Source organism: Pseudomonas sp. LFS044 (assembly GCF_047978245.1).
Lineage (GTDB): Bacteria > Pseudomonadota > Gammaproteobacteria > Pseudomonadales > Pseudomonadaceae > Aquipseudomonas.
The window spans coordinates 1-93,426 of record NZ_JBFPFX010000025.1 but is presented as its reverse complement, the minus strand read 5'-3'; the positions used below and the strand labels follow the sequence as shown (position 1 = coordinate 93,426).

Genomic DNA, 93,426 nt, shown 5'->3' with positions numbered 1-93,426 from the left:
CCCACAGGGTTCAGCAGTGCTGCGGACATTGTGGGAGCCGGCTTGCCGGCGATTGGGCCGCGAAGCGGCCCCTTCAGTCTTACAGGATGTAACGCGACAGGTCTTCGTTCTGCGCCAGCTCACCCAGGTGGCTGTTCACATAAGCGGCATCGATCTGGATCGGTGCTTCGTCATGTGCACTGGCCAGGTCACCGGCACTGAACGATACCTCTTCGAGCAGGCGCTCGAGCAGGGTGTGCAGGCGGCGGGCACCGATGTTCTCGGTCTTCTCGTTGACCTGGTAGGCGATCTCGGCCAGGCGCTTGATACCGTCGGCCTGGAACTCGATGTTAAGCCCCTCGGTCTTGAGCAGCTCGCGGTATTGCTCGGTCAGCGAAGCGTGCGGCTCCTGCAGGATGCGCTCGAAGTCTTCCGGGGTCAGTGCCTTGAGTTCGACACGGATCGGCAGGCGGCCCTGCAGTTCAGGCACCAGGTCGCTCGGCTTGCTCAGGTGGAACGCGCCGGAGGCAATGAACAGGATGTGGTCGGTCTTGACCATGCCCAGCTTGGTGTTGACGGTGCAGCCCTCGATCAGCGGCAGCAGGTCGCGCTGCACGCCTTCGCGGGATACATCGGCACCGCCGACGTTGCCACGCTTGGCAACCTTGTCGATTTCATCGATGAACACGATACCGTGTTGCTCGACCGCTTCCAGGGCCTTGGCCTTGAGGTCGTCGTCATTGACCAGGCGGCTCGCTTCTTCGTCGCGAACCATCTTCAGCGCTTCCTTGACCTTCAGCTTGCGCGCTTTGCGCTTGCCCTTGCCCATGTTGGCAAACAGGCTCTGCAGCTGGTTGGTCATCTCTTCCATGCCGGGCGGCGCGGCGATTTCGACGCCGGCGGTGTCGGCAACTTCGATCTCGATTTCCTTGTCGTCCAGCTGGCCCTCACGCAGGCGCTTGCGGAACAGCTGGCGGGTGTTGGAATCGCTGCTGGTCTGTGCGGCTTCTTCGCTGAAGCTGGTCACCCGGGCCTGCGGCAGCAGGGCATCGAGGATACGGTCTTCGGCGGCATCTTCGGCGCGGTGGCGCACGCGGATGATTTCCTGCTCACGCAACATCTTCATGGCGGCGTCGGCCAGGTCGCGGATGATCGACTCGACATCGCGGCCAACGTAGCCCACTTCGGTGAACTTGGTCGCTTCGACCTTGAGGAACGGCGCATTGGCCAGCTTGGCCAGGCGGCGGGCGATTTCGGTCTTGCCGACGCCGGTGGGGCCGATCATCAGGATGTTCTTCGGGGTGACCTCGGCACGCAGCTCGGCAGGCAGCTGCATGCGCCGCCAGCGGTTGCGCAGGGCAATGGCCACGGCGCGCTTGGCGTCGTCCTGGCCGATGATGTGGCGGTTGAGTTCGTGGACGATCTCGCGGGGGGTCATGGACATGATGAAAATGGTCCTCGAGCAGAGCAATCAGTGTGGAAAAGTCCCGCTCTGGGCGGGACGCCAAAACAACTGATCAGTCGGCCAGGTCCTGCTCCTCGATGGTCAGGTTGTGGTTGGTGAACACGCAGATGTCACCGGCGATGTTCAGGGCTGTCTCGGCGATTTCACGGGCCGAGAGGTCGGTCTTGTTCAACAGGGCGCGGGCTGCGGCCTGGGCGTAGGCGCCGCCGGAACCCATGGCAATCAGGCCGTCTTCGGGCTCGACCACGTCGCCGTTGCCGGTAATGATCAGCGATGCATCCTTGTTGGCCACGGCCAGCATGGCCTCCAGGCGGCTCAGGGAGCGGTCGGTACGCCATTCCTTGGCCAGTTCGACAGCGGCACGCACCAGGTGGCCCTGGTGTTTCTCAAGCTGCCCTTCGAAGCGCTCGAACAGGGTGAATGCATCGGCGGTGGCACCGGCGAAGCCAGCGATGACCTGGCCGTGGTACAGGCGACGAACCTTTTTGGCGTTGCCTTTCATCACGGTGTTGCCGAGGGATACCTGGCCGTCGCCGCCCATGACGACTTTGCCGTTACGGCGGACAGAAACGATGGTGGTCAAGGGGGAGTCTCCACGCAGCGGGGCAAAATTGCCTGATGCAGACTCATATGGGGGTGGGGGGAAGGATTTCAACCGGGAGGGATGAATGGTTGGTGGATGTCTGTGCTGGCCTCATCGCCGGCAAGCCGGCCCCCACGCAGGTTTTAGCGCTGCAAATCCCTGTGGGAGCCGGCTTGCCGGCGATGAGGGCCGTGGGGCCTACTCAGCCCTCGTGGCAGACATGGCCATCGACCAAGGTATAACGCACCGCCCCAGGCAGGCAGTGGCCGATGAACGGGCAGTTGTCGCCGCGCGAGAACCACTGTTCACCGGCAACGGTCGAGGCCTTGGCATCGAACAGCACCAGGTCAGCTGCTGCACCTACCTTCAGCTCACCCGCCGGCAGGCGCATGGCCGCCGCAGGGCCGCTGGTCAGGCGAGCCAGCAGGGTTGGCAGGTCGAGCAGGCCGTCGTCAACCAGGGTCATGGCCAGTGGCAACAGCAGTTCGACGCTGCTGATCCCAGGCTCGGTGGCGCCGAACGGTGCCAGCTTGGCATCGCGCTCGTGCGGCTGGTGGTGGCTGGAGATCGCCTGGATCACGCCCGACTTGACCGCCTGGCGCAGGCCTTCGCGGTCGGCGCTGCTGCGCAGTGGCGGCTGCACGTGGTACAGGCTGGAGAACTCGCGCAGCGACTCGTCGGTGAGGATCAGCTGGTACAGGGCAACGTCGGCAGTGACTGGCAGGCCAAGCTGCTGGGCTTGTTCGATCAGCCGCGCACCACGGGCGCTGGTGATCTGGGTGAAGTGCGCGCGCACGCCGCTCTGCTCGACCAGCAACAGGTTGCGGGCCAGGGCCACGGTCTCGGCACTTTCGGGGATGCCGGGCAGGCCGAGGAAGCTGGCCATGGCGCCTTCGTGGGCCAGGCCACCCTGGGCCAGGTCGCGGTCCTGGGAGTGGAACACCACGGTCAGGTCGAAAGTGGCAGCGTATTCCAGGGCGCGGGCCAGGGTACGGTTGTTGGGGATTTCCTTCAGGCCATTGCCGAAGGCCACGCAGCCGGTGTCGCGCAGGGCCACCAGCTCGGCCAGTTGCTCGCCTTCCAGGCCTTTGGTCAGGGCGCCGATCGGGTAGACCTTGCTGTTGCTGGCTTCACGGGCACGGTCGAGGATCAGCTCGGCCACTGCCGAGGTGTCCAGCACCGGCTTGGTCTGCGGCGGGCAGCACAGGCTGGTGACGCCGCCGGCCACGGCGGCGCGGGTTTCGCTGGCGATGGTGCCTTTACGGCTGTAACCCGGCTCACGCAGGGAGACACCGAGGTCGACCAGGCCTGGCGCGGCGATCAGGCCGTCGGCCTGGAGGGTACGGCTGGCGCTGAAACCGGCTGGGGCCGCGCCGATCGCGGCAATACGGCCGCCATCCAGGTGCAGGTCGGTGACCTGGTCCAGGCCACTCTTGGGGTCGATGACCCGGGCGCCAAGAATGCTGAGGGTCACTGGGCGTTCTCCTGGTCGAATTGACGTTGCGCGTTCTGCCCGCTCATGGCCATGGACAGTACCGCCATGCGCACGGCGATGCCGTAGGTAACCTGATTGAGGATCACCGAGTGTTTGCCGTCAGCAACCGCCGATTCGATTTCCACGCCGCGGTTGATCGGCCCTGGGTGCATGACGATGGCGTCAGGCTTGGCGCCGGCCAGGCGCGCGGTGGTCAGGCCGAACAGGCGGTAGAACTCGCCTTCGCTGGGCAGCAGGCCGCCGGCCATGCGCTCGCGCTGCAGGCGCAGCATGATCACCACATCGACGTCCTTCAGGCCTTCGGCGAGATCGGTGTAGACCTTCACGCCATATTGCTCGATGCCGATCGGGATCAGGGTTTTCGGGCCGATCACGCGGATGTCCGGGCAGCCCAGTGCCTTCAGCGCGAGCATGTCGGAGCGGGCCACGCGCGAGTGCAGGATGTCGCCGACGATCGCCACGGACAGGTTTTCGAAGCTGCCCTTGTGGCGGCGGATGGTCAGCATGTCGAGCATGCCTTGGGTAGGGTGGGCATGGCGGCCATCACCGCCGTTGATCACCGCGACATCCGGGCACACGTGTTCGGCAATGAAGTGCGCGGCACCCGAGTCGGAGTGGCGCACCACGAACATGTCGGCGGCCATGGCTTCGAGGTTGCGCAGGGTGTCGAACAGGGTTTCGCCCTTGCTGGTCGAGGAGGTCGACACATTGAGGCTGATCACGTCGGCCGACAGGCGCTGAGCGGCCAGTTCGAAGGTGGTGCGGGTACGGGTCGAGTTCTCGAAGAACACGTTGCACACGGTCTTGCCGCGCAGCAACGGGACTTTCTTGACGGCCCGGGCGCCGACTTCGAGGAACGAGTCGGCGGTGTCGAGGATCTCGGTCAGCAGTTCGCGGGGCAAACCGTCGAGCGAGAGGAAGTGGCGCAGCTGGCCCTGATCATTGAGCTGCAGCGGGCGCTTGGCGTCGATTGGCGTCATCGCGAGTGGACTCTTAAAGGGCGGAAGCGGTGGCGAGGTCCTGGCGCTCGAGGGCGAGCGGTGCGGGTCCGGTCAATTTTACCCGTTCATGGGCGGCCAGCGACAGGGTGGCGCCGAGCACGTTGGGGCGGATCGGCAATTCGCCGGCATCCAGGTCCAGCAGGCAAACCAGCGTCACGCTGGCCGGGCGGCCGTAGTCGAACAGTTCGTTGAGTGCGGCGCGGATGGTGCGGCCGCTCATCAGTACGTCGTCGATCAGCACCAGGTGCTGGCCTTCGACCTCGAACGGCAACTCGGAGGGGCGCACTTGCGGGTGCAGGCCGTTCTGGCTGAAGTCGTCGCGGTAGAAGGACACGTCCAGGGTGCCCAGCGGGCTTTCGTCGGCCATTTCCTGCTGCAGGGCCTGGGCTACCCAGACACCGCCGGTGCGAATGCCGATGAAGCGCGGTTCGGTGATGCCGCGGCGGGCCAGATGGGCGCGTAGGTCGACAGCCATCTGCCGGATCAGGTCGGCGGGATTGGGTAGGCTCATTGCGTGCTCCTAGGGGGGCGCCGGGTTGGCCCGACGGCAAAGCGGAAAGTTAGGTGTTGGCCTCCAGCCAGCCTTGCAGCAGCAGGGCAGCGGCGATGGCATCGACCGGGTTGTCACGGTAGCTGCCGCGCTGGCCGCCGCGGGCCATGCGCTCGCCCTTGGCCTCGAAGGTGGTCAGGCGTTCGTCGTGGGTGTGCACGGGCAGGTTGAAGCGGCCATTGAGGCGGCGGGCGAACTTCTCGGCGCGGGCGCTCATTTCGCTGGGCGTGCCGTCCATGTTCAGCGGCAGGCCGACGACGATGGCATCGGGCTTCCACTCTGTGATCAGTTTTTCCACCTGGGCCCAGTCCGGCACGCCGTTCTGCGCCTTGAGGGTGCACAGCTCGCGGGCTTGGCCGGTGATCACCTGGCCGACGGCCACGCCGATCTGTTTGCTGCCGTAGTCGAAGCCCAGCAACAGGCGTAGTTCAGCCATCAGGCGTGGCCCGCCTGGCTGGTCAGCAGGCTGAGGTTGATGCCCAGGCTGCTGGCGGCGGCGCCCAGGCGCTGCTCGCTGGCCATGCCGAAGAGGATGTCAGGGTCGAACGGGCAGTTGAGCCAAGCGTTGTCGGCGAGTTCCGCTTCCAGTTGGCCCGCTTCCCAGCCGGCGTAGCCCAGGGTGATCAGGCTCTGTTTGGGGCCGACCCCTGCGGCAATCGCAAGCAACACATCCTGCGACGTGGTCAGCGACAGCCCTTCCAGGGCCACGGTGGCCTGGAAGCTGCATTCGCTGCTGTGCAGCACGAAGCCGCGGTCGGTCTGCACCGGGCCACCCTGGTAGATGGGCACCTGCAAGGTACTGGCCGGTGGCTCCTCGTCCGGGCGCAACTGCTCGAGAATGTCCGCCAGGTTCAGCTCCTGAGGTCGATTGACCACCAGGCCCATGGCGCCATTGGCGTTGTGCTCGACGATATACGTGAGGGTCTGGGCGAAGTTCGGGTCGGCCATGTGCGGCATGGCGATCAGGAACTGATGCTTGAGGTAGCTCGGGGCGAGGGTTTTCATGAGGGATAGTGTGGCGCCAGGTGGCGAGGCTGACAAGGTGCTGTGCAGCTGAGATTCAGGGCCGCTTCGCGCCCCATCGCCGGCAAGCCGGCTCCCACAGGTACAACGGTGCTTCTGAGGACGGCGCGGTCCCTGTGGGAGCCGGCTTGCCGGCGATGGGGCGCGAAGCGGCCCTGAAAGCGCAAATCAGTTACTGGAAAGCCGATCCCCGCGGGCAAACCGCCAGGTGCGGATAATCTCCAGCCGGTCGTATTCGGCAAGGTCCCCGGTAAACGGCGCAAACGGCGCGGCCAGCCGCACGATGCGCTGCGCGGCCTGGTCCAGCAGCGGCTGGCCGGACGACTCCAGCACCAGTACCTCATACAACGAGCCATCGCGGTTGATCGACACCATCATCCGCAAGTTGCCGTAAATCTGCTGCCGGCGCGCTTCGTCGGGGTAGTTGAGGTTGCCCACCCGCTCGACCTTCTTGCGCCACTCTTCCTTGTACCAGGCGCCCTTGTCGCGCATGGTCGACGCCGCGTTCAGCCGGTGGATGCGCGGGCGTTTGGCGTACATCTGCTGTTCGTTGGACAGCTCGGCCTCAAGGCTCGCGATCTGGCTCGACAGCTGCGAGCTGTCGAAATCAGGCGTAGCCGCTGCCGGTTTTGGCTGCGGTTTGCTTGCCTTGGGCTTGGGCTCGACCTTCTGTGCCTTGGGCGCCTGGATAGCCACGGCAGACTTCTGCGGCGCAGGCGGCACGACTTCGGGCTTGGCCGCGGGCGGTGGTGTGACCTTGTTGATCTTGCTGTCCTGGAACGGCGCGACCTCGGTGGTGGTGGGCACCGCCTTTTTTTCCAGGGTGCCGCTGCCCTGCTGGTTGGCCTGTGCCTGGTAATCGGCCTTCTCGGGTGCCTTCTCGCTTTTGAAGGTGGCCAGCGTGATATCCATGGTCTGGCGGATTTCAGCCGGTTTGACCACGCTGAAACCGACCCCGAGGATCAGCGCCAGGTGCACCAGGGCAGCCAGGAACAGGGTAAAGCCAAGCCGGTCCACCGGGCGAACGCGGGGTGGCAGCAGGTCGGCAGGGATGTCGGCGGGCAGCGTCATCGGGTATCCAGCAACCGCAGGGCGGGGCAGCAGCTCAGTCGAAAAGGACTGGCATCATACCCCACTCCGGGCTTTTGCTTCGCGTCGGCGGTCAGCGCGCCTTCAGCTGGCGATCAATGGCATCCATCAGCTTGCCGCCGATATCGGTGTTGTAGGCGGCATCGATCTCGCGAATGCAGGTCGGGCTGGTGACGTTGATTTCGGTGAGGTAGTCGCCGATCACGTCCAGGCCTACGAACAGCAGGCCCTTTTCACGCAGGGTCGGGCCGACCTGGGCGGCGATCCAGCGGTCACGCTCGCTCAGCGGGCGTGCTTCGCCACGGCCACCGGCGGCCAGGTTGCCGCGGGTCTCGCCGCTGGCCGGGATGCGCGCCAGGCAGTAGTCGACCGGCTCGCCGTCGATCATCAGGATGCGCTTGTCGCCGTCCTTGATCGCCGGCAGGTAGGCCTGGGCCATGATCTGCTGGGCGCCGAGTGCGGTCAGGGTTTCGAGGATCACCGACAGGTTGGGGTCGCCAACCCGGTGGCGGAAGATCGACGTGCCGCCCATGCCGTCCAGCGGCTTGAGGATCACGTCGCCGTGCTTGGCCGCAAATTCCCGAATGATGTCCGGGCGGCGGCTGACCAGGGTCGGCGGCGTGCACTGCGGGAACAGCGTGGCGAACAGTTTTTCGTTGCAATCGCGCAGGCTCTGCGGGCGGTTGACCACCAGCACGCCTTCGGCCTCGGCCTGTTCCAGCAGGTAAGTGCTGTAGACGAACTCCATGTCGAACGGCGGGTCCTTGCGCATCAGGATCACGTCCAACTCGGCCAGGGTGCTGTCCTGTTCGTCGCCCAGCTCGAACCAGCGCGCCGGGTCGGCGAACACTTTCAATGGGCGCATCCGCGCGCGGGCCTTGCCTTCGCCCTGGTACAGGTCGCGCTGCTCCATGTAGAACAGGCTCCAGCCGCGGGCCTGGGCGGCCAGCAGCATGGCCAGCGAGCTGTCCTTCTTGTAGGAGATGGACGCGATCGGGTCCATGACAATGCCGAGGCGAACGCTCATGGGGTGGTTCCTCTTGGCGGCCCGTGGCCGCGGTGAATCGAAAGAAAAGTGGCTCAGGGTGGCGCTGTGAGCGCCGCGGGTCAAGGGGGCGGCAGATGGAACGGGCCCCCGGAGTGTGCTAAAAATGCCCTCAGCTTCAAGCTGCAAGCCATCAGTGCCTTGCAGCCCACACTGTGCAGCGATGGTAGCGCGACTTATGGAACAGCCCCTGAAGGTGATGGTGATCGACGATTCCCGCACGATCCGCCGCACCGCGCAGATGTTGCTCGGCGAAGCGGGCTGCGAGGTGATCACCGCCAGCGACGGTTTCGATGCCCTGGCCAAGATCGTCGACCACCAGCCGCAGATCATTTTCGTCGACGTGCTGATGCCCCGCCTGGATGGCTATCAAACCTGTGCGGTGATCAAGCACAACAGTGCCTTCAAGGACATCCCGGTGATTCTCCTGTCGTCACGCGATGGCCTGTTCGACAAGGCCCGCGGGCGGGTGGTCGGCTCTGACCAGTTCCTGACCAAACCATTCAGCAAGGAAGAACTGCTCGACGCGATCAAGGCCCATGTGCCCGGTTTCGTTGCGCACGAACAACACGCACCCTGACCGCGCCCGAGGTGGCACGGCCTTTTTTTCCTGATGGGGAAACAGCATGGCCCGAGTTCTGATTGTCGACGACTCGCCGACAGAGATGTACAGATTGACCGAATGGCTCGAGAAGCATGGCCACCAAGTGCTCAAGGCCAACAACGGCGCCGACGGTGTGGCCCTGGCCCGCCAGGAAAAACCGGATGCGGTGCTGATGGACATCGTCATGCCTGGCATGAACGGCTTCCAGGCCACCCGCCAGCTGAGCAAGGACCCGGAAACCAGCGCCATCCCCGTGGTGGTGGTCACCACCAAGGACCAGGAAACCGACCGGATCTGGGCCACGCGGCAGGGCGCCCGCGACTTCTTGACCAAACCCGTGGAAGAAGACGCGTTGATCGCCAAGCTCAAAGAAGTACTGGGCGCTTGACCACCCGCCCCCAAGGCGCGTCGCTGACCGCCTTCGAGCTGTTGCTGGACATCGACCGGCGCTGCCGCCTGCTGGTGGCCGACCAGCCGCTGCAGGACACCCGCCTGCAACAATGGAGCGGTATCGGTTTTCGCATTGCCGGGCAGTGGTTCGTCGCGCCAATGGGCGAGGTGGCCGAGGTGTCGCGCGAGCCGCGCAGCAGCCGGGTGCCGGGGGTGCAGCCTTGGGTTTGCGGGGTGGCCAACCTGCGCGGCCGGTTGCTGCCGGTGATGGACCTGAGCAGTTTTCTCGGCCTCGGCCCGGCGGCCCCGGGCAAGCAGCGGCGGGTGCTGGTGCTGGACCACGAGGACCTGTTCGTCGGCCTTCTGGTCGACGAGGTGCTGGGCCTGCAGCACTTTGCCCTGGATACCCTGGAGCTGGCGCCGCCACAGCCGTTGATTCGCGCCGCCGCAAGGTTCGTCCAGGGGCATTTCCCGCGTGAACGCAACTGGGCGATTTTCAGCCCCTTCGCCCTGTGCCAGGCGCCGGGCTTTCTAGACGTGGCGCTATAGGACTTTCGAACGTGAACAAGCCGGCCACCAATGTCGCCCCCTCCAGCATGACCCCGCGCACCCGCAGCATCGCGCAGATCACCGTGCTGTTCGTGGTGCTGATCCTTTCGATCATCCTGCTGTTCGCCAATTTCGCTTACCTCAATACCCAGTCCAACCACGACAAGCAGTACATCGGCCACGCCGGCGAACTGCGCGTGCTGTCCCAGCGCATCGCCAAGAACGCCACCGAGGCGGCGGCTGGCAAGGCCCTGGCCTTCAAGTTGCTGTCGGATGCCCGCAACGATTTCGAGCGGCGTTGGAGCTACCTGCGCGAAGGTGACAAGTCCACCGGCCTGCCGGCGGCGCCGGCCGCCGTGAAGGATGAAATGGAGGCGGTACGCCAAGACTGGGAAAACCTGCGCAAGAACACCGATACCATTCTTGCCAGTGAACAGACTGTATTGTCGCTGCACCAGGTGGCGGCGACCCTGGCCGAAACCGTGCCGCAGCTGCAGGTGGAGTACGAGAAGGTGGTCGAGATCCTGCTGCAGAGCGGTGCTCCGGCCAGCCAGGTGGTTGTGGCACAACGGCAGTTGCTGCTAGCCGAGCGCATTCTGGGGTCGGTCAACACCGTGCTGGCCGGCGACGACACAGCAGCGCAGGCCGCCGACACCTTCGGCCGTGATGCCAGCCGGTTTGGCCAGGTGCTCGAAGGCATGCTGGCGGGCAACCCAGCCATTCAGGTCACCCGCGTCGAGGATGCCGACGCCCGTGCCCGGCTGGCCGAAATCGCCGAGCTGTTCCAGTTCGTCGCAGGCTCGGTCGATGAAATCCTCGAAACCTCGCCGGAGCTGTTCCGTGTGCGCGAAGCGGCGGGCAACATCTTCAGCCTGTCGCAAACCCTGCTCGATGAAGCCTCGCACCTGGCCAATGGCTTTGAGAACCTGGCCGCCGGACGCACGCTGGATACCGTCGGTGGTTATGTGCTGGGCCTGCTGGCGCTGGCCTCGATCATCCTGATCGGCCTGGTGATGGTGCGCGCCACCCACCGGCAGTTGCACGAAACCGCCGAGAAGAACGAGCGCAACCAGCAGGCGATCATGCGCCTGCTCGACGAAATCGAAGAGCTGGCCGACGGCGACCTGACCGTGACGGTGTCGGTGACCGAAGACTTCACCGGGGCCATTGCCGACTCGATCAACTATTCCGTGGACCAGTTGCGCGACCTGGTAGCCACCATCAACCACAGCGCCGAGCAAGTGGCTGCAGCGGTGCAGGACACGCAGAACACCGCCCGTCAGCTGGCCAAGGCCTCGGAGCACCAGGCCGATCAGATCAGCGAGGCGTCGGAGGCGGTGGGCGACATGGTCGAGTCGATCGACCGGGTTTCGGCGCATGCCTACGAGTCGGCCAAGGTGGCCGAGCGTTCGGTGGCGATTGCCAACAAGGGCAATGAGGTGGTGCACAACACCATCAACGGCATGGACAACATCCGCGAGCAGATCCAGGACACCGCCAAGCGGATCAAGCGCCTGGGTGAGTCTTCCCAAGAGATCGGCGACATCGTCAGCCTGATCGACGACATTGCCGACCAGACCAACATTCTTGCCCTCAACGCGGCTATCCAGGCCTCGTTGGCGGGGGAGGCCGGCCGGGGCTTTGCCGTGGTTGCCGATGAAGTCCAGCGCCTGGCGGAGCGCTCATCCTCGGCGACGCGGCAGATCGAAGCGCTGGTGCGGACCATTCAGGCCGACACCAACGAGGCGGTGATTTCCATGGAGCAGACCACTGCCGAAGTGGTGCGTGGCGCACGGCTGGCGCAGGACGCCGGGGTGGCGCTGGCCGAAATCGAAGGGGTTTCGCAAAACCTCGCCGAACTTATCCACAGCATCTCGGATGCCGCCCAGTTGCAGACATCCTCTGCAGGGCAGATTTCCCACACCATGGCGGTCATCCAGCAGATCACCGCGCAAACCTCCGCCGGCTCCGGGGCCACCGCCGACAGCATCCGCCACCTGGCACGGATGGCCAGCGAGATGCGCCGCTCGGTGTCCGGGTTTACTTTGCCAGCACCGGCCGAGCGGCGCTAAGGAATGGTCATGGCTGCAGCCGTAAGCCCCGAACGCCACGATACCGTGGCCCTGGCCTGGACGCGGGCGGCCATCCTCGACTGCCTGGGCCAGGCGCGCCAAGCCCTGGAGCGCTTTGCCGGGGCGACGGACGACTTGTCCTTGCTAGGGTTCGTGGTGGACAACCTGCACCAGGTGCATGGCTGCCTGCGCATGCTGGAACTGCGCGGTGCCACGCGCCTGGCCGAAGAGCTGGAGCTGTTGGCCAGGGCCATTGCCGAAGGCCAGGTCAGCCCGCGCGGTGACTGCCTGGGGCCGCTGTTCCGTGGCCTGGAGCAACTGCCGTCGTACCTGGAGCGGCTGCGCGGGGCGCGGCATGACCTGCCGCTGGTGATGCTGCCGTTGCTCAACCAGTTGCGCGCCTGCCGCGGTGTCGAGCCGTTGGCCCAGGGTAGCTTGATCAGCGGCGCAGCCCAGCGCTTTGCAGGCTCCGACGACCTGGCCAACCTCGACCTGTCGTTGAGCAACTGGCGTGATCAGATTCAGGCAGGGCCCGGGCGTGATGCGTTGCGCTCGGTGATCAGCGCCTTGTGCGATGACCTGATGCGCATCAAGGAGCGCCTGGACCAGTTCGTGCGGGGTGATCGCCAGCACAGCGAGCAGCTGGACAGCCTGCTGTCACCCTTGCGCCATGTTGCCGATACCCTCGCGGTCCTGGGTTTTCAGCAGCCACGGCGGGTGATCGTCGACCAGGTGCTGGCCCTGCAAGCCGTGGCCCAGGGCGAACGCGCGGCAAATGACGCGGTGCTCATGGATGTGGCAGGCGCCTTGCTGTACGTGGAGGCAAGCCTCAATGGCATGGTCGGCCCGCTGGAGGAAGGCGGGCAGGGCGGCCTGCCCGGTTCGGACTTGGCCGAAATTCGCCAGCTGGTGCTGAACGAATCGCTGAATGTGCTGCAGCAGGCCAAGGACCTGATCGGCGATTGCCTTGAGTCCGACTGGCCGCGCCAGCGCCTGCAGCCCTTGCCGGGCCTGCTGCAGCAGGTGCGAGGTGCGCTGGCGATGCTGATGCTGCCAGCGGCTGCCGAAGTGTTCGCCGGCTGTGCGGGCTATGTGCAGCGCTGGCTGCAGCATCTTGACGTGGAGCCGCCAGCGGACGAGCTGAACCACCTGGCTGACGCCCTCAGCGCCAGCGAGTGCTACCTGCAATGGCGGGTTGCCGACCCGCTGGCCGATGGCCAGCCCTTCCTCGACATGGCCCGCGCAAGCTTGTCGGCGCTGGGCGTGCAGTGCTCGCACGGTGATGCCGGCGTTGAGCAGGACGGCAGCACCGACGGCATCGATGATGAACTGCGCGAGGTGTTCCTCGAGGAAGCCGGCGAGTTGCTGCCAGAGATCGAGCGGCACTGGTTGCGCTGGCGTGCCGACAATACCCTGCGCGATGCCTTGCTGGAGGTACGCCGCGACCTGCATACGCTCAAAGGCAGTGGCCGCATGGTCCATGCCCAGGCGGTCGCCGAACTGGCCTGGGGCGGCGAGCATCTGCTCAACCGGGTGCTGGAGGGGCGCATGACGCTGGCCCCGGAAGGCGTGGTGGCCTTGCAGCAGGTAGTCGTGCACCTGCCCGACCTGCTGGCCGACTTTGCTGCCGGCCAGATGCCCCAGGTGACCGAGATCGAGCAATTGGCGAGCCACCTGCATGCACTGGCGGAAAACGATGCACCGGCCAGTGCCGAGATCGATGGCCTCGACCCGCTGTTGCTGGACATCTTTCGCAATGAGGCCCAGGGCCACCTGGCCAGCCTGGACGCATTCCTGCAGGCCGCCGATGGCCAGGGCACCGTTGTCAGCGATGGCCTGCAGCGCGCCCTGCACACGCTCAAAGGCAGCGCGGCGATGGCTGGCGTGTTACCGATCGCCGAGCTGGCGACTGCCTTCGACCGCCTGGTGCGCGAGTACCGGGGCCACCAGTTCCCATTGCAGGTGGCCGAAATCGAATGGCTGGAAGCGGCGCGGGCTTTGTTTGAAGCGGGGTTGGCGCAATTGAGCAGCACGCCGTTGGCCGCCATACCCGGTGCGGCCGAGCTGATCGAGCAGGTCGGCGAGGCGGTGGACGCGCGGCTTGCCAGCGTGCATGACGAGCCGCTGCAGGCGCGCCGGGGCAGGCGCGACCCGCAATTGATCGCAAACTTCCTGGCCCAAGCCATGGACATCCTGTTGGACGCCGAGTCGTTGCTGTCGCGCTGGCAGGAGCAACCCGGGCAGCGCCAGTCGCTGGACACCTTGCTCGATGAACTGACCACCCTCTGCCACGGTGCGCACCTGGCCGACCTGTGGCAAATGGACGATGTCTGCGAAGCGCTGCTGGACCTCTACGGCGCAGTGGAAGAGGGCAGCCTGGCTGCTGATGCGCGTTTCTTCGCCCAGGCCCGGCAGGCCCACGAGGTGCTGCTCGACATGCTTGACGAGGTAGCGGCTGGCCAGGAGCTGACCGCCCGGCCGGACTGCACCGATGGCCTGCGCAATTTGCTCGACGGCGCCTTGGCGCCCGATGCCACAGGCCTGGTGGCACCCGGGTCGGTCACTGTGCTCGACGCCCCCCTGGAGCCGGCCGAAGAGGCCGATAACCCGGGCGACAAGGAACTGCTGGAAGTCTTCCTCGAAGAAAGCTCGGACATCGTCGAAAGCGCCGGCGCGGCCCTGGCGCGCTGGCAGGCCGACCCGCGCAGCAGCGTTGAAGTGGACAACCTGCTGCGTGACCTGCACACGCTCAAGGGCGGCGCACGAATGGTCGAAATCGCCGCCATCGGCGACCTGGCCCACGAGCTGGAATTTCTTTACGAACTGCTGGCCGCTGGGCGTTTGCCGCCGAGTGCGCCGTTGTTCGCCCTGTTGCAAAACTGCCATGACCGCCTGGCGCACATGCTCGATGCCGTGCGCCTGGGCCAGCCGCTGCATGCCGCCACCGCGCTGATCGACTATATCCGTAACTTCAGCAGCGCCGCCCTGACCGACAGCGCTGCCGGGCAGGCGCAGGCCGAGGCCGCGCCCGCCGAGGTGGCTGCTGCTGCCCCGGAGCGGGCGCCTGGCGACATGGTCAAGGTGGATGCCGAACTGCTCGACGACCTCGGCAACCTGGCCGGCGAGCACTCCGTCATCCGCGGGCGTATCGAGCAACAAGTCAACGATGCCCAGTTTGCCCTGAACGAGATGGAGACCACGCTGGAGCGCATGCGCGACCAGCTGCTGCGCCTGGACATGGAAACCCAAGGGCGGATCAGCAGCCGCCAACCGTTCGAGGGTGACGCCTACGAAGACTTCGACCCGCTGGAAATGGACCGCCATTCACAGTTGCAGCAATTGTCTCGGGCGCTGTTCGAATCGGCATCCGACCTGCTCGACCTGAAAGAGACATTGGCCCAGCGTGCGCAAGAGGCCCAGAGCCTGCTGCAACAGCAGGCGAGGGTGAACAGCCAGTTGCAGGAAGGCCTGACCGCGACCTTGATGGTGCCGTTCGAGCGCCTGGTGCCGCGCTTGCAGCGGGTGGTGCGCCAGGTGGCCAGCGAGCTGGGCAAGCAGGTCGAGTTGGTGGTCGGCAATGCCGAGGGCGAGCTCGACCGCAGTGTGCTCGAGCGCATGGTGGCGCCGCTCGAGCATATGCTGCGCAATGCCGTCGACCATGGCCTGGAAGCACGTGAGGCGCGCCTGGCGGCCGGCAAGCCGGAGTTGGGCACCATTCACCTGAATCTGCTGCATGAGGGCGCCGATATCGTCATCGAGATGACCGACGATGGTGCCGGCGTGCCGCTGGAGGCCGTGCGGCGCAAGGCGATCAAACGTGGCTTGCTGGACCCGCAGGCCAACCTGAGCGACCACGAGATCCTGCAATTCATCTTGCGCCCGGGCTTTTCCACGGCCGAGAAGATCACTCAGATTTCCGGGCGTGGCCTTGGCATGGACGTGGTCCACGAAGAGGTCAAGCAACTAGGTGGCTCGATGAGTATCGAGTCGGCCCCAGGCAAGGGTGCACGCTTCCTGATCCGCCTGCCTTTCACCGTGTCGATCAACCGCGCGGTGATGGTGCACCTGGGCGAAGAGCAGTACGCCATCCCGCTCAACACCATCGAGGGCATCGTCCGCGTGCCGCCAGCCGAGCTGGCCGCCTGCTATCAGCAAGACGTGCCCCATTACGTTTATGCCGGCCACACGTACGAATTGCGCTACCTGGGTGAGCTGCTGCAAGGCTTGCCACGCCCAAGCCTGCTGGGCCAGAGCGTGCCGTTGCCGGTGCTGCTGGTGCATTCCCAGGAGCAGTCGTTCGCCATTCAGGTCGACAGCCTGTCGCCCAGCCGCGAGATCGTGGTGAAAAGCCTTGGCCCCCAGTTCGCGGCTGTCGCGGGGCTGTCGGGCGCCACCTTGCTCGGTGATGGCCGGGTGGTGCTGATTCTTGATCTGCTCGGCCAGCTGCGCGGCCAGCAACGGCGCCTGGCACGCTTGCCGGGCGGTAGCGGGGTACAGCGCACGCTGTTCGGGCCGGCACCGCGCAGGGCGTTGCTGGTGATGGTGGTGGACGACTCGGTGACCGTGCGCAAAGTCACCAGCCGCCTGCTGGAGCGCCATGGCATGAGCGTGCTGACGGCCAAGGACGGTGTCGACGCCATGGCCTTGCTGGAAGAGCACCGCCCGGACGTGTTGCTGCTGGACATCGAAATGCCGCGTATGGACGGCTTTGAAGTGGCCGCCCGTGTTCGCCGTGACCAGCGTCTTAAAGACCTCCCCATCATCATGATCACTTCGCGCACCGGGCAGAAGCACCGTGACCGGGCCATGGCCATCGGTGTCAACGACTACCTGGGCAAACCCTATCAGGAGTCGGTGCTGCTGCAGAGCATCGCCCACTGGAGCCAGACCCATGCTTGAACTGATCTCAGGCCAGCGCAGCAGCCTGACCGGTTTGCTGCTGCCGTTGGGCGACCGCACGCTGGTGCTGCCCAATGTCGCCGTGGCGGAACTGATTGGCCAGCGCAATCTGGTGTGCCAGCGCGGCGAGCCGGCCTGGCACCTGGGGTGGATCGACTGGCGCCAGCAGCACCTGCCGCTGATCGGTTTCGAGGCGGCTTGTGGCACGGAGACACCGTGCGGCGAGCGGGCGCGTATCGTCGTGTTGAACGCGCTCGGCGATACCGGGCTGCGTTACCTGGCGGTGCTGCTGCAGGACATTCCGCGCTCGTGCAAGCTCGACAGCCAGCTCAACTATGTGGATGTGGCGCTGGGTAGCCTGGAGCTGGCGGCGGTGCAGGTGGGCGAGCAGGTGGCACGGGTGCCGGACCTGATCGGGCTGGAGAGGCTGGTGCGTGACGCGCGACTGCAACCTGTGCTTGGGTAGGATGGTGCTGCGGCTGGCCTTTTCGCGGGGCAAGCCCGCTCCCACAGGTACACCACTGTCAGGATGAGGAACCCAGCTCATCCAAGGAGGTCTGTGTTTGCATGTATTACGGTGAACGTTTCAACGCTTGGACCCACCTCGTCGGTGCCATTCTGGCCGGCCTCGGTGCCATCTGGCTGATCGTCGTCGCAGGCCTGCAGGGCGACCCCTGGAAGATCGTCAGTTTCTCCATCTACGGCGGCACACTGCTGCTGCTTTACAGCATTTCGACCCTCTACCACAGCACCCGCGGCCGGGCGAAGGTGATCATGCGCAAGCTCGATCACCTGTCGATCTACCTGCTGATTGCCGGCAGCTACACGCCGTTCTGCCTGGTCAGCCTGCGCGGGCCCTGGGGCTGGAGCCTGTTCGGTGTGGTCTGGGGGCTGGCGGTGCTTGGCATGCTCCAGGAAATCAAGCCGCGCTCCGAGGCACGGGTCCTGTCGATCATCATCTACGCGGTAATGGGCTGGATTGTCCTGGTGGCGGTCAAGCCGCTGCTGCACAGCCTCGGCACCGCTGGCTTCGCCTGGCTGGCGGCCGGTGGGGTGTTCTACACGGTGGGGATCATCTTCTTCGCGTTCGACAGCCGCTTCCGCCATTGGCATGGCATCTGGCACCTGTTCGTGATTGCCGGCAGCCTGATGCACTTCGTGGCGGTGTCACTGTACGTGCGTTAGGGGGTTGAGCGCCGCGCGGGCGGCGCTCGATCTGATAGGCGAAAACAATCCCCTGGCATGCCCTACGAAAAATCACCCCACAATTGCTGCGCCACCGACAGCGCCACCACCGGCGCTGTTTCGGTCCGCAGTACGCGCGGGCCAAGGCGGGCGGCGTGGAAGCCGGCGCCCTTGGCCTGCTCGACCTCGGCATCGCTCAGGCCGCCTTCGGGGCCGATGAGGAAGGCCAGGCGTGCCGGCTTGGCATGGCTGGTCAGTGGCTCGGCAACTGGGTGCAGCACCAGCTTGAGGTCCGCGTCGCTGCTTTTGATCCAATCCGCCAGGCTTACGGGCGTGTGGATCACTGGCAAGGTCGAACGGCCGCACTGCTCACAGGCGCTGATCGCTACCTGGCGCCAGTGGGCCAGGCGTTTGTCGGCACGCTCATCCTTCAGGCGCACTTCGCAGCGCTCGCTGACGATCGGCGTGATTTCGTTGGCGCCCAATTCGGTGGCCTTCTGAATCGCCCAATCCATGCGCTCGCCACGGGACAGGCCCTGACCGAGGTGGATGTGCAGCGACGACTCGGCCTGGCCGGGGAGGGCCTGATCGAGGCTGACGCGCACGGTTTTCTTGCCCACTTCCAGCAGCTGGCCGAGGTATTCCTGGCCACTGCCGTCGAACAGTTGCACAGCATCGCCAGCGGCCATGCGCAATACGCGGCCAATGTAGTGGGCCTGGGCCTCGGGCAGGTCGTGCTCGCCAAGGCTCAGGGGGGCGTCGATAAAGAAACGGGACAGTCTCATGGTTCTGCTCGGAAAGAAGGTTGGACATCGTGCCCCTGTGGGAGCGGCCTTGTGTCGCGAAAGGGCCGCAGAGCGGCCCCGTCAATGTCGCAGCGACGCTGAACCCGCGGCGACACAAGGCCGCTCCTACAAGGCAGTGCGATGGCTGTTCGGTCAGCCCGGATCGCGGAAATCCGGGTGGAAGTTGGCTGGCACGGCGACACTGACGCTGTCCCGGGTCGCGATATCGATGCCCTCAGTGGCGACTTCGGCGAGGAAGTCGATCTGTTCCGGGGTAATCACGTAAGGCGGCAGGAAGTACACCACGCTGCCCAGCGGGCGCAGTAACGCACCGCGGGTCAGGGCATGCTCGAACACCTTCAGGCCACGGCGCTCCTGCCACGGGTAGGCGACCTTGCCGGCCTTGTCCTGGACCATCTCGATCGCCAGAGCCATGCCGGTCTGGCGGATTTCCGCGACATGGGCATGATCGGCCAGGTGCGCCGTGGCGCTGGCCATGCGCGCAGACAACGCCTTGTTGGCCTCGATTACGTTGTCCTGCTCGAAGATATCGAGGGTCGCCAACGCAGCGGCGCACGCCAGCGGGTTACCGGTGTAGCTGTGCGAATGGAGGAACGCGCGCAGGGTCGGGTAGTCGTCGTAGAACGCCTGGTACACCGTGTCGGTGGTCACGCAGGCGGCCAGCGGCAGGTAACCGCCGGTCAGCGCCTTGGACAGGCACAGGAAGTCGGGGCGGATGCCGGCCTGCTCACAGGCGAACATCGTGCCGGTGCGGCCGAAACCAACGGCGATTTCATCGTGAATCAGGTGTACGCCATAACGGTCGCAGGCCTCGCGCAGCAGCTTGAGGTAGACCGGGTGGTACATGCGCATGCCGCCGGCGCCCTGGATCAAAGGCTCGATGATCACTGCAGCGATGGTTTCGTGATGCTCGGCCAGGGTCTGTTCCATGGCCTGGAACATGTTGCGCGAATGTTCTTCCCAACCCATGCCCTCGGGGCGTAGGTAGCAGTCCGGGCTAGGCACCTTGATAGTGTCGAGCAGCAACGCCTTGTAGGTTTCGGTGAACAGCGGCACGTCGCCCACCGACATCGCGGCAATGGTCTCGCCGTGGTAGCTGTTGGTCAGGGTGACGAAGCGTTTTTTTGACGGTTTGCCGATGTTCAGCCAGTAGTGGAAGCTCATCTTCAGCGCCACTTCGATGCACGAAGAGCCATTGTCGGCGTAGAACACCCGATCCAGCCCGGCCGGCGTCATGGCCACCAGGCGTTCGGACAGCTCGATCACCGGCTGGTGGCTGAAGCCTGCCAGGATCACATGCTCGAGCTGGTCGACCTGGTCCTTGATGCGCTGGTTGATGCGTGGGTTGGCGTGGCCGAACACATTGACCCACCAGCTGCTGACGGCATCCAGGTAGCGCTTGCCTTCGAAGTCCTCGAGCCACACCCCTTCGCCGCGCTTGATCGGGATCAGCGGCAGCTGCTCGTGGTCTTTCATCTGGGTGCAGGGGTGCCACAGGACCTTGAGGTCACGCTGCATCCACTGATCATTGAGGCCCATCGGCGCTTCTCCTGGCGTTACGGCTTGGTTTGACCGCGTAAGCCTAAGCAATGCCGGGAGGTAGAACAACCGCTGCGGCTCAATGGCGGCAGGTGCGGGTCCATTCGAGCTTGCGAATGTGGACGGTGCCGGCTTGAGAAGTGGAAATGGTCAGGCGCCGAAACGGCCCGGCCAGTAGCTGATGGTACGGTTGGGTGGAGATCGGGCCGGGCATGAACTCGGTAAACCCGCTGCCCGAAAGCGTGAGCCAGTAGAAGTTGCGCGGGGCCGGGGCGAAGGGGCCGGTGTCGTAACCATCGGTGTCCAGCAGCAATTGCACATCTTCGAAGTGCTGATCGCTGACCACGTAGTACTCGAGGCGAAGGCTCTCGACTTCCTGGCTGAAGGTGATCTCCACGTCACTCTGCTCGCCGATCACAAGCTCGGTACCCTCATCGCCCTTGAAGGCTTCATGAAAGCCCGTCCAGGAAGTGCCGTTCGAGCGGATGCTCAAGCCTGATGGCGTGAGCAGCGTCTGTTTGTGCGTAAGGAACTGCCGTTTGACGTGTGCGAAATGCTCCTCATAGATCATTCGCGGCTCCTTTTGTCGGATTTTTGGCCACCTTGCACCAGCATTGCGCAGGCCCGGGAGCCTTGGCTACTGGCAAAAATGCCAGTTGCCAAAGGCACTTGATGTCGCTGTGGTGGCAGGGTGCCCAGACCTGACGTATTCTTAACGCATAGTCTCTCGGGGCATTCCTGCCTCTTCCCATTTCTGTAACGTCAACTCGGAGTTCGCCATCATGGCTGCTGCTTGGGTGCGCCTGTGCGCGTTGGTATTGATCGGTGTGTCCAGCGGCGCCGCGCTGGCGAAGGACAAGACACCTTCGGCAATCGTGGTGGGTGGTGGCCTGGCAGGCCTGACGGCTGCCTACGAACTGCAGGACAAGGGCTGGCAGGTGACTTTGCTGGAAGCCAAGTCGGGCATGGGCGGCCGCTCGGGCCTGGCCACCAGCGAGTGGATCGGCAACAGCAAGGCCCAGCCGGTGCTCAACCAGTACCTCGACCGCTTCAAGCTGGAAACCCTGCCGGCGCCGGAGTTCGTCCGTACGCCGGGTTACCTGATCGACGGTGAATACTTCAGCGCCAGCGATCTGGCCACCAAACAGCCGGCCACCGCCGAGGCGCTCAAGCGTTACGAAAAAACCCTCGACGACCTGGCCCGGTCGATCGATGACCCGCTCAAGCCGCAGGCGACCAGCACGCTGTTTGCCCTTGACCAGATGAACGTGTCCACCTGGCTCGACAAGCTGCAGCTGCCGAGCACCGCGCGACAGCTGGTCAACCAGCAGATTCGTAGCCGCTACGATGAACCGTCGCGCCTGTCGCTGCTGTACTTCGCCCAGCAGAACCGCGTCTACCGCGGCGTCAGCGACCGTGACCTGCGTGCATCGCGCCTGCCGGGCGGCAGCCCGGTGCTGGCCCAGGCCTTCGTCAAACAGCTGAAAACGATCAAGACCAGCTCGCCGGTCACCGCCATCGTGCAGGACAAGGACGGTGTCACTGTCAAGGTCGGCAGCACCAGCTACCAGGCCGACTACCTGGTCATGGCCGTGCCTTTGCGGGCGCTGGCCAAGATCCAGATGACCCCGGGCCTGGACACCCAGCACGTTGCGGCACTGAAAGGCACCAACTATGGCTGGCGCGACCAGCTGATGCTCAAGTTCAAGCAGCCAGTGTGGGAAAGCCGCTCGCGCATGTCTGGAGAAATTTTCAGCAACGCAGGCCTGGGCATGCTGTGGATCGAGCCGGCGCTCAAGGGTGGCGCCAACGTGGTGATCAACCTGTCGGGTGACAATGCCCGCCTGTTGCAGGCATTCGGCGACAAGCAGATGGTCGACCAGGTACTGATCCGCCTGCATGCGTTCTATCCACAGGCCCGCGGTGCGTTCACCGGCTATGAGGTCAAGCGCTACAGCACCGACGCCGGCACTGGCGGTGCCTACCTGGCGTACGGCCCGGGGCAGATCAGCAAGTACTGGCGCCTGTGGGAGCGTCCGGTACAACGCATAACCTTTGCCGGCGAACACACCGATGCGCTCTACCCAGGCACCCTGGAAGGCGCCCTGCGCAGCGGCCAACGCGCCGCCAGCCAGGTGCAGGACCTGCTGGCCGGCAAGTCGTTCGACCCGGCCAAGGCTGTGCCGGTCGCGGCGGCAGCGGCAGCGGGTGTGGCGGCGAGCAAAGACAAGGGCGGGTTCTTCTCGAACATGTTTGGCGGCTCGTCCGACAAAGGTGATAAAGCCGACAACGCCCCTGCCAAGGCTGAACCGGTGAAGGCTGAAGACGCCAAGCAGGACAAGCCAGGGTTCTTCTCGCGCATGTTCGGCGGTGCGGACAAGCCAGAGGTGCAGACTGCGCCAATTGCCAAGGCCGAAGAAGTGGCGCCGGCGCCCGCTCCTGTAGCCGCTCCGGCGCCTGTGGTACCGGCACCGGTCGCCAAGCAAGAGCCTGTCAAGCCAGCGCCCAACAAGGCAGCACCGGCCAAGCATGCGCCAGCGCACAAGCCGGCGGCGAAGCAAGCGCACAAGCCTGTGGAGGCCAAGAAGGTTACCGCCAAATCGGAGCCTGCGAAGAAAGCCGTGTCCAACACCCAGGCCAAAGCCAACTGATGTGATGCCTGTACTGGCCCTATCGCCGGCTTGCCGACGATAGGGCCGCAGCTGACAACCTAGAATTACCCGCTATCGTTAATGTTTCCTTAATAGCAAACTCGCACACTAGCTATCGGATTTGTCGATAATCCAAAGCAATTTTTTCAGCTTTTATTCGATACGTTACGCGTTAGTCTGTGTACAGCTTTCACGGGGAAACACGTCATCATGCAACTGCGCAACTCATCTTCTCGCTACGGCGCGGTCAGCATTGTCCTGCACTGGGGCGTGGCGCTGGCGGTCTTCGGCCTGTTCGGCCTGGGCCTGTGGATGGTCGGGCTCGACTACTACAGCCCTTGGCGCAAATCCGGCCCAGACCTGCACAAGAGCATCGGCCTGGTACTGTTGGCAGTGATGCTGTTGCGTGTGCTGTGGCGCTTCATCAGCCCACCACCACCGGCACCGGCCAACCACGGGGCAGTTACCCGCGTGGCGGCCAAGCTGGGGCACCTGGCGCTGTACCTGGGCCTGTTTGCGGTGATGATCGCCGGTTACCTGATTTCCACCGCCGACGGTGTCGGTATACCGGTGTTCGGCCTGTTCGAGGTGCCGGCGCTGATCAGCGACCTGCCCGACCAGGCGGACCTGGCTGGCGTGGTTCATTTGTGGCTGGCCTGGGGGGTGGTGATTTTCGCCGTGCTGCACGGCCTTGCCGCCCTCAAGCATCATTTCATCGACCGTGACGCGACCCTGAGCCGTATGCTGGGCCGCAAAGCTTGACTCTCAACCTCAATTGCAAGGAATAGAAAGGATGTTGAAAAAGACTTTTGCCGCTCTGGCGCTCGGTACCGCCCTGTTCTCCGCTGGCCAGGCCATGGCAGCCGATTACAAGATCGACAAGGAAGGCCAGCACGCGTTCGTCGACTGGAAGATCAGCCACCTGGGCTACAGCTTCATCCACGGTACCTTCAAGGACTTCGATGGCGCCTTCACCTGGGACAGCGCCAAGCCTGAAGCCAGTAAAATCAATGTCGACCTGAAAACCGCCAGCCTGTGGTCCAACCACGCCGAGCGTGACAAGCACATCGCCAGCGCCGACTTCCTGGACGTGAAGAAGTATCCAAACGCCAAGTTCGTGTCCACCGCTGTGAAATCGACCGGTGACAAGACCGCCGACGTGACCGGTGACCTGACCCTGCACGGCGTGACCAAGCCCGTCACCTTCAAGGCCACCTTCAACGGTGAAGGCAAGGACCCGTGGGGCGGTGAGCGTGCTGGCTTCAACGCCACCACCACCCTCAACCTGAACGACTTCGGCATCAAGGGCCCGGGCGCCACTTCGCAGACCCTGGACCTGGATATCAGTCTCGAAGGTGTGAAGCAGAAGTAAGCCTCGCTTACGCAATAAAAAACGCCGCCCATTGGGCGGCGTTTTTTTGTGCAGCTCGGTTATGAGCCTTTGCGGGTCAGCAGCGCTGGGCGCTCACCGCGTGGGCGGCTTGGCAGGTCATCCAGCTGCTCAGGCGTCGGGTAACGATCGAGCTTGGACTCCTTGCGGATGATCACCGGCTGGTTTTGCGGCTCGCGCGAGCTGCGCACTGCCGGTTCCTGGCGCGATGCATCATCGCGACCGGCCGAGCGGTTGCGGCCGCCACCGTTGTTGTCGCGGCGTGCACCACCACCATTGTTGCTGCGGGGTGGGCGTTTTTCACCAGAGGCGCTGCGCGGCTGGCTGCCATTACGGCCTTGGCCACCACCGCTGTTGCTGCGTGGCGCGTTGGCCTGGCCGCCGGCACCGGCAGCAGCACCCGGGCGACGGTTGCGGCCCTGGTTCTTGGCGTTCTGGTACGGGCTGACGTAGTCGGCACGGTTACCGAAGTTATCCACTTCGTCGTCCAGAAACTCATCCGGGGCACGGTCGGCTGGAGCTTTCGGCGCGCTGTTCTGACCGGCTTGCTGCTGACGCGGTTTCTTGTCACGTGGCTTGCGCGGCTGTTGCTGCCTGTCGGCGGACTTTTCCTTGTCGGCAGGCTTGTCAGCAGCTTGCTGCTTGGCCTTGCCTTTATCCTTGCCTTTGTCCTTGCGGCCACCGTTGGCGTCTTTGCTGCCGTCGCCACGCGCCTGCTGGTTGCGACCACCGCGGCCGTTGCCCTGCGGGCGTTCGCGCACTTCTGGTTTTTCGGCTTCCACCTGGCTTGCGTCGAAGCCCATCAGGTCGCCATCAGCGATCTTCTGGCGAGTGACCCGCTCGATGCTCTTGAGCAGTTTTTCTTCGTCCGGCGCAACCAGCGAAATAGCCTCGCCCGAGCGCCCGGCACGGCCGGTACGGCCGATACGGTGAACGTAATCTTCCTCGACATTCGGCAGCTCGAAATTGACCACGTGCGGCAGCTGGTCGATGTCCAGGCCACGGGCGGCAATGTCGGTGGCGACCAGCACGCGCACGCTGTTGGCCTTGAAATCGGCCAGGGCCTTGGTGCGGGCGTTCTGGCTCTTGTTGCCGTGGATCGCAGCGGCGCTCAGGCCGTGTTTTTCCAGGTACTCGGCCAGGCGGTTGGCGCCGTGCTTGGTACGGGTGAATACCAGCACCTGTTCCCACGCACCCAGCGTGATCAGGTGCGCCAGCAGCGCGCGCTTGTGGCTGGCTGGCAGGCGGTAGACGCGCTGCTCGATCCGTTCGACCGTGGTGTTCGGGGGAGTGACCTCGATGCGCTCCGGGTTGTGCAGGAGCTTGTCGGCCAGGTCGGTGATGTCTTTGGAGAAGGTCGCGGAGAACAGCAGGTTCTGGCGCTTGGCCGGCAGGCGCGAAAGGACCTTCTTGACGTCATGGATGAAGCCCATGTCGAGCATGCGGTCGGCTTCGTCCAGGACCAGGATTTCAACGTGGGCCAGGTCGACCTTGCCTTGTCCGGCCAAGTCGAGCAGGCGCCCCGGGCAGGCCACCAGGACGTCGACGCCCTTGGCAATGGCCTGGATCTGCGGGTTCATGCCAACCCCGCCGAAAATGCAGGCGCTGACCAGCGGCAGGTCGCGGGCATACACCTTGAAGCTGTCGTGCACCTGAGCCGCCAGTTCGCGGGTCGGGGTCAGCACCAGCACGCGGGGTTGGCGTGGGCCATGGCGCTGGGATTTGTCGGGGTGGCCTGCCGGGAACAGACGCTCAAGGATCGGCAAGGCGAAGCCGCCGGTTTTACCAGTACCTGTCTGTGCGGCAACCATCAGGTCGCGGCCTTGCAACACGGCGGGAATCGCCCGCTGTTGCACCGGAGTCGGCTGGGTGTAGCCCGCAGCCTCGATAGCGCGGACAAGAGCCTCGGAGAGACCGAGGGAAGCAAAGGACATGGGCAATCCTGTTCTCGTGTGGGCTGGGCCCGTAGGGATGTTCTGCCTGGCGCGACGGGCATCGGAGGGATGCGATCGCGTCCGGTCCAGCTGGGCTTTCACTGCACATCCGGAAAACGGAGGGTGGACGCCAAGGGGGCGTCGATGCCGATCGGGATGCCTGTTGCGAGGCCGAGCGTCCGGGCGTGAGCCGGGCGGGAAGGCCCGAGTATAACAGAGCTATCGCGGCGTGCTGCTTTCCTGCTGCTCAACGGCGTCAGGAAGATGGCCGGGGTCGCCGATGTAGCGTTCGATTATCGCCAGGAATGCGGGCTCCTGCTTGAAGCGCCGCAGCTCTTCGGTAAAGGCCTGGGCCAACGCCTCGCGGCCAGGTTTGCGCGCCAGGCCCAGGTATTGCGCCTGCTGGCTGATCAGCAAAGGGAGTTCCTCGACCTGCTGCTCGAGGCCGAGCTGTCGGCGCAAATAGCGCCCGACCAGGCGATCAGTGACCAGCAAATCAATGCGCCCGAGCGCCAGTTTGCCGAAATTGGCTTCGTGGCTGGGTGCTGACTCTCTACGAAAACCGGAGGCTTCGTTGAATTCGGCGCCGTAGGCATAGCCTGGCGAGGTGCCCACGGTCAGGTTGCTGAGGTCGCTGAGCTGGCTGATGACGTGGCGGCGGCGGCTGGATTGGTACAGCACGAACTCGACGTCCGACATGGGTTCCAGCGGGTAGATCAGGTAGGCCTTGCGCGAGTCGACCATGAAGATGTCCATCACGCCGTCGGCCTGGCCCTGCTCGACCATGGCCAGGCATCGCTTCCAGGGCATGAACAGCCATTCCACCTCGACACCCAGGCGTTTGAACACTTCGGTGGTGACTTCGTAGTCGATGCCTTTTGCCTGCCCCGCATCCTGATACACATAAGGCGCCCAGTCGTCGCTGACCAGGCGCAGCCGTTCGCCCTGCGCCAACGGGCTCAGGCAGGCGAGCAGCAGGATGCAGAACAGGTAGGCGATGTGTGGCATGGCGCGAGATTACGCGCTCGGCCAGGGCAAGGCCAGTGAAGCCGCAGGGCTGTGCAGAGCCGAATCAGCGTTGAGATGCTTCAAGCAGATGCGCTTCGATATCCTTGCGCCGGGCACCCAGCGAAAGACGCAGGCCCGGGTGGCGCAGGCATTGGCGCAATTGCTCCGGCTCCATGCGGCCATATCGCGCATTGAGGTTCTCCAGCGCCTTGTCCCACCAGGCCGACGCGCAGGCGCGGTCGAACTCGTTGGGGTAGGGGTAGCTGCCATACAGCAATTCACGGGCGAATTGCCGCTCGCGGCTAGGCATGGTCAGGCTCAAGGCTTTGTAACCCAAGCGTTGCAGGGTAGGGGGGCGTGGCAGTTGATCGTTCACCAGCAGCACATCGGCGAGGGCAGCGGCGCTTAGCGGTTGTTCACCGTGTTTGCGCAGCCAGGCCTGGATCTTGGCGCGGAATTGAGCTTTGCGGCTCCAGTAGTGGTGGATCACGTCGGTGCATTCGGCCAATGCCAGCTTGCGATACGCCGCCACGGCCAGGCAGAACTCTTCCAGTGTGTAGGCCGAGCGGGCCAGCGGATGAAATTCGTCCATCAGGGCGACGGAGTGGTCCAGTACGCCTGCATCTTCGCGGGTGAGGCCAATCACGCCGGAGTTGACCAGCGGCATCTGGCAGTCAGCCAGGCCCCGAGCCTGCAGGATATTCAGCAGGTTCTTGTAAAGCAGGCACTTCTGATTTTCGCCGTAGCGCCCGCCGATCGCATTGCACAGCAGGTTGCCAGCCTTGACGCGCTGGAACAGCTGCAGCGGCGACTTGCGAAAGAACGTGTCGGTGTCGATCAGCACGGCCAGCGGGTGTTGCTGCAGCACTTGGCGCAACAGCACATGCTTGCTGCGGAAATGGTACCCGTGGGGCTGGTTCCAGGCTGTGCGCGTTGCCTCATCGAGGTGATGAACGGTAACTGGCAGCTGGCTGTAGGGTTGCGGGTTGTCGGTATAGACCTGGATATCCAGGGCCTCGCCAGCTGAGGTGCCCAGGTGGGCCAGGGCGCTGACGATACTGAAGCAGGCTTCCTGATGGTAGGTGGCCGGGCCGAAGGCCAGGTAGACCAGCTGGGGGCGCGAGAGCGTGAGAGGCTGCATGGCTGGCTAAACCCATTTGAACCAGAAAAAAATAAGGCCTTAGTCTATGACTAAAGCCTTAAGCATTTCTGAATGGGACTTTGCCAAAAAGTTTCAGCGAGGCAGCTTCAGGTTGTTCCAGATCGCCAGGCTCGCCTCGGCCTGGTTCAAGGTGTAGAAGTGCAGGCCTGGCGCGCCACCTTGCAGCAGTTGTTCGCACATGCGGGTGATCACTTCTTCACCGAAGGCCTGGATGCTGGCGGTGTCGTCGCCATAGGCTTCCAGCTGCTTGCGGATCCAGCGTGGGATCTCGGCGCCGCAGGCGTCGGAGAAACGCGCCAGCTTGCTGTAGTTGGTGATCGGCATGATGCCGGGCACTACAGGAATGTCCACGCCCAGCTTCTGCGCACGCTCGACGAAGTAGAAGTAGCTCTCGGCGTTGAAGAAGTACTGGGTGATGGCGCTGTCGGCACCGGCCTTGACCTTGTGCACGAAATTGCTCAGGTCGGCTTCGAAGTTGCGCGCCTGCGGGTGCATTTCCGGGTAAGCGGCAACCTCCAGGTGGAAGTGGTCACCGCTGTCCTGGCGGATGAACTCGACCAGGTCGCTGGCATAGCGCAGTTCGCCACTGGCCATGCCCATGCCCGACGGCAGGTCGCCACGCAGGGCGACGATGCGCTTGATGCCGGCCGCTTTGTACTGGGCCAGCAGGGCGCGCAACTCATCCTTGGTGTCGCCGACACACGACAGGTGCGGGGCGGCCGGCACCTTCACTTCGCTTTCCAGCTGCAGCACGGTGTTCAGCGTGCGGTCGCGGGTCGAGCCACCGGCACCGTAGGTGCAGGAGAAGAAGTCCGGGTTGCAGGCAGCCAACTGGCGGGCAACGCCCATCAGCTTTTCGTGACCGGCATCGGTCTTGGTTGGGAAGAATTCGAAACTGTAGCGGCGTTCTTGTGACATCTCTGTTTCCTCAGCTGCAAGCCAGGGCCGCAAGCTGCAAGTAAAAGCCAGGGCGGTGTGGGCCGGCCTGGCTTGGGCATCGATCAAGATTCAACGACTACAAGCGCCAGGCGGCATCCCCCTGGCGCTTGCCGCTTAGCTTAGTAGCGGTAAGCGTGCGGCTTGAACGGGCCTTCGACAGTCACGCCGATGTAGTCGGCCTGCTGCTTGGTCAGTTGAGTGACCACGCCGCCGAAGCCGCGGACCATTTCCAGGGCCACTTCTTCGTCGAGCTTCTTCGGCAGCACTTCAACGGTCAGGCGTTCGGCTTTCTTCTCGGCCGACAGGTCAGCGAACTTCTGCTCGAACAGGAAGATCTGCGCCAGTACTTGGTTGGCGAACGAACCGTCCATGATGCGGCTTGGGTGGCCAGTGGCGTTACCCAGGTTCACCAGGCGGCCTTCGGCCAGCAGGATCAGGTAGTCGTCGTTCTGCGGGTCGAAGTCGCCAGCGCCGGTGCGGTGGATCTTGTGCACCTGCGGCTTGACCTCTTCCCACGCCCAGTTCTTGCGCATGAAGGCGGTGTCGATCTCGTTGTCGAAGTGGCCGATGTTGCAGACCACGGCGCGCTTCTTCAGGGCCTTGAGCATGTTGGCGTCGCAGACGTTGACGTTACCGGTGGTGGTGACGATCAGGTCGATCTTGCCCAGCAGGGCCTTGTCGATGCTGGCTTCGGTGCCGTCGTTGATACCGTCGATGAACGGCGAGACCAGCTCGAAGCCGTCCATGCAGGCCTGCATGGCGCAGATCGGGTCAACTTCGGTGACCTTGACGATCATGCCTTCCTGGCGCAGGGACTGGGCCGAACCCTTGCCCACGTCACCGTAGCCGATCACCAGGGCTTGCTTGCCCGACAGCAGGTGGTCGGTGCCGCGCTTGATGGCGTCGTTCAGGCTGTGACGGCAGCCGTACTTGTTGTCGTTCTTGCTCTTGGTGACCGAGTCGTTGACGTTGATCGCCGGGACTTTCAGCTCGCCTTTGGCCAGCATGTCCAGCAGGCGGTGCACGCCAGTGGTGGTTTCTTCGGTAACACCGTGGACGCGGTCCAGCACGGCCGGGTATTTCTTGTGCAGCAGCTCGGTCAGGTCGCCGCCGTCGTCGAGGATCATGTTGGCGTCCCAAGGCTGGCCATCCTTGAGGATGGTCTGCTCCAGGCACCACTCGTACTCTTCCTCGGTTTCACCTTTCCAGGCGAAAACAGGAATGCCGGCGGCAGCGATGGAGGCAGCAGCCTGATCCTGGGTGGAGAAGATGTTGCAGGACGACCAGCGCACTTCGGCACCCAGGGCAACCAGGGTTTCGATCAGCACGGCAGTCTGAATGGTCATGTGGATGCAGCCCAGGATCTTCGCACCCTTGAGCGGCTGCTCAGCGAGGTACTTGCGACGCAGGCCCATCAGGGCAGGCATTTCCGATTCGGCGATGATGGTTTCGCGACGGCCCCAGGCGGCCAGGGAGATGTCGGCGACTTTGAAATCGGTAAAACCTGCAGGCGTGTTTACAGCGCTCATGAGAGCCTCCATTCGTAGTGTGCGAATGGGCGCCGTTGTGCGTTTGAGCGTCCGCGGGAGCGGACAACGCCCCATCCGAGCCTGACAGGGTGACCCTGCTGCAGCGCCCCTCGGGTGGGTGGCGGGCATGGCGCCGCTGTGGGCAGCCATGTGAAACGGCAGCGATTATAGCCTTGGCCGTGTGACACACCCAAGGCTTTCTGTCGATTAATCGCGACGATAGTCGATGTTCAATGGAGCGCCGGCGGCCGCTCTGCCATCATTACTCCACGTTAGCCAAGCAGGTCAGGAGTACAGATGAACTTTCACACCCGCAAATGGGTAAAACCCGAAGACCTCAACCCCAACGGCACCCTGTTCGGTGGCAGCCTGTTGCGCTGGATCGACGAAGAGGCGGCAATCTACGCCATCGTCCAGCTCGGCAACCAGCGCGTGGTCACCAAGTACATGTCGGAGATCAATTTCGTCAGTGCTTCGCGCCAGGGCGACATCATCGAGCTGGGCATCACCGCTACCGAATTCGGCCGCACCTCGATCACCCTCAAGTGCGAAGTGCGTAACAAGATCACCCGCAAGAGCATCCTGACGGTCGACAAGATGGTCTTCGTCAATCTGGGCGAGGATGGTCTGCCGGCGGCCCACGGGCGGACCGAGATCAAGTACGTCCAGGATCAGTTCCCAGACAGCGCGGTGGAGTAGGAAGTACTGGGGCCGCCAGGCGGCCCCGGGTTTTCATCAGGGTTGTGCACTGACCTTGCGCACCACCCGGCCGACACTCAGGCCCTGCACCAGGATCGACGACAGCACCACGATGTAGGTGATCGACAGCAGCAGGTCACGCTCCTCGCCCAGCGGCAGCGACAGCGCCAGCGCTACCGACACGCCGCCGCGCAACCCGCCCCAGGTCAGAACGCGGATGGTGCCCTTGGGCACGCTGCGCCAGCGGCGCAGCAGCAGAATCGCCGGGGCCACGGTCAGCAGCCGCGACAGCAGCACCGCCAGCGCCAGCACACCGCCTGCGGCAAGGTGCAGCCAGTTGAATGGCAGCAGCAACAGTTCCAGGCCAATCAGGGCGAACAGCAGGGCATTGAGCATGTCGTCGATCAGCTCCCAGAAGCCGTCCATGTAGCGACGGGTCATGTCGTTCATCGCCAGGTTGCGCCCCAGGTTGCCGATGATCAAGCCGGCCACGACCATCGCGATCGGCGCCGAAACATGCAGCTCATAGCACATCGCCGAACCGCCGATGACCAGCGCCAGGGTCAACATGACCTCGACCTGGTACTGCTCGACGCTTTTGATCATGCGGTAGGTGGCGTAGCCGATCAGGCCACCGAACACCACCCCGCCGATGGCCTCCCGGGCGAACAGAATCGCCGTGTCGGTAATGCTCGGGGTTTCGCCCAGCTGGATGATGCCGAGCAACACGGTGAACACCACAACCGCCGTACCGTCGTTGAACAGCGACTCACCAACGATGGTGGTTTTCAGCGGTTTGGAGGCGTTGGCGGTACGCAGTGCGCCCAGCACGGCGATCGGGTCGGTGGGCGAAATCAGTGCGCCGAACAGCAGGCAGTAGATCAGTGGCACCTGCCAGCCGAACATCGCGAACACCCAGTGCGACAGGTAGCCGATCACCACGGTGGCGATCAGCACCCCGATCGTTGCCAGCAAACCGATCGGCCAGCGGTAACTGCGCAGATCGCTGAGGTTGACGTGCAGCGCGCCGGCGAACAGCAGGAACGCCAGCATCCAGTGCATCAGCAGGTCATTGAAGTCGATCTGGTTCATCAGCCCTTCAACGCGTTCTTCCAGGCCAGGGAAGCCGATCAGGCTCAAACCCTGCAGCATCAGCGAGAACAGCAACGCCGTGACCATCACGCCGATGGCGGGGGGCAGGCCGATAAAGCGGTAATTGACGTAAGTGAGGAGGGTGGTCAGGCAGATAAACGCGGCAACTAATTCAAGCATCCCAGGTCCTGTAAAAATGGCTTCCAAGTCGTAACCCGAATGGCTCGGGCAGTTCTTTGATGACCTGGCGCGGGGTTCGGGACACAAGCTTTGACCGGATTCGTTCCAATCGTTCCCATGTAAGGGGGCTGCTGCGCAGCCCAATCGCCGGCAAGCCAGCTCCCACATGTACGGCATCAGCCTTGAAAGCGGCGCGGTCAATGTGGGAGCTGGCTTGCCGGCGATTGGGCCGCACAGCGGCCCCCGAACGCTATATATTCACAGCCATGAAAAGCCATAAGGACAAGAAGGCGTGTTGGCAACATCCCTGGTGCTGGTCGCCGCCCTGCTGCATGCGACCTGGAATACCCTGATCAAATTCAGCGGCGAGCGCTTGCTGGTGATCGCCAGTATGGACACGGTGGCGCTGGTGTTCGCAGTGCTGGCTGTGGCCTTCGTCGATGTGCCGCCGGCGGAGATATGGCCTTGGCTGATAGCCTCGGCGCTGGCCGAGCAGCTGTACCGCTACCTGCTGATCAAGGCCTACCGAGTGGGCGACCTGGGGCTGGTCTATCCTCTGATGCGCGGGCTGTCGCCGCTGGTGGTGCTGGGGCTGACGCTGGCGTTTGCCGGTGAGTCGCTCAGCCAGCAGCAGATCATCGGCATCCTGCTGATCCCGTGTGGCATGGCTTGCCTGTTGTGGCAGGGCGGCGGCGGTGACCGGCTGCCCTGGTCGATGCTGCCGGTGGTGGCGCTGATCGGCCTGTGCATCGGCTGCTACACCTGGTTCGACGGCCAGGCCGTGCGCTTGTGGGGTAAGCCGTGGGACTACCTGGTATGGCTGACCCTGCTCAGTGCCTGGCAATTCCCGCTGCTGGCCAGCGTGGCGCGGCGGGCACCGTTCGTGCTGTTTTGGCGAACGCAGTGGCGTTTGGGGCTGGCGGTAGGGTTTTGCGTGCTGTTCAGCTATGCGCTGGTGCTGTGGGCCATGCACCTGGGCTCGGTGGCCGAGGCGGCGGCCTTGCGTGAGTTGAGCGTGATCCTGGTGGTGCTGCTGGGTATGCGCTACCTCAAAGAACCTTTTGGCGGGCCAAGACTCCTAGCTTGCGGGCTGGTGCTGGCAGGCATGCTGGTGATGAAGCTCTAACCTCACGATTGATAGGAGTCCTGTCCAATGACCGTTGCCCTGTGGTGCATCCTGTTTGCCCTGCTCCTGCCGCCGCTTTGTGCATTGATCGCCAAGGTGAGCAGTGGCCGTTTCGGCATGAAGGACAATCACGACCCGCGTGCCTTCCTCGACACGCTGTCGGGCTTGCCACGCCGCGCGCATGCCGCGCAGCATAACAGCTACGAGGCGTTCCCAGCGTTCGCGGCGGCGGTGCTGGTGGCGGATATCGTCGGCAATGCCGAGCAGGTGACGCAGGACGTGCTGGGGGTGATGTACATCACCAGCCGCTTGCTTTACATCATCTGCTACCTGGCCGATTGGGCGGCCTTGCGCTCGCTGGTGTGGTTTGCCGGGTTGGCAATTATCGTGTCGTTCTTCGTGGTTTCCATCTGAAACCGCGTTGCCTGCTTCGCGAGTCCCACAGGGACAACACAGCCCTTCAGTACTGTGGTGTACCTGTGGGAACGGGCAAGCCCGCGAAGAATCCACCGCTGATCAAGGTACCTTAGGGACCTCAGGTAGTGGCTGGCCTTTAGGCCAGAGCATCCAGATCTGCCCCTGCTGCTTCATGTTCCCCGCCAGCTCGCCGGCTTCCGGCCCGGTGCCCCAGAACAGGTCGGCACGCACTTCACCCGCAATCGCCCCACCAGTGTCCTGCGCACCCACCGGGCGCACCACTGGCGAGCCGTCCGGGCGAGTGGTGGAAAGCCACAACAGGCTGCCCAGCGGAATCACCTTGCGGTCGATCGCCACGCTGTAACCGGCGGTGAGCGGTACGTTCAACGAACCGCGCGGGCCTTCGTTGCTGTCCGGGCGGGTGCTGAAGAACACGTAGCTGGGGTTGCTGGCCAGCAGTTCCGGTACGCGCTGTGGGTTGGCCTGGGCCCAGGCATGAATGGCACCCATGCTCACTTCTTCTTTTTTCAGCTGGCCCTGCTCCACCAGCCAGCGGCCGATCGGCCGGTAGGGGTGGCCGTTCTGATCGGCGTAGCCCAGGCGCAGCTGACGGCCGTCTTCCAGTTGCACCCGGCCCGAACCCTGGATCTGCAGGAATTGCAGGTCCATCGGGTCGGTCAGCCAGGCCAGCACCGGTGCCTTGACGCCGTTACGGTTGATCACTTCGGCAGTGTCGTATGGTTTGAGTACCCGGCCATCGAGGCGACCACGCAGGCGCTTGCCCTTCAGCTCGGGGTACACGCTGGCCAGGTCGACCACGATCATGTCTTCCGGGGGGCCGTAAACCGCCACAGGGTTGGTCGCCGATTGGCTCAGGCTGCCGGGGTAGACCGGCTCGTAGTAACCGGTAATCAGGCCGTTGGCATTGTTCTCGGCGGAGCGCAGACCATAAACCTGCAGATTCTGCTCAAGGAAGGTACGCACCTGGGCAGCGCTCGCCGTATCGCTGCCGGCGGCTTTGCAGGTAGCGGCCCACACTGGGTCGCGCTTGAGCTTCTCACAGCCGCTGCGCCAGGCGTAGAAACCGGCCAGCAGGTCTTCGTCGCTGACTGCGGGCAGGTCTTTCCAGGTGGCCGGGGCGTAGGTGGCGATGGCGTGGGGTTCGGGCTTGGCGCTTTCGCCGCCATTGCAGCCGGCCAGCAAGGCCAGGGCTGGCAGCGCCCAGGCGAGATGGCGCAGAGCAGATTTCATGGTTGAATCCTTGGCGGGCAGCAGATGAAACTTGCCCGTAGTGTTCGTATGGGTATTGGTCTTTGTCGGCCAGGCGAGGATACTGTTGGCCCTTCGAGCTGCCAATGTGACCGTGATGTTCAAATGTTTCACCGCCGTGCTGTTGATCAGCCTGTCCCTTGCGGCCTGCGACCGTGTCGATCCTAACTCACCCTTGGGGCAGCGCAAGGCGATCTTCAAGCAGATGCTCAAGACCAGCGAGGACATGGGCGGCATGCTGCGTGGGCGGTTGCCGTTCGATGGCGCCAGGTTCGCGGACGGCGCTGTGAAGCTCGATGGCCTGGCCCATGCGCCTTGGCAGCATTTCCCGCAGGTAAAAGACGATGGCGAGAGCAGTGCGCGGCCCGAAGTCTGGGAGCGTCAGGCGCGTTTCCACGACCTGGCGCAGGCGCTGGAAGGTGTAACGGGCGAATTGCTGGCAGTGACGCGCAAGCAGCCATTGGATGCGGCAATGCTCAAGGCACCGATGGACAAGGTCGAGGCAGCCTGCAAGGCCTGCCATACAGAGTTTCGTAACCACTGATGCTGCCCGCCAGCGGTTTGTGGGCCGCTGGCGGGCGCACGTGCCTGAAGGATCAGGTCACTTGTTCAGTTCGGCCTTGGCGGCTTCAAGTTCTGCCTTGGCCTCGGCCAGTTTATTTTCACGCTTGGTGATCTTGCTGCTATCGCCTTTCGCCTGGGCCTGCTTGAGGTCGGCTTCACGCTCTTTGACTTCCGATTCGGCCTTGCGCACTTTCTGTTCGCGCTCTTCCTTCAAGCCTTCATCGGTGCAGTGCTCGGTGTTTTCCTGCAGGGCTTTTTCCAGGCCGCGGATTTGGCCCGCATTATTGTGTGCCTTGGCGTATTGAAGCTGGTTTTCGATGGCGCTGCGCTTGGCGGCGCAACCGGTCAACCCCGGGGTGGGCTGAGCAGCCTGCACAGCGAAGGTGCTCAGGCCCAGAACTGCGAGCATGACTGCGGAAGAAATTAATTTCACAGGAGCCTCCTTGTAGGGGCAATGGCAGTAAGCGCTGCGATCCTGCCCCTTTCCTACAACTGAGTGAACCCTTAGACGGGCAAGTTCAGAAAAGTCCTACAAGCCAATTTGAGTGGCTGCTCGCTGTCAACGTTCCAGATCGTCGACCGCTTCCTGCAGTTCCTTTTTTGCCTCGGCCAATTTGTCCTTGCGCTTGTTGATGCGCTCCGGGTCGCCTTTTTTCATGGCCTTGTCCAGGTCCTTGGTGCGCTGGTTGACCTCGTGGCGCGCTTCGAGCACTTTCTGCTCGCGTTCTTTGCGCAGGCCGGCATCGGTACAGTTCGCGTCAACTTCGCCCAACGCTGTTTCCAGGCCAGCTTGCTGCTCGCTGTTGTTGTGAGCCTTGGCTTGCTCGATCTGCTCGCTGATCGCCTGGCGCTTGGCGGCGCAGCCGGTAAGGCCCGGTTGTTCTTCTGCGGCCTGGGCGGTTTGAACCCCAAAAGCGAGTGTTGCCAGCAGGAAAACAGTTGAAATACGTTTCATGAATAGCCTCCTAAACGGGGCGGGGCAGCAAAAAGTGGGGAAATCCTGCCTTGGTTTTGCCGATTTATAAACCCTTGTCGTTTTTTTCAGGCTGAGATTCAGGCATTCCCACGGGCATGCCCTGCCCGTGGGCTATTGCGAACGGGCATCTTGTGTCGCCTGAAAGCCGTCGAGCCCACTGTTCCCCAATCGTGTGGCGATGCCCTGAACATCGGCATTGGCGAAGAACGCCGCAAGTTGTCTGGCGCGTGTTGCGCCGATACCAGGCAAGGTTTGCCAATCGCTGGCAGACCGGGCGGCCAGGGCGGGCCAAGGCTCACCCCGCGGCACATGACCGGGCGCAGGCACGCCAAGCCCCTTCAGCCATTGGGCGAAAGGCCGGCTGCGGGCCATGGCGAAACTGCGTTGCAGTTGCAGGGCGGTGATCTCGCTGATGCCCGGCACTGTGGTCAGCTGCTCGGCATCGAGCACCAACCAATCCGTAAGCGACGTCACCAGGCCCGCCTGCACCAGCCGCCGCCAGGTGCCCGGGCCGATGCCCGGCATCGCCAGCCCTTGCTTGCCGCCCAGCCATACCAGGCGGGCGATGAACTGCTCCTCGCAACCTTCGCTGGCTCGCCAGCAACTGTGAGGGCCGAAGCGCCCGGCCTCGGGTGCCAACACGGGTTGGCGCTCGACTGCGCGGTGCAGCACCTGTTCGAACCGAGGAATGGTCAGCCCGGCCAGGCTGATGACCACCTGATCGCCCGGGCGAATGTCCAGCGTTTGCCAGCGGGCCAGGGAGCCCAGGCTGACCTGGCTGATACGGCGGTCGTCCAGTGTGACCGGCTGCAGCTTGAGCAGTGGCGTCACCCTGCCGGTGCGGCCGATGACAAAGCGCACCTCGCGCACTTGCGCCAACGCCTGGGCGAACGGGTATTTCCACGCGGCGATCCAGTAGGGCGCGTTGGCCTGCCAGCGATCGGCAGGGGGCCGGCTGTTCTGGCGCAGGATCAGGCCGTCCGTGGCGAAGGGCAGTGGCGTGCGGTACCAGTGCAAGCGCCACTGCGCGGCCTCTTGCGGGGTAGCGATGGGTGTGCTGTAACGCTCGCTGTCGGCAAACCCCAGGGCCGTGAGCTGTGTCAGGCGCTCGGCCTGGGTGGTCGGCCCTTGCGGCCAGTCCCAGACGAACAGCCCGATGCGTTCGCCCTGTTCGCGACCCAGGCGCTTGCGCGCCAGCAGGCCGGCGACGTTGCCACGGGCATTGGCGCTACCCGCCTGCACTTGTACATGCCCATCCAGGCGCAGGTACAGCTCGCCTTGCAGCACCAGGTCGAGCGCTTGCGGGAGTTGCCGGGTGATGCCTTCAAGGTCCTGGATGTGCCGGCTCCAGTCATGCCCCCGTACCCCATCGCCGCGGCTGAGCAGCCGTACCAGCCGGCCTTGGCGGTAAATCAGCGAGACAGCTACCCCATCGACCTTTGGTTGCACCCATACGCCAGTCTTGCCGGCCATCCAGCGGGCGACTGCCTGGGCGTCCGGCAGTTTTTCGACACCGGTGTGGGGAATGGGATGGGCAAGGGGGCCGCGTGAAGTGGCCAGGGAGTCCAGCCCGCCTTGGTGTGCGAAGCACCGCTGAAGGTGCAGGAGGCGCTGGCGGCTCTGGTCGTAGAGCGTGTCCGGCACCAGGGCTTCGCCCAGGCGATGGTAATGGTCGTCCCATTGGGCAAGGGTTTCACGCAGGTTGGCGAGTTCCACGTCGGCGCGGTCCGCTGACCATTCCGGGCAGTCGGATGCGTGGCTTGCGGGTGCAAGCAACAGCACCAGCATGAGCAGCATAACGGGCATGGCCAGCATCCTTGCGTGGCGGGGTGGAAGCATCAGCCTAGGCCGGTAAACCTGTCGATGCGCCGCGCAGTTGTCAGCCGATATGTCATGAAAAAGCCCCTGCCGATCACTCGGCAAGGGCTTTCATTTACCGCTGTAGAAAACTTACAGGCCGGCAGCGTCACGCAGCGACTGGGCGCGGTCGGTACGCTCCCAGGTGAAGGTGGTGAAGGTGTCGTCGCCGACAGTCTTCTGCTGCGGGGTACGGCCGAAGTGACCATAGGCAGCGGTTTCCTGATACATCGGGTGGAGCAGGTCGAGCATCTTGGTAATGGCGTACGGACGCAGGTCGAAGCACTCGCGCACCAACTGGATGATCTTGTCGTCGGAAACCTTGCCGGTGCCGAAGGTGTTGATCGAGATGGAGGTCGGCTGGGCGACGCCAATGGCGTAGGACACCTGAATCTCGCAACGCTCGGCCAGGCCTGCAGCGACAATGTTCTTCGCCACGTAGCGGCCGGCGTAGGCAGCGGAACGGTCGACTTTCGATGGGTCCTTGCCGGAGAACGCGCCACCACCGTGACGGGCCATGCCGCCGTAGGAGTCGACGATGATCTTGCGGCCGGTCAGGCCACAGTCACCCACCGGGCCACCGATGATGAAGTTGCCGGTCGGGTTGATGTGGTACTGGGTGCCTTTGTGCAGCAGTTCAGCCGGCAGGGTGTGCTTGACGATCAGCTCCATCACCGCTTCCTGCAGGTCTTTCTGCGAGACCTCAGGGTTGTGCTGGGTGGACAGGACGATGGCGTCGATACCGACGACCTTGCCGTTCTCGTAGCGGCAGGTGACCTGCGACTTGGCGTCCGGGCGCAGCCACGGCAGCAGGCCGGATTTGCGCGCTTCGGCCTGGCGCTCGACCAGGCGGTGCGAGAAGCAGATCGGCGCCGGCATCAGCACGTCGGTTTCGTTGCTGGCATAGCCGAACATCAGGCCCTGGTCGCCAGCACCCTGGTCTTCCGGCTTGGAGCGATCGACGCCCTGGGCGATGTCCACCGACTGCTTGCCGATGATGTTCATCACGGCGCAGGTGGCGCCGTCGAAGCCGACGTCCGAGCTGTTGTAGCCGATGTCGATGATGACTTTACGCACCAGTTCTTCCAGGTCGACCCAGGCCGACGTGGTGACTTCGCCGGCGATGATGGCGACACCGGTCTTGACCAGGGTTTCACACGCCACGCGGGCGTATTTGTCCTGGGTGATGATGGCATCCAGGACCGCGTCCGAAATCTGGTCGGCGATCTTGTCCGGATGCCCTTCGGACACGGACTCGGAGGTGAAAAGGGAGTATTCGCTCATCTCGACGGGTTCCTAAAATTTACCGATGGTGTGTGTCGCCAGCCGTCCGCTGAAAATGGCGGACCTGGATCTGGAAACCGTTACGCAAGCCCACATAGAGGCTGTCCCCCGGGGCCAGCCCGGCTGCATTGGCCCAACGGGCCAGGTCGTCCTGTTCAAAGCCAAGCCAGAGGTCGCCGCAGGCTTCCCGCGCCCAACCCTGGTCATGGCTGCACAGTTCGGTGACCAGCAGGCTGCCGCCCGCTTTCACCCGTTTGGCCAGCAGGCGCAAGGCCTGGGCCGGGTCGCTGAAATGGTGCAGGACCATGTTCAGCACTACGCAGTCGGCTTCCACATCCGTTGCACCCAGTGCATCGGCCAACTGCAGGTTTACATTATCCAGGCGTTCGCGCTCGCACACCTGGCGCGCCAGCTCGAGCATGGTCGGGCTGTTGTCCATGGCTGTGACAGCGGCAAAGCGCCGGGCCAGGTCAGGCAGGAAACCGCCGTCGCCGGGGCCGACTTCCAGCGCGCTGGCGGTCGGCTCGAAATTCAGTGTGTCGAGCAACGCCAGCAGGCTTTCGCGGTATTGCGGCAGGCCTGCGATCAGGTCCTGCTGGGCGCGGAACTTCTCCTCCACGCGCAGGAAGAAGTCCTGGCTGGTGGCGGCGCGGCGTTGCTGTACCTGGGCGATGCGTGCCTGGACGTCCTGCGGCAAGCTCAGGTCATCGACCTCTTCGAGCAACGCCGTGTGCAGTCGCCCGCCTAGGCGGTGGCTGTCGGGCAGGGCGCGACGGTAGAAAATCGCGTTGCCTTCACGGCGCGTGGCCACCAGCTCGGCCTGGGCCAGCACTTTGAGGTGGTGGCTCATGCCCGACTGGCCGATGTCGAAGATCTGCGCCAGCTCCAGCACGCCGAAAGAGTCACTGGCCAGGGCGCGCAAGACATTCAGGCGCAACTCGTCGCCACTGGCCTTGCACAGGGCGGCCAGGGTGTCGCTTTGCTGAGGGATGGTTTGCGCACGCAGGTTCATGACGCGGCAGTCTAGACAGGCATCGCTGCCCTAGCAAGGCCAATATCAAAAAGTTTTGATATTGCCTGATGGGCGGGTGGGTGCACCGGGTTTTCCGCCGCATTGACAGCCAATCACGGGAAAAACGCCCAAGTGTGGCCATCCGTCATTGCCCCCAGCCCCCCAGTGGGCGAAAATAGCCGCCTTTTTCGTAACACCACCTATTCAAGCCCAGGAGATAAGCGATGCCCAGCCGTCGTGAACGTGCCAACGCCATTCGTGCCCTTAGCATGGATGCCGTGCAAAAGGCTAACAGCGGCCACCCAGGTGCCCCTATGGGCATGGCGGATATCGCTGAAGTGCTTTGGCGCGACTACATGAAGCACAACCCGAGCAACCCGAGCTTCGCCGACCGCGACCGCTTCGTGCTGTCCAACGGCCACGGTTCGATGCTGATCTACTCGCTGCTGCACCTGACCGGCTATGACGTCACCATCGATGACCTCAAGTCGTTCCGCCAGCTGCACAGCCGCACCCCGGGCCACCCGGAATTCGGCTACACCCCGGGTGTCGAGACCACTACCGGCCCACTGGGCCAAGGCCTGGCCAACGCCGTGGGCTTTGCCCTGGCTGAAAAAGTACTGGGCGCCCAGTTCAACCGTGACGGCCACAACATCGTCGACCACAACACCTATGTGTTCCTGGGCGACGGCTGCATGATGGAAGGCATCTCCCACGAAGTCGCCTCGCTGGCCGGTACCCTGGGCCTGAACAAGCTGGTCGCCTTCTATGACGACAACGGCATCTCCATCGACGGTGAAGTGGAAGGCTGGTTCACCGACGACACGCCGAAGCGTTTCGAGTCGTACAACTGGCTGGTGATCCGTAACGTCAACGGTCACGACGCCGACGAGATTCGCACCGCCATCGAGACCGCGCGCAAGAGCGACCGTCCGACCCTGATCTGCTGCAAGACCATCATCGGGTTCGGTTCGCCGAACAAGCAGGGCAAGGAAGACTGCCACGGTGCTCCGCTGGGCAACGACGAAATCGCCCTGGCCCGCAAAGAGCTGAACTGGAACCACGGGCCGTTCGAAGTGCCTGCCGACATTTATGCCGAGTGGGATGCCAAGGACGCTGGCGCCAAGGTCGAAGCCGAGTGGAACAAGCGTTTCGACGCCTACGCCGCTGCCTTCCCTGAGCTGGCTGGCGAACTCAAGCGCCGCCTGAGCGGCGAGCTGCCGGCCGACTTCGCTGAAAAGGCCGCGGCCTACATCGCTGAAGTCGCTGCCAAAGGCGAAACCATCGCCAGCCGCAAGGCCAGCCAGAACACCCTGAACGCCTTCGGCCCGCTGCTGCCGGAGTTGCTGGGCGGTTCGGCCGACCTGGCCGGTTCCAACCTGACCCTGTGGAAAGGTTGCAAGGGCGTCAGCCATGAAGATGCCAACGGCAACTACATGTACTACGGCGTGCGCGAGTTCGGCATGACTGCCATCATGAACGGTGTCGCCCTGCACGGCGGCCTGGTGCCTTACGGCGCTACCTTCCTGATGTTCATGGAATACGCCCGCAATGCTGTGCGCATGTCCGCCCTGATGAAGCAGCGCGTGATCCACGTCTATACCCACGACTCCATCGGCCTGGGCGAAGACGGCCCGACTCACCAGCCGATCGAGCAGCTGACCAGCCTGCGCAGCACGCCGAACCTGGACACCTGGCGCCCAGCTGACGCCGTTGAATCGGCGGTTTCCTGGAAGCACGCCCTGGAGCGCAAGGACGGCCCTTCGGCGCTGATCTTCTCGCGTCAGAACCTGCAGCACCAGGACCGCGACGCCCAGCAGATCGCCGACATCGCCCGTGGCGGTTACGTGCTGAAAGACTGCGCTGGCGAGCCTGAGCTGATCCTGATCGCCACCGGCTCCGAAGTGGGCCTTGCCGTTCAGGCGTTCGACAAACTGACCGAGCAGGGCCGCAAGGTTCGCGTCGTGTCGATGCCGAGCACCAGCGTGTTCGACGCCCAGGACGCCGCCTACAAGCAGTCCGTACTGCCGCTGGAAGTCGGTGCGCGCATCGCCATCGAAGCCGCCCACGCTGACTTCTGGTACAAGTACGTCGGCCTGGAAGGTCGTATCATCGGCATGACCACCTACGGTGAATCGGCTCCGGCCAGCGCACTGTTCGAAGAGTTCGGCTTCACCCTGGAAAACATCCTGGGTACCGCCGAAGAGCTGCTGGAAGACTGATAGAGGCAAAGCGAGGGCCCCTGGCCCTCGTTCGCGGCACAAGGCCGCTCCCACAGGATCTGCATACGCCGCAGTACCCTGTGGGAGCGGCCTTGTGCCGCGAATGGGCCGCATGGCGGCCCCTTTCAACCGACGGATTTCACGAGCCACCTATGCCCCACCCGCGTCCCTACAAAGTTGCACTCAACGGTTACGGCCGCATCGGCCGCTGTGTCCTGCGCGCACTGTTCGAGCGTGGGGCAAAAGCCGGCTTCGAGATCGTTGCACTGAACGACCTGGCCGACCAGGCCAGCGTGGAATACCTGACACGTTTCGACTCTACCCACGGCCGTTTTCCCGGCGAAGTGAGGGTCGACGGCGATTGTCTGCATATCAGCGGTGACTGCGTGAAAGTCTTGCGCAGCGCCACGCCCGAGGGCGTCGACTGGGCGGCCCTGGACATCGACCTGGTGCTGGAATGCTCCGGCGCCTACAACACCCGCGCCGACGGCCAGCGCTTCCTCGACGCCGGCGCACCGCGCGTGCTGTTCTCGCAGCCCATGGCCAGCGAGGCCGATGTAGATGCCACGGTTGTCTACGGCATCAACCAGGCGTGCCTGACCGGCAACGAGCGTCTTGTCTCCAACGCCTCCTGCACCACCAATTGCGGCGTGCCGCTACTGCGGGTGCTGGACCAGGCGTTCGGCATCGAGTACGTGCAGATCACCACCATCCACTCGGCGATGAACGACCAGCCGGTGATCGACGCCTATCACCACGAAGACCTGCGCCGCACCCGCTCGGCCTTCCAGTCGGTGATCCCGGTGTCCACTGGTCTGGCGCGTGGCATCGAGCGCCTGCTGCCGGAACTTGCCGGGCGAATCCAGGCCAAAGCGGTACGTGTGCCCACCGTCAACGTCTCGTGCCTGGACATCACCCTGCAGACCGCCCGCGATACCAGCGCGGCAGAGGTCAACCGGGTATTGCGCGAGGCGGCGCTGGACGGCCCGCTGAAAGGCTTGCTGGCCTATACCGAGCTGCCCCACGCCAGCTGTGATTTCAACCATGACCCGCATTCGGCCATCGTCGATGCCAGCCAGACCCGCGTCTCAGGCCCACGCCTGGTGAACCTGCTGGCCTGGTTCGACAACGAATGGGGTTTTGCCAACCGTATGCTCGACGTTGCCGAACATTATCTGCACGTCGTTCACCCAACCCGCAGCAAACAGCCCTGAAGGACTGCATTCATGACCGTGTTGAAGATGACCGACCTCGACCTGCAAGGTAAACGCGTACTGATCCGCGAAGACCTCAACGTGCCTGTAAAGGACGGTGTGGTAACCAGCGATGCGCGTATCCTCGCTGCGCTGCCGACCATCAAGCTGGCCCTGGAGAAGGGCGCGGCGGTAATGGTCTGCTCGCACCTGGGCCGCCCGACCGAAGGCGAGTTCTCGGCCGAGAACAGCCTCAAGCCGGTTGCCGACTACCTGAGCAAGGCCCTTGGCCGCGACGTGCCGCTGGTCGCCGATTACCTCGACGGTGTCGAGGTCAAGGCCGGTGACCTGGTGCTGTTCGAGAACGTGCGTTTCAACAAGGGCGAAAAGAAGAACGCCGACGAACTGGCGCAGCAGTACGCTGCCTTGTGCGACGTCTTCGTCATGGACGCGTTCGGTACTGCCCACCGTGCTGAGGGTTCGACCCATGGCGTGGCCAAGTTCGCCAAGATCGCTGCTGCCGGCCCGCTGCTGGCCGCCGAACTGGACGCCCTGGGCAAAGCCCTGAAGGCCCCGGCCAAGCCGATGGCTGCCATCGTTGCCGGCTCCAAGGTTTCCACCAAGCTGGACGTGCTCAACAGCCTGAGCGCGGTGTGCGACCAACTGATCGTCGGTGGCGGCATCGCCAACACCTTCCTGGCCGCCGCTGGCCACCCGGTTGGCAAGTCGCTGTACGAGCCTGACCTGGTCGAGACCGCCAAAGCCATCGCCGCCAAGGTCAGCGTGCCGCTGCCCGTCGACGTGGTGGTCGCCAAGGAATTCGCCGAAAGCGCCGTAGCCACCGTCAAGGCGATCGCCGACGTTGCTGCCGACGACATGATTCTGGACATCGGCCCACAAACCGCAGCCAACTTCGCCGAGCTGCTGAAGTCGTCGAAGACCATCCTGTGGAACGGCCCGGTCGGCGTGTTCGAGTTCGACCAGTTCGGCAACGGCACCCAGGTATTGGCCAAGGCCATTGCTGACAGCGCCGCGTTCTCCATCGCCGGTGGTGGCGATACCCTGGCTGCCATCGATAAATATGGCGTCAGCAAGGATATCTCCTACATTTCCACCGGTGGCGGTGCGTTCCTCGAGTTCGTCGAAGGCAAGGTACTGCCGGCGGTGGCGATCCTGGAAGAGCGGGCCAAAGCCTGACAATGGCGGCGCCTGGCAAAGGGAGCGACCTGATGGTCAAGCAATTGCCTGTGATGATCCTGGCCGGCCTGCTGAGCGCTTGCTCCGGCAGCCCGTCCTCGGCCGATGACCCGGCGCAGCCGCCCAAGGGCGGTTGCTACCAGTCCGAGTGGCAGGCCGAAACCGTGCCGGTCATCAGCAAGCGCGTGGGCCCGGAAGGCCTGGAAAAGTATGACGAAGACCACCAGCGCAAGGCGCCAGGCTGCCCTTGAACCGATGCGCTTCGTCGGAGCAGGCAACCAAGCGACCGTTGTGTGGTCATCTAGAGGATATGCAATGAAAGCGCTGATGGCCTTGATGGCCCTGGCGACACTGGCAGGATGCTCGCTGCTGCAGCCGGCGCAACCCGCCCCGGCAGACAACTGGACCCGTTGGGTCTGCGACAGCCAGGCCGATGTGCTGTGGCGCTACGCTGACGCGCAGCAGGATTCGGTCGACGTTCGCCTCGGCGGCGGCGACCAGGTGTACCGGCTCAAGTCCGAGCCGAGCGCGTCGGGCGCGATGTACAGCGATGGCGTGCTGGCCTTCCACACCAAGGGCGATGAAGGCCTGGTGTACTGGGTGGCAACCAACGACCTGATTGGGCGGGGCTGCAAGGCACCGTGACTGGCCGGGCCGCGCTGGTGGCCCACACTACTTGAACAGCAACCGCCCCTGCGGCAGGCTTGCACGAAACAAAACGACGCTTGTCGGGAGAGAGATACACAATGGCACTCATTAGCATGCGCCAGATGCTGGACCACGCCGCCGAGTTCGGTTACGGCGTTCCGGCTTTCAACGTCAACAACCTCGAGCAGATGCGCGCCATCATGGAAGCGGCTGACAAGACCGACTCCCCAGTGATCGTCCAGGCCTCGGCCGGTGCCCGCAAGTACGCTGGCGCGCCGTTCCTGCGCCACCTGATCCTGGCCGCCATCGAAGAATTCCCGCACATCCCGGTGTGCATGCACCAGGACCACGGCACCAGCCCAGACGTCTGCCAACGCTCCATCCAGCTGGGCTTCAGCTCGGTGATGATGGACGGCTCGCTGGGTGAAGACGGCAAGACCCCGACCGACTACGACTATAACGTCCGTGTTACCCAGCAGACCGTTGCCATGGCGCACGCCTGCGGCGTTTCGGTGGAAGGCGAGCTGGGCTGCCTGGGTTCCCTGGAAACCGGCATGGCCGGTGAGGAAGACGGCATCGGCGCCGAAGGCGTGCTGGACCACAGCCAGATGCTGACCGACCCTGAAGAAGCTGCCGACTTCGTCAAAAAGACCCAGGTCGATGCCCTGGCAATCGCCATCGGTACCAGCCACGGTGCCTACAAGTTCACCAAGCCGCCTACCGGTGACGTGCTGGCGATCGACCGCATCAAGGAAATCCACAAGCGCATCCCCAACACTCACCTGGTGATGCACGGTTCGTCCTCGGTACCGCAAGAGTGGCTGGCGATCATCAACCAGTACGGCGGCGACATCAAAGAGACCTACGGCGTACCGGTTGAAGAAATCGTTGAAGGCATCAAGCACGGCGTGCGCAAGGTCAACATCGACACCGACCTGCGCCTGGCCTCCACCGGTGCCATGCGTCGCCTGATGGCGCAGAACCCGAGCGAGTTCGACCCGCGCAAGTTCTTCGGTGAAACCGTCAAAGCCATGCGTGACGTGTGTATCGCCCGTTACGAAGCCTTCGGCACCGCCGGCAATGCCTCCAAGATCAAACCGATCTCCCTGGAAGGCATGTTCCAGCGTTACCTGAAAGGTGAGTTGGCCGCCAAGGTCAACTGATCGTCAGGCAACTACAAGAAACCCGCAGAGATGCGGGTTTTTTTATGCCTGCCGTTCCGGCAAACGACCATTAGTCGGCTACCCTTCATTTTAATCATTGATAGCGTTCTGATTGCATTGCGTGTTACCCCCTCATGACTAGAGTGGTAGTCGGATCCAATTGCAAGTTGAAGTCGGTCATACAAGAGAAAGCAGCATGGATGGCGCTTACCCTGAACCGTTGGACGGCAAGTCAGTTCTCCTGGTGGTAGACGATTACCCCGAGAACCTCATAAGCATGCGAGCCCTGTTGGCCCGCACGGATTGGCAGGTGTTGACCGCAAGCTCAGGTACGCAAGCCTTGAGTGCCTTGCTGGAGCACGATGTCGACCTGGTGCTGCTCGACGTGCAGATGCCGGAAATGGACGGCTTCGAGGTCGCCCGGCTCATGCGTGGCAGCCAGCGTACCCGGCTGACGCCGATCATTTTCCTCACCGCCAACGAACAGTCCGATGCTGCCGTGCTCAAGGGCTACGCCAGCGGCGCGGTGGATTACCTGTTCAAGCCGTTCGACCCGCAAATCCTCAAACCCAAGGTGCAGGCGCAACTGGACCAGCAGCGCAACCGGCGCATGCTGCAGCAGCTGACCCGCGAGCTGGAGGCTGCCAGGGCGTTCAATGCTTCGATCCTGGAAAACGCCGCTGAGGGCATCCTGGTAGTCGATGCCTTCGGTACCATCAGCTTCGCCAACCCGGCTATTTCGCGGCTGCTCGAAGCACCGGTCGAGCAATTGCAAGGTGCTCATCTGCTCGACTTGGTGCAGTTGCCCAATGCCACCCTGTGGAGCGAATCCGACTTTCACCAGGCCTACCAGGCACGGCGAATATCCCGCGTGCATGATGCCCATTTACGCACGGTAGCCGGCCATCTGATGCCAGTAGCGCTTTCCTGCGCCCCGCTGCCTGCCGATCAACAGGCGATGGTGGTGACGGTGCTGGACATGTCGGTGGAGCGCAACCTGCACCAGCAACTCGAGTACCAGGCAGTGACCGACCCGCTCACTGGGCTGTTCAATCGGCGAGGCTTCTATCAGGCCGCGGAAGGGGTACTGCTGCGCAACGAGCGCTCGGACAAGACCCAGGCGCTGATGTACATGGACCTTGATGGTTTCAAGCGGATCAATGACACCCTCGGCCACGAGGCGGGGGACCGGGTATTGCGCTGGGTGGCCGAGCAGCTCAAGGACTGCCTGGGCAGTGAGGCCCTGCTGGCACGCATGGGCGGCGATGAATTCACGGCGTTGTTCGATAACCTGCCGTATCCGGAACAAGCCGGGCGCCATGCCGAGCAGTTGCTCGAGCGCGTGTCGGTGCAGCAGCAGGTAGATGGCATGGACGTCTGCCTGGGCGTGAGTATCGGCATTGCCACCTACCCGGACTGCGGCGCCAATGTCGAAGGCTTGCTGCGTGCTGCCGATGCGGCAATGTATGCGGCCAAACAGGCCGGGCGCCACCAGTACCGCTTTTACGATCAGGAGCTCAATGGCCGGGCACGCTCGCGGCTGATGCTTGAAGACAGCGTGCGCAACGCCGTCGAGGCCCGTGACTTCAGCATGGTGTACCAACCTCAGGTCGCTTTTGCCGACGGCCGTCTGCGTGGCTTCGAGGCCTTGCTGCGCTGGCAGCACCCCAGCGTCGGCGATGTGCCGCCGGGGCTGTTCATCCCGCTGCTGGAAGAGGCCCGGCTGATAAACCGCCTGGCCGGCTGGATCTACCGTCAGGGCGCGGCGCAGCGCCAGGCCTGGTGCGAGCGGTTCGCCCCGGACCTGGTGTTGGGGATCAGCCTGAGCCGCGCGCAGTTCACCATGCCCGGCCTGGTCGATGAGTTGCAGCGGGTGATCCAGGAGTACCAGCTCAACCCCGCGCAATTGGAAGTCGAAGTTGCCGAAACGTCGTTGATGTACAACATCGACACAGCGATCAAGCAGATCCACCGCCTGCGCGAATTGGGCGTGCGCGTGGCGCTGGACGACTTTGGTGCGGGTGACTGCTCGCTGCGTATGCTGCGGGACCTGCCAATCGATACCTTGAAAATCGACCGGCATCTGGTAGCGCGCCTGCCCGATTCGGCGGCAGACGCTGCCTTGGTACGATCCGTCATCGGCCTATGCGCCGACTACAACGTCACGGTCATCGCCGAGGGCGTTGAAACCGCGTCCCAGGCTGCGTGGCTGAAAGCAAACGGTTGCGCCTACGTGCAGGGTTTTTTGGTCGCCTACCCGATGACGGCTGCGGATGCCAGCGGCTTCCCGGCGATTTTTCCCTGGCCGCGGCGTTGATTGGCTAGAATCGCCGTTCGTTACGCCGAATGCAGTGCCATGACCGTATTACGCTATTTGCAAGCCTACCCGCCGCACCTGCAGGAGCAGGTGCAGCAGATGATCGACAGCGACCGCCTGGGTGACTACCTGCAGCGCCGCTACCCTGGCCGCCATGACGTGCAGAGCGACAAGGCGCTGTACGGCTACGCCCAGGAGCTGCGCCAGCAATACCTGCGCAGTGCGCCAAGCCTGGACAAGGTGCTGTTCGACAACCGCCTGGACCTGACCCACCGTGCCCTGGGCCTCAACACTGCGGTGTCGCGGGTGCAGGGCGGCAAGCTCAAGGCGAAGAAGGAAATCCGTATCGCCTCGCTGTTCAAGGACGCGGCACCGCAGTTTTTGCGCATGATCGTGGTGCACGAACTGGCGCACCTGCGCGAGCGCGACCACAGCAAAGCGTTCTACCAGCTCTGTCAGCACATGGAGCCGGATTACCATCAACTGGAATTCGACCTGCGCGTCTACCTGACCTATCGGGAGCTGCCGGGTAACCTGTAAGGATCACGCAGCATGGATGTGAGCAAGACCAAGAGCAGTTTCTATCGCCGCTTGTATGTGGCCTGGTTGATCGACAGCCAGACCGCCACCAGCGTGCCGGCGCTGATGGAAGCCACCGGCATGCCGCGCCGCACGGCCCAGGACACCATTGCTGCATTGGCCGACCTGGACATCGTCTGCGAGTTCGAGCAGCAGGAAGGTGCGCGCAACCATGCCGGGCATTACCGCATTCATGACTGGGGGGCGATCGACAAGCAGTGGATCATCCGGCATCTGCGGCAGATCAGGGACGTGCTCGGTTACCCGTGAGCATCAGCGGATTGTCGAGCGCCACGAACGGGCCAATGCCGCGAAGCTGCCGGGCCAGGCACTAAAACCCTCAGGCCGGTGCACCCTCTTTGATCAAATGCGCCGCCAATGTCCGCAACGGCCCCAGCTGTCGGCAGATCAACGCCAGCTGGGTCTGCACCAGGCGCTGATGTTCATCCAGCTCCTCTGGCATCTGTTCCAGCGCATTGGCCAGGTTCTCTTCGGCGTCACTGTGGATCGCCACCGGCAAGCGCGCCGCCAGGCCGTTGGCGATTTCATCCAGGCTGTTGGCCAGGCTCTGCCCTGCGCCATCGATCAATTGCTCCTGAACTTCGGCCGGCAGCGCGGTATCACGGTGCGCGCCAAGCCCCGAGAGGTAGCTGAGCAAGGTGTGTGACAGCACCAGGAAGCGGAAGCCTACATCTGCCTCCTTACGGAAATGCCCAGGCTCCATGAGCATGTTGGCCAATGTGGTAGACAGCGCGGCGTCGGCGTTGTGGGCGTTGCGCCGGGCCAGGCGGTAGGCGAGGTCGTCGCGCTTGCCGTGGGCGTACTGCTGCATGATCTGGCGCAGGTACACGCTGGCGCAGGCCAGGGTATTGGCCAATGCCTTGTTCAGGCGCCGGCCCTGCCAGTCGGGGAGGAACAGGAACACCGCGAGGATGGCGATCAGGCTGCCCACCAGGGTATCGAACAGCCTCGGCAGGAACAGGCCATAGCCATCGCCGATCTGGTTGAAGCAGAACAGTACCATCAGCGTGATCGCCGCCGTGGCCAGGGTATAGCGGGTGGTGCGGTTGACGAAGAACACCACTCCGGCGACCACGGCGAACAGCGACTGGATGACCGGGTTGGGGAACAGGTCGAACAGCGCCCAGCCCACCGTCAGGCCGATCGCCGTGCCGAACACGCGCTGCACCAGCTTGCGCCGGGTGGCGCCATAGTTCGGCTGGCACACGAAAAGCGTAGTGAGGATGATCCAGTAGCCTTGTGTCGGGTGGATCAGGTGCACCATGCCGTAGCCGATCGACAGCGCCAACGGCAGGCGCAGGGCGTGGCGGAACAGCAGCGAAGTGGGCGTCAACTGTGTGCGCAGGCGGGTCCAGACGTCCTTGAAGTTTCGCGGTGAGCGGTCGAGCAGGCTGCTGTCGCTGGCATCGGCCAGGCTGTCCGGGTTGCTGGCGGCCCCCAGCAGGCGGTCGAGCGTGGCCAGGTTGGCCGCCAGTGCGCGCAGCGAGCGCAGCAGCCCGCGCCACGCCGGGTTGTTCTGGGTGCGCAGGTGCTCCAGCGAGGCGTTGAGGTCTTCGAGGGTGTCGGCGAACCGGCTGTCGAGAACAAAGGGCTGGCGCAGGCGGATCGAGCGCGCCAGGTCCTGGCACGCCGAGCCTTGATGGCGCAGCAGGCGCTGGCAGCGGAACATCACATCGCTGTGGAAGAACGCATCGGCCAAGGCATTGTAGGGGTAGTGCGAGGCACTGACGCGCTCGTGGATATCCTGGGCCAGGAAGTACAGCTTGAGGTAGCGGCTGACCTTGGAGTTGGGCTGGCTGTTACCGACCCGGTGCAAGATGATTTCCTTGGCCGCATTGAGCGCTGCGACCACCTTGCCGTTCTGCTGGGCCAGCTCCAGGCGCCGGGCCTCCAGATCATGGTGGCGAATCGGCTCGAACAGGTTGGCTTTGAGCTTGAGGTAGCGCCCCAGTTCGAAGAACAGCTTGGCCAGGCTCTGCTGCACCGGCTGGTTGGAAAACAGCGCCTGCCACAGCACCGAGAGCAAACCGTACCAGGCTGCACCCGCCACCAGCAGCAGCGGTTCGTGCCAGAAGTCGGTGACCTGGCCGCCGCGTTGGTCCACGCCGATCATGGTGTATACCGCGGTGATCAGCGTGGCGGAGGCGATGGCCCCATAGCGTTCGCCCAGCGCACCCAGCATGGTCAGGCCAAACGCCGCCAACGCCAGTGCGATGGCGAAGACCCACGGGTAGGGGAACAGCAGCTCGACGGCCAGCGCGGCAATGGCGAAGCAGACCAGCGTCACGGCCAGGGCACTGAGGCGCCCTTGCCAGCTGTCGTCGGTCTCGGCCAATGCGCTGGCGATGATGCCCAGGAACAGGGGGATCAGCAGGGCCATCTCGTTCTGGTACCAGCACAGGGCCAGGCTGCCGGTGAGGGCGATGGTTACCCGGATGCTGTAGCTGAACTTGTCTTGGCCCCACAGGCGACGCAGTGACTGACGGAACGAACTCGATGACATGATGGCCTGCTGGCAGTGATCGAATGAATGCATTGCGGCACGGACCAGCAAGAAGCGTTCCGTGCTGCTGAATGGATTCTACTCTACACGAACTGCGCTGCAGCGTTGGCCGATGCCCAGGCCCACTGGAAGTTGAAACCGCCCAGGTGGCCGGTGACGTCCAGTACTTCGCCGATGAAATACAGCCCGGGGCTCTTCAGCGATTCCATGGTCTTGGATGATACCTCGCGGGTATCCACGCCACCCAGGGTCACCTCGGCGGTGCGATAGCCCTCGGTACCGGCCGGTACCAATTGCCAGGCCGACAGTTTGTCGGCGATCTGTGCCAGTTCCGCCGGCGTGTACTGCTTCATGGGTTTGGACTCGAACCACTGCTCGGCCAGCAGGGTGGCCAGCTTGCGGGTGAACACCTCGCCCAGCACGGTCTTCAACTCGGCGTTGGCGCGTTCGAGCTGTTGCTGTTGCAGCCAGGTCAGCGCATCGCGGTCGGGCAGCAGGTTGATCTCGACGGTGTCGCCTGCCTCCCAGAACGATGAGATCTGCAGGATCGCCGGGCCGCTCAGGCCGCGGTGGGTGAACAGCAGGTTCTCGCGGAAGCTGGTGCCGTTGCAGCTGGCAGTGCAGTCCAGCGAGGTGCCCGACAGTTCGGTGCACAGTGCCTTGAGTTGGGGCTCGGTAATGGTGAAAGGCACCAGGCCGGCGCGGGTCGGCAGCAGGGTGTGGCCGAACTGGCGCGCCACCTGGTAACCGAAACCGGTCGCGCCCAGGGTCGGGATCGATAGGCCACCGGTGGCGATCACCAGTGACTGGCAGGCGAACTGGCCGGCGCTGGTTTGCAGCAGGTAACCGGTTTCGGTCTTCTCGATGTGTTCGATGCTGGTCTGCATGCGCAGTTCGGCGCCCGCGTCGTCGCACTCGGCCAGCAGCATGTCGAGGATGTCGCTGGCCTTGTTGTCGCAGAACAGCTGGCCGAGCTTCTTCTCGTGATACGGCACGCCATGCTTAGCCACGAGTTCGATGAAGTCCCACTGGGTGTAGCGGGCCAGGGCCGATTTGCAGAAGTGGGCGTTGTGCGAGAGGAAGTTGGCCGGCTCGGTGTACAGGTTGGTGAAGTTGCAGCGCCCGCCGCCGGACATGAGGATCTTCTTGCCTGGCTTGTTGGCGTGGTCGAGCAGCAGCACCCGGCGGCCACGGCGGGCGCTGAGCTGGGCGCACATCAGGCCGGCGGCGCCGGCGCCGAGGATGATCACGTCGGTGGAGTGCACGGTGTTACCTCATTGCGAGTTCGGGGCCGCTGTACGGCCCATCGCCGGCAAGCCAGCTTCCACGGGCACTGCATAAAGCCTGAGGCCTTGGGTGATCCTGTGGGAGCTGGCTTGCCGGCGATGGACTGCACAGCAGCCCCAAAGAATGTCAGAGAATACGGACTTTCAGGGCGCGGCCCTTGATCTTGCCGCTGTTCAGCCGCTGCATGGCCTGCCTGGCCAGTGCGCGCTCCACGGCAACGAACGCCTGGAAGTCGAAGATCGCGATCTTGCCCACCTGCTTGCCCGGGATGCCGGCATCACCGGTCAGCGCGCCAAGAATGTCGCCAGGGCGCAGCTTGTCCTTGCGGCCAGCGGCAATGCACAGGGTGGTCATGACCGGCAGCAGGGGCTCGCCGCCCTTGTTCTTCAGGCTGTCCAGCTGGTCCCAGCGCAGCGGGCTCTTCTGCAGTGCTTCGATGGCCTGGGCGCGGTGGCCTTCGGCCGGGGCCACCAGGCTGACGGCGATACCCTTTTCGCCGGCGCGGCCGGTACGGCCAACACGGTGCACATGGATTTCGGCATCACGGGCCAGCTCGACGTTGATGACCATGTCCAGGCCGTCGATGTCCAGGCCACGGGCGGCCACGTCAGTGGCCACCAGCACCGAGCTGCTGCGGTTGGCGAACATGGTCAGCACCTGGTCGCGGTCACGCTGCTCCAGGTCGCCATGCAGGGCCTGGGCAACGATGCCCTTGGCCGTCAGGTGAGCGACCACGTCTTCGCACTGTTGCTTGGTGAAGCAGAACGCCACGCACGACTGCGGGCGGTAGTGGCCGAGCACGCGGGTGACGGCCTCCAGGCGGTTCTGCGGGTCGATCTCGATGAAGCGTTGTTCGATCTGGTTGTCGGTGTGCAGGCTCTCGACCTTGACCTGCTGCGGCTTGCGCATGAAGTCGGCGGCCAGTTGCTCGATACCGGATGGATAGGTGGCCGAGAACAGCAGGGTCTGGCGGCGCGACGGGGTCTTGCCGATGATGCTGGCAATGGCGTCGAAGAAGCCCATGTCGAGCATGCGGTCGGCTTCGTCCAGCACCAGGGTGTTGAGCCCGTCGAGTACCAGGGTGCCTTTGTCCAGGTGCTGCTGGATGCGACCGGGGGTGCCGACGATGATGTGCGCGCCGTGCTCCAGCGAGGCGATCTGCGGCCCGAGCGAGACGCCGCCGCACAGGGTCAGGATCTTGATGTTGTCCTCGGCACGTGCCAGGCGGCGCAACTCTTTGGCGACCTGGTCGGCGAGCTCGCGGGTAGGGCACAGCACCAGTGCCTGGCAGCCGAAGTAGCGCGGGTTGATCGGGTTTAGCAGGCCGATGCCGAAAGCGGCGGTCTTGCCGCTGCCGGTCTTGGCCTGGGCAATCAGGTCCTGGCCCCTGAGGATGACGGGCAGGCTCTGGGCCTGGATCGGCGTCATCGCGGCATAGCCGAGGGCGTCCAGGTTGGCCAGCATGGCGGCGGACAGCGGCAAGGTGGCAAAAGCGGTGGTTTCGGTGGTCACGAGGCGGGCCTGCGTTGCGAAGCGAAAAATGCCGCACAGTCTACCAGCCTCATGGCCATTCGCCCTACGACTCCATGTGTTGTTCCGGACGACGGGCACGCCTTCCGTCCGTCGGCGCCAGCTGCAGGAAGATCGCTGCCGCCAGCATGGCCATGACGCCGATGGTCACAAAAGTCAGCTGGAAGGCCCCCAGGGTGGTTTCCACACCGTCGGCGCTGCCGGCTGCGGTAAAGCCGCCGAGCAGTGCGCCGGCGCAGGCCACGCCCAGGCTCAGCGACAGTTGCGCGACCACCGACAGCAGGCTGTTGCCGCTGCTGGCGCTGGCGTCGTCGAGGTCGATCAGGGTCACCGTGTTCATCGCGGTGAACTGCATGGAGTTCACTGCGCCCAGCAGGGCCAGTTGCACCAGCAGCACGGCGTACGGCGTCTGCTCGTCGACCAGGCCGAGGCTGGCCAGCAGCAGGCCCAGCAGCAAGGTGTTGCCGGTCAGCACGATGCGGTAACCAAGCCGCTCGATCAGTGGCCGGGCAATGGATTTAGCCACCATCGCCGCCGCCGCCAGCGGGATCATGCTCATGCCAGCCTGTGCCGGCGAATAGCCCAAGGCGACCTGCAGCAGCAACGGCACCAGGAACGGCAGGGCGCCACTGCCCAGGCGCGCGAACAGGTTGCCGAGGATACCGATGGCAAAGGTGCGCACGCGGAACAGGCTGGGCGAGAACAGCGGTTCCGGGTCACGCCCGGCACGCAGCCAGTAGGCGGCCAGGCAGGCCATGCCGGCGAACAGCAGCAGCATCACCCGCAGGTGCGGCAGGTGCAATTCGCCCAGGCCCTCCATGGCGATGGTGATCAGCACCATCGCTGCGCCAAACAGCAGGAAACCCGGGCCATCGAAGGTGGTGCGCTCGGCCCCGCGCAGGTCGGGGATGAACTTCCACACGGCGTAACAGCCGATGGCACCGACCGGCAGGTTGAGCAGGAAGATCCAGTGCCAGGTCAGGATTTCGACCAGCCAGCCGCCCAAGGTCGGGCCAAGCAGCGGGCCCAGCAGGCCGGGGATGGTGATGAAACTCATGATTCGCACCAGCTCGGTCCGCGGATAGGCGCGCAATACCACCAGCCGCCCGACCGGCAGCATCAGCGCACCGCCCAGCCCCTGCACGATGCGGGCGAGTATCAGAAAGCCCAGGCTGTTGGCCATGGCACACAGCAAGGAGCCGAAGCTGAACAGCAGGATGGCGCTGAAGAAGATGCGCTTGGTGCCGAAGCGGTCGGCGATCCACCCAGAGGCAGGGATCAGCAAGGCCACGGTGAGCATGTAGGCGATGATCACGCCCTGCATGCGCAGCGGGTCTTCTTCCAGCGAGCGAGCCATGGCCGGCAGGGCAGTGTTGAGGATGGTGCCGTCCAGGGACTGCATGAAAAAAGCGATGGCCACCACCCACGGGATCCAGCGGGCGGTGACGGGGTCGAGCGGGGTGCGTTCGGGCATGACGTCCTCGTTTGTCAGTACCGGCCGCTTCGCGGGGCAAGCTCGCAGCTATGCGCGAATCCGAACTTGCCCGCGAAGAGGCCTGCAATTCCAATCACAATGTCAGGGTAAGCCCTTTGACCAGAGCTCCCGGCAAATGACTCGACCCGGTACTGCGCTGTCCATACGTACTGGTTGAAAGGATCATCTCGCGTTCACGGGTAAGGTCTTCGAGTTGGCTGCCCAGCAAGCTGTACAGGCTGTCATCGAAGCGCATGGTGCTCACCGGCCCCTTGATTTCACCGCCCTCTACCCAGAAGGTGGCAAAGCGCGTCAGCCCGGTCATCCGCGCGGCCGGCAGGTCGGAGTAGTTCAGGTACCACAGGTTGCTGATGTACAGGCCTGTGCCCAGCCGTTGCAGGATCTCTTCAGGCGCCAGGGTGCCCGGTGCAAGGCTCAGGGCACAGGGGGATTCATGGCTGTCTGCGCCATTGGCAAGCAACTCGAACTCGACGGCGCTGCGCGCGCTGACCAGCCTGTCCACAGCCTGCCCGTGCTGGATCAGCGGTACGTCCAGGCGTGGCGAACCTTCATCGGAAAATGCCGGGCTCAGCGAGCCGCTGATTTGCTCAGCGAAGCTGACCAACGGGCTCAGCCGTGCATCGCCGCTGTACAGCCGCTGCAGTGCGCTGTTGCCGGTGGCCAGCGCCTGTGCCGAGAAGCCGCCCCAGCACAGCATGCCGGCGATTTCGTCCATGGCGGCAGGTGCCAGGTAGGCGCGGTAGCTGCCGGGCTTGAGCGTAACCGCCGGGCGGCCGAGGAAGCCCAGTTGCTCGCGGGCCTGGCGCAGCCGTGCGGTAAAGTCCTTGGCGCTCCACAGCTGGCCGGCATAGTTGGCCTTCACGGCCTGGCCATTGCTGTGGAACAGGCTCCAGTCGAAGTTGAAACTGTTGGCCTGGTGCCAGCCGAAGGCGCCATAGGAACTGGCGAAGCCCCGGCAGACCGGGCCTGCGGCATAGATACCGACCAGGTCCAGGTCGCCGGCTTCGCGGTCGAGCAGTTCCAGTACTTCGCTCAGCTCTGGAAGCGCCTGTTGCTGCAGGCTGTAGCTGCGCCATGGGTTTTCGTCCAGGCGTAGGTAAGGGTCAACGGCCAACAGCGGCAGGGTTTGACGCAGCTGTTCCAGCGCCTCGCGCAGGCGCTGATGGTCCAGTCCGGCATCGCCGCTCAACGTGACCAGCTGTTCTGCCTGGCGCCCATCGCGGATCAGCCGCAGTTGCGCGCTGGCCTGGCTGACCTCGCCGGCCTGGCGCACCTTGGCGTGGTTGAATCGCACGAACTGCGACTGTTCGGCGCTGTAGCCGAGGGTGAATTGCTCTTCGGCTTGCCGTGCATCGTGCAGGGCGTTGACCAATTGCTCGAAAGACTGCTGTGCTGTGGCGCTCATCAGGCGTCCCCTCCGAATACGTCGATCTGGCGGAACACGCAGGCCGGTGCGGCGTGGCCGACCCGTACCACCTGGTTGGGCTCGCCTTTGCCGCAGTTGGGGGTGCCCAGTACCTGGAAGGTGCTGCGGTCGCCGACCGCCGCAAGGTTGCGCCAGAACTGCGCGGAGATGCCGCGGTAGTTGGGGTTCTTGACGATGCCCTTGAGCTCGCCGTCCTCGATCAGTTGGCCCCACTCGCAGCCGAACTGGAACTTGTTGCGCGCATCGTCGATGGACCATGAACGGTTGGTGCGCATCAGGATGCCGTGCTCGATGCCCTCGATCAGTTGCTCAAGGGTTTGCTCGCCCGGCTCGATGTTGAGGTTGGCCATGCGGTCGATCGGGGCGCGGTTCCAGCCACAGGCCCGGCTGTTGGCCACACCGTCGAGGCCCGAACGGTATTGCGACAACGCGCCGCCCAGCGGCCGCAGCAGCAGGCCCTCACGGATCAGGAACTGCTTGCTGGCCTGGCTGCCGTCATCGTCGTAGCTGTAGCTGGCAAGCTCTTCGGCGATGGTCGGGTCGAAGGTGACGTTGAGCAGTGGCGAGCCGTACTGCAAATGGCCGAAGTCGCTGGCTTTGACGAAGCTGGTGCCGGCGTAGTTGCGCTCGTCGCCGAGGATGCGGTCCATCTCCAGCGGGTGGCCGATGGATTCGTGGATCTGCAGCATCATCTGGTCGGGCATCAGCAGCAGGTCACGCTGGCCACTGGGTGTATTGGGTGCCATCAGTAGTTGCAGCGCTTCGTCGGCGACCCGGCGAGCGGCACCGACCAGGCCGCAGCGTTCGATGATCTCGAAGCCACCCTGCTGGCCGAAGTTGTCACGGCCCAGGCTGCGGCTCTGGCTGTCCTGGCCGTCGCTGGCGGTTACGCCCAGGCCCGGGAACAGGAAGCGCTGCGCGTGGCGTAGTTCGGCGCCGGCGGAGTTCAGGTAGGTCTGTTCGACCAGGCTCTGGCTCAGGCTGGCCTGCCAGTCCACCAGGCGGCTGTCCTTGGGCACGCTGGCCGACTCGGCAGCGAGCAGGCCGAGGCAGTCGGCGAGGGTGGGTAACGGGCGGTCGAAGTTCGGCGAGACATGGTCGTGGCGGGCGTTGGTCACGGGTTGGTCGCGCAGGTCGAGCAAGCTGTGCCTGGCAATCTGCCGGGCCAGTGCCTCGGCGTGTTCCAGCGCACGTTGCAGGCCTTGCTGGGACAGGTCGGCCGTGGCGGCGTAAGCCTCCACGCCCTGCACCCGCACTGTCAGCATGGCGCCTTCATCCTGGCTGAAGAAGGGCGGCTCGGCCACATTGCGCCTTACCGAAAGCGCTTGGTGCGACTGTTTGACATGGCGCAGGGAAAACAACTCGGCCGTGCTGCGCAGCGCGGCAAAGCGCTGGCGCAGCAGGGCGCTGGAATCGAACATGGGAAAACCTCCGCGTGCACGGTGGCTCCCCCTAGAACCACCCGTCTTGCATGGCCAGGCAGGTATCGTCGCGTGCCTCGAGCAATGCCAGGTCATTATGGCAGCCCGGTACTTCCCAGGTCAGGAAATAACGTGCGGCCTGCAACTTGCCCCGGTAGAAGTCGCGATCTGCGGCATTGCCCTTGAGCAGGCCGAGTTCGGCGTGTATCGCTTGTTCCAGCCAGCGCCAGCCGATCACGCAGTGGCCGAAGGCCTTGAGGTACAGGGCTGAATTGGCAAGGGCGCCGGCGACTTTGCCTTCTGCCAGGTCGCCCAGCAGGGCCAGGGTCACGCCCTGCAGGCGGTTTACCAGATGCTCCAGCGGCTGGCGCATGGCATCCAGGCCCGGGTGATGGCTGGCGCGTTCGGCGGTATTGGCGATCAGGCGGATCAGTTGCTTCAGGCCTGCGCCGTTGTTTTGCGCCAGTTTGCGGCCCAGCAGGTCGAGTGACTGGATGCCCTCTGTGCCTTCGTGGATCGGGTTCAGGCGGTTGTCGCGGTAGTGCTGCTCCACCGGGTATTCCCGCGTGTAGCCGTGGCCACCGAGGATCTGGATTGCCAGTTCGTTGGCCTTGAGGCAGAAGGTGGATGGCCAGGATTTGACGATGGGCGTCAGCAGGTCGAGCAGTTCCTGGGCCTGCTGGCGGGCGGATTCGCTGGCTGCCGTGTGGGTGTCGTCGAATAGCCGTGCGGCGTACAAGCCCAGGTCGAAAGCGCCTTCTACGTAGGCCTTCTGGGCGAGCAGCATGCGCCTGACGTCGGTGTGGCTGATGATTGGCACCGCAGGGCTGTGCGGGTCCTTGTTCTCCGCCAGCCGGCCCTGCGGCCGCTGGCGGGCGTACTCCAACGAATACAGGTAGCCGGCGTACCCCAGCATCACTGCGCCCATGCCGACGCCGATGCGTGCCTCGTTCATCATCTGGAACATGCAGGCCAGGCCCTGGTGCGGCCGGCCGACCAGATAGCCGACGCACGGGCCGTTGTCGCCGAAGTTCAGTGCCGTTGAGGTGGTGCCGCGCCAGCCCATCTTGTGGAACAGCCCGGCCAACAGCACGTCGTTGCGATCGCCGCGGCTGCCGTCCGGGTTGACCCGGTACTTGGGCACGATGAACAGCGAAATACCCTTCACCCCAGGTGGTGCATCCGGCAACTTGGCCAGGACCATGTGCACGATGTTTTCCGACAGTTCGTGGTCGCCGCCGGAGATGAAAATCTTGTTGCCCTTGATCCGGTAGCTGCCATCCGCCGCAGGCTCGGCACGGGTGCGGATATCGGCCAGCGACGAGCCGGCATGGGGTTCGGTCAGCGCCATGGTGCCGAAATAGCGGCCGTCGATCATCGGTTGCAGGAACAAACGCTTCTGTTCGTCGCTGCCGAAACTTTCGATCAGGTTGGCCGCGCCCATGGTCAGGAACGGGTAGGCCGTAGTGCCGGCGTTGGCGGCCTGAAAGTGGGCAAAGCAGGCTTGCGAGACCAGGCTGGGCAACTGCATGCCGCCGACCTCGAAGTCGCGGTTGGCGTTGAGGAAGCCCGCCTCGAGGAAGGCATCGACCGCAGGTTTCACCTCGGCGATCAGCTCGGCGCGGCCGTCCACGTAGCGCGGCTCGTTTTCGTCGGCCTTGCGGTTGTGCGGGGCGAAGTACTTTTCGGCGATGGTGCGGGCGGTGGTCAGCGCGGCATCGAACGTTTCGCGGCTGTGCTCGGCGAAGCGCGGGCGCTGGGTCAGGGCCTCGGCGTCGAGCACCTCATAGAGTTCGAAGGCGAGGTTGCGGGGGCTGAGCAGGGTCTCGGGCATGGCGGCGGTCCTTGAACGGGCTTGGGGCGAGTCTAGGGCCGCACTTAGGGCGTGGGACAGTTTTATAGGTTTGGGTGATATGGGTTTAGAAGGTGGCGGGGCTGGTAGGTGCTCGCCATGAAGTATTTGGTGTTCATGAGATCGAGCGCCGCCCGCGCGGCGCATCGCGGGCAAGCCCGCTCCTACATTTGTTGCAACGTGCCGTTCCAGTTAGGCCATGGTTGTCAGCCTTGGCGCATGGCTAAAGACTTGCAAGGCGGCGGTAGCGCCAGCCGAAATATCGCGCCGTGCCAACAAGGCTGACGACTATGGCCTATCAGGCCATGGCACGTTGCAACAAATGTAGGAGCGGGCTTGCCCGCGATGCGCCGCGCGGGCGGCGCTCGATCTCCGCCGCGCTGCAAAACTCAAGACAGGCACCTGGCCACCCAGCCTCAATTTCGAGACAGGCACAAAAAAGGAGAGCCGAAGCTCTCCTTTGTCGTTACCTCAGCCTAATCAGCCAATGGTCATCAAGCTGGCATTACCCCCAGCCGCAGCGGTATTCACACTCACCGCCCGCTCGATCACCAGCCGCTCCAGGGCAATCTGATGGTCGCCGCTGGACAGCCCGTGCACGCCAACGATCGCACCGGCCCGCTTGGCCACCTGTTGGCAAACGCCGCGCAGCTGGTCCGAGTCGCCATGGTGGATCACGGCGTCGAATGCCACCTCATCCTTGTTCCAGTCAGCCACCAGCTTGACCTTGGCCTGCAGCTCCTTCGGCAGGCGGCCGCGCAGCGACTTGCCTGGCTCGCCGTCCACCCACACTGCCGAGCTACCGACCGCCACTACAGCGGCAAACTGTGCCAGCAGGTCAGCCTCGTTGTCCGCCAGGCACAGCACGTGCTCGCGCGGCAGGATGGTGTAGCTGTTGCGCTCGCCGGTCGGCCCTGGCAGCAGACGGGCGATGCCGCTTTGCGACTGGCTGGCGAACTGGGTGCACAGTGCGGCCAGGTCGGCCTGTTGATTGCTCTCGGCCCAGGCCTTGAGGCTGTGCAGCGGCTTGATCAGCTGTTCGTGCAGGGTGCGGTCCGGCTTGCCGTCGCCATCCTGCTGCTGGAAGTGACGGCCAATGGCGTCGGCCGGGCGGGTCGACAACAGGCGGTACAGGTAGAGCGGGCCGCCCGCTTTCGGGCCAGTGCCGGACAAGCCTTCACCGCCGAACGGCTGCACGCCCACCACAGCGCCAACGATGTTGCGGTTGACGTACATATTGCCGGCGTTGGCATTCTCCACCACTTTGGCAATGGTCTCGTCGATGCGGGTGTGCACGCCGAGGGTCAGACCGTAGCCGGAGTTGTTGATCTGCTCGATCAGCTGGTCAAGGTTGCGGCGGTTGTAGCGCACCACGTGCAGTACCGGGCCGAAAATCTCGCGCTTGAGCTCGTCAAAGCTGTCCAGCTCGATCAGGGTCGGCATGACGAAGGTGCCGCGCTTGACCTCGGCCGTATCGGCGATGGCGACCTGATAGACCGCGCGGCCTTTCTCGCGCATGGCCTGAATGTGCTTGTCGATGCCCGCCTTGGCTTCGGCATCGATCACCGGGCCGATATCCACGGCCAGGCGGTCCGGGTTGCCCAGGCGGCTTTCGGCCATGGCACCCTTGAGCATCTCGATCACGCGGTCGGCGGAATCTTCCTGCAGGCACAGCACACGCAGCGCCGAGCAGCGTTGGCCAGCGCTGTCGAAGGCCGAAGACACCACATCGATCACCACCTGTTCGGTCAGTGCCGAGGAGTCGACGATCATCGCGTTCTGGCCGCCGGTTTCGGCGATCAGCGGGATCGGGCGGCCCTGGTTGTCCAGGCGGCCGGCGACGTTGCGTTGCAGCAGGCGGGCGACTTCGGTGGAACCCGTGAACATCACGCCCTTGACCCGCTCGTCACCGACAAGGCCGGCGCCGACGGTTTCGCCGCGACCTGGCAGCAGTTGCAGCACACCTTCTGGGATGCCGGCTTCGAGCAGCAGGCGCACGGCCTGGGCAGCGATCAGTGGGGTCTGTTCAGCAGGTTTGGCCAGCACCGGGTTGCCGGCAGCCAGGGCTGCGGCCACCTGGCCGGTGAAGATTGCCAGCGGGAAGTTCCACGGGCTGATGCACACTACCGGGCCCAATGGACGGTGGGCGTCGTTGCTGAAGTCGTTGCGTGCCTGCACCGCGTAGTAGCGCAGGAAGTCCACGGCCTCGCGCACTTCGGCGATGGCGTTGGCGAACGTCTTGCCCGCTTCGCGGATCAGCAGGCCCATCAGCGGTTGGATCTCGGCCTCCATCAGGTCGGCGGTGCGCTCGAGAATCGCGGCACGCTCGGCTGGCGGGGTGGCCTGCCAGATCGGTGCGGCGTTGAGCGCGCACTGGATGGCGTTGTCGACGTCGGCAACGGTGGCTTCTTGAACATGGCCGACCACATCGCGGTGGTCTGATGGGTTCAGCACCGGCGCTGCTGCGGCTTCGCTGGCGGCGCAGGCCAGCAACGGGGTGGCCTTCCAGTCGTTGTGCGCGGTGGCCAGCATGGCGCAGGACAGCGAGGCCAGGCGGTGTTCGTTGGCCATGTCGATGCCGGCCGAGTTGGCCCGCTCGCTGCCATACAGCTCGCGCGGCAACGGGATGCGTGGGTGTGGCAGGCCGAGGTTGCCTTCCTGGGTGCCCATGCGCTCGATGCTTGCTACCGGGTCGGCGACCAGTTCCTGGATGGAAATGGAGTGGTCGGCAATGCGGTTGACGAACGAGGTGTTGGCGCCGTTCTCCAGCAGGCGGCGGACCAGGTAGGCCAGCAGGGTTTCGTGGGTGCCGACCGGCGCATACACGCGGCACGGGCGGTTCAGCTTGCCCTCGGAGATCTTGCCGACCACTTGTTCGTACAGCGGCTCGCCCATGCCGTGCAGGCACTGGAACTCGTACTGCCCTGGGTAATAGTTCTGACCCGCGATGTGGTAGATGGCCGACAGGGTGTGGGCGTTGTGCGTGGCGAACTGCGGGTAGATGGCTTCGGGTACGGCCAGCAGCTTGCGTGCACAGGCAACGTAGGAAACGTCGGTGTACACCTTGCGGGTATAGACCGGGTAGCCTTCCAGGCCTTCGACCTGGGCGCGCTTGATCTCGCTGTCCCAGTAGGCGCCTTTCACCAGGCGGATCATCAGGCGGTGGCGGCTGCGCTTGGCCAGGTCGATAACGTAGTCGATCACGTACGGGCAGCGCTTCTGGTAGGCCTGGATCACGAAACCGATGCCGTTCCAGCCTGCCAGCGAAGGCTCGAAGCACAGGCGCTCGAGCAGGTCGAGCGACAGCTCCAGGCGGTCAGCTTCTTCAGCGTCGATGTTCAGGCCGATGTCGTATTGCTTGGCCAGCAGGGTCAGCGACAATAGGCGCGGGTACAGTTCTTCCATGACGCGCTCGTACTGCGCGCGGCTGTAGCGGGGGTGCAGCGCCGACAGCTTGATCGAGATACCCGGGCCCTCATAGATGCCGCGGCCATGCGACGCTTTGCCGATCGAATGAATCGCCTGCTCGTAGGAGGCCAGGTACTTCTGTGCGTCGTGCTCGGTCAGTGCGGCTTCGCCGAGCATGTCGTAGGAATAGCGGAAGCCCTTGGATTCGAAACGGCTGGCATTGGCCAGTGCTTCGGCAATCGTTTCACCGGTAACGAACTGCTCGCCCATCAGGCGCATGGCCATGTCGACGCCCTTGCGGATCATCGGCTCGCCGCTCTTGCCGATGATGCGGGTAAGCGAAGAGGTAAGGCCAGATTCGTTGTGGGTAGAGACCAGCTTGCCGGTCAGCAGCAGGCCCCAGGTGGCAGCGTTGACGAACAGCGACGGGCTGTTGCCCAGGTGCGGCTGCCAGTTGCCGGTGCTGATCTTGTCGCGGATCAGCGCGTCGCGGGTGCCTTTGTCGGGGATGCGCAGCAGGGCTTCGGCCAGGCACATCAGCGCCACGCCTTCCTGGGACGACAACGAGAATTCCTGCAGCAGGCCCTGAACGATGCCAGCGCGGCCGCCAGCGCTCTTCTGGTTGCGCAGCTTTTCAGCAATGCTGGCGGCCATCTTGTTGGTCGCCTCGGCCAGTGGTGCGCTCAGGCGCGCCTGCTCCAGCAGCATCGGAACCACCTCCTGCTCGGGGCGGCGGTAGGCGGCGGTGATGGCTGAGCGCAGCACGGACTGCGGCAGGATGCTCTCGGCGAACTCCAGGAAGCACTGGTGAGCGTGGTCGGGCGTTACTTCACCCGCATCATCGCCCAGGCTGCTGGCATGACCGTTGAGTTCGGTCAGGGTAGCACCACCCTCGAGCTTCTCCAGGTAATTGAAGATCGCTTGCTTGATCAACCAGTGAGGTGTGCGGTCAATGGACTGCGCAGCTGCTTTGAGTCGCTCACGGGTTGGGTCATCGAGTTTGACCCCAAGGGTGGTCGTCGCCATTTCTTATCCTCTTTATTGCCACGGCTGTGGCCTTAGCTGGCGCCAAGAGTAGCTGTAGGACAATTCAGGTGCAACCAGGTGCAACCCGTTTTTTTCGTCGAAAAGGTGCAACTCGTCTGGCGAAAATTCCTACATCAAATAAAGGATTGTTTACGGTGCATTTTCGTCTGAAAAAAGCGTTTTTTGCTCCAAAAAGGAGCAAGAACAAGGCATTAGCTGAAATTGCACGAGCGGGTGCAACTTGCAAATGAAAAATGGTTGCACCCAGTTTGCGTTGTTGCATAGGATTCGCCGCCTGGGTGCAACCGCCTCATTGCGGTTGTGCATGAGATAAAAACAAACGCCAGGGCACACGCATGGGCAATCCACTGACGATCACTTTCGTGATCTACATCGCGGCAATGGTGCTGATCGGCTTCGCCGCCTATCGCTCCACCAAAAACCTTTCTGACTACATCCTCGGCGGGCGCAGCCTGGGCAGCGTGGTGACCGCGCTTTCTGCCGGTGCTTCCGACATGAGCGGTTGGCTGCTGATGGGCCTGCCGGGCGCCATCTACTTCTCCGGCCTTTCCGAAGCCTGGATCGCCATCGGCCTCACCGTCGGCGCTTACCTGAACTGGCTGTTCGTCGCTGGCCGGCTGCGCGTGCAGACCGAACACAACGGCGATGCACTGACCCTGCCGGACTACTTTGCCAGCCGTTTTGAAGACAAGAGCGGCCTGCTGCGGATCATCTCGGCCGTCGTCATCCTGGTGTTTTTCACCATTTACTGTGCTTCGGGCATCGTTGCCGGTGCGCGCCTGTTCGAAAGCACCTTCGACATGCCGTATGAGACCGCACTGTGGGCCGGCGCCGCCGCGACCATCGCCTACACCTTCGTGGGTGGCTTCCTGGCCGTGAGCTGGACCGACACCGTGCAAGCCTCGCTGATGATCTTCGCGCTGATCCTGACGCCGATCATCGTGCTGATCTCCACGGGTGGCTTCGACACGACCTTCCTGGCCATCGAGGCGCAGAACCCTGCCAACTTCGACATGCTCAAGGGTGCAACTTTCATCGGCATCATCTCGCTGATGGGCTGGGGCCTCGGTTACTTCGGTCAGCCGCACATCCTGGCGCGCTTCATGGCCGCCGATTCGGTCAAGTCGATCGCCAAGGCTCGTCGCATCTCCATGACCTGGATGATCCTGTGCCTGGCCGGCACCTGCGCCGTGGGCTTCTTCGGCATCGCCTACTTCTCCGCGCACCCTGACCTGGCGGGCCCTGTTACCGAGAACCATGAGCGTGTGTTCATCGAACTGGCGAAAATCCTGTTCAACCCGTGGATTGCCGGTGTGCTGCTGTCGGCCATTCTGGCGGCGGTGATGAGTACGCTGAGCTGCCAGCTGCTGGTCTGCTCCAGTGCGCTGACCGAAGACTTCTACAAGGCTTTCCTGCGCAAGAATGCTTCGCAGGGCGAGCTGGTATGGGTCGGCCGTCTGATGGTGTTGGCTGTGGCGCTGATCGCCATTGCCATGGCTGCCAACCCTGAAAACCGCGTGCTGGGCCTGGTGGCCTACGCCTGGGCTGGTTTCGGTGCTGCCTTTGGCCCAGTGGTGTTGATTTCGGTGCTGTGGAAGGGCATGACCCGTAACGGCGCGCTGGCGGGTATCGTGGTTGGCGCCCTGACCGTGATCCTGTGGAAGCAGATCGACACCTGGGGCCTGTACGAAATCATACCGGGCTTCCTGCTTGCCAGCATTGCCATCCTCGTGGTCAGCAAGCTGGGCAGCCCGTCGCAGGCGATGGTGCAGCGCTTCGAGACTGCTGATGCGGCGTATCACGCTGACAAGTAGTGCCGATTGATTTGCGGTAACCGATACCGCTGACAGCACAAAGCCCGAACGGGTTACCGTTCGGGCTTTGCGTAGAGCTGTTACAGCGTGAAGTGAAGCCGAGTAGCTTCGAATGCCTTGTCTACCCTAGGTTTGATCAATGCTTCGTACTCTCCGGCTTTGCAGTTGTCTAGCGTGAGCACCCACGTGTCATTGCCAGTGCCCGGGACCACCATGTTATCGACGCTGCCATCTGGCCTCTTCAATTCGAGGTAGGCGGTATATTCCGCGTTGGTGATGCCCAGTGTGCCGGTGAGCTTGGGTACGGACGTGGTTCTATCGAGATTTATAGAGGCCTTCATGCTATGTACTCCTGGTGTGTGAAGGCATGAGTGTCAGGCCTGGTAGTGTGCGGGAGTAGCTGGAACTCGTTCCATTTTTGCCTTCAGGCCTGTCTTCGGGTGGCCCGCCGAGCTGCTGTCGACCGCCGCACCTGACTCCGTCTGCGTGACAAGGTAAACTTGCGGCACCCGCAGGAGTTGCCATGAACTATCGTCACGCCTTCCACGCCGGCAATCACGCCGACGTTCTCAAACACATCGTGCTGACCCGCCTCATCGCCCTGATGTCGCGCAAGGAGCAGCCGTTCGCCTACATAGACACCCACGCCGGCCTTGGTCTGTACGACCTGCAGGGCGATCAGGCGACCCGTACCGGTGAATACCTCGAAGGTGTTGCACGCTTGTGGAATCGCGATGATGTCCCGGCGATGGCTGCCGACTACCTGCGTGTCATCAAGCGCCTGAATGCCGATGGCGAATTGCGCTACTACCCTGGTTCGCCAGAACTGGCGCGCCGCCTGATGCGTCAGCAGGACCGGGCGTTGCTCAACGAGAAGCACCCTGAAGACGGGCCGCTGCTTAAAGAGAACATGAAAAAAGACCCGCGCGTGGTGGTGCACCTGGGTGAGGGTTGGCATGTGCCGCGGGCGTTGCTCCCGGTGCAGGAAAAACGCGCAATCATGCTGATCGACCCGCCATTCGAGCAGGCTGACGAGCTCAAGCGCTGCACCAGCTCGTTGAAAGAGGCGATTGGCCGCATGCGTCAGACCGTTGCTGCCATCTGGTACCCGATCAAGGACCAGCGCTCGCTCACCCGTTTCTACCAAGACCTCACCAGCACCGGCGCGCCGAAGCTGCTGCGGGTCGAGTTGTACGTGCACCACCAGGACAGCCCGCAGGGGCTGAACGGCTCTGGCCTGGCCATTGCCAACCCGCCGTGGGGCCTGGAAGAGGAGCTCAGGGAGCTGCTGCCTTGGCTGGCCAAGGAGCTGGCGCAGACCGCTGGCAGCTACCGGATGGACTGGCTGATCGCCGAATAAGCCACTGCCGCACCCCTGCAGATTTGCCGCACCGCCGCCCCCACAAGGGGCGGTGTGTCTTTCTCGTTTGCGTTATAATCCCGCCTTTTAGCCGCCACCCGCCCATGAGGCCGCTGGCGCATCTCTACCGAATGAAGAGGCTAATCCCTTGGCATTGACGATTCTTGGCCTGTCCGGCGCCCTTAGCCATGACCCTTCCGCGGCCCTGTACATCGACGGCAAGTTGATTGCCGCCGCCGAAGAAGAACGCTTCGTGCGTGACAAACATGCGAAGAACCGCATGCCCTACGAGTCGGCGAAGTTCTGCCTGGAACAGGCGGGCATCAAGCCGTCCGACGTGGACGTGGTTGCCATCCCGTTCGCCCCGATCAGCCTGTTCGGCAAAGCTCGCTGGCACTATGCCAAGCGCTACTGGTACGCACCGGACCGCGCCCTCGACGCCATCCTGATGGGCAACCGTCGCTACAAGCGCTACCGCAAGAAGATCGTCTGGTGCCTGGAGCAGCTGGGCTTCGATCCGAAAAAAGTCAAGATCGAGCCGGTCGAGCACCACTTGGCCCACGCCTCCAGCGCCTACCATTGCTCGGGCTTCAAAGAGAAGACCGCGATTCTCGGCATCGACGGCAAGGGCGAGTACGCCACTACCTTCTTCGGCTATGGCGAAAACGGCAAGATCCACAAGATCAAGGAATTCTTCGACCCGGACTCTCTGGGTGGCCTGTACGGTGCAATCACCGAGTTCCTGGGTTTCGAAATGCTCGACGGCGAGTTCAAGGTCATGGGCATGGCGCCGTATGGCGACGCCAGCAAATATGACTTCTCGCGCCTGGCCAGCTTCGAAAACGGCGAACTGGTGATCAACACCGAGTACGCCAACGTTATCGGCCTGCGCCGGTATAAAGAGAAGGGCAAAGGTTTCTACTTCTCGCCGAAACTGATCGAATGGCTGGGCCCCAAGCGCGAAGGCGACATCGCCGACGAGCCGTACATCCATTACGCGGCCAGCATGCAGGCGCTGTTCGAGAAGTTGGCGTTGCAGATGATCGACCACTACCTGGGCGACACCCTGCGTGAAACCGGCAAGCTGGCCTTCGCCGGCGGCTGCGCGCTGAACGTCAAGCTCAACCAGAAGATCATTGCCCGCCCGGACGTGAAAGAGCTGTTCGTCCAGCCGGCCTCCGGCGACGCCGGCACCGCAGTCGGTGCGGCCGCCTATGTTTCCCACGCCCGTGGCGTGCCGGTCGAGAAGATGGAACACGTCTACCTCGGCCCGTCGTACTCCAACGAAGACGTGATCGCTGCCTGCGCCCGTCATCCGGACCAACCGAAGTGGCGCAAGCTCGACAACATGCCGCAGCAGATCGCCCAGATCATGGTCGACGGCAACCCAGTGGCCTGGTTCCAGGGCCGCATGGAGTTTGGCCCGCGCGCGCTGGGTGGTCGTTCGATCATCGGCTGCCCGAGTGTCGAAGGCGTGGCTGACCGCATCAACCACCAGATCAAGTTCCGCGAGCGCTGGAGACCGTTCTGCCCGTCGATGCTCGACACCGTTGCCCCGCAGATGATCAAGGTCAATCACCCGGCGCCGTTCATGACCTTCACCTTCGAAGTGGCTGAAGAGTGGAAGACCCGCGTACCAGAAGTGGTTCACGAGGACGGCACGTCGCGTGCCCAGGTGCTCAAGCGCGAGTACAACCCGCGCTACTACGACATGATGAAAGCGCTGGAAGACCTGACCGGCAACGGCGTGTCGCTGAACACCTCGCTGAACCGCCGTGGTGAACCGATGATCTGCTCGCCGACCGATGCCTTGAACATGTTCTTCGGCTCGGACCTGCAGTACCTGATCATGGAAGACATCCTGGTCGTCAAGGACGGCGCAGCCGCGTATGACCAGCCGCTCTGAACCGCGCATCCTGCAGTTCTGCCATGGCTATGACGGGCCGTTTCTCGACTGCGCCCGTCAATACGCCAGCCTGTTCCAGGGCAGCGGCTACAAGGTCACCACGGTGTTCCTCACCGGCGCCGCCGACCCGCAGGTCGCGGCCGGCTGCGCGTCGGACGAGGTGCTGTTTCTCGAATTCAGCTCCAAGGCTGTTCGCGGCCTGAAGCTCGGTGCCATCCGGGCGCTGCGCCGGGTCGCGGCCGAGCGCAACTTCAGCTTCTGCATCGCCCACCGCTTCAAGCCGATTTACGTGGCCTTGTTGGCCACGGGCTTGCCGGTGATCGGCGTGCACCATGCGTTCGGCGACTATCAGCGCAAGGGGCGGCGGCTGTTCGCCAACCTGTTCAGCAAACGTTTGAGCCTGCTCGGCGTATCGGATGCGGTGCGCGACGACATGCGTCGTTGCCTGCCGCAGTGGCCGGCCGAGCGTATTCAGACCTTGTACAACCGCATCGATATCGGCGCGCTCGACGCAGCGCTGGTGCCGCGTGCCGAGGCACGTCAGGCCCTGGGGCTGGATGCTCAGGCTTGGGTCGTCGGTAACGTCGGCCGTCTGCATCCGGACAAGGACCAGGCCACCTTGTTGCGCGGGTTTGCCGAGGCACGCCCAGCGCTGCCTGCGGGGGCTCGCCTGGCGATCCTGGGCAAGGGGCGCCTGGAAGGCAAACTCAAGGCCTTGGCCGCTGAGCTGGGTATCGCCGGGCATGTCGACTTCCTGGGGCAGGTGCCGGATGCCCGCCACTACTTCCAGGCGTTCGATGTCTTTGCGCTGAGTTCTGACCATGAGCCGTTCGGCATGGTCCTGCTCGAAGCCATGGTGGCCGGCGTACCCGTGCTGGCGACCGCCTGCGGTGGTGCGCGCGAGGTGGTTGAAGGCGTGGGCGTGTTGTTCCCGCTGGGCGATGCCACGCAGCTGGCCCAGGGCCTGACGCATATGGCCAAGCTGGACGCACAGCAGCGCCAGGCGTGTGCCGCGCACATGCTGCAGCGCCTGCACGAGCGGTTCTCCGACGCGGCTGTGCGCGAGGCCTTCTGGCAGCTGCCGCAAGTGCGTGCGCTGGTGGGGCAGGCATGATGCTCAATCATATTCAGGCCTTCCGTGAGCGGGGTTGGCAGGTTATCGACGCGGCAACCTACGCCCAGGCGTGGGCGCGATTCGGTGGCAGTGTCGCCACGCACCCGCTGGTGATCGAACAACTGGCTGACCTGGCGCAGATACCCGTGCGCTACCTGGGTTGGCATCAGGCGGGTGAGCTGAAGGCCGCCGTGCCGACCTGGGGGCGCCATCTGGCGCTGTCCAAGGACGTGCTCAAGCGCGCCGGCAAGAAAGGCCTGTTCGACCTTGGCAATGCCGAGATCATTCTGCCGGCCGCCGCTGACGCTGCCGCGCCGTTGCGCCATGCCGTGCGCTACCTGTCCGAGCTGAACCAGGGGCGCTTTACCGGCCTGAAGGCGCAGAAAGAACAGCTGGCCATGGCCCGGGCGCCTGAAGACCTGTCGAAGAAATTCCGCTACAACCAGCGCCGCGAGTTGCGCCTGCTGGAAGAGGCGGGTGGCGTGGTGCGCCCGATCACTGATTTCAGCTCCCGCGAAATCGCCGCTATGTACTGCGACCTGTTCCAGCGCCGCTGGGGCTTCCCGGCCACCGGCGCCGAGCGTATGGCGGACGTGCTGCAGCGCCTGCGCGAGCTGCTGATTGGGTCGGTGCTGTTGCTCGACGACAAGCCCATCGCCATCCAGCTGGTGTACCGCGTCGAAGCGCCGGGCTGGGTCAGTGTCGAATACGTCAACGGCGGCGTAGACCCTGAAACCAAGGCCTTCAGCCCCGGCAGCGTACTGAGCTTTCTCAATACCCAGGCTGCCTGGGAAGACGCCCGCACGCGCAACAAGCCCCTGCGCTTCTCGTTCGGCCGTGCCGACCGCGAGTACAAGGACCGCTGGTGCAACCCTGTACCGGTGTACCAGGCGTGAGCCGCAAGCAGCAGTTGCTCAAGCGCCACCGGCGCAACAAGCGCCTGGGGCTGCTGGCCGGCCTGGTGGCGTTGGTTGCCCTGGGCGTATTCGCCTGGTGGTGGCTGCCGCTGTTGCTGTTGCCGTTGCTCTGGGCTGCCCACGAGGCGTGGTTTGCCGACCATCTGTTCTATGCGCCAGGCGAGAACTACGCCTACAACTTCGGCGAGCAGGCCCGGCAAGCGCCTGTCACCTTGCGTGACGGGGTGATCAAGGTGGGCGCGGCGTTGCAGGGCGATGAAACGCTAATCCTCGAAGTTCGGGTGAAGAGCGGTTGGTTGGGGCGTTTTCTGGACCCGCGTGTCGAGTTGCTGGCAGATGAGCTCAGCGATCGGCAGGCTTTCGAGCGCGGTGTCGCTGGGGTTCGCTTCCTCAACCTGACCGGGCTGGCTGCACCGCTTCAAGCGGGTACGTTGCGTTTGCGTGGTCGCCACTGCCGCCTGCAGGGCGAGCCTCGGCTGTGGATAACCCCCAGCGTCGAGTTGCAGCGCCGTCGAGTGATGGTGATTGCGCCGCATGCCGATGATGCCGAGCTGGCCGCTTATGGCTTGTACAGCCAGGCCGACGAAACCTGGGTGGTCACGTTGACCGCTGGCGAAATCGAGGCCGAGCACTATCAGCAGATGGGCCTGGGCAAGGCCGAGGCGGCACGCCTCAAGGGCCGTCTGCGCGCCTGGGACAGCATTGCCGTGCCGCGTTGGGCCGGGGTGCCGGAGTCGCGTTGCGTGCAGTTGGGGTACTTCTGCCTGCAACTGCCCACCATGCAAGCTGCGCCCGATGTGCCGGCGCCTTCACGTGAAGCCGACATGGCCGATATTCGCCCGTTCCGCCGCTTCAACCCGTTCCCGCTGCCGGCAGATGGCGATGGTGCGCCAACCTGGCGAAACCTGCTGGCTGACCTGCGTGCACTGCTGATGCTGGCCAAGCCCGACGTGCTGGTCATGCCGCACCCGCAACTCGACCCGCATCCGGACCACATCTGTGCCCAGGCGGCCGTGCTGGAGGCTTTGCAGGGCCTGGAATGGCAGCCGCAAACGCTGCTGTGCTACGCCAACCACCTGCATGACAACGACCGCTGGCCTATGGGCGACAGCGGCGACGGTGTGGCCTTGCCGCCGCAATTGAGTGCCGAGCAGCCATGGGCGCCGTGCTCTCTGGTGCTGGACCTGGCAACGCAACGCGACAAGGCAATGGCCTTGGGCATGATGCACGACCTGCAGCCGCGCGCACCGTTCAAGCGCCGGCTGCGCCGGCTGTTGCAGCGCTGGCTGGCCGGGCGCCGCCCGTCGCCTTACGGGGAGAACGAATTCTTCCGCAAGGCCGTGCGCCGGCATGAACTGTTCTGGCGCCGTGAGCTGTAGACAACGCCCATGGTTGACCGCGATGGCGCAGAGCGCCCAAGGAAAGCAATGAAAGTCCTATTTCTGGTGCAGAAGGAACAGCGGGCCATCCTCGATCGCCTGTACGACGGCGTCGCGGCCAACTGTGAGTGCGACCTGCGCTGGCTGACCAGTGAAGACCAGCGCAACCTGCGCCGTTACTTCAAACGCGAAGTGCAGGTCGAGCGCTATGACCGCATTGTCTTCTTCCTGCGTTTCAAGCAGGAGATCCGTCAGGTGTCGTTCATCCAGACAGTGCCGAACCTGGTCATCCTCGAACACGACGCCTACCAGAACTACATCCCCTGCAAGTACACCGGCAAGTTCAGCGCGCACTACCGCAAGTTGCCCTGGGCGCGGGTGATCAGCTCTGGATACATGGTCAGCGAGCGCTTGCGCCAGGAAGGTTTCGATGCGGTGTTCGTGCCCAAGGGCTACGACGAGCACCTGTTGACCGACCAGGGTCGTGAGCGCGACATCGAGCTGGCGTTCGTCGGCAGCACCAACAGCGTCGCCTACAGCGGTCGCAAGGCACTGCTGGATGAGCTGGGGCGGGTGGAGAACCTGGTGGTGACGCGCACCAAGTCTGGCGAAGACTATTGCAACACGCTCAACCGTATTCGTTTCTTCGTCAGTGCCGATGTCGGCATGGGCGAGTACATGATCAAGAACTTCGAGGCCATGGCCTGCGGCTGCGTGCTGCTGGCCTTTGACCAGGGCGCGGAAGAAAACCGCGCCCTGGGCCTTCAGGACATGCACAACGTGGTGTTCTACGACAGCATCCCGATGCTGCAGGCGAAGCTGCACACGTTGCGGGCAGACCCTGCCCTGGCCCAACAAATTGCCGAGAATGGGCGCCATCTGGCGGTTTCCCGTTTCAGCTTCGGTGAAGTTGGTCGTAGCATCGTCGACCACATGCGCCCGGCACTCAGGCCGCATCCGCCCTTGTCTGCATGGCAGCGGTTGCGGTTGAAGCTGGGCTTTTAATTAAAAGAACTTTCGCTTTCAGGGAATGCAGGCGAAAGTCGATTGTCGCAACGCGGAGGGAGTCCGGTGCGCTTTTCTGAAGAGAGTGATGTCACCCTGGTGGTGACCAGCTGCGGTCGGTTCGATCTGCTCAAGGAAACCCTTGCGAGTTTCGATCGCTATAACACTGCGCCCATACGCGAGGTTTTCATCACCGAAGACTCCGGGGACGATGCGGTGCATGGCGCCGTGCCGGAACACTGGAAGCCGTACTGCACGGTGTTCGTGAATCGGCCCAAACTTGGCCAGTTGCCTTCGATCGACCTGGCCTACAGCCACGTCAAGACGCCCTACATCTTCCATTGCGAAGACGACTGGCAATTCTATCGTCAGGCGTTCGTCGAAGATTCCAGGTCGATACTGCAGGCCAGCCCCGAGGTGTTGCAGGTGTGGCTGCGCAGTTATGCCCATGACCTGGCGATCCACAGCCCCTACATTCACTTGGGCGATCGCCAAGTGATCGCAGGTGTGCCTTGCTACCCTCTGCTTTCCGAGAAAGCCGAGTGGCAGGCCTTTTCGCTCAACCCCGGCCTGCGTCGCCTGAGCGATTATCAGCGCTGTGCGCCATTTGCCGCCTATGCTGGTGAGAAGGCGCTTTCCCGTCGCTACGCAGAGATGAATCTGACAGCGGTCACGCTGGAAGGTGATGCAGTATTGCACACCGGCTTTGGCAGCCACGTAACCTTGCCTGAAGAAGTCCAGCGCAAGGCCAAGCGGCGCCAACGCGATCGGGTAAAGCTGGCATTGACGCTGATTATGGGTGCCTTGGTAGGCATGGGAATTTCTATTTTTGTTCACTGAAATCGCAGTCCCACCTGGCTTGAACGGGAGAGGGGCGCTATCCCCATGAACATCGTCAACATGATGTGGGCGGGCGGGTCACCGTACATGTCCATTCACAAGGTTCACCGGCAGGTGCTGTCGCACGCGGGTGCGGATGCCCGTATCAGCAACTGGCTGCTGCTGGGCAGCGGCCTTTGTTGCGGGCTCGGCTCCACCCGCGAATGGCACATGCCGCAACGTGCGCTCAAGGGGCGGCATCTGTGGCGCCTGCTGCGGCCATGGCTGCGCTTGAAGCTGCGCAGGGCGTTGGCCGAAGCCAAGGCCGATGTGTTGCTGCTCGATGGCGTGGGCGTCGCGCGCCTGGTGCTGCCATTACTGTTGCAGCTGCCTGGTATGCGGGCCAAGGTCCTGTTCCACGGCAAGACCCGTCTCACCGCCAGCGATGTTCGCCTGCTGTCCAGGTTCCCCGCCGACCGGCTGAGTATCGCTGCGGTTTCGCAGACCCTCGCCCAGGCGCTGGAGCGCGACCTGGGGCGGCCAGTGCAGACGTTGCGCATGGCGCTCGAACCGCACGCGTTTATCGAGTCGCTGATGACCCGCGAACGGGCACGGCAGGTTTTGGCGCTGCCACAAACCAGCGGGCAAGTACTGGGCGCCGTGGGGCGGCTGGTAGAGAGCAAAAGCTTCGAGATGCTGATCGACGCATTCGCTCAGGGCACTGCGGCGCAGCCTGATGCACAGTTGGCAATCATCGGTGACGGCCCTCAGCGAGCGGCCCTGCAGTCACGAATCGACGCACTCGGCCTGCATGGCCGCGTCCATCTCTGTGGGCACCATGATGACTTGCAGCAACTTTACCGGGCGTTTGACTGGCTCATGGTGCCCTCGCGCGCCGAAGGCTTGGGGTTGGTCGTACAAGAAGCGGTAATGGCCGATGTGCCGGTGATCTGCAGCGACCTCCCGGTGTTCCGGGAGCAATTGGGGGACACCGGCTGCTACCTGCCGGTGGGTGATGTACAGGTCTGGGCCCAGGCGATCGAGCGCTGTGATGCCCGTAGCGCGGCGGCGCTGGCCGCCCGGCAGCGTCAGGCGCTGGCGCCGGAAGCGGCCTGGCAGGCTTTCAGCAGTGGCTCGGCCAGCCTGCTGCGCGGCTGAGGCTCAGCGCGCCAGCAGGGCCGCCTCGAAATCGGCGAGCGGGAAGCGGTCGCCAAGCTTCTCGCGTTCGATGTAACTCACCATGTGTTGCACATTGCGACGAACCATCCGGGCAGACAGTGGCGGGCGCAGGAAACGCATGTCTGCCACGTCGATCAGGCCCAGGCGCTGGTCGGGGGTGACCACCACATTGCCCAGATGCAGCGAGCGAAAGTACACACCGCTGCGGTGCAACTGGCGGATCAGGTCGATCAGGCGGGGCAGGTAGATGTCCCAGCTGAAGCCGTCGTCACGCGACATCTGCAGCAGCGTGCGCCCCGGCAGCGGGCGATACAGCACCGCCGTTCTGCCGGGCAGATCGAGCTTGTGCTGGCTGATGACCTCGAGCGTGGGGATGCCCAGTTGGGCAAGGCGCGTGGCGTTTTCAACAAAGCGCTGGGAATAGGGGCGCAGCAGCGCAGATGAAATCAGGCGCTTACGACGAAAAACCTTGAGGAAATTTCCATCTTCAAGGAGGTAGACTTTGGCGCCATGGCTGTCAGCCTCTAGAACCTGGGCGCCAAGTGTCAGCTGATCGAAGTCGACCTGGGTGAGCCGAGAGCATTGCATGAATTGAGCCTTGTCGTCTGGCGAGCAAAATGACCGGCAATAATGCCGAAAATAATGCTGTAGCACCATGATGGTGTCTTTGATTCACCGGGGGAGCTGATGTTGCATGAGAAAAACTGGGCGCGGGCCTGGTTGGGGTTCGGTCTGGTCTGGTTTGTAGCTGCGATCGCTCTGGCGCCCAGCAACAAGGTATATCAGCAGGGCCTGGTAGCGTTTCTGTGGTTGCCTACCTTGATACTGGCATGGCCCGCGCGCACGGTGCTGGTCGAAGCCTGGCGACGTCAGCCGGCGTTGTGGGGGGCGGTGCTGCTGCTGATTGTGTGGGGTGCCATCAGCCTGGTCTGGTCGGCCGCCGAGGAACCTGGCCGCGAAGCCAAGCGCTTGATTTACATCCTGGTGTTTCTGTTGGCGTTTCCCTTGGTGGCCCAGGGCGGGCCTGCACGCATTCGCCACTTGCTGCAAATCGGTAGCGGTTTGCTTGCCATTGCGGCGTTGATATCGATCGTCCAGTTCTATTTCGTGTTGGGCAATCCGCTGATCGGTAGGCTTGGGGGCATCGGCGAAATCTCCCACCCGATTCTTGGCGCCTACGTCATAGGTACGGCGGTCCTGCTGCTGCTCTATCAGTTGCCGCACCAGCGGGTTGTTCAGCTTGGCTGGTTGTTGGCACTGGCATGCCTGGGTGCATTCGTCATGCTCAGCCAGAGCCGCGGCGCGGTGCTGGCGTTGCTGTCCACCGTGGTACTTGCGCCGTTGTGGTTCCGCGACCGCCATAGCCGGCTGATCGCAGTTGCGGCCTTGATTGCCACTGGCGTGGCGTTTTATGTGGTGTATGACGTGATCACCGCGCGAGGCTCCTCGTTCCGCCCAGAGATTTTCCAGGCCGTGATTCAGATGATCGGCGAACATCCATGGACCGGGCTGGGCCTGGGTGCGTCCTACAAGGTGAGTGCGGTCGGTATGGAATTCGACCATACCCACAACATGTTCACCCACGTTGCGGTGGAGCTCGGGCTACCTGGCATGTTGCTGTGGATCGCGGTATGGCTGTTCACGCTGGCTGAAATCGTGCGCGCGCGCCACACATTGCTGGGCAAGATCCTGCTCGGGCTGTGGATTTTCTCCACCATGGCCATGCAGTTCGATGCCGCCAGCCTCACCGCAACACCGCGTGCCGAGTGGTTCGTGAGCTGGCTGATCGTCGGCCTGGCGATGTTGTTACCCTGGGGGAGTGCCGAAAATGACGCCTGTGGTAAAATTTCCGGTTCAACCTGAACAGCGAGCTCGATGATGGCCGAAACACCGCTACCGGCGGAGCACACCTCCAGCGTGAAGATCTACTTCCGGCTGCTGAGCTACGTGAAACCCTATGTCGGCATTTTTCTGCTGAGCATTATCGGTTTCGTGATCTTTGCCTCGACCCAGCCGATGCTGGCCGGGATCCTCAAGTATTTCGTCGATGGCCTCAGCAACCCCGAAGCGGTGCTGTTCCCCAACGTCCCCTACCTGCGCGACCTGCAGTTGCTGCAGGCCGTGCCGCTGCTGATCATCCTGATCGCCGCATGGCAGGGGCTCGGCTCTTTCCTTGGCAACTACTTCCTGGCCAAGGTCTCCCTTTCCCTGGTGCATGACCTGCGTGTCGAGTTGTTCAACAAGCTGCTGGTGTTGCCCAACCGCTATTTCGACAACCACAACTCCGGCCACCTGATTTCGCGCATCACCTTCAACGTGACCATGGTCACGGGGGCCGCCACCGATGCCATCAAGGTGGTGATCCGTGAAGGCCTGACGGTGGTGTTCCTGTTTGCCTACCTGCTGTGGATGAACTGGCACCTGACGCTGGTGATGGTTGCCATCCTGCCGGTCATCGCGGTGATGGTCAGCGTCGCCAGCAAGAAATTCCGCAAGCAGAGCAAGAAGATCCAGGTGGCCATGGGCGACGTCACGCATGTCGCGTCCGAAACCATCCAGGGTTATCGCGTGGTGCGCAGCTTCGGCGGCGAGGCTTACGAGCAGCAACGTTTTGGCCGTGCCAGCCAGAGCAACACCGACAAACAGCTGCGCATGACCAAAACCGGTGCACTGTATACGCCGATGCTGCAGCTGGTGATCTACAGCGCCATGGCTGCGTTGATGTTCCTGGTGCTGTTCCTGCGTGGCGACTCCACTGCCGGTGACCTGGTGGCCTACATCACTGCCGCAGGCCTGCTGCCCAAGCCGATCCGCCAGTTGTCGGAAGTCAGTTCGACCATCCAGAAAGGCCTGGCCGGCGCTGAAAGCATCTTCGAGCAGTTGGACGAGCAACCCGAAGTCGACAGCGGTACCGTCGAGAAGGACCGGGTGCAAGGGCGCCTTGAAGTGCGCAACTTGAGCTTTACCTACCCAGGTACCGATCGCGAAGTGCTGAGCGACATCAGCTTTACCGCCGAGCCTGGGCAGATGATTGCCCTGGTAGGGCGTTCCGGCAGCGGCAAGTCGACCCTGGCGGCGCTGATTCCACGCTTCTACCACCACGACCAGGGGCAGATCCTGCTCGATGGCGTCGAGATCGAAGACTACCGCCTGCGCAACCTGCGCCGTCACGTTTCGCAGGTTACCCAGCATGTCACCCTGTTCAACGACACGGTGGCCAACAACATCGCCTACGGCGACCTGGCCGGCGCACCGCGCGCGGACATCGAAGCCGCGGCGGCCGATGCCTACGCCAAGGAGTTCGTCGACCAGTTGCCCAAGGGCTTCGATACCGATGTGGGTGAAAACGGCGTACTGCTGTCTGGTGGCCAGCGCCAGCGCCTGGCAATTGCCCGGGCACTGTTGAAAAATGCCCCGTTGCTGATCCTCGACGAAGCGACATCGGCACTGGACACCGAGTCCGAGCGGCACATCCAGGCTGCGCTGGACCATGTCATGAAGGGCCGCACCACGCTGGTGATCGCCCACCGCCTGTCGACCATCGAGAAGGCCGACCAGATCCTGGTCATGGACCAGGGTCGCCTGGTCGAGCGCGGTACGCATGCCGAGCTGTTGGCAGCAAATGGCTATTATGCCCGCTTGCATGCCATGGGCCTGGAAGAGCCGGCAAAGGCCGATATCACCTGAGTCCTCCCTGAACGGGGCCGTATGGCCCCGATTGTCACCGGAATTTTCCAGGGCCCGAACTGGCCGTAAAGCCGTCGCCTGCCCTGTGCTAATATCCTGCCCCTGTTCATTATTTCCATATGGGTTGCCCATGAAGTTGTCCATGCCGCGTTTCGATCAAGCCCCGGTATTGGTGGTCGGCGATGTCATGCTGGACCGCTACTGGCATGGCGGTACTTCGCGTATTTCGCCAGAAGCGCCAGTGCCGGTGGTCAAGGTCGATCAGATCGAGGATCGCCCCGGCGGCGCGGCCAACGTTGCCTTGAACATTGCCGCCCTCGGCGCACCGGCAGCGCTGATCGGCGTGACCGGCCAGGATGAAGCCGCCGACAGCCTGGCCAACAGCCTGCAGGCTGCTGGCGTGCGTTCGGTGTTCCAGCGCATCGCGCACCAGCCGACCATCGTCAAGCTGCGGGTCATGAGCCGTCACCAGCAGTTGTTGCGCATAGATTTCGAAGAGCCGTTCGCCACCGACCCGTTGTCGTTGGGCGCTGAGGTCGAAAGCCTGCTCGAGGGCGTCAAGGTGCTGGTGCTGTCCGATTACGGCAAGGGCGCGCTGAAGAACCACCAGAGCCTGATCCAGGCCGCACGAGCCAAGGGCATCCCGGTGCTGGCCGACCCCAAGGGCAAGGATTTCTCCATTTACCGGGGTGCCAGCCTGATCACCCCGAACCTCAGCGAGTTCGAGACCATTGTCGGCCGTTGCACCGATGAGGCCGAGCTGGTCGCCAAGGGCCTGCAGCTGCTGCTGGACCTGGACCTGGGCGCGCTGCTGGTCACCCGTGGCGAGCATGGCATGACCCTGTTGCGCACCGGTCAGCCGGCGCTGCACCTGCCTGCGCGTGCCCGCGAAGTGTTCGATGTGACCGGTGCCGGCGATACCGTTATCTCCACGCTGGCGGCCGCCATCGCAGCGGGTGAAGACCTGCCCCACGCCGTTGCCTTGGCCAACCTGGCTGCAGGCATCGTGGTCGGCAAGCTGGGTACCGCGGCAATCAGCGCACCTGAGTTGCGCCGTGCGATCCAGCGTGAAGAGGGTTCGGAGCGTGGTGTGCTGGGCCTGGAGCAACTGCTGCTGGCCATCGACGATGCGCGCGCGCATAACGAGAAGATCGTCTTCACCAACGGGTGCTTCGACATCCTGCATGCCGGGCATGTGACTTACCTGGAGCAAGCACGGGCCCAGGGCGATCGGTTGATCGTCGCGGTCAACGATGACGCTTCGGTAAGCCGCCTGAAAGGCCCCGGTCGGCCGATCAACAGTGTCGACCGGCGCATGGCGGTACTGGCCGGCCTTGGCGCGGTGGACTGGGTGATCAGCTTCCCAGAAGGCACGCCGGAAAACCTGTTGAGCCAAGTGAAACCGGATGTACTGGTCAAAGGTGGTGACTATGGCATCGACCAGGTGGTCGGCGCCGACATCGTCAAAGCCTATGGCGGTACCGTGAAGGTGCTGGGGCTGGTCGAGAACAGCTCGACCACGGCGATTGTCGAGAAGATCCGCAAGAACTGATGGCGCTGGGGCCGCTTCGCGGCCCAATCGCCGGCAAGCCGGCTCCTACAGAGAAGCCGGTGCCCTTGGCCCGCGCTGTACATGGGGGGAGCCGGCAAGCCGGCTCCCGTAGAGAAGCCAGTGCCCTCGAGGCCAGCGCTGTACATGTGGGAGCCGGCTTGCCGGCGATGGGCTGCAAAGCAGCCCCCACTTCATTTATGCAGTGTGGTACGCGCCCGCTGCAGCAGCGCCCGCGCCTTGTCTCCAAAGCGCTGCAAATGTGAAACCTTGGCCGTTTTGCGCTCCACCAAACCCTGCTGCTTCACCCACTCTTTCCAACGTATCCGCTCATCCGTCACCACCCAGCCGTCCTGGCGCGCGAAGCTTTCGGCCAGGTACAACCCGCGGGTGCTCGCCGGTACCAGTTCGTCTTTCTTCAACGTATACAGCTCAGCCAGTGGCTTGCCGTCCTGCAAGGGCATCAAGTACAGGTCTGGCCGTTTACGGTTTAGCCGCGCCACCAACTGATCGCCCTCAAGGCGTTCATCCACATGGAACAGGCTCAGCTTCTTGGCCTCACGGGGCACCTGCAGGCGCATGTCGTAGATCAGTTGCAACGAGGCGGTGGGCAAATGCACATATGCCCGCGGCCGTTCCAGCAGCATCAGGTTGCCGCAATGCACCGGCCGTGCGGCGCCAGACTCTGGCGTCAGCACGAACGGCAGCGACTCACGGTAGTGCAGGGCAGCGTCATAGGGCGCCGGAAGCCAGGTTTCGTTGAAGCGCCCGCCCAGCCAGCCTTCCGGGGTTTCCAGCAGGCATTCTTCAGCCACTTCCTGAACGGCGGTGTGCAACGGCAGGTTCAACTCCTGGGCCGGGACATAACCTGAAATCAATTTCAGTACTACATCGCCGCGGTCCTGGCGCCGCTGGCGCACCAGCACCCAATAGTCACGGTGCTGCCAGTGCAAGGTCAGGCGCACCGAGACACCCAGGTTGGCCAGTTCGACCACGAAGCGCTGGTTGTCTGGCAACTGGATGGCGCGCCGCCGCTGCTGGGTCTGGGCAAAGTTCAGCGGCATGCCGATGCTCTGATAGACCAGGCCTTCCGGGGTGGCTTCGACATGCAGCGGCAGTGTCTTGAAGTTGCTCGGGTTCTTGCGGATCAGCGTACGCGGCACGAGGCTCCTCCTTGCGTCAGGGCTGTCTTCAGGCCCTAGGGTAGGGACAACTCAATGCTGGCCCAGGATACGGGCGACGGTGGCCACGTTGTGGGCCAGGTGCAGCGGATTGATAGTGCCGACGATAGCACTGCTGACGCCCGGGTGGGCAAACAGCAGTTCGAAGCTGGCCTGCACCGGATCGGTGCCGGGCGCCAGGCAGACATGCCCGCTGGCTAGAGCCTTCTTGACCAGAATGGCCTTGCCGTGTTCGGCAGCGTAGTCCAGCACCGGGCGTTCCGCCTGCTCGTTGAGGTTGTAGGTGACCATGGCGCAGTCGCCTTGCTCGAGGGCCTTCAGGCCACCGGCGACGGTCTTGCCCGAGAGGCCATAGCCGAGGATCTTGCCTTCCTGCTTCAGCGCTGCAAGGGTCTGGTAGACCTCCTGCTGCTCGAGAATCTCCAAGTCATTGCCATCGGAGTGCACCAGCACCAGCTCGATGCGGTCGGTCTCCAGGCGGCGCAGGCTGCGTTCGACCGAAAGGCGGGTGTGGGCGGCGCTGAAGTCGAAGCGCGACTGGCCGTCTTCGAACTCTTCACCGACCTTGCTGACGATCACCCACTCATCACGCTGGCCACGCAGCAACGGCCCCAAGCGCTCTTCGCTGCGGCCATAGGCCGGTGCGGTGTCTATCAGGTTGATGCCCAGCTGGCGCGCTTGTGCCAGCAGCATGCGTGCTTCGTCATCACCGGGGATGGTGAAACCGGTGGGGTATTTCACGCCCTGGTCGCGGCCTAGCTTGACCGTGCCCAGGCCCAGGGGCGACACCTTGAAACCGGTGCTGCCCAATGGGCGGTGGAAGTCGTGGAGGGTTGGCAGGGTCATGGCAGCAGTTGCTCCCAGGCTGGTACGCCGAGGGGCGGGCGCGGCAGCGCAGAGAGATCGGCCGGGGCGCCTGGGCGAACACCGTCGCGCTCGAGGCTGGCCAGCACGCGGTCACTGAAGTCTGGCGCCAAAGCCAGCTTCGTCGGCCACCCCACCAGCAGGCGCTGCTGATCGGCGAGGAAGGCGTTGTCCGGGCGCACCAAGCCAGATTGCGCCGGCTCTGCGCGGTCGACGCGCAGTGTGGCCCAGCGGACCAGGCTCTGGTCGATCCATGGCAACAAGTTGGCGATTTCCTTCTGCGCTGCAGCGATCTGCGCCGCAGGCTCGCGCGCTACTCCATCGGCTTCGGCAAGGTCGCCGCCGAGGTACCAGACCCATTGCCCATCGGCTGCTGGGTGGGTAGTCACGGTGACGCGCGGCTTGGGCCCACCACCCAGGCAGTGGGCATACAACGGCTTGAGGTTCGGGCCTTTGGCCATGACCATGTGCAGCGGCCGGGTTTGCATGGCTGGCTGGCTAAGGCCCAGCGCGTGCAGCAAACCTTCGGTGCCGGCTCCGGCACTGAGCACGATGCGCTGGGCACGGATTTCACGGTCGTCCACGCGCAGGCCGACCAGCTCATCACCTTCGCGCAAGGGTTCGATGTGCTCACCTGCCAGCAAGCTGTCGCCAGCCAGCTCGGCCAGGTTGGCCAACAGGCTGGGCACGTCGATGACCAGCTCCGCCAGGCGATACACCTTGCCCTTGAAGGCACGGTCCTGCAGCGCAGGTGGCAGCTGGTCGCCCTTCACCTGGTCGACCCGGCCACGCACGGCCTTGCTGGCGAAGAAGCTGGTGAGGTTGCCGGCCAGCGTGCCTGGGGACCACAGGTAGTGCGCGTCGGACAGCAGGCGCGTACGCCCGAGGTCCAGCTCGCCATTGCCGGCCAGGGCCTCGCGCCAGCGTCGCGGCATGTCGGCAATGGCTTCCGAGGCACCGGTCAAGGCACCATGCAGGGCGTATTTGGTACCGCCATGGATAATGCCCTGGGACTTGATGGTCTGCTCGCCGCCAAGGCTGGCGCGCTCCACCAGCACTGTCGAATAACCCAGGCGACGCAGGCGGGCATTCAGCCACAGGCCTGCGACCCCGGCGCCGACGATCAGCACGTCAGTGGAAATGGCGGTTGGCATGGCGGTACCTCGAAGACTGGGACAGCTGGCAAGTATACAGGCTCAGGCCAGGGTGGGCTTTGTGATCCTGGGGCCGCAAAGCGGCCCCAGGATCCATCTGGCAACATCAATGCCCGGCTGTCTTGGAGAACAGCTGAATCACCACCACCCCACCCACAATCATGGCCATGCCCAGCATCGCCGGCACATCCAGCTTCTGCCCATAGATCACCAGCGCCGCCACGCTGATCAGCACAATGCCCAGCCCCGACCAGATCGCGTAAGCAATGCCCACCGGAATGCTGCGCACCACAAGGGTCAGCATCCAGAAGGCGATCCCGTAACCGACCACCATCAACAGCAACGGCAGCGGCGTGCTCAGGCCCTTGACCGCTTTCATTGAAGCGGTGGCGATGACTTCGGCGCAGATCGCGATGGCGAGGTAGGTATAGGCATTCATGGCGATATTCTCCGGTTGCTGGTCGGCCATTCTAGACGCTGCCTGGATGGGGTAAAGTCATTACCTATCACCCCTGGAGATAGGTTGATGGCGGAACAGTGGAACCTTGAGCAACTGCGCCTCTTCGTGCGTGTGGTCGAGCTGCGTTCTTTTTCTGCCGTCGCCCGCGAGCAGCGCAAGGCACAGTCGGCAGTCAGCAATGCCATCGCCTTGCTTGAGGCGGACCTGGGCGTAACCCTGTTTGACCGCAGCAGCGGCCGTCAGCCGAAACTGACCGAAAACGGCACCGCACTGCTGGAGGATGCCCGCGAGCTGCTGCGCCAGTGTGAACGCCTGGACGGTCGCGCCCTGGCGCTGATGCGCGGGCAAGAAGCCTTGCTGCGGGTCGCCCAGGACGAGGCCATGCCTTATCAGCCGGTAATCGACAGCCTCGACGAACTGGCCAGCCGTTACCCCTTCCTTGAAGTGCAGCTGGCCAGTGCCGCCCAGGGTGATGTGGCGCGCAAGTTGGTGGAGCGTCGCGCCGACCTGGGTTTGTTCTTTCACCACGAAAGCATGCCGGCATCGCTGGAGCGGCGGACCCTGGGCAGCGTGGAAATGGTCACTGTGTGCGCCGTGGACCACCCGCTGGCGCGCGAAGGGCGGGTGACGCGCCAGCAGCTGGCACGTCATCGCCAACTACTCATTACCCCGCAGCAAAGCGGCTACCCGGGTGGCGAGGCGATCAGCCCGCAGGTATGGCGTGCCGACAGCTTCTACGCCATGGCTGAACTGTTGATGCGCGGCCTTGGCTGGGCCTGGCTGCCGCGCCACGTGGTGCAATACCCGACCTACCAGGCGCAGATGGTCGAGCTGGCCAGCGAATGGCGGCCACCGGCCTTGGTGGTCGAACTGGCCTGGCGTCGTGACGAGCCGCTGGGGCCGGCCGCGCAATGGCTGGCCGAGCGCTTTGCAGTACACCTGCGTGCTATCGGGTAAACTTCGCCGCCATGAACAGAACTCTCTATACCCTGCTGTTTCACCTGGGCCTGCCACTGGTTGCGTTGCGCCTGTACCTGCGGGCACGCAAAGCGCCGGCCTACGGCCAGCGTATCGGCGAGCGCTTCGCCCGCCACCTGCCAGCCATGCGCCAGGGCGGTATCTGGGTGCACGCGGTATCGGTGGGCGAAAGTATCGCCGCCGCTCCCATGGTGCGTGCGCTGCTCAAGGCCTACCCGGACCTGCCGATCACGCTCACCTGCATGACCCCGACCGGTTCAGAGCGCATTCGCGCCCTGTTCGCCGATGAACCGCGCATCCAGCATTGCTACCTGCCTTACGATCTACCGTGGGCGGCGGGGCGCTTCCTCGACCATGTGCGCCCGTGCCTGGGTGTCATCATGGAAACCGAGCTGTGGCCCAACCATATCCATCAGTGCGCCAAGCGGGGCATCCCTGTGGCGCTGGCCAATGCGCGGTTATCCGAGCGCTCGGCCCGTGGTTATGCGCGCTTCGCCAAGCTAACCCGACCCATGCTGGCCGAGATGAAACTGATTGCGGTACAGACCGAGACCGAGGCGCAGCGCTTCCGCGACCTGGGCGCACGGCCCGAGTGCGTGCAGGTGACCGGTTCGATCAAGTTCGACCTGAAAATTGACCCACAACTGCTGCCGCGTGCCAAGGCGCTGCGCGAGCAGTGGGGTGCAGGCCAGCGCCCGGTGTGGATTGCCGCCAGTACCCATGAAGGCGAGGATGCGTTGATCCTGCAGGCCCATCGGCAGTTGCTGCAGGTGCATGGCGATGCGCTTCTGATACTGGTGCCGCGCCACCCGGAAAGGTTCGATGCGGTGCACGCCTTGTGCAGCGAGCAGTTCGCCACGGTTCGTCGTTCAGCGGGTACGGCAGTGGGTGCCGAGACTCGCGTGTTGCTTGGCGACACCATGGGCGAGTTGCTGTTCCTCTATGCCTTGGCCGACATCGCCTTCGTCGGCGGCAGCCTGGTCGCTACGGGAGGGCACAACCCGCTGGAGCCGGCGGCGCTGGTATTGCCGGTGATCATGGGGCCGCATGTGTTCAACTTCCTCGAGATCAGCGCAATGTTGCGCGAGGCGGGGGCGTTGCAGCAGGTGGATGATGCTGAAGGTTTGGCCGAGGCGGTGCGCCGGCTGGTCGAGCTGCCTCAGGATGCACAGCGCATGGGCGAGGCGGGCAGGGCGGTGATGCAGGCCAATCAGGGCGCCTTGCAGCGGTTGCTGGATGGGCTTGGGCTGTTGATCCGCTGAGTCATGTGGAATTCGCTTCGCGGGTAACTGCCTCCCACCAGAGACCAAAGCCCGCGAGCGCGCCGCATACCCTGTGGGAGCGGCTTCAGCCGCGAAGCAGGCGCCGCGGTGGATGGCACCGGCTTCGCCGGTGTTCGCGGCTGAAGCCGCTCCTACAGGATCCCCGCCAAATCAGTGAGTCAGCGTTTCTTCCATGAGAGCGGGTTCACCCGCGAGTGGCGCGACACCTGTCTCAAGGCCTGCGTTCGAAGTTCTTCGCCGCAGCCGCAGCCAGGTCCGGCGGCAGGAAGTCCTTGTCCGGGTTGTAGTCCGGTTTCAGGTACCGCCTCAGGTCTACCAGGTCTTGCGGGCTCAAGGTGCCGGCAGCTTGCTTCAGGCTCAGGTTGTCGAGAATGTAGTCATAGCGGCTGTTGTTGTAGTCGCGCACCGAGGTGTACAGCTGGCGCTGCGCGTCGAGCACGTCGACGATGTTGCGGGTACCCACCTGGTAGCCGATTTCGGTGGCTTCCAGCGCGCTCTGGTTGGAAATGATCGACTGCTTGCGCGCCTGCACCTGTTCTACATCGGTGTTTACCGCGCGGTGCAGGTTGCGGGTGTTTTCCACTACCTGGCGGCGCAGGCTTTCGCGTTGCTGCTCGCTCTGGCTCAGGCGCTGGTAGGCCTCGCGCACCTGCGAGCTGGTCAGGCCGCCGCTGTAGATCGGGATGTTCAACTGCAGGCCGATGCTGGTCTGCTCCACGTCGCCGCTGTAGCGCACGCCCAGTTGCGAGGGGTTGGTGAAGCCAAGGTTGTCGTTGTCGCCTTTCTGGTACTTGGCCACCGCATCCAGGGTCGGGGCATGGCCGGCCTTGCGCTGGCGCAGGGTTTCTTCGGCGGCATTGACGGCGTAGTTGGTCGCCAGCAGGTTGAGGTTCTGGCGGCCGGCAGTCTCGACCCAGGCTTTGGCATCGTTTGGCGTGGGCACCTGAATCGGCAAGGTGTGGACCACGCCCTGGATCGACGAGTACTCCCGGTTGGTCAAGGTTACCAGGGCTTCGAAGGCGTCCTGTACCTGGCGCTCGGCGATGATCCGGTTGGCCCGGGCCGTGTCATAGCTGGCCTGGGACTGCAGCACGTCGGTCTTGTCGGACAGGCCCACGTCGAAGCGCTCGTTGGACTGGTCGAGCTGGCGCTTGAAGGCGGACTCTTCGGCCTTGGTCGCGGCCAGGTTGTCCTGGGCACGCAGCACGGCGAAGTAGTTTTGCGCGGTCTGCAGGATCAGGTTCTGCTCGGTGGCCGACAACTCCAGCGCCGCCTGCTCGTTGACCGCCTCGGCGGCCTGCAACTGGAACCAGCGGTCGGCACGGAACACCGGCTGCGCCAGGGTAGCACTCCAGGAATTGCCGCTGCGGTTGGAGGTGATCGAAGGTTCATCGAGCTTGGTGCGGGTGTTCAGCATCTCGGCACCCGCCGACAGGTTCGGCAACAGGCCGGCGCGGGCCTGGGGCACCACTTCGCGGCGCGCGCCATAATCGGCGCGGGCGGCGGCAAGATCGGCGTTGTTGTCGACCGCTTCCTGATAAACACTGACCAGGTCGGTCTTCACCGTTGTGGGCACATCCGCTGCCCAGACCACTCCGTTGGACGCACAAGACACGGCTATCGCCAGTGAGAGTTTGCGCAGCATAGAGGCAATCCTTGTACGAAATTGTAATTTCTGAACTGTTGAGTATCGAATGACGGGCCAGTGTAAGGCCCTGCGCAACTGGCAACAATCGCCGAATGCGCCTTTCATCATCGCTACGATTTACGCGCTTGGCTTTGCCGGCCACTCCAGTCTAGACTGCGCATGTTCTTGTCGGGGTGCCTTGAAGCAAAGGCTGAGATCGCAGAGGTGCGGATCCCGTTGAACCTGATCAGGTTAGCGCCTGCGTAGGGAACAAGATTGCTCGCCTTCCCGGGGAGCCTCTTGTGCCAGGTCCGGGAATGTCACAGCTGCGCGCAGCTCACGGCACCCCCATGTATCCGGCACTGCACACCCATCAAGGGGTGCGTCCGCGTCTTTCAGGTTCTCCCCGACATTCCACCGCTAGGAAGCTGTCTGGAGAGCCTGTGATGAGCAAACAAGAAAAAACGATCAACCTCAGCGAGTCGGCGCAAGTCGATCAGCAGTCCGTGCAACCGTTCCCGCGTTCGCGCAAGGTGTATGTCGAAGGCTCGCGGCCGGATATCCGCGTGCCGATGCGTGAAATCAGCCTGCACGATACCCCTACCGACTTCGGCGGCGAAACCAACGCCCCCGTGCTGGTCTATGACACTTCCGGCCCGTACACCGACCCCAACGTCATCATCGACGTGCGCAAGGGCCTGGCTGATGTGCGTTCGGCCTGGATCGACGCGCGCGGCGACACCGAGCGCCTGGGTGGCCTGAGCTCGAACTTCGGCCAGCAGCGCCTGAACGATGCGGAGCTGGCCAAGCTGCGCTTCAACCACGTGCGCAACCCGCGTCGTGCCAAGGCTGGCGCCAACGTCTCGCAGATGCACTACGCCCGCCAGGGCATCATCACCGCCGAGATGGAATACGTCGCCATCCGCGAAAACATGAAGCTGCAGGAGGCCCGTGCCGCTGGCCTGCTCAAGCAGCAGCACGCCGGCCACAGCTTCGGCGCCAACATCCCGAAAGAGATCACCGCCGAGTTCGTGCGCGAAGAAATCGCCCGCGGCCGCGCGATCATCCCGGCCAACATCAACCACACCGAACTTGAGCCGATGATCATCGGCCGCAACTTCCTGGTGAAGATCAACGGCAACATCGGCAACAGCGCCCTGGGCTCCTCGATCGAGGAAGAAGTGGCCAAGCTGACCTGGGGCATTCGCTGGGGCTCGGACACGGTCATGGACCTGTCCACCGGCAAGCACATCCACGAAACCCGCGAGTGGATCATCCGCAACTCGCCGGTGCCGATCGGTACCGTGCCGATCTACCAGGCCCTGGAGAAGGTCAACGGCGTGGCCGAGGACCTGACCTGGGAGCTGTTCCGCGACACCCTGATCGAGCAGGCCGAGCAGGGCGTGGACTACTTCACCATCCATGCCGGCGTGCTGCTGCGCTACGTGCCGCTGACCGCCAAGCGGGTCACCGGCATTGTCAGCCGTGGTGGTTCGATCATGGCCAAGTGGTGCCTGGCGCACCACCAGGAGAACTTCCTGTACACGCATTTCGACGAGATCTGCGAAATCATGAAGGCCTACGACGTGAGCTTCTCGCTGGGCGACGGGCTGCGCCCGGGCTCGATCGCAGACGCCAACGATGCGGCGCAATTCGGTGAGCTGGAAACCCTCGGCGAGCTGACCAAGATCGCCTGGAAGCACGACGTGCAGTGCATGATCGAAGGCCCGGGCCACGTGCCGATGCAACTGATCAAGGAGAACATGGACAAGCAGCTGGAATGCTGCGACGAAGCACCGTTCTACACCCTCGGCCCGCTGACCACCGACATCGCTCCCGGCTACGACCACATCACGTCGGGCATCGGCGCGGCGATGATCGGCTGGTTCGGCTGTGCCATGCTCTGCTACGTCACGCCCAAGGAACACCTGGGGTTGCCGAACAAGGATGACGTGAAGACCGGCATCATCACCTACAAGATTGCCGCGCACGCCGCCGACCTTGCCAAGGGCCACCCTGGTGCACAGATCCGTGACAACGCCTTGTCCAAGGCGCGCTTCGAGTTCCGCTGGGAAGACCAGTTCAACCTGGGCCTGGACCCAGACACCGCGCGCGCCTTCCATGACGAGACCCTGCCGAAGGAATCGGCCAAGGTCGCGCACTTCTGCTCGATGTGCGGGCCGAAGTTCTGCTCGATGAAAATCACCCAGGAGGTGCGTGAATACGCCGCCAACCTGCGGATCGACGCGGTGGATGTATCGGTCGAGGAGGGCATGCGCGAACAGGCCGAGCGGTTCCGCCAGGAAGGCAGCCAGCTGTATCACAAGGTGTAAGGCTTCAGGTGCAGCGGCGGTTGTCGCTGCTTGCTACATCGGGGCCGCTGTGCGGCCCATCGCCGGGGGGCCCGCGCCGCCCCGGGGTAGAGCAATGCCCGGGCGGCGGCGGGCCGGGGGGGGGGGGGGGGCGGCGCGGGGGGGG

78 protein-coding genes and 2 riboswitches are annotated in these 93,426 nt (G+C 63.8%); of the genes, 39 read left to right on the top strand and 39 right to left on the bottom strand.

Translation table 11 applies throughout. From position 1 onward, the window contains the following. Positions 1-79: 79 nt before the first annotated feature. From hslU to gshB, 9 genes are all read right to left on the bottom strand, one after another. Complete coding sequence (hslU, locus tag ACNQPL_RS20050) at positions 80-1,423, bottom strand: ATP-dependent protease ATPase subunit HslU (RefSeq protein ID WP_346614069.1); 1,344 nt, start codon at positions 1,421-1,423, stop codon at positions 80-82. Positions 1,424-1,496: 73 nt separating this feature from the next. Beyond that, positions 1,497-2,027: an ATP-dependent protease subunit HslV gene (hslV, locus tag ACNQPL_RS20045; RefSeq protein WP_003249309.1), complete on the bottom strand. Its 531-nt coding sequence runs from the start codon at positions 2,025-2,027 to the stop codon at positions 1,497-1,499. A gap of 202 nt (positions 2,028-2,229) precedes the next feature. Next, entirely contained in the window at positions 2,230-3,501 is a 1,272-nt protein-coding gene (locus ACNQPL_RS20040; RefSeq protein ID WP_416467677.1) for a dihydroorotase, read from the bottom strand. After that, positions 3,498-4,502, bottom strand: a complete 1,005-nt coding sequence (locus tag ACNQPL_RS20035) for an aspartate carbamoyltransferase catalytic subunit (protein WP_008099987.1) — start codon at positions 4,500-4,502, stop codon at positions 3,498-3,500. Before ACNQPL_RS20035 ends, ACNQPL_RS20040 begins: the two co-directional genes overlap by 4 nt. 13 nt (positions 4,503-4,515) lie before the next feature. Further along, positions 4,516-5,034: a bifunctional pyr operon transcriptional regulator/uracil phosphoribosyltransferase PyrR gene (gene pyrR / locus ACNQPL_RS20030; RefSeq protein WP_346614067.1), complete on the bottom strand. Its 519-nt coding sequence runs from the start codon at positions 5,032-5,034 to the stop codon at positions 4,516-4,518. Between the two features lie 49 nt (positions 5,035-5,083). Beyond that, positions 5,084-5,509, bottom strand: a complete 426-nt coding sequence (gene ruvX / locus ACNQPL_RS20025; protein ID WP_346614066.1) for a Holliday junction resolvase RuvX — start codon at positions 5,507-5,509, stop codon at positions 5,084-5,086. Next, positions 5,509-6,078 (bottom strand): YqgE/AlgH family protein, encoded by a 570-nt coding sequence (locus ACNQPL_RS20020; RefSeq protein ID WP_346614065.1) that lies wholly within the window; start codon positions 6,076-6,078, stop codon positions 5,509-5,511. Before ACNQPL_RS20020 ends, ruvX begins: the two co-directional genes overlap by 1 nt. A gap of 186 nt (positions 6,079-6,264) precedes the next feature. Beyond that, positions 6,265-7,167: a TonB family protein gene (locus tag ACNQPL_RS20015; RefSeq protein ID WP_416467676.1), complete on the bottom strand. Its 903-nt coding sequence runs from the start codon at positions 7,165-7,167 to the stop codon at positions 6,265-6,267. Positions 7,168-7,258: 91 nt separating this feature from the next. After that, positions 7,259-8,212: a glutathione synthase gene (gene gshB, locus ACNQPL_RS20010; RefSeq protein ID WP_346615418.1), complete on the bottom strand. Its 954-nt coding sequence runs from the start codon at positions 8,210-8,212 to the stop codon at positions 7,259-7,261. 196 nt (positions 8,213-8,408) lie between these two features. Here gshB and ACNQPL_RS20005 point away from each other — a divergent pair, with 196 nt between their 5' ends. From ACNQPL_RS20005 to trhA, 7 genes are all read left to right on the top strand, one after another. Continuing rightward, complete coding sequence (locus tag ACNQPL_RS20005; RefSeq protein ID WP_346615417.1) at positions 8,409-8,810, top strand: response regulator; 402 nt, start codon at positions 8,409-8,411, stop codon at positions 8,808-8,810. Between the two features lie 46 nt (positions 8,811-8,856). Next, the gene (pilH, locus tag ACNQPL_RS20000) at positions 8,857-9,222 is read left to right on the top strand and encodes a twitching motility response regulator PilH (RefSeq protein ID WP_060509717.1); all 366 of its coding nucleotides are present in this window, start codon (positions 8,857-8,859) and stop codon (positions 9,220-9,222) included. Beyond that, the gene (locus ACNQPL_RS19995) at positions 9,219-9,773 is read left to right on the top strand and encodes a chemotaxis protein CheW (protein WP_346615416.1); all 555 of its coding nucleotides are present in this window, start codon (positions 9,219-9,221) and stop codon (positions 9,771-9,773) included. The genes pilH and ACNQPL_RS19995 overlap by 4 nt, the downstream gene beginning before the upstream one ends. A 47-nt stretch (positions 9,774-9,820) precedes the next feature. Beyond that, positions 9,821-11,845, top strand: a complete 2,025-nt coding sequence (locus ACNQPL_RS19990; RefSeq protein WP_346615424.1) for a methyl-accepting chemotaxis protein — start codon at positions 9,821-9,823, stop codon at positions 11,843-11,845. 9 nt (positions 11,846-11,854) lie between these two features. Beyond that, positions 11,855-16,744 carry an Hpt domain-containing protein gene (locus ACNQPL_RS19985; protein ID WP_416467675.1) on the top strand — a complete coding sequence of 1,630 codons (4,890 nt, stop codon included), beginning with the start codon at positions 11,855-11,857 and terminating at the stop codon, positions 16,742-16,744. Then, positions 16,737-17,210 (top strand): chemotaxis protein CheW, encoded by a 474-nt coding sequence (locus ACNQPL_RS19980; protein WP_346615414.1) that lies wholly within the window; start codon positions 16,737-16,739, stop codon positions 17,208-17,210. Before ACNQPL_RS19985 ends, ACNQPL_RS19980 begins: the two co-directional genes overlap by 8 nt. 101 nt (positions 17,211-17,311) lie before the next feature. Continuing rightward, positions 17,312-17,929, top strand: coding sequence for a PAQR family membrane homeostasis protein TrhA (gene trhA / locus ACNQPL_RS19975; protein WP_346615413.1), 618 nt, complete (start codon positions 17,312-17,314; stop codon positions 17,927-17,929). A gap of 62 nt (positions 17,930-17,991) precedes the next feature. Here trhA and ACNQPL_RS19970 read toward each other — a convergent pair whose 3' ends face one another. The 3 genes from ACNQPL_RS19970 to ACNQPL_RS19960 all read right to left on the bottom strand — a co-directional run bounded on the left by ACNQPL_RS19970 (position 17,992) and on the right by ACNQPL_RS19960 (position 20,845). Then, the gene (locus ACNQPL_RS19970; protein WP_416467674.1) at positions 17,992-18,714 is read right to left on the bottom strand and encodes a 16S rRNA (uracil(1498)-N(3))-methyltransferase; all 723 of its coding nucleotides are present in this window, start codon (positions 18,712-18,714) and stop codon (positions 17,992-17,994) included. A gap of 153 nt (positions 18,715-18,867) precedes the next feature. Further along, positions 18,868-20,274, bottom strand: coding sequence for an adenosylmethionine--8-amino-7-oxononanoate transaminase (locus ACNQPL_RS19965; protein ID WP_416467673.1), 1,407 nt, complete (start codon positions 20,272-20,274; stop codon positions 18,868-18,870). Positions 20,275-20,353: 79 nt separating this feature from the next. Further along, positions 20,354-20,845: a hypothetical protein gene (locus ACNQPL_RS19960; RefSeq protein ID WP_346615410.1), complete on the bottom strand. Its 492-nt coding sequence runs from the start codon at positions 20,843-20,845 to the stop codon at positions 20,354-20,356. 211 nt (positions 20,846-21,056) lie between these two features. On the opposite strand from ACNQPL_RS19960, the gene ACNQPL_RS19955 reads away from it, so the two are divergent. The 3 genes from ACNQPL_RS19955 (at position 21,057) to ACNQPL_RS19945 (ending at position 24,297) form a co-directional block, all read left to right on the top strand. After that, positions 21,057-22,925, top strand: coding sequence for an FAD-dependent oxidoreductase (locus tag ACNQPL_RS19955; protein WP_416467671.1), 1,869 nt, complete (start codon positions 21,057-21,059; stop codon positions 22,923-22,925). A 210-nt stretch (positions 22,926-23,135) separates the two neighbouring features. Then, positions 23,136-23,687 (top strand): cytochrome b, encoded by a 552-nt coding sequence (locus tag ACNQPL_RS19950; RefSeq protein WP_346615408.1) that lies wholly within the window; start codon positions 23,136-23,138, stop codon positions 23,685-23,687. 31 nt (positions 23,688-23,718) lie between these two features. After that, positions 23,719-24,297: a YceI family protein gene (locus tag ACNQPL_RS19945; RefSeq protein ID WP_346615407.1), complete on the top strand. Its 579-nt coding sequence runs from the start codon at positions 23,719-23,721 to the stop codon at positions 24,295-24,297. A 59-nt stretch (positions 24,298-24,356) separates the two neighbouring features. Here ACNQPL_RS19945 and ACNQPL_RS19940 read toward each other — a convergent pair whose 3' ends face one another. The 5 genes from ACNQPL_RS19940 to ahcY form a co-directional block, all read right to left on the bottom strand. Continuing rightward, positions 24,357-26,249, bottom strand: a complete 1,893-nt coding sequence (locus tag ACNQPL_RS19940) for a DEAD/DEAH box helicase (protein WP_416467670.1) — start codon at positions 26,247-26,249, stop codon at positions 24,357-24,359. A gap of 219 nt (positions 26,250-26,468) precedes the next feature. Further along, positions 26,469-27,257: a substrate-binding periplasmic protein gene (locus tag ACNQPL_RS19935; protein ID WP_346615405.1), complete on the bottom strand. Its 789-nt coding sequence runs from the start codon at positions 27,255-27,257 to the stop codon at positions 26,469-26,471. 64 nt (positions 27,258-27,321) lie between these two features. Further along, positions 27,322-28,398 (bottom strand): hypothetical protein, encoded by a 1,077-nt coding sequence (locus tag ACNQPL_RS19930; RefSeq protein ID WP_416467669.1) that lies wholly within the window; start codon positions 28,396-28,398, stop codon positions 27,322-27,324. Between the two features lie 93 nt (positions 28,399-28,491). Continuing rightward, positions 28,492-29,337 (bottom strand): methylenetetrahydrofolate reductase [NAD(P)H], encoded by an 846-nt coding sequence (gene metF / locus ACNQPL_RS19925; protein WP_346615403.1) that lies wholly within the window; start codon positions 29,335-29,337, stop codon positions 28,492-28,494. 140 nt (positions 29,338-29,477) lie between these two features. Continuing rightward, positions 29,478-30,887 (bottom strand): adenosylhomocysteinase, encoded by a 1,410-nt coding sequence (ahcY, locus tag ACNQPL_RS19920; RefSeq protein ID WP_346615402.1) that lies wholly within the window; start codon positions 30,885-30,887, stop codon positions 29,478-29,480. Positions 30,888-30,907: 20 nt separating this feature from the next. After that, a riboswitch (S-adenosyl-L-homocysteine riboswitch) is annotated at positions 30,908-31,005 on the bottom strand. Positions 31,006-31,184: 179 nt separating this feature from the next. Between ahcY and ACNQPL_RS19915 the strand changes: the two genes are divergently transcribed. After that, a complete protein-coding gene (locus ACNQPL_RS19915) occupies positions 31,185-31,586 on the top strand; it encodes an acyl-CoA thioesterase (RefSeq protein ID WP_012274534.1) in 402 nt (133 codons plus the stop codon). Positions 31,587-31,622: 36 nt separating this feature from the next. Here the strand turns inward: ACNQPL_RS19915 and ACNQPL_RS19910 are convergent, their stop codons facing one another. Then, on the bottom strand, positions 31,623-32,858 hold the full coding sequence (locus ACNQPL_RS19910; RefSeq protein ID WP_346615401.1) for a sodium:proton antiporter: 1,236 nt from the start codon (positions 32,856-32,858) through the stop codon (positions 31,623-31,625). 292 nt (positions 32,859-33,150) lie between these two features. Here ACNQPL_RS19910 and ACNQPL_RS19905 point away from each other — a divergent pair, with 292 nt between their 5' ends. Continuing rightward, positions 33,151-33,984, top strand: a complete 834-nt coding sequence (locus ACNQPL_RS19905; RefSeq protein ID WP_016501954.1) for a DMT family transporter — start codon at positions 33,151-33,153, stop codon at positions 33,982-33,984. Between the two features lie 27 nt (positions 33,985-34,011). Further along, positions 34,012-34,398: an MAPEG family protein gene (locus tag ACNQPL_RS19900; RefSeq protein ID WP_416467668.1), complete on the top strand. Its 387-nt coding sequence runs from the start codon at positions 34,012-34,014 to the stop codon at positions 34,396-34,398. Between the two features lie 102 nt (positions 34,399-34,500). Here the strand turns inward: ACNQPL_RS19900 and ACNQPL_RS19895 are convergent, their stop codons facing one another. Continuing rightward, positions 34,501-35,652 (bottom strand): murein transglycosylase A, encoded by a 1,152-nt coding sequence (locus tag ACNQPL_RS19895; protein WP_416467667.1) that lies wholly within the window; start codon positions 35,650-35,652, stop codon positions 34,501-34,503. 115 nt (positions 35,653-35,767) lie between these two features. Here ACNQPL_RS19895 and ACNQPL_RS19890 point away from each other — a divergent pair, with 115 nt between their 5' ends. Further along, complete coding sequence (locus tag ACNQPL_RS19890) at positions 35,768-36,214, top strand: c-type cytochrome (RefSeq protein WP_346615397.1); 447 nt, start codon at positions 35,768-35,770, stop codon at positions 36,212-36,214. Between the two features lie 57 nt (positions 36,215-36,271). On the opposite strand, the gene ACNQPL_RS19885 is transcribed toward ACNQPL_RS19890, so the two are convergent. From ACNQPL_RS19885 to ACNQPL_RS19865, 5 genes are all read right to left on the bottom strand, one after another. Continuing rightward, on the bottom strand, positions 36,272-36,667 hold the full coding sequence (locus ACNQPL_RS19885; protein ID WP_416467666.1) for a DUF1090 domain-containing protein: 396 nt from the start codon (positions 36,665-36,667) through the stop codon (positions 36,272-36,274). Between the two features lie 126 nt (positions 36,668-36,793). Then, entirely contained in the window at positions 36,794-37,189 is a 396-nt protein-coding gene (locus tag ACNQPL_RS19880; protein WP_346615395.1) for a DUF1090 domain-containing protein, read from the bottom strand. Between the two features lie 132 nt (positions 37,190-37,321). Further along, on the bottom strand, positions 37,322-39,016 hold the full coding sequence (ligB, locus tag ACNQPL_RS19875) for an NAD-dependent DNA ligase LigB (protein WP_416467664.1): 1,695 nt from the start codon (positions 39,014-39,016) through the stop codon (positions 37,322-37,324). Between the two features lie 144 nt (positions 39,017-39,160). Beyond that, complete coding sequence (metK, locus tag ACNQPL_RS19870; RefSeq protein WP_346615393.1) at positions 39,161-40,351, bottom strand: methionine adenosyltransferase; 1,191 nt, start codon at positions 40,349-40,351, stop codon at positions 39,161-39,163. A 19-nt stretch (positions 40,352-40,370) separates the two neighbouring features. Continuing rightward, positions 40,371-41,363 carry a metalloregulator ArsR/SmtB family transcription factor gene (locus ACNQPL_RS19865; protein ID WP_346615392.1) on the bottom strand — a complete coding sequence of 331 codons (993 nt, stop codon included), beginning with the start codon at positions 41,361-41,363 and terminating at the stop codon, positions 40,371-40,373. Positions 41,364-41,587: 224 nt separating this feature from the next. On the opposite strand from ACNQPL_RS19865, the gene tkt reads away from it, so the two are divergent. From tkt to ACNQPL_RS19820, 9 genes are all read left to right on the top strand, one after another. Then, positions 41,588-43,585, top strand: a complete 1,998-nt coding sequence (tkt, locus tag ACNQPL_RS19860) for a transketolase (protein ID WP_346615391.1) — start codon at positions 41,588-41,590, stop codon at positions 43,583-43,585. A 152-nt stretch (positions 43,586-43,737) separates the two neighbouring features. Continuing rightward, positions 43,738-44,799 carry an erythrose-4-phosphate dehydrogenase gene (gene epd / locus ACNQPL_RS19855; RefSeq protein ID WP_416467663.1) on the top strand — a complete coding sequence of 354 codons (1,062 nt, stop codon included), beginning with the start codon at positions 43,738-43,740 and terminating at the stop codon, positions 44,797-44,799. 12 nt (positions 44,800-44,811) lie between these two features. Further along, positions 44,812-45,975 carry a phosphoglycerate kinase gene (locus ACNQPL_RS19850; protein ID WP_346615389.1) on the top strand — a complete coding sequence of 388 codons (1,164 nt, stop codon included), beginning with the start codon at positions 44,812-44,814 and terminating at the stop codon, positions 45,973-45,975. Positions 45,976-46,007: 32 nt separating this feature from the next. Next, on the top strand, positions 46,008-46,226 hold the full coding sequence (locus ACNQPL_RS19845; RefSeq protein ID WP_346615388.1) for a hypothetical protein: 219 nt from the start codon (positions 46,008-46,010) through the stop codon (positions 46,224-46,226). Positions 46,227-46,290: 64 nt separating this feature from the next. Further along, positions 46,291-46,620, top strand: a complete 330-nt coding sequence (locus ACNQPL_RS19840; RefSeq protein WP_346615387.1) for an MliC family protein — start codon at positions 46,291-46,293, stop codon at positions 46,618-46,620. Between the two features lie 101 nt (positions 46,621-46,721). After that, entirely contained in the window at positions 46,722-47,786 is a 1,065-nt protein-coding gene (gene fba / locus ACNQPL_RS19835) for a class II fructose-bisphosphate aldolase (RefSeq protein ID WP_346615386.1), read from the top strand. Positions 47,787-47,982: 196 nt separating this feature from the next. Then, on the top strand, positions 47,983-50,103 hold the full coding sequence (locus ACNQPL_RS19830) for a putative bifunctional diguanylate cyclase/phosphodiesterase (RefSeq protein WP_346615385.1): 2,121 nt from the start codon (positions 47,983-47,985) through the stop codon (positions 50,101-50,103). Positions 50,104-50,142: 39 nt separating this feature from the next. Beyond that, on the top strand, positions 50,143-50,643 hold the full coding sequence (locus ACNQPL_RS19825; RefSeq protein ID WP_346615384.1) for a M48 family metallopeptidase: 501 nt from the start codon (positions 50,143-50,145) through the stop codon (positions 50,641-50,643). A 12-nt stretch (positions 50,644-50,655) separates the two neighbouring features. Continuing rightward, positions 50,656-50,952: a winged helix-turn-helix domain-containing protein gene (locus tag ACNQPL_RS19820; protein WP_346615383.1), complete on the top strand. Its 297-nt coding sequence runs from the start codon at positions 50,656-50,658 to the stop codon at positions 50,950-50,952. 70 nt (positions 50,953-51,022) lie between these two features. Here the strand turns inward: ACNQPL_RS19820 and yccS are convergent, their stop codons facing one another. The 8 genes from yccS to putA form a co-directional block, all read right to left on the bottom strand. Then, entirely contained in the window at positions 51,023-53,206 is a 2,184-nt protein-coding gene (yccS, locus tag ACNQPL_RS19815; RefSeq protein WP_416467662.1) for a YccS family putative transporter, read from the bottom strand. Positions 53,207-53,289: 83 nt separating this feature from the next. After that, the gene (locus ACNQPL_RS19810; RefSeq protein ID WP_416467661.1) at positions 53,290-54,471 is read right to left on the bottom strand and encodes an NAD(P)/FAD-dependent oxidoreductase; all 1,182 of its coding nucleotides are present in this window, start codon (positions 54,469-54,471) and stop codon (positions 53,290-53,292) included. A gap of 148 nt (positions 54,472-54,619) precedes the next feature. After that, entirely contained in the window at positions 54,620-55,957 is a 1,338-nt protein-coding gene (dbpA, locus tag ACNQPL_RS19805) for an ATP-dependent RNA helicase DbpA (protein WP_416467679.1), read from the bottom strand. A 112-nt stretch (positions 55,958-56,069) separates the two neighbouring features. Further along, positions 56,070-57,497: a multidrug transporter subunit MdtD gene (gene mdtD, locus ACNQPL_RS19800; protein ID WP_346615381.1), complete on the bottom strand. Its 1,428-nt coding sequence runs from the start codon at positions 57,495-57,497 to the stop codon at positions 56,070-56,072. A gap of 94 nt (positions 57,498-57,591) precedes the next feature. Beyond that, positions 57,592-58,923, bottom strand: a complete 1,332-nt coding sequence (locus ACNQPL_RS19795; RefSeq protein ID WP_416467660.1) for a TldD/PmbA family protein — start codon at positions 58,921-58,923, stop codon at positions 57,592-57,594. After that, a complete protein-coding gene (locus ACNQPL_RS19790) occupies positions 58,923-60,365 on the bottom strand; it encodes a TldD/PmbA family protein (RefSeq protein WP_416467659.1) in 1,443 nt (480 codons plus the stop codon). The genes ACNQPL_RS19795 and ACNQPL_RS19790 overlap by 1 nt, the downstream gene beginning before the upstream one ends. A gap of 31 nt (positions 60,366-60,396) precedes the next feature. Continuing rightward, on the bottom strand, positions 60,397-62,199 hold the full coding sequence (locus ACNQPL_RS19785; protein WP_416467658.1) for an acyl-CoA dehydrogenase: 1,803 nt from the start codon (positions 62,197-62,199) through the stop codon (positions 60,397-60,399). Between the two features lie 498 nt (positions 62,200-62,697). Continuing rightward, positions 62,698-66,651 carry a trifunctional transcriptional regulator/proline dehydrogenase/L-glutamate gamma-semialdehyde dehydrogenase gene (gene putA / locus ACNQPL_RS19780; protein ID WP_346615377.1) on the bottom strand — a complete coding sequence of 1,318 codons (3,954 nt, stop codon included), beginning with the start codon at positions 66,649-66,651 and terminating at the stop codon, positions 62,698-62,700. A 68-nt stretch (positions 66,652-66,719) separates the two neighbouring features. Between putA and ACNQPL_RS19775 the strand changes: the two genes are divergently transcribed. Both ACNQPL_RS19775 and putP read left to right on the top strand, forming a co-directional pair. Continuing rightward, positions 66,720-66,902, top strand: a complete 183-nt coding sequence (locus tag ACNQPL_RS19775) for a hypothetical protein (RefSeq protein WP_416467657.1) — start codon at positions 66,720-66,722, stop codon at positions 66,900-66,902. A 105-nt stretch (positions 66,903-67,007) separates the two neighbouring features. Continuing rightward, positions 67,008-68,486: a sodium/proline symporter PutP gene (putP, locus tag ACNQPL_RS19770; protein WP_416467656.1), complete on the top strand. Its 1,479-nt coding sequence runs from the start codon at positions 67,008-67,010 to the stop codon at positions 68,484-68,486. A gap of 80 nt (positions 68,487-68,566) precedes the next feature. Here the strand turns inward: putP and ACNQPL_RS19765 are convergent, their stop codons facing one another. Next, complete coding sequence (locus ACNQPL_RS19765) at positions 68,567-68,827, bottom strand: hypothetical protein (RefSeq protein WP_416467655.1); 261 nt, start codon at positions 68,825-68,827, stop codon at positions 68,567-68,569. Positions 68,828-69,009: 182 nt separating this feature from the next. Here ACNQPL_RS19765 and ACNQPL_RS19760 point away from each other — a divergent pair, with 182 nt between their 5' ends. From ACNQPL_RS19760 to ACNQPL_RS19725, 8 genes are all read left to right on the top strand, one after another. Then, complete coding sequence (locus tag ACNQPL_RS19760; protein WP_416467654.1) at positions 69,010-69,846, top strand: 23S rRNA (adenine(2030)-N(6))-methyltransferase RlmJ; 837 nt, start codon at positions 69,010-69,012, stop codon at positions 69,844-69,846. A gap of 148 nt (positions 69,847-69,994) precedes the next feature. Beyond that, complete coding sequence (locus tag ACNQPL_RS19755) at positions 69,995-71,752, top strand: carbamoyltransferase (protein WP_416467652.1); 1,758 nt, start codon at positions 69,995-69,997, stop codon at positions 71,750-71,752. After that, entirely contained in the window at positions 71,736-72,866 is a 1,131-nt protein-coding gene (locus ACNQPL_RS19750; RefSeq protein ID WP_416467651.1) for a glycosyltransferase, read from the top strand. Before ACNQPL_RS19755 ends, ACNQPL_RS19750 begins: the two co-directional genes overlap by 17 nt. Further along, entirely contained in the window at positions 72,866-73,762 is an 897-nt protein-coding gene (locus ACNQPL_RS19745; protein ID WP_346615421.1) for an antimicrobial resistance protein Mig-14, read from the top strand. The genes ACNQPL_RS19750 and ACNQPL_RS19745 overlap by 1 nt, the downstream gene beginning before the upstream one ends. Then, a complete protein-coding gene (locus tag ACNQPL_RS19740; protein ID WP_416467649.1) occupies positions 73,759-75,162 on the top strand; it encodes a PIG-L family deacetylase in 1,404 nt (467 codons plus the stop codon). The genes ACNQPL_RS19745 and ACNQPL_RS19740 overlap by 4 nt, the downstream gene beginning before the upstream one ends. 48 nt (positions 75,163-75,210) lie before the next feature. Further along, a complete protein-coding gene (locus ACNQPL_RS19735; protein WP_416467648.1) occupies positions 75,211-76,167 on the top strand; it encodes a glycosyltransferase family protein in 957 nt (318 codons plus the stop codon). Positions 76,168-76,233: 66 nt separating this feature from the next. Beyond that, the gene (locus ACNQPL_RS19730; RefSeq protein WP_416467678.1) at positions 76,234-77,007 is read left to right on the top strand and encodes a glycosyltransferase family 2 protein; all 774 of its coding nucleotides are present in this window, start codon (positions 76,234-76,236) and stop codon (positions 77,005-77,007) included. A 45-nt stretch (positions 77,008-77,052) separates the two neighbouring features. Beyond that, positions 77,053-78,144, top strand: coding sequence for a glycosyltransferase (locus ACNQPL_RS19725; RefSeq protein ID WP_346615370.1), 1,092 nt, complete (start codon positions 77,053-77,055; stop codon positions 78,142-78,144). A gap of 3 nt (positions 78,145-78,147) precedes the next feature. Here ACNQPL_RS19725 and ACNQPL_RS19720 read toward each other — a convergent pair whose 3' ends face one another. After that, the gene (locus ACNQPL_RS19720; protein ID WP_346615369.1) at positions 78,148-78,753 is read right to left on the bottom strand and encodes a toluene tolerance protein; all 606 of its coding nucleotides are present in this window, start codon (positions 78,751-78,753) and stop codon (positions 78,148-78,150) included. 99 nt (positions 78,754-78,852) lie between these two features. Here ACNQPL_RS19720 and ACNQPL_RS19715 point away from each other — a divergent pair, with 99 nt between their 5' ends. The 3 genes from ACNQPL_RS19715 (at position 78,853) to hldE (ending at position 83,404) form a co-directional block, all read left to right on the top strand. Then, entirely contained in the window at positions 78,853-80,028 is a 1,176-nt protein-coding gene (locus tag ACNQPL_RS19715) for an O-antigen ligase family protein (RefSeq protein ID WP_346615368.1), read from the top strand. Positions 80,029-80,043: 15 nt separating this feature from the next. Continuing rightward, a complete protein-coding gene (gene msbA / locus ACNQPL_RS19710; protein WP_346615367.1) occupies positions 80,044-81,852 on the top strand; it encodes a lipid A export permease/ATP-binding protein MsbA in 1,809 nt (602 codons plus the stop codon). A 130-nt stretch (positions 81,853-81,982) separates the two neighbouring features. Further along, positions 81,983-83,404 carry a bifunctional D-glycero-beta-D-manno-heptose-7-phosphate kinase/D-glycero-beta-D-manno-heptose 1-phosphate adenylyltransferase HldE gene (gene hldE, locus ACNQPL_RS19705; RefSeq protein ID WP_346615366.1) on the top strand — a complete coding sequence of 474 codons (1,422 nt, stop codon included), beginning with the start codon at positions 81,983-81,985 and terminating at the stop codon, positions 83,402-83,404. 191 nt (positions 83,405-83,595) lie between these two features. Here the strand turns inward: hldE and ACNQPL_RS19700 are convergent, their stop codons facing one another. The 4 genes from ACNQPL_RS19700 to ACNQPL_RS19685 form a co-directional block, all read right to left on the bottom strand. After that, on the bottom strand, positions 83,596-84,564 hold the full coding sequence (locus ACNQPL_RS19700) for a metal ABC transporter ATPase (RefSeq protein ID WP_387522573.1): 969 nt from the start codon (positions 84,562-84,564) through the stop codon (positions 83,596-83,598). A gap of 51 nt (positions 84,565-84,615) precedes the next feature. Continuing rightward, on the bottom strand, positions 84,616-85,428 hold the full coding sequence (locus ACNQPL_RS19695; RefSeq protein ID WP_346615364.1) for an aldo/keto reductase: 813 nt from the start codon (positions 85,426-85,428) through the stop codon (positions 84,616-84,618). Continuing rightward, a complete protein-coding gene (locus ACNQPL_RS19690; RefSeq protein ID WP_416467647.1) occupies positions 85,425-86,600 on the bottom strand; it encodes an NAD(P)/FAD-dependent oxidoreductase in 1,176 nt (391 codons plus the stop codon). Before ACNQPL_RS19690 ends, ACNQPL_RS19695 begins: the two co-directional genes overlap by 4 nt. A 106-nt stretch (positions 86,601-86,706) precedes the next feature. Next, positions 86,707-87,039 carry a DMT family transporter gene (locus tag ACNQPL_RS19685; RefSeq protein WP_008095055.1) on the bottom strand — a complete coding sequence of 111 codons (333 nt, stop codon included), beginning with the start codon at positions 87,037-87,039 and terminating at the stop codon, positions 86,707-86,709. 87 nt (positions 87,040-87,126) lie between these two features. Here ACNQPL_RS19685 and ACNQPL_RS19680 point away from each other — a divergent pair, with 87 nt between their 5' ends. Both ACNQPL_RS19680 and waaA read left to right on the top strand, forming a co-directional pair. Continuing rightward, entirely contained in the window at positions 87,127-88,017 is an 891-nt protein-coding gene (locus ACNQPL_RS19680) for a LysR family transcriptional regulator (RefSeq protein ID WP_416467646.1), read from the top strand. Between the two features lie 11 nt (positions 88,018-88,028). Continuing rightward, entirely contained in the window at positions 88,029-89,300 is a 1,272-nt protein-coding gene (gene waaA / locus ACNQPL_RS19675; RefSeq protein WP_416467645.1) for a lipid IV(A) 3-deoxy-D-manno-octulosonic acid transferase, read from the top strand. Positions 89,301-89,532: 232 nt separating this feature from the next. Here the strand turns inward: waaA and ACNQPL_RS19670 are convergent, their stop codons facing one another. Beyond that, positions 89,533-90,966 (bottom strand): TolC family outer membrane protein, encoded by a 1,434-nt coding sequence (locus ACNQPL_RS19670; protein ID WP_346614838.1) that lies wholly within the window; start codon positions 90,964-90,966, stop codon positions 89,533-89,535. A gap of 162 nt (positions 90,967-91,128) precedes the next feature. Next, positions 91,129-91,235, top strand: a riboswitch (TPP riboswitch). 159 nt (positions 91,236-91,394) lie between these two features. Between ACNQPL_RS19670 and thiC the strand changes: the two genes are divergently transcribed. Next, a complete protein-coding gene (gene thiC / locus ACNQPL_RS19665; protein ID WP_346614837.1) occupies positions 91,395-93,281 on the top strand; it encodes a phosphomethylpyrimidine synthase ThiC in 1,887 nt (628 codons plus the stop codon). Positions 93,282-93,426: the final 145 nt, after the last annotated feature.

Excerpts from the sequence above, each read along its gene's own strand:
- hslU (WP_346614069.1), bottom strand. The coding sequence starts at position 1,423 with ATGTCCATGACCCCCCGCGAGATCGTCCACGAACTCAACCGCCACATC.
- ACNQPL_RS20035 (WP_008099987.1), bottom strand. The coding sequence starts at position 4,502 with ATGACGCCAATCGACGCCAAGCGCCCGCTGCAGCTCAATGATCAGGGC.
- pyrR (WP_346614067.1), bottom strand. The coding sequence starts at position 5,034 with ATGAGCCTACCCAATCCCGCCGACCTGATCCGGCAGATGGCTGTCGAC.
- ruvX (WP_346614066.1), bottom strand. The coding sequence starts at position 5,509 with ATGGCTGAACTACGCCTGTTGCTGGGCTTCGACTACGGCAGCAAACAG.
- ACNQPL_RS20020 (WP_346614065.1), bottom strand. The coding sequence starts at position 6,078 with ATGAAAACCCTCGCCCCGAGCTACCTCAAGCATCAGTTCCTGATCGCC.
- ACNQPL_RS20015 (WP_416467676.1), bottom strand. The coding sequence starts at position 7,167 with ATGACGCTGCCCGCCGACATCCCTGCCGACCTGCTGCCACCCCGCGTT.
- gshB (WP_346615418.1), bottom strand. The coding sequence starts at position 8,212 with ATGAGCGTTCGCCTCGGCATTGTCATGGACCCGATCGCGTCCATCTCC.
- ACNQPL_RS20005 (WP_346615417.1), top strand. The coding sequence starts at position 8,409 with ATGGAACAGCCCCTGAAGGTGATGGTGATCGACGATTCCCGCACGATC.
- pilH (WP_060509717.1), top strand. The coding sequence starts at position 8,857 with ATGGCCCGAGTTCTGATTGTCGACGACTCGCCGACAGAGATGTACAGA.
- ACNQPL_RS19990 (WP_346615424.1), top strand. The coding sequence starts at position 9,821 with ATGACCCCGCGCACCCGCAGCATCGCGCAGATCACCGTGCTGTTCGTG.
- ACNQPL_RS19985 (WP_416467675.1), top strand. The coding sequence starts at position 11,855 with ATGGCTGCAGCCGTAAGCCCCGAACGCCACGATACCGTGGCCCTGGCC.
- ACNQPL_RS19980 (WP_346615414.1), top strand. The coding sequence starts at position 16,737 with ATGCTTGAACTGATCTCAGGCCAGCGCAGCAGCCTGACCGGTTTGCTG.
- trhA (WP_346615413.1), top strand. The coding sequence starts at position 17,312 with ATGTATTACGGTGAACGTTTCAACGCTTGGACCCACCTCGTCGGTGCC.
- ACNQPL_RS19970 (WP_416467674.1), bottom strand. The coding sequence starts at position 18,714 with ATGAGACTGTCCCGTTTCTTTATCGACGCCCCCCTGAGCCTTGGCGAG.
- ACNQPL_RS19965 (WP_416467673.1), bottom strand. The coding sequence starts at position 20,274 with ATGGGCCTCAATGATCAGTGGATGCAGCGTGACCTCAAGGTCCTGTGG.
- ACNQPL_RS19960 (WP_346615410.1), bottom strand. The coding sequence starts at position 20,845 with ATGATCTATGAGGAGCATTTCGCACACGTCAAACGGCAGTTCCTTACG.
- ACNQPL_RS19955 (WP_416467671.1), top strand. The coding sequence starts at position 21,057 with ATGGCTGCTGCTTGGGTGCGCCTGTGCGCGTTGGTATTGATCGGTGTG.
- ACNQPL_RS19950 (WP_346615408.1), top strand. The coding sequence starts at position 23,136 with ATGCAACTGCGCAACTCATCTTCTCGCTACGGCGCGGTCAGCATTGTC.
- ACNQPL_RS19945 (WP_346615407.1), top strand. The coding sequence starts at position 23,719 with ATGTTGAAAAAGACTTTTGCCGCTCTGGCGCTCGGTACCGCCCTGTTC.
- ACNQPL_RS19940 (WP_416467670.1), bottom strand. The coding sequence starts at position 26,249 with ATGTCCTTTGCTTCCCTCGGTCTCTCCGAGGCTCTTGTCCGCGCTATC.
- ACNQPL_RS19935 (WP_346615405.1), bottom strand. The coding sequence starts at position 27,257 with ATGCCACACATCGCCTACCTGTTCTGCATCCTGCTGCTCGCCTGCCTG.
- ACNQPL_RS19930 (WP_416467669.1), bottom strand. The coding sequence starts at position 28,398 with ATGCAGCCTCTCACGCTCTCGCGCCCCCAGCTGGTCTACCTGGCCTTC.
- metF (WP_346615403.1), bottom strand. The coding sequence starts at position 29,337 with ATGTCACAAGAACGCCGCTACAGTTTCGAATTCTTCCCAACCAAGACC.
- ahcY (WP_346615402.1), bottom strand. The coding sequence starts at position 30,887 with ATGAGCGCTGTAAACACGCCTGCAGGTTTTACCGATTTCAAAGTCGCC.
- ACNQPL_RS19915 (WP_012274534.1), top strand. The coding sequence starts at position 31,185 with ATGAACTTTCACACCCGCAAATGGGTAAAACCCGAAGACCTCAACCCC.
- ACNQPL_RS19910 (WP_346615401.1), bottom strand. The coding sequence starts at position 32,858 with ATGCTTGAATTAGTTGCCGCGTTTATCTGCCTGACCACCCTCCTCACT.
- ACNQPL_RS19900 (WP_416467668.1), top strand. The coding sequence starts at position 34,012 with ATGACCGTTGCCCTGTGGTGCATCCTGTTTGCCCTGCTCCTGCCGCCG.
- ACNQPL_RS19895 (WP_416467667.1), bottom strand. The coding sequence starts at position 35,652 with ATGAAATCTGCTCTGCGCCATCTCGCCTGGGCGCTGCCAGCCCTGGCC.
- ACNQPL_RS19890 (WP_346615397.1), top strand. The coding sequence starts at position 35,768 with ATGTTCAAATGTTTCACCGCCGTGCTGTTGATCAGCCTGTCCCTTGCG.
- ACNQPL_RS19880 (WP_346615395.1), bottom strand. The coding sequence starts at position 37,189 with ATGAAACGTATTTCAACTGTTTTCCTGCTGGCAACACTCGCTTTTGGG.
- ligB (WP_416467664.1), bottom strand. The coding sequence starts at position 39,016 with ATGCCCGTTATGCTGCTCATGCTGGTGCTGTTGCTTGCACCCGCAAGC.
- metK (WP_346615393.1), bottom strand. The coding sequence starts at position 40,351 with ATGAGCGAATACTCCCTTTTCACCTCCGAGTCCGTGTCCGAAGGGCAT.
- ACNQPL_RS19865 (WP_346615392.1), bottom strand. The coding sequence starts at position 41,363 with ATGAACCTGCGTGCGCAAACCATCCCTCAGCAAAGCGACACCCTGGCC.
- tkt (WP_346615391.1), top strand. The coding sequence starts at position 41,588 with ATGCCCAGCCGTCGTGAACGTGCCAACGCCATTCGTGCCCTTAGCATG.
- epd (WP_416467663.1), top strand. The coding sequence starts at position 43,738 with ATGCCCCACCCGCGTCCCTACAAAGTTGCACTCAACGGTTACGGCCGC.
- ACNQPL_RS19850 (WP_346615389.1), top strand. The coding sequence starts at position 44,812 with ATGACCGTGTTGAAGATGACCGACCTCGACCTGCAAGGTAAACGCGTA.
- ACNQPL_RS19845 (WP_346615388.1), top strand. The coding sequence starts at position 46,008 with ATGGTCAAGCAATTGCCTGTGATGATCCTGGCCGGCCTGCTGAGCGCT.
- ACNQPL_RS19840 (WP_346615387.1), top strand. The coding sequence starts at position 46,291 with ATGAAAGCGCTGATGGCCTTGATGGCCCTGGCGACACTGGCAGGATGC.
- fba (WP_346615386.1), top strand. The coding sequence starts at position 46,722 with ATGGCACTCATTAGCATGCGCCAGATGCTGGACCACGCCGCCGAGTTC.
- ACNQPL_RS19830 (WP_346615385.1), top strand. The coding sequence starts at position 47,983 with ATGGATGGCGCTTACCCTGAACCGTTGGACGGCAAGTCAGTTCTCCTG.
- ACNQPL_RS19825 (WP_346615384.1), top strand. The coding sequence starts at position 50,143 with ATGACCGTATTACGCTATTTGCAAGCCTACCCGCCGCACCTGCAGGAG.
- ACNQPL_RS19820 (WP_346615383.1), top strand. The coding sequence starts at position 50,656 with ATGGATGTGAGCAAGACCAAGAGCAGTTTCTATCGCCGCTTGTATGTG.
- yccS (WP_416467662.1), bottom strand. The coding sequence starts at position 53,206 with ATGTCATCGAGTTCGTTCCGTCAGTCACTGCGTCGCCTGTGGGGCCAA.
- dbpA (WP_416467679.1), bottom strand. The coding sequence starts at position 55,957 with ATGCTGGCCAACCTGGACGCCCTCGGCTATGCCGCGATGACGCCGATC.
- mdtD (WP_346615381.1), bottom strand. The coding sequence starts at position 57,497 with ATGCCCGAACGCACCCCGCTCGACCCCGTCACCGCCCGCTGGATCCCG.
- ACNQPL_RS19795 (WP_416467660.1), bottom strand. The coding sequence starts at position 58,923 with ATGAGCGCCACAGCACAGCAGTCTTTCGAGCAATTGGTCAACGCCCTG.
- ACNQPL_RS19790 (WP_416467659.1), bottom strand. The coding sequence starts at position 60,365 with ATGTTCGATTCCAGCGCCCTGCTGCGCCAGCGCTTTGCCGCGCTGCGC.
- ACNQPL_RS19785 (WP_416467658.1), bottom strand. The coding sequence starts at position 62,199 with ATGCCCGAGACCCTGCTCAGCCCCCGCAACCTCGCCTTCGAACTCTAT.
- putA (WP_346615377.1), bottom strand. The coding sequence starts at position 66,651 with ATGGCGACGACCACCCTTGGGGTCAAACTCGATGACCCAACCCGTGAG.
- putP (WP_416467656.1), top strand. The coding sequence starts at position 67,008 with ATGGGCAATCCACTGACGATCACTTTCGTGATCTACATCGCGGCAATG.
- ACNQPL_RS19765 (WP_416467655.1), bottom strand. The coding sequence starts at position 68,827 with ATGAAGGCCTCTATAAATCTCGATAGAACCACGTCCGTACCCAAGCTC.
- ACNQPL_RS19760 (WP_416467654.1), top strand. The coding sequence starts at position 69,010 with ATGAACTATCGTCACGCCTTCCACGCCGGCAATCACGCCGACGTTCTC.
- ACNQPL_RS19750 (WP_416467651.1), top strand. The coding sequence starts at position 71,736 with ATGACCAGCCGCTCTGAACCGCGCATCCTGCAGTTCTGCCATGGCTAT.
- ACNQPL_RS19745 (WP_346615421.1), top strand. The coding sequence starts at position 72,866 with ATGCTCAATCATATTCAGGCCTTCCGTGAGCGGGGTTGGCAGGTTATC.
- ACNQPL_RS19735 (WP_416467648.1), top strand. The coding sequence starts at position 75,211 with ATGAAAGTCCTATTTCTGGTGCAGAAGGAACAGCGGGCCATCCTCGAT.
- ACNQPL_RS19725 (WP_346615370.1), top strand. The coding sequence starts at position 77,053 with ATGAACATCGTCAACATGATGTGGGCGGGCGGGTCACCGTACATGTCC.
- ACNQPL_RS19720 (WP_346615369.1), bottom strand. The coding sequence starts at position 78,753 with ATGCAATGCTCTCGGCTCACCCAGGTCGACTTCGATCAGCTGACACTT.
- ACNQPL_RS19715 (WP_346615368.1), top strand. The coding sequence starts at position 78,853 with ATGTTGCATGAGAAAAACTGGGCGCGGGCCTGGTTGGGGTTCGGTCTG.
- msbA (WP_346615367.1), top strand. The coding sequence starts at position 80,044 with ATGGCCGAAACACCGCTACCGGCGGAGCACACCTCCAGCGTGAAGATC.
- hldE (WP_346615366.1), top strand. The coding sequence starts at position 81,983 with ATGAAGTTGTCCATGCCGCGTTTCGATCAAGCCCCGGTATTGGTGGTC.
- ACNQPL_RS19695 (WP_346615364.1), bottom strand. The coding sequence starts at position 85,428 with ATGACCCTGCCAACCCTCCACGACTTCCACCGCCCATTGGGCAGCACC.
- ACNQPL_RS19690 (WP_416467647.1), bottom strand. The coding sequence starts at position 86,600 with ATGCCAACCGCCATTTCCACTGACGTGCTGATCGTCGGCGCCGGGGTC.
- ACNQPL_RS19685 (WP_008095055.1), bottom strand. The coding sequence starts at position 87,039 with ATGAATGCCTATACCTACCTCGCCATCGCGATCTGCGCCGAAGTCATC.
- ACNQPL_RS19680 (WP_416467646.1), top strand. The coding sequence starts at position 87,127 with ATGGCGGAACAGTGGAACCTTGAGCAACTGCGCCTCTTCGTGCGTGTG.
- waaA (WP_416467645.1), top strand. The coding sequence starts at position 88,029 with ATGAACAGAACTCTCTATACCCTGCTGTTTCACCTGGGCCTGCCACTG.
- ACNQPL_RS19670 (WP_346614838.1), bottom strand. The coding sequence starts at position 90,966 with ATGCTGCGCAAACTCTCACTGGCGATAGCCGTGTCTTGTGCGTCCAAC.
- thiC (WP_346614837.1), top strand. The coding sequence starts at position 91,395 with ATGAGCAAACAAGAAAAAACGATCAACCTCAGCGAGTCGGCGCAAGTC.